The organism is Mesorhizobium sp. M0771, assembly GCF_040320155.1.
GTDB lineage: Bacteria > Pseudomonadota > Alphaproteobacteria > Rhizobiales > Rhizobiaceae > Mesorhizobium.
The window spans coordinates 1-84,824 of the sequence record NZ_JAMYPC010000024.1; the positions used below are offsets into that span (position 1 = coordinate 1).

Sequence of the window (84,824 nt, forward strand, 5' to 3'; positions counted from 1 at the left end):
GTAGGCAGTAGGCAGTAGGCAGTAGGCAGTAGGCAGTAGGCAGTAGGCAGTAGGCAGTAGGCAGTAGGCAGTAGGCAGTAGGCAGTAGGGCCCAGGAGCGTCCATCGCCTGTTCCTTGTTTTTCTGCCCCTATTGCCTATTCCCCACTGCCTATTCCCTTTTGACCCCCAGGCAGATTATGACTGACCCCTGCGGGTCGGCTTCACCACGAGGACATCATGACAATACGCGCTGTCGTTTGGGGCGAGAACATCCATGAGCGGACCAATGAGGTGGTCGCAGCCCTCTATCCCGAGGGCATGCACACGACCATCGCCAAGGCGCTGAATGCCGACGAGGCGATCTCCGCCTCGACCGCCACGCTCGAACAGCCCGAGCATGGCCTGCCCGAGGCGCGCTTGGCCGAGACCGACGTGCTGGTCTGGTGGGGCCACAAGGACCATGGCGCCGTCGCCGACGAGATCGTCGAGCGCGTCGCCCGCCGGGTCTTTGAAGGCATGGGGCTGATCGTTCTCCATTCCGGCCATTTCTCGAAAATCTTCAAGCGGCTGATGTGCACGCCCTGCACGCTGAAATGGCGCGAGGCGGGTGAGCGCGAGCGGCTCTGGGCGACCAGTCCCAGCCATCCGATCGCCGAAGGCGTCGGCGAATATTTCGAGCTCGAGAATGAAGAAATGTATGGCGAGCAGTTCGCCGTGCCCGAACCGCTGGAGACCGTCTTCATCTCCTGGTTCCAGGGCGGCGAGGTGTTCCGTTCTGGGCTGACCTATCGCCGCGGCGCCGGCAATGTCTTCTACTTCCGCCCGGGCCACGAGACCTATCCGACCTATCACGACGCCAATGTGCACAAGGTGCTGCGCAATGCGGTTAAGTGGGCGCACAATCCGCAGGGCACCAAGTCGGCGATCCTTGAGGCGCCGAACGTGCCGGTCGAAAAGGCGCTGGAGCCGATCGTCGAGCGCGGCGGCAAGCTGCACGTTTCGGGCGAGGCCGGCTACCGCTAAAGCAAAGTCCAGGAAAAAAGGCGTAGCGGCTTTCCGCATGGGTTTCCTAGACCGTATCTGCGCCATATGATTGAATCGAACCAATTCGCTCGGAGTGCAGAGAATGCGGCTTTTGATACTGGGTACAGGCTGGATGGCGCAGGAGCATGCCCGCCGTTTCGGCGGCATCGACGGCGTCGAGATCGTCGGTGCTGTCGACGTCGATGAAAAGCGCGTGGGCGAATTCGCCGACGGGTTCAAGATACCGAAGCGATTCACATCGCTGGAAGACGCGCTGGCGTGGGGCGAATTCGATGCGGTCGCCAACGTCACGCCGGACCGCATTCACCACCCGACCACCATGGCGTTGATCGCGGCCGGCAAGCCGGTGCTGTGCGAAAAGCCGCTGGCCGAAGACTTCGGCAAGGCAAGCGAGATGGCCAACGCGGCTGAGGCAGCCGGCATCGTCAACATGGTCAACCTCACCTATCGCAATGTCGCTGCCTTGCAGAAGGCGCGACAGATGGTGCTGGCCGGCGAGATCGGCACCGTCCGCCACGTCGAATCCTCCTATCTGCAGAGCTGGCTGGTGTCGAAATTCTGGGGCGACTGGCGCACCGACCCGAAATGGCTGTGGCGGCTGTCGCGCGACCACGGCTCCAACGGCGTGCTCGGCGATGTCGGCATCCACATCCTCGATTTCGCCAGCTATGGCGCCGCACTCGACGTCGACCACGTGTTTTGCCGGCTGCGCACCTTCGACAAGGCGCCAGGCAACCGTATCGGCGAATACGAGCTCGACGCCAATGACAGCTTCGCCATGACGCTGGATTTCTCCAACGGCGCCTTTGGCGTCGTTCACGCCAGCCGCTGGGCGACCGGCCACATCAACGAATTGCGCCTGCGCATCTATGGCGACAAGGGCGGCATCGAAGTCGTGCACAATCTCGAGGGTTCGGAACTGAAGGCGTGTGTCGGCGAGGATATCGAGAACGCCAAATGGCACGTGCTCGACGCCGGCACGGTGCCGACCAATTACCAGCGCTTCGTCGATGCGGTTCGCAGCGGCGTGCAGGCCGAGCCTTCATTCCACCATGCCGCCGAACTGCAGAAGGTGCTGGATCTGGCCATGGTTTCGGAACAGAAGAGACGGAACTGAGGGCCAGCGCCGATACGCAGTGATGTGAAGGGGAGGAAGAAACAATGGTCACGCGCCGCGCGCAATGTCTCTGCGGCCAGCTTTCAGCCGTCTGTTCGGGCGAGCCGGTGCGCATCTCGGTCTGCCATTGCCTCGACTGCAAGCGCCGCACCGGCAGCGCCTTCAGCTACAATGTCCGGTTTGCGCAAGCTGATGTATCGATCGAGGGGCGGGCGAAGCAGTTCACGCGCACCGGCGACGAGGGCGGCCGCGTCATCTACAATTTCTGCCCGGAGTGCGGCGCCGCCGTCCACTATCGCATCGACACGCAGCCCGGTGTGATCGCCATTCCCGTCGGCGCCTTCGCCGACCCGTCGTTCCCGCCGCCCTTCCAGTCTTTTTACCACGAAAGCCGTCGCTGTGAGTGGGTCGAGATCAACGCCGAGCCGCTGGCGACGTTCGACTGAAGGCCGCTTTTTGGATACCCGGAACCGTCCGCACGCTCCGCGCCTTTGAGAGGGCATCGCCCCCTGATTGCCATTGCCGAGCCGTTAGCCACCGCGCTCGGCTGCCCCATGAATAGGCATAAGTCAAGACGAATCCGGCTTGCGGCCCGATTGCTGACATGCTTACCTGACGGCATGTGTTCAATGGGGGTATATGGATGGCTAAGGAATCTTCGAATTCCGCTTCTTCAGAAAAGAAGGCGGACGTAAATCTGATAGGTAACACAGAAGGAAACGGGCTGAACTTCATGGGAGTTCAGGCCCGCGAAAACGGAACCGCCGGCGACGCCGTCGGTGTCGACAAGATCCGTGACCTGCTGTTCGGCAACCAGATGCAGGACTATGACCGCCGTTTTTCCAAGCTTGAAGAACGGGTGTTGCAGCGCTTCAAGGATGTCGAGTCCGAGGCCAAGCGCAATCTCGAAATGTACGAGTCGAATGCAAAGAAGCAGATCGATTCGCTTGCAGGGCAATTGCGGAGCGAAAAAGATTCACGAGCCGATGCCGACAAGGAGATCGACCGGAATCTTCGCGAGCAAAACCAGGCTCTTGAAAAGCAGGTGCGCACGTTGTCGGATCAGTTGAGCGCGCTCGAGCGCGACGTTTCGGACCGGATAAATCGAAACGATCATTTGCTGCGTGAGGAAATCAAGCAGAAGAATGAAGGCGTTCAGATGCTGATCGAGAAGATGTTTGCCGACCTCAGCAACGTCAAGACCGACCGAAATCTTTTGGCTGGCCTGTTTGTCGAGGTTGCAAAGTGTCTCAATCAGGATCCCGTCGGGAGCAAAAGCAACTCGGACCGCAGCTGGAAAGTGAGTTGATGGGACCTTGACGTCCACCGTCGACCCATTCAACCTTCCGCAAAGAACAGCCTCGAACGATACAGAGATTGATCGCGAGGCTCTGGCTCGTCTTTTGATCGAAATTGCCCGGAACGTTGATCCGGACTACCGTGCGCAGTTCGAGGCGGTTCCAACCGCCGATCCGCGCATGGAAACGCTGCGGCAGTTGCTGGTCAGCCGCGAAATCTCCGAGCTTTCACGCGTCACGCATCTGCTCGACGAACCCGAGCAGCTTGCGGCGGCCGTGGGCGACGTTCTTCCCAGTGCTGCCGGACGAGCGCCTTACGCGCAACTCGGCGAGGCGCTTGCGCCAGCTGTCGAACGGGCTGTGCAAAGGTCGATCCAGAAGAGCCCGCGCACGCTGACGGACATATTGTACCCGGTGTTTCTGCCGGCAATTCGCAAGTCGATCGGCGAAAAGATCGACCAGACCTTTCAGTCGCTGAATGAAACTCTAAGGCACATATTCACCTGGCACGGGCTCAAGTGGAGACTTGAAGCCTGGAGAACAGGGGCAAGCTTCTCGGCAGTTGTTCTGAAGCATTCCCTTGTCTACCGTGTGGAACATGCCTTTCTCATTCATCGGAATTCCGGCCTTTTGATAGCGCATGTAACTGCCGACAATGCGACGAGCGAAGATCCTCAGCTCATTTCTTCGATGCTCAGTGCGATTCAGGATTTTGTAAAAGACTCATTTAACGAGAAAGAGCAGAGCGGCCTGGACACAATCCGTTTCGGCGAGCTTCGTCTCTGGTCGGAAGTTGGACCGTTTGCGACACTGGTTTCGGTGATCCGGGGAAATCCGCCGGAGGAATTGCATGAAATCGTTCGCGATGTGTTGCTTCGCATCCATGAGCAATCCTCAGAGGCTTTAGAGCAGTTCGACGGCGACGGTTCGCAGCTGGCCTCCGTAGAGGCGCAGTTGCAGACCTGCGTCGAGCTGAAGCAGGAGGAATCAAACGACGGATTTCCGTGGCTGGTGGCGGCCGTTGCCCTGCTGCTTTTGAGTCTGGCAGGCGGTTGGTACTTTCTTTCCTGGCAGTCAGCGCAGCGCTGGCAGGCTTACGTGTCGCGCTGGCAGGCTTACGTGTCGCGAGTGGAGGCCCAGCCGGGCATCATCGTTGCCGAACAGCAGGTACGCGATGGCCAGTTCTATATTGCCGGCCTGAGGGACCCGCTTGCCGTCGACCCGCAGTCGCTGTTGTCAGGCACGGGAGTCGATCCGGCCGGGGTTCATTCGCAATGGCAATTTTATCAGAGCCTTGAGCCGGAGTTCGTGCTGAAGCGGCTGACGGCGTCGCTGGCTCCGCCGGATTCAGTGCGACTTTCGATTGTCGATGGCCGCATCGTCGCCGAGGGTGAGGCTCCCGACACCTGGATCAGCCGGGCGCGCGCGGCGGCCCAGCAGCTTTCGGCAGGCGGGCCGGTCTTCGATATCTCGGGGGTTCGTGACGTAAGTCCCCAAGTGCGCGAGGCGGAGCGCTGGCACGCCTATGTGTCGCGACTGGAGACCCAGCCGGGCATCATCGTTGCAGACCAAAAGATAAGCGACGGCCAATTCTATATTGCCGGCCTGCGAGACCCGCTTGGCGCCGATCCGCAGTCGCTGTTGTCGGGAACAGAGGTCGATCCCGCCCGGGTTCATGCGCAGTGGCAGTTCTATCAGAGCCTTGAGCCGGAGTTCGTGCTGAAGCGGCTGACGGCGTCACTGTATCCGCCGGATACAGTACGACTTTCGATCGTCGATGATCGCATCGTTGCCGAGGGTGAGGCTCCCGACACCTGGATCGATCGCGCGCGCGCGGCGGCCCGGCAGCTTTCGGCAGGCGGACCCGAATTCGACATCTCCAAGGTTCGTGACGTGAGCCCCGAAGCACGCGCGGCGGAGCACTGGCAGTATTATGTGTCGCGACTGGAGGCCCAACCGGGAATCATCGTCGCCCAACAAAGCGCGAGGGGCGGACATTTCTATATTTCCGGCTTGAGAGACCCGCTTGCCGCCGACCCGCAAGCCCTGCTGTCCGGAACGGACGTTGATCCTGCCCGCGTTCATGCACAGTGGCAATTCTATCAGAGCCTTGATCCGAAGTTTGTGGTGAAGCGGCTGACGGCGGCGCTGTCCCCGCCGAAAACCGTTCAGCTCTCGATCATCCAGGGTCGCATCGTGGCCGTGGGTGAAGCTCCTGCCGGCTGGATCAACCGCGCGCGGGCCGCCGCTGAACAACTTTCGGCGGACGGAGTGGTTCTGGATGTCTCGCAGCTGCGTGAGCTGAACCTCGCAGAACTTAATCATTTGAGGCAGGCGATCCAGACGACCGATATTTTCTTCTCTTCCGGCAAGGTTGTGCCGGGACCGGAGCAGACGCCGGTTCTCGACAGGTTGGCGGATCAAATAAAGGAATTCGCCCAGAGTGCCCGCAATTCCGGCGTAACGGCGCGGTTCATGTTGACCGGGCATTCGGACACCACGGGCCGTGAGACGGCCAACGCGTCGATCAGCGCCGCCCGCGCCGAGACAGTTCGTGCGCTTCTCAACAAGCGCGGCGTTGCTCCCGAATTGCTGCTGGTTCGGGGCGCGGGCACTTTTGAGCCGGCTGTACCTGAAAACAGTCTAACCGGTAGCTCCACCAATCGCCGGGTTTCGATTACGGTAAACCTGGACTAGCGGAGCCCAACATGTTGCAAAAAAAGATCTGCATGCTGGGCGGCTTCGCCGTCGGAAAGACGAGTCTGGTCCGCAGGTTTGTGCAGAGCATCTTCTCAGAAACCTACTTGACCACCGTCGGAGTGAAAATCGACAAGAAAAGCGTCGCGCTCCCGGACAAAACCGTGGATCTGATTTTGTGGGATTTGGCCGGCGAGGACGATATCGGCTCATTCCGCGTCAGCTATGTTCGAGGTGCAACCGGGCTCGTGCTAGTCGTCGATGGAACCCGCGCCGCTACTCTTGCCGTGGCACTCACGCTGCGCGAACGGGTCGAGGCCGAATTCGGCGCCATGCCGTTCGTATTGCTGTTCAACAAGTCCGATCTGGCCGATCGGTGGGCGATATCGGATGGTGAGATCAACGAGTTGAGGCAACGTGGATGGCAAATCTATCTAACAAGTGCGCTTTCGGGCGAGCAGGTCGATGACGCCTTTCGTCAACTTGCCTTGATGGTCACCAAATAGACCATGCATGAATTGCCAAAAGAAGTCAGAAATTGGTTTTTCAATTTCTTCTTCGACGGGCACGCTGTCGCTTATCTGAAAATCGACCCTGAGCTTTGCATAGCTGCCAAGGGCGGTAATGTTGAACATTACGGGCTGTCATCACTTCGCATCGGCAAGCCTGTTGCCGAGCAGCTTGAATTCATGGAGGGTTTGCTGCCTTGCCCGGAGCTTCCGTTTCGCATGGACATGGTTGAACTGCCCGGCGGGCGTGTCGCCGACCTCCATTTTTTTGCTGACAATGCGTTCGTGTGGCTGCTTTTTCTGGACGCCACTGCCGAACGAGACAACAGGCAGCGGCTTCAACAGAAGGCCTATGAAATGACGCTCCTGCAAGAGAGGGAGCGTCAACTCAACGAAAAATTGCAATCGACGAACGAGGCGTTGAGGAAGAGCCAGGAGGGATTGGCGCGTGAATATCAGCGCGCCGAAAACCTGCTCCTCAACATTCTCCCGGCCTCGATCGCGGAGCGATTGAAAGCGCAAAAGAAAATTGCCGACAACCACGCAGAGGTGAGTGTGCTTTTTGCCGACATCGTCGGTTTTACGGAACGAGCGCGCAGCGTCGGAGCGGTGACGACGCTCGCTATTTTAAACTACTTCTTCAAGGCGGCGGATCGGCTCTCTGAGCGATACGGCTGCGAAAAGATCAAAACAATTGGCGATTGTGTGATGGTGGTCGCCGGCCTGCCCACGGCGCGATCCGATCATGCAAAGGCCCTCACGCGCTATGCGATTGAGCTGCGCAAAGCGGTCAAGCGGGAACGCTTCGCAGGAGAGCCGATAAGGCTGAGAATTGGAATTCACTCAGGACCGATCGTCGCCGGCGTCATAGGCAAGAGGCGGTTCGCCTATGACCTGTGGGGTGAGACCGTTAATCTCGCCTCACGTATTCAAACGTCCGCGGAGCCCGATGAAATCCGTATTTCCGATGCAACTTGCCAACTGCTTGGACCGAAATTTGCTTGCGACCCACTCGAGGAAACGGAATTGCGCGGTGCGGGTCGCGTGCGAATGTGGCGGCTCCCGAGCTGATCCGTCGCCTGCGGTGCGACCGTGGAGCGCCGATAGCGGCGCCCGAAAGCCATTGGCGTGACCTGATCTTGCGATCGCAAAGCACCCTTTGCGCTTGCCCGGAAGGCCTCTATTCTGGAGCACAGTGGCCGCTGGTGGGATAGAATGTCGGTACTGCCTTTCCTGAGAATCTACGCACCGCTAAACGCGGTGCTGGCTGCGCCTGGGCTTCTGGCGGTGGCTGCGCTCACGATGCCGAACATGTCCGGACGAAGCAGACTGGCTCTGGCTGCCGTGCTCGCTGTCATTTGGGCCGCCTATCTTCTGCAGATGGCCGAGACCCTGCTCAAGCGCTGGGCGGGAGACCTTCGGGACAGGACGCCGGCAATCGCAATCGATGTGCTCGCGGTTTTGGTTCCACTCGCCGCATTCCTGCTCGACGGCACGCCCGACCGCAGCCTCTACTGTGCTGTCTGGCTGCTGAAGCCGCTGCGCGACTCGACGTTCTTCCCGCTGCTTGGCAGGGTTCTGGCCAACGAAGCGCGCAACCTGGTCGGCGTCACCACGGTCTTCGGCCTGGTTCTGTTCGGTGTCGCACTTGCGGCCTATGTCATCGAGCGCGACGTCCAACCGGAAAAGTTCGGCAGCATCCCCGAGACAATGTGGTGGGCGGTGGTCACGCTGTCCACTACCGGCTATGGCGACGACATTCCGCAAAGCTTCGCCGGCCGCGTCCTTGCCGGGGCTGTCATGATGTGTGGCATCGGCATCTTCGGGCTCTGGGCCGGCATTCTTGCCTCCGGCTTTTATCAAGAAGTCCGTCGCGAGGATTTTGTCCGCAATTGGCAATTGATTGCCGGCGTTCCGTTGTTTCAGAAGCTTGGCCCGGCCACGCTGGTCGAGATCGTGCGCGCGTTAAGACCCCGCACGGTGCCGGCGGGCGCCGTGATCTGCCGCAGCGGCGAGACCGGCGATCGGATGTTCTTCGTCGTGGAGGGCCGCGTCAGCGTCGCGACGCCGAACCCGGTGGAGCTTGGCCCTGGCGCCTTCTTCGGCGAGATGGCGCTGATCAGCGGCGAACCGCGTATGGCGACCGTCACTGCCGCAACTTCTGTCTCACTCCTCTCGCTGCACGCGGCGGATTTCCAGATGCTGTGCAGCAGCAGCCCGGAAATCGCGGAAATCATCCGCAGGACAGCGCTCGAGCGGCGCGGCGCGGCGCCGGTGGCTTGACCGTACAGCCGATGGTGGCCCGGCTGGAACTGGATGGTACGGCTCTATCGACCACGCGCGAAGGTTCTGGACGGCACGTGGAAGGTCCCAGAGGCGTAGCCGGAGACCTAAACGTAGCCGATCCACTCTACCGGCGGCTCGTTGTTTGGCGCTGTGCGTCGACAGTTCCTGCCCCGCGGCCTTTCGGACGACCGGCTTTGGCTAAACTCTAATGCCTTAGAATCTTGCTTAGAAAAGCCCGGCTGCGGTCGGTCTTCGGGTCGGAGAAAAACGCTTCCGGCGTGCCGCTTTCGACGATGGCGCCGGCGTCCATGAACACCACGCGCTGCGCCACCTTGCGGGCAAAGCCCATTTCGTGCGTTACCACCATCATGGTCATGCCTTCCTCGGCCACCGCGACCATGACGTCGAGCACTTCGGAAATCATCTCGGGATCGAGCGCCGAGGTCGGTTCGTCAAACAGCATGATCTTGGGGCGCATGCCGAGGCAGCGCGCGATGGCCACACGCTGCTGCTGGCCGCCGGACAGCTGTGACGGGTAGGCATTGACCTTGTCGGCGAGGCCGACCTTGGCCAGCAAGTCGCGCCCGGCCTGCTGGGCCTCGGCGCGGGGGATCTTGCGCACATGGATCGGCGCCAGCGTGACGTTTTCCAGCGCCGTCTTGTGCGGGTAGAGGTTGAACGACTGGAAGACGAAGCCGATCTCGGTGCGCAACTGCGTCATGTTGGTGGCGGGGTCGCCGAGGCGCTGGCCGTCGACGACGAGGTCGCCATCCTTGATCGCTTCCAGGCCGTTGATGCAGCGGATCAGCGTCGACTTGCCCGAACCACTTGGGCCGCAGACGACGACCACTTCGCGCGGCTCGACGCTGAGCGTGATGTCCTTCAGCACATTGAGCGAGCCGAACCATTTGTTGACGCCGCGAAAGTCGATCATGCCCGTTTTGGTCAGGTTTGGTTTGGTCGGGCTCGGATTGGTCATGGCGGTCAGCCCTTTGGGGTTCGATGTCACAGCTGCACCTCGCCATGCGCCGCGCCCATGCGTCGCTCCAACCGGCGGGCGAGCATGATCAGCGGATAGCAGACGACGAAATAGCCGACGCCGACCAGGAAGAAGACCAGCAGGCCGTTGGGCACACGCTGCACCACAAGCCAGCCGACGCGGGTGAGGTCGGTCAGCCCGATCGCCGAGACGACGGAGGAATCCTTGATCAACAGTACATATTGCCCGACCAGCGGCGGCAGCACGATGCGCATCGCCTGCGGCAGCACCACCTGGCGCATGCGCTGCCAGCGCGACAGGCCGGACGCCAGCGCTGCCTCGACCTGGCCGGTCGGCACCGAGCGGATGCCGGCGGCGACGATCTCGCAGATGAAGCACGCGGCGAGGTTGGTGAGCGCGATGATGCCGGCCGTGAAGGCATCGAGCTCGATGCCGAATTCCGGCAGGATGAAGAAGATCAGGAAGATCTGCACCAGGAACGGCGTGCCGCGGATCAGGTCGACCCAGGCGCCGATCACGCTCGAGATCAGCCGGTTACCGCCGGTGCGCAATATGCCGAGGCCGAAGCCAAGCAGCGTGCCCAGCACCAGGCTGATCGCCGACAGCATCACGGTCATGCCAAGGCCGCGCAAGGCGAGGGGGTAGCTGCCGGCCAGGCTTTGCAGCTGTTGCCAGATCATGTGCTGCTCCTTGCCGGCTGCAGACCGAGCCACCGACTGGACAGCCCCGCCAGTCCTTTGAGGCAGTAATAGAGCAGCAGATAGAAAGCGGCGATGGTGAGAAAGCCTTCCGCCGGCATGAAGCGGTCGGACGCCAGCAACTGGCCGGCGCGCGTCAGTTCGGAAACCGAGATCAGCGACAAAAGCGCGGAATCCTTGACCAGCACGATCGCCTGGCCGAGCAGCGGCGGGATCGTCACCTTGAAGGCTTGCGGCAGGATGACCAGGCGCATGCGCTGGACATAGGTCATTCCCGAGGCAACCCCGGCCTCGACCTGGCCGCGCGGGATCGACAGGATGCCGGCGCGGATGATTTCCGCGACATAGGCGCCGCTGTTCAGCGACAAAGCGATGATGCCGACGACGAGCTCGGGCAGGACGAAGCCGAGACGCGGCAGGCCGAAATAGAGGAAGTAGAGCTGCGCCAGCAACGGCGTGGCGCGCACGGCATCGATATAGCCCTTGGCCAGCACGCGAAACAGCTGGCCGCGCTGCAGGTTCATGGCGGCGAGCACGATGCCGACGGCCAGCGCGCCCGCAAAAGACAGCGCCGACAGCCACACGGTCGTGACCAGACCCTGCCCGAACAGCGGCAGATATTCGACGATGGTGCGGAAGCTGAAATTTTCGAGCATGGCGGTGAATTGTGAATGGTGAATGGGCAGTAGTGAGTAGTGAGTGGTGAGCAGTGAAGGGCGTCCGGAATGGCCATTCACCATTCACCATTCACTACTTCCTACTCACTACTCCCTGCTTACCTCTGCTTAGTGATCCTTCTTCCAGGCGTCGGAATTGACCCAGTAGTCGAGGTTCTTCTGCAAGCGGCCGTCGATGCTGACCTGGTTGAGGAACAGGTTCATCCAGATCAACAGGTCCGGCTCGTCGTAGCGGGTGGCGAAGGCAAGCGGCTCCTTCGACAACAGGTCCGGCATGATGGTGAAGGTGCCGGCGGGATAGGCTGTCGACTGACCCTTGACCGCCGAGACGTCGTTGACGCCGCAATCGGCTTGGCCGTTGTTGACCGCGTCGAGCAGCAGCGGGCCGCCGCCCTTGTAGCTCTTGATGTCGGCATCCGGGAAGGCGTTCTTGGCTTCCTTTTCGCCGGTGGCGCCCAACAGCACGGCGATCTTGGTGCCCTTGGCCTTGCAGTCCTCGGTTGTCTTGAACTTGCTGTCGGCCTTGGTGAAGACGGTGCTGCCCGTATACATGTAAGGTGTGGTGAAGGCGACCTTCATGCCGCGCGCCAGCGTCGGCGTCATGTCGGCGACGAGCAGGTCGGCCTTGCCCGAAAGCAGCGCCGGGATCAGCCCGTCCCAGTCATAGTCGAGGAAGGTGATCTTGACGCCCATTTCCTTGGCCATCAACTCGGCGAGTTCGACCGAACTGCCGGTGCGCTCGCCGGCCGCGCCGACCAGCGAGAAGGGAGGTCCTTGCGTCTGTACCGCGACGCGCAGTTCGCCGCGCTTGGTGATCTCGTCGAGCGTTCCGGCACTGGCCGCCGTGGCGAGCCCCGCAAGCGCAAGTCCGGCGATAAAAAGTCTGGCAATCTTCATTTTGGCATTCCTCCTGTTATCGTTGTTGTTCCACTTTGTTATTCCACCCTTTTGGGTGTTTTTTGAGCGGCGGCACCGTTTGCCGGCGGCAGCCACCGTTCGAAAATCGTCAGTCCCAGGCCACCGTTTCGGTCACCTTGATGCCACGCCTCGCCAGCTCGTCAAAGAAGGGTTCGTCCGGCACATGCAGCAGCGGGTTGAGCAGGCCAGGTGTGGCGATCTCTCGCCGCGCCAGCATCTGCGCCACGATGCTGGCGGGATAGCCGACGCCGAGGCTCATGCCGAACAGGCCGGATGCCAGGTCGCGTTCGATGATCAGGTCCGATGTCACCGTTTTGGCGCGACCGCCCTCGAGACCGGAAAAGACATTGCGCATCACGCAAAGGTCCTTCTCGTCAGCGCCATACTGCAATTGCGGGCCGAGCAGCCGGCCGAGAAATTCGCGGGGGCTGGCGCCGGTGCCGGGCACCTTGTCTTCGGAGAGGAAGCCGAGTTCCTTCAGCGGCGCCCAGAACGCCGACCATCCCGGCCAGCGCAGTGTATAGCGGCCCGAGCGTTGCAATCCCTTGGCGGCCGCCAGCATCTCGATATAGTGCAGCGCGTCGCCATTGGGGAAAGCTTCCAGCCGGCCGAGGCCCGCGACCTCGATCTCGTGGATGAAGGCATTGTCGTGCTGCCGCCCGGCCGGCACTTCGACGCGCTTGCCATGCTCGATCATCACGCTGTCGCGGTTCTGGCTGACCAGAACCATGTCGAAATTCCAGCTCACCTTGTAGCAGAGCGGCTTCGCCATCGCCTTCGGTTCGGGGATGCCGCCGCAATAGGAATCGATCGAGGAGATCCTAGAGAACTGCTTTGCGGCGCGCGCGTAGAGCACGAGGTCGATGCCGGGATCGAGCCCGCATTCGGTCATGATCGAAACGCCGGCCTGTTCAGCCTCCGCCGCCAGATCGGCAATCGCGTTGCCGTAATTGGTGGTGACCAGCGGCGTGCGCGTTGCGATCGCGGCCTGCACCGCCTCGCGCATCAATGGCTGTGGCAACAGATCGATGGCGGCGTCGACATCCGCCAGCACGGTGGCAAGTGCCGGGCCGATGGGGCCCTCGGGCACGACGAAACGCACGCGGGAAAGGTCGGTCAGCCCGGCAAGCCGGGCAGGGCCGTCGGCCGACGTATCGACGCAGACGACTTCCTCGACACCGGCGCTGGCGACGAGATCGGCGATGGCCGCCCGTCCCTGCAGGCCGAGGCCGCCGAGAACAGCTATTCTCATGCCGGCTCCTTGCGCGACGGTGTTTCTTCCGACCAGCAGCCTTCGGGAAGGCTGACCCATTTGTTGCATGAAGCCATGACGACGAAGGTTTCGCTGCGCACGACTTCGCCGGGAATGCCGGCGCCGGGGATCAGCTCGCTGGTGATGCGGTAGAGGTCGGCGACATCGCCGGCGACGGTCACGTCGACGATGATGTCGAAGCGCCCGGTAACCACCGAGGCCGAGTTGACGAAAGGCAGTTCGGCAATGCGCTGCGCCAATTCCCGGGCGCGGCCACGTCCCTGCGCATTGATGCCGACAATGGCAGAGATCAGCTCGGGGCGTTCGGTCAGATTGAGCAGCCCGACGATCTTCAAGAGGTTGCGGTCGAGCAGATTGCGCAACCTTGAGCGCACCGTCGGCACCGAGATCGCCATCGTCTCGGCGAGCCGGTTGATGCCGGGCTGGGCATCCTGCGACAACAGCTTTACCAGCCGTCGATCGGTTTGATCGAGATGCTCACGCAAAGGCAAGGCTTTCATAAAGGGAAAGAAACGATCGGATTTTCTTTCGGATATGAAAAATACCTTATGGGGAATTTTTAACAGCAGCAAGAGCTATGTCATCCCTCTGTGTCAGTTCCCGTGTGCGTTCAGGCAAGACAGGATGCATGTCGTCCCAAAACCGCTGCACATTTTGGGGCAGTCGAGGATGTGCGCGACAGCACTAGGTGACGGAGTTCGAAGACGATCTTGCCGCGGCCGTGGTCGCTTGAACGCGACGGTAGGTCGTAGTGAGCAACGCACCCGAATGGCAGGCCGACCGAGCTGCGGCGTAGCCGCAACTCACGCCTTCACCTGATAAGCGGAGAGGCTCATTCGCGACATGGCCAAAAGCGGCCTTTCGATAAAACTATAACTCGCCAGGGACACGGCGATGCAGGCGGTGACAATAACTATGGTTGCAAGCCATGGTGACACATTGGCGGTTGCAACGACAGGAGCGATCGCGAGCAGCACGATAGGATGGGTCAGATAGAGAGAGTAGGAAGCATCTTCCAGCCTTGCCAGCACGCGAGGAGCAAAAAGTCGGAAGTAGCTCTCCAGGCTGATGCAACCCGCGACAAGGATCAGCGCCGGGATACCTTGAGCAAGGGTTCGCGGCAAGTTGAAGCCAAGTACCATCACCAGTGTGGACACAATAGCGAACCCGACAGCCGAGGCACCCAGGAAAGCGGGCAAACGCAGCAGTCTGCCGACCAGATGGCCGACAGCCATGCCGGCAAGGAACTCAAACAGGATTGGCGTGGTATAGAAAAACAGCACAGTGTCGGCGGCGGGTTTGAAGATAATGCGTGCGGCTACGGCGATTGCAAAGACAACGCCAATCGTGGCCATTTGCGTCAGCGCACCAAAACCCATAGTCGCCGCGAACAGAATGTAAAACAGGATTTCCAGATTGAGCGTCCAACCCACGCCAAGCACTGGCTGGACATAGCCTGTGGCCGTATCGAGATAGGGCACGAAAAACAGGCTATTGGTAATCTGCTCAAAGGACACTCCACGACCGGCAAACAGCCAAAGTGCGGCGACCATGAGGAAGGTCATGACCCAATAGAACGGAACGACGCGCGTGAACCGCTGCATCAAAAAAGCACGGTGGTCGCGATGTCTGTTCTCCGTCGAGAGAACCATGACGAAACCGCTGATGACGAAAAACAGGTCGACGCCGCTGTTTAGAATGGGAATAGGCAAATCGAGCACGCCTAGTGCGGCCGGAAGATGATAGATAACAACCATTAGGGCTGCTAGCCCCCGCAGGGTCTGTATCGATGTATATTGTTGAATCCGACGCGGCGCAGCGTAATCATTATCCGGAATGACGTTCATTAAAAAATGTCCCCGATGCCGGAGAATATTAACACGGATGAGATCGTTGATGCGACGATTAACTGCCGGTTTAATTAATACATAAAATTTGAATAGCTTTCACCGACTTTCGCGGCCCGGGCCTTGCGATCGCCATCGTCTCGGCGATGCCTTGGCGCGCTGCTTGTATGCGCTATCGCCCGGCCTGGAAGATCGCCACCGCTGCCGCCGTCAGCGCGGCATTGCCGGCCGCAACCGTGCCATCCGGCAGATGCTTCCCATCCTCCAGCCCGACGCGCGTCGACCAGTCGCGATCCGCGGCACGGCGCACGAACGGCCACACCGTCGCGTTCTCGCCATGCAGCAGGATGGCACGGCGAATGCCGGCGCGCTCCAGGACCTGTTCGATGCCGTCGGCGACCGCAAAAGCCTCGTCTAGCGTCTGCTCGGAAATCTCGATCAGCACGCGCAGCACGCGCCCGCCATGGTCGAGGCCGACCAGCCGCTCGGCGTCGGCGACCGACGCCAGACCCGCCTCGATGCCGATGCCGCGCTGGCGCAGGCTCTCCATGACGATCGGTGCCGCCGGCTCGCTGAAATTGACTGAGGCATAGTCCGGCAATTCGCGCCAGCCGGCGATGGAGACAAGCGTGCGCAGGCCGTCGTTCTCGATCCAGGCGCCGGTGGAGACGCCGATCAGCGTTCCCGGGCATGCCTTGCGCAGCCCCAGCACCGTTCGATCCATCGCCGCCGGCGTGAGGCTTTCCCGCCCGTCGAGCGCGCGCGCATGGACATGCAACTCGGCCGCCCCGGCGGCCACTGAGGCCGCGCCGTCGCGTGCCATCGCCTCTGCATCAAGCGGCAGTGCAGGGTGGAAGTCGGCGCTACGCGCGCCATTGATGCAGGTTTGGACGATCATGCTAGAGGCAGCCCGGTTGCATTTGCTCCCAGTCTAGCGCGGGCGAGTGAAAACCGGAATCGGCATCTGTCATTACGCCGAAGCCGCAGATATCTTATCGGCCGAAATTTCGAATCCGGCAGACTGCAACCTTTGGACGAGCTTGTTCACAATTTCCTTAACATGGGTGTTGAACTCGATTCGCAGGATTCCATCGGTGTCCGATGGTCGCTCTAATGTACCTTTTTGCAAAATAGCCATATTGGGGCGCCCCAACGCCGCCATCACCATTCCCATTTCCAGTATTACGTTTTGTCTGGCTCTCGGCTTACGGTCGGCATCGGTCTCTTTTCCCGAATACGCATAGTCGTCTGGCGTCAGCAATACGATCCCAAAAGCCGCATCTTTGTAAATACTCTGTTCAAGCGCCTCAACTATGGTCTTTCCGCCACTGTCTGAATTTTGCAGAATAAAAGGCTTCAGCCCAAGGCGGAGTAAGACCAATTCTAATTGATCTCGTGCTTCGGAATCGTGACCATGAACTACGAAGATCTTTTTCGCCTCCGTCGCTACTACGACTGGAACAGGATTGCCGAGAGCAGCTTGGACTTCCGGTAAGAATTTATCTGGGTCTAGTCCTTGGCAGGTGAGAGTCCCGTTGGATGACCACCAATTTAGAACGTGCCCAAGCTTTGTTCTAAATATCACATGGCCATTTTTCCCCTCTGACCATTCTCCTTGCTTGCCCGTCGCTATCACCGCGTTTTGGAGTTCATCAAAACTCCCGTGAAATTTCGCCATCAGTAACCTCCCTCATAGCAATGTGTACGTTGGTTGACTGTGAAGAAAGTTTCAATCGCATCGGCGATTTTTGCCAATGTTTATCTGCCGCCAGTTGTCGACCGCACTTTAACGCCGAACGCCAGCCATCCGATCAGTGCGTCAGCGGTATAGGCTTAAATATCAATCGATTTCGTCGGCCCAGATCAGCCGCAATAGCCGCTGCAGCGTTGCCCGATCTTTTTTCGTCAGCCGTTGCAGGAACCGGTCCTCGTGGTTGCGCACTTTGAGCCGCCATGCAGGCATTGCGGCTTTGGCTGCCTTGGTCAGAGCGAGCACCTGCATGCGCCTGTCCTGCGCATGGTCATCGCGCTCGACCAGCCCGCGCTCCTCGAGTTCGGCCAGCAGCGGCGCCATGTTGGCGCTTTTCATGCCCAGCCGGCGGCAAAGCTCGGCGGCGCTGATGCCGGGCCGTTCGTCGATCAGCGCCAGCATGCCGTAGGTGACCGGGCGCAGTGAGGCATCGGCCATCTCGGCGGTGAAATCATTGAGCGCCAGGGTCGAAGCTCGCCGCAGATTGTAGCCGATCTGTGCGTCGAGCCTGTCTTCAGGCGCCACCCCAGCCACCTTGCCGCTGCGGTCCGATGTCTCGTCCATGCTGCAACCGATCGCTGCGACCAAGGTTCTTGTCAAGCAAAAAAGACTATGCAACATAGCAATTCTAAAAGCTATGTCACATAGCGATTGATGCAGGGGAAGAGCACAACTCTTCTCCCCGCCACACAGGAACGCAAGCGGGAGGAGAGTTGCCATGACCGAAGAGACCGTTGCCTTCGACATCGAGGACGGCATCGCCTGGGTGCGCTTCAACCGGCCTGAAAAACGAAATTGCATGAACCCGGCGCTCAACCGGCGCATGATGGAGGTGCTCGACCAGCTGGAATACCGCGATGATGTCGGCGTGCTGGTGCTGTCGGGCGAGGGCAGTGCGTGGTCGGCGGGCATGGACCTCAAGGAGTATTTTCGCGAGACCGAGGCCAAGGGGCTGGGCGCCGTCCGCAAGGCGCAAGGCGAGGCCTATGGCTGGTGGCGGCGACTGCGCTGGTATCGCAAGCCGACCATTGCCATGGTCAATGGCTGGTGCTTTGGCGGCGGCTACGGCCCGCTGTTTGCCTGCGACCTCGCTTTCGCCGCCGACGAGGCGCAGTTCGCTCTGTCGGAGATCAACTGGGGTATCCTGCCCGGCGGCGGCGCCACCAAGGTGGTGGTCGATCTCCTGTCGATGCGCGACGCCATGTACCACGCGCTGACCGGTGAGTTGATCCACGGCAGGAAGGCGGCGGCCTGGAAGCTGGTCAATGAAAGCCTGCCGCTGGCGGAGTTGAAGCCACGAGTTACCGAGGTGGCGAACATCCTGCTGAAGAAAAACCCGGTGGCGCTGAAGGCGACAAAGGACGCCATCCGCCGCGTCGGCGAGATGACCTATGACAATGCCGAGGACTATCTGGTGCGCGCGCAGGAAGCGGCCAATTCCTACGACAATGACGGCCGCAAGGAAGGCATCCGCCAGTTCATCGACGAAAAGAGCTACAAGCCCGGGCTCGGCGCCTATGACAAGGCGAGGTGATCAGCCAATATCCAATCGGGGAGGAGAAGCGAGATGCCGGCCTGGACGACGCCCGATCCCGTGGCCTTGCATGCCGCGACGCAGCCCGAGCGCCTCGCTTGCGTCGACCTGGCTTCCGGGCGGCGTTGGACGTATCGCGGGCTCGACGAGGCTATCCAGCGCGCCGTCGGCGTGCTCGGGAGCGGCTACGGCATCGAACCTGGGCAGCGCATCGCCACCGTCGCCCGCAACAGCGCCGACCTGCTGATCCTGCAGCAGGCGGCCATGCGGCTCGGCGCCATCTTCGTGCCGGTCAACTGGCGCCTTTCCGCCGTCGAGCAGCAGGCGGTCCTGGCCGATTGCGAGCCGGTGCTGCTGCTGCACGACGCGGCGCTGATTACGGCGCTGCCAAAAGGCTGTGTACCTGTGGAGGTCAGGGCCTTTGCCACGGCGGCCGAAGCGCAAGCGCCCGCGCTACGACGCGCTTTGCCGGCGGGCGATGTACCGTCGATCATCCTCTACACCTCCGGCACATCGGGCCGGCCCAAGGGTGTCATCCTGACCGAGGCCAATGCGTTCGCCACCGCGGTCAATTTCGGCGTGCTCGGCCGCGTCGGCAATTCCAGCATCTTCCTCTGCGACGCGCCGATGTTCCATGTCATCGGCCTCATCACCAGCCTGCGTCCGCCCTTGCTGCAGGGCGGCACGGTGCTGATCTCGTCCGGCTTCGAGGCCGGCCTCACCAACCGCCGTCTGGCAGACCCGGACCTCGGCGTCACCCACTATTTCTGCGTCCCGCAAATGGCACGGATGCTGCGCGACGGCACCGCGTTCGCGCCGGCGAACTGGACCACGCTGACGGCCATCTTTACCGGTGGCGCGCCCAATCCCGCCGCCGACATCCTTTGGTGGCTGGAGCAGGGCGTGCGCATGGTCGACGGCTTCGGCATGACCTAAGCCGGCACCGTGCTCGGCATGCCGGTCGAGGCACACCAGATCGCCCGCAAGGCCGGCTCCGCCGGCCTGCCGGCGCCGTCTTTGTCGCTGCGCATCGTCGACGAAGATGGCCACGACGCCGCAGCCGGCGAGCCGGGTGAGATATGGCTGTCAGGCCCCAATGTCACGCCGGGCTACTGGAACCGGCCCGATGAGACGGCGCAGGCCTTTACATCGGATGGCTGGTTCCGCACCGGCGACATTGCGCGCCGCGACGAAGATGGTTTCGTCACCCTCGTCGACCGCCGCAAGGACATGTTCATTTCGGGCGGCGAGAACGTCTATCCAGCCGAGGTCGAGATGGCGCTGCTCGATCATCCCGACATTTCGGACGTCGCCGTCATCGGCATCGCCGACCAGCGCTGGGGCGAGGTCGGCCGCGCCTTCGTCGTGCTGAAGGCTGGCTGCGTCCTCGATCCGGCGGCGCTCGCGGCGCACTGTGCGGCTCGCATCGCCCGCTACAAGGTGCCGAAGGAATTCCTGCTCACCGACGCGTTGCCGCGCACCGCCTCCGGCAAGATTCAGAAACACATCTTGCGCGGGCGGTGAGATCGGGCTTCACCGCCGTCCTCACTGCGCCCGCGCTTTGGCCACGTCGGCCGGTGTGATGGCGGATTGCTTGCCGCCGAAATGCGCCAGCACATAGTTGCCGAGCGCCGCGATCTCGACATTCGAATAGGCATTGGCGAAAGCCGGCATCGCCTGCTTGCCGAGCGGCGTCGTCATATGCGCGCCCTTCAGGATGACCTGGATGAGGTTTGTGCCATCGGGGTCATTGACCGTGCGGCTGCCGCGCAGCGCCGCATAAGGTGTCTGCAGCCCTTCGCCGTTCCATCCGTGACAGCTGGCACAGGCGCCCTGGAACAGCTTCAGGCCGAGCCCGCCTTGCGCTACTGAATCGGCAGACGGAGCGTAGGCGATGGACGTCGTCAGTGTTGCCGGCGGCTCCGCTTCGACGATCGCCTTGTCGCTGCTGAATTGCGGCGGCACGGTTTTTACGTAAGTGACGATCGCCTTGATGTCTTCCGGCGTCAAATGGCGCAGGCTGTAGTCGACGGCTTCGCCCATGCTGCCGGTGGCCGCACCACGCCCTTCCGCATGACCCTTGGACAGATAGTTGGACAACTGCTCATCGCTCCAGCTGCCGATGCCGGTCGTCTTGTCCGAACTGATGTTGTAGGCCTCCCAGCCCTGCAATTCGGCGCCGGCGAATTTCTTGCTGTTATCGAGCCCATAGAGCAGGTTGCGTGGCGTGTGGCATTCGCCGCAATGCGCCATTGCTTCGGTGAGATAGGCGCCGCGGTTCCATTCCGCGCTCTGCTTTTCGTCTTGCGGCAACGGACCGTCGGGAACGAACAACAGGTTCCAGAACCGCAGGACATAACGCTGGTTGAACGGAAAACTCAGATCGTTCTTCGGCGCCTCGGCGTGCACCGGCGGCAGGCTGAACAGATAGGCCTTGATCGCCAGCGCATCTTCCGTGGTCATCCTGGCGTAGGCCGCATAGGAAAAGGCCGGATAGAGATTGCGGCCTTGCTTGTCGATGCCCTGATGCAAGGCACGCGCGAACTCCGCGTCGCTCCAGTCGCCGATGCCGGTTTCCTTGTCGGCGGTGATGTTTGGGGAATAGACGGTGCCGAACGGCAGTTTGAAGGCAAGGCCCCCGGCATAGGGCGTGCCGCCGCCGTTTGTATGGCAGGCGACGCAATCGGCGGCGCGCGTCAGATATTCGCCGCGATCGATCAGCGCCTGACCGGTCGGCAGTTTCGCCGCCGCCACGGAGGCGTCCGGCAGCGACGCCGGTTTGAACAGGAAGATCGCAACGCCGGCGGCGATGACGACCACGACAGCGAGGAGGATGCGGACCAAGCTTCTCATGGTCTGGCCCTCACAGCGCTTCGGCTTCGGTTTCGATGCCGGTCTCCGGGCGCTCCCTGCTGTTCGCCAGCACCGCCAGCAAGGGTGCTGAGGGCGGCGGCACCATCGACACGCTGGTCTTGTCGGCGCCGTCGCTCTTCAGCTGGTTGCGGTCGATGGGCAGGCTGCGCAGGCGTTTTCCCGTCGCGGCAAAGATCGCGTTGGCAAGGGCGGGGCCGGCCGAAACCGTTGCCGTCTCGCCGATGCCGCCGGGCGATTCCAGGCTCTTGACGTGATAGACCTCGATCTTCGGCGCTTCATTGTTGCGCAGGATGCGGTAGTCGTGAAAATTGCTCTGGTCGACGCGGCCATTGCTGAAAGTGATGCCGCTGTAGAGCGCCGTCGACAGGCCGAAGATCAACCCGCCTTCGATCTGGGCTTCGACCGTGTTTGGGTTGATGGCGATGCCGCAATCGACGGCCACCACCGCGCGCTGCAGCGTAATCTCGCCGGCCGCTGACACCGAGATTTCCAGCACCGCGGCCATGAAGCTGCCGAAGGCATCGTGCTGGGAAATGCCGCGGCCGCTGCCGGCCGGAAGCGGCGAGCCCCAGCCCGACTTTTCGGCCGCAAGCTCGAGCACGCCTGCGGCCCGCGGCTGGTTCTTCGTCAGCGCCCGGCGATACTCTACCGGATCCCTGCCCACCGCATTGGCGAGTTCGTCCATGAAACTTTCGACCACGAAGACATTGTGCGTCGGTCCGACGCCGCGCCACCAGGTGATCGGCACCGGTGGGTCCTCGCGCACCCAGTCGACCTGGATGACCGGCAGATCATAGGGCGGTTTGGCGGCGCCCTCGACGGCATCGTCGTCAAGCTTGTCCTGCGGCCAGCCGCCGGCGATGTAATTACCCAACACCGAATCGCCGGCGACATGGTCGATCCACACCGTTGGCAAGCCGTCGGCGCCGAGACGGGCTGATATCCGGTCGTAGTAGGTCGGCCGGTAGAGATCGTGCTGGATGTCTTCTTCACGCGTCCAGATGACCTTGACCGGGTACCTCACCTGTTTGGCGATCGCCACCGCCTGGCCGACATATTCGGCGACAAGCCGGCGGCCGGAAACCGCCGCCGATCAGGTGATTGTGCACGATGATCTTGTCGAGCGGGAAGCCCGTGACCTGTGCCGCCCAGCCTTGCGCCTGGGTGGGCACCTGGGTGCCGAGCCAGATCTCGCATTCATCAGTGCGCACATGCACGACGCAGTTGATCGGCTCCATCGGCGCATGGGCCAGGAACGGCAGCTCATAGCTTGCCTCGACCGTGTTGACGGCAGCCTTCAGCGCGCCGGCGACGTCGCCTTCCTGGCGCGCCATGATCGGTGTCTTGTTTTTGGACGCAGCCTTCAGCGTGTTCATCATATCGGCGCTTGAAAGCCTGGCGTTGGCGCCTTCGTCCCAGGTGATGGTGAGGGCCTCGAGGCCTTTCTTGGCCGCCCAGAAATGATCGCCGATCACGGCGACCGCATTGTCCAGCCTGACGATATCGCGCACGCCTGGGACGGCGCGTGCCGCCGTCTCGTCCACATCGCCGAGCTTGCCGCCGATCACCGGACAGGCGGCGACCGTCGCCACCTTCATGCCGGGCACGCGCACATCGATGCCGTAGACCACTGCGCCATTGACCTTGCCCGCCGTGTCGACCCGGCGCAGCGACTTGCCGATCAGCTGGAAATCCTTGGGGGCCTTGAGCTTGACGTCGCTCGGCACCGGTTGCTTGCCGGCCGCGTCGGCGAGCGCGCCATAGGCCAGCTGCCGGCCTGTCGGCAGATGCGTGACCACGCCAAGCTTGGCGCTGCATTCCGAAATCGGAACCGCCCATTGCGCGGCTGCTGCCGCAACCAGCATCGTGCGGGCAACGGCGCCTGCCTTGCGCAGCGATTCCCAGGTAGCCCGCATCGAGGTTGAGCCGCCCGTTGCCTGGCCGCCAAGCGCAGCGGTGGCGTACAGCTTGTCGTTGGGCGGTGCGTCGACGACCTTCACCTGGTCGAGGCCGACTTCCAGTTCCTCGGCAATCAGCGTCGCTTCGCCGGTGTGGGTGCCTTGTCCCATCTCGATGTTGGGCAGGATGAAAGTGATCTTGCCGTCGCTGTCGATGCGGATAAAGGCATCGGGTGAAAAGGCGGCGGTGACGTCGCCCTCGACGGGCTCGGCGGCGGCAAAACCGGGCCTGGTGCCGGCGCCCAGCATGGTGAAGCCGAGCAGAAGGCCGCTGCCCTGCAGGAAGGCACGGCGCGAGGTGAATTTTTGGGTGGGGGAGGAGGACGGCTTGCTCATGGCTGGCTATCTCCCTCAGGCCTTCGCGGCCTGTTTTATGGCCGCTCTTATTCGCGTGTAGGTGCCGCACCTGCAGATATTGCCGGACATGGCGGCGTCGATATCGCTGTCGCTCGGGTCGGGGTTGCGCTCCAGCAGCGCCGAGGCCGACATGATCTGGCCGGACTGGCAATAGCCGCACTGGATCACTTCAAGGTCGAGCCATGCCTGTTGCACTTTTTTGCCCGCCGGCGTCGCACCGATCGCCTCGACGGTGGTGACATGGCGCGACCCAACCGACGCGACCGGCATCACGCAGGATCGCACCGGTTGCCCGTCAAGCTGCACCGTGCAGGCGCCGCACTGGGCGATGCCGCAACCGAACTTCGTGCCGGTCAGGCCGATGACATCGCGCAGCACCCACAGCAATGGCATATCGTCCGGCACGTCGACACTGCGATCCTCGCCGTTTACATTGAGCGCAATCATGGGCCTCTCCTCGGTTATCCGCATCCCCATGGACAATGCAGTAGGCACCTGTTTGCCGGTCGTGTCTAATCACATGCATGTTGTTCGGCACCGCAACGCGTGTGCAAATCGCACTCGTGTGCGCGCCACAGTGCCCCTGATCTTTGCCGGGCTGCCGGCTGAAAGGTTTTTGCGATGGCTGAGTTGAAGGTCAGGACCCGCGTCACCGGCGCGACGGCGACGCTGCAGCCCGGCGGCTTGCCTTCCATCACCACTCCGACCGGCGGTGCAGTCGATGTCGTCACCGCCGTCAGCGCGCCGGGCTTCAATCCGCTCGACCTGCTCTACGCCTCGCTCGCCGCCTGCATGGTGCTGAGCGCGCGCATCGCCGCCTCACGCCTCGGCGTCGCCGCCGAGCTTGGCGAGGTGCGCGCCGAGGTCAGCGGCGAGACGGCCAAGGACGAGCCGTCGCGCGTCGAAAGGCTCAACATCAGGCTCGACATCTCAGGCGATCTCGACGCTGCGACCAAGCAGCGGATCGTCGAGGACGCCGAAGCGATCTGCACGGTGTCCAACACGCTGCGCGCCGCGCCGCAATTGCATACGACGCTTGGGTGAGGGTGTCGCAGAATGCCTCGCTACCACCAACCAAGGACCGTCCCATGGCCATGATCCCGCCGATCGACTACGCCTCGGCATCGCAAGACATCCGCGCCGAGCACGACAGGGAGCTTGGCCTGCGCGGACGCATGACCAACATGAAGCGCATCCTGCTGCATTCACCGGCGGCCCACCGCATCTATGCCGAATGGTTCACCCTGCGCGATCTGCTCAAGCCCGCACTCGACGACCGCGCTGTCTGGCTGTTGTCGCTGGCGATCTCCGAGAGATGCCGCGCCGAGATACCGCTTACCTTCTTCCGCCGCGCGCTGATCGACAGCGGTCTTGATCCCGAGGCGATCGAGCCCAGCGCTGAAGAAGCTTTGCTGATCGAATTCGGCAAGGCAGTCGCTGCCGATACCAACGCCGTTCCCGACGATGTCTGGGCGGCACTCAAGGCTAGCTACGCCGACACACTGCTGGTCAACCTCGTCGCCTTCGCCGGCATCATGGTGGCGACCTGCCTGTTCACAAACGCGGTGAGGGTCGATCTGGACCCTGAGTTGGAGGCGTATCGCCGCAAGGGTGCCGATCCGGTCTGATGCGATCGATACGCAGTCGATCTGCAGTGGATATCGCCCGGAAGGATCAGCCGTAGTAGCCGGCTCCAAACAGCAAAAGTGTTTCCACCTGGGAGTCCGCTTCTTTTCCTATGGCTGTCCAGATGCTGATGCCGAGAGCATTCGAAATCGCGCTATCGATCTCGACCTTCACATTGGGGTCGGTTTGTCTCAAGAACCTCAGCGCAACCTCCATGGAAATCGGAAACAGCGACGCGCCACCCAGTTCCAAGATCGCAGGCGAGGTGAATTCTAGCGCTTCGAGTGCGCCATCGGCCTTGTAATAGGCGAATACTCCAAGGTCCGGCCAATAGTCGGCCGGAACGCTGGTTGGGCTCCGCCGAAAGACCTTGAGCTCTCCTGAAAAGAAGGATCTGACAGTCGCCTTAGACGATCCGAGAGGAAGCCCTTTGACGCCATTTAGCGGTTCGATCGAAAGATGCATGTACACAGTTAATCGCTGCCGGCAGCAGATGACAATGTTCATCGCAGGAATCGGGTGGCCCAGGCGCCTCGTTCGCCCCACTTTGACCGCAAGCAAAGGAGGCATCCATGACCATCCATTCGATAAGCACCAAACGCGCAGCCCATTCGGCCGAAGCGCGCGTCGCAGCGCAGGACTGGAGTGCTCTGATCGGCGAACTGAACAGCCACGGCAGCGCCGTCATGCCGGCGTTGCTTGCACCCGAGGAGTGCGCCGAGATCGCCGGTCTCTATCCGCATGAGGACCATTTCCGCAGCCATGTGGTGATGGCCCGCCATGGCTTCGGCAAGGGCGAGTACCGCTATTTCCGCTATCCGCTGCCGGATCTGGTCGGTGGCCTGCGCACCGCGCTCTATCCCAGGCTGGCCGGCGTCGCGAACGACTGGAACGATCGCATGGGCGCGGCACGGCGCTATCCCGATGACCACGCCGCCTTCCTCCAGCTTTGCCACGAAGGCGGCCAAACGCGGCCGACGCCGCTTCTCCTCCAATATGGCCCCGGCGACTTCAACTGCCTCCACCAGGATCTCTATGGCGACCTCGCTTTTCCCCTGCAGGTCGCGATCCTGTTGTCGCAGCCGGGCGAGGATTTCACCGGCGGCGAATTCGTGCTGACCGAGCAGCGCCCGCGCATGCAAAGCCGTGCCGAAGTGGTGCCGCTGACCCGGGGCGATGCAGTGATCTTTGCTGTCCACAATCGCCCGGTGCAAGGTACGAAAGGGCACTACCGCGTCAATCTCCGGCACGGCGTCAGCCGCCTGCGCTCGGGACGGCGGCATACGGTGGGAATCATCTTCCACGACGCGAAGTAACGTCGTCCGCTTCGGCGCGGCTCCTTCGTTCCACTCCGAGATCGGCTAAGATTCACACTTGGTCGACGTCGAACAGGAGCATCGTCAAGTCATCGTCTCCTGGGGCGAGTATACGCCGGTCAGCGGCGCAGGCAATGCCGATTTCGGTGGCAAATGCGCTCTGCATATCGGCGAGGCTGTCGAAATAGAGTGTCCCGACCAGATACGGAATCTCGCCCGCCGAGCGCTTGATGATGGGCCGCCTGCTGATTTCGTAGCGCCGCAGTCCGGGAAGCTTCTTGGCCAGCGGCACATGAACCTCGAAATAGTGCCGGTCGAACGCCTCCGGATCAGCCGGGGTTTTGTAGATCACGAGCATCTTGGCCATCGTCATATTCCTGCCTGTTGGTGTCGCTGTTTGGGGGCCATGCAGGCCGCCGTGCCAATGTCGTTCCGCGAGGGCGGTTTTCGACAATCGCTGGATTTTTGTTTCGGGCGCGATGACGGGTCCTCGCCACCATCTGTGGCGCTTCTGCCTCTTTCCTCCTTGCGCTCATTCGCGTATGGCCCCGGGCAAATCCCTCAACTTTGCACCAACTCCCCCGGACCGCCTCATGATCCGTCTTGAAAGCATCAGCAAGCAGAACGGCCGCCAGCTTGTCTTCATCGAGGCCTCGGCCTCGCTACAGAAGGGCGAGAAGGTCGGCCTTGTCGGGCCGAACGGCGCCGGCAAGACGACGCTGTTTCGCATGATCACCGGCCAGGAGCAGCCCGACGAGGGCCAGGTGCAGGTCGATCGCGGCGTCACCATCGGCTATTTCAGCCAGGATGTCGGCGACATGGCGGGCCATAGTGCTGTGGCCGAAGTGATGAACGGCGCCGGGCCGGTCAGCGACGTGGCGGCCGAAATGGCCGAACTCGAGGCGGCCATGGCCGACCCCGAACAGGCCGACCGGATGGAGGAGGTCATCGAGAAGTACGGTGAGGCGCAGCATCGTTTCGAAGAGCTCGACGGCTATGCGCTCGATGGCCGCGCCCGCGAAGTGCTGGACGGCCTGGGCTTCAGCCAGGAAATGATGGATGGCGATGTCGGCAAGCTGTCCGGCGGCTGGAAGATGCGCGTGGCGCTGGCCCGCATCCTGTTGATGCGGCCCGACGTCATGCTGCTCGACGAACCGTCCAACCATCTCGATCTCGAAAGCCTGATCTGGCTGGAGCAGTTCCTGAAAGGTTATGAGGGCGCGCTGCTGATGACCTCGCACGACCGCGAGTTCATGAACCGCATCGTCAACAAGGTGGTCGAGATCGACGCCGGTTCGCTCACCGCCTATTCCGGCAATTACGAATTCTACCAGCAGCAGCGGGCGATCGCCGACAAGCAGCAGCAGGCGCAGTTCGAGCGCCAGCAGGCCATGCTGGCCAAGGAGATCGCTTTCATCGAGCGCTTCAAGGCGCGGGCGTCACACGCCGCCCAGGTGCAGAGCCGGGTGAAGAAGCTCGACAAGATCGATCGTGTCGAGCCGCCCAAGCGCCGTCAGATCGTGAATTTCGATTTTCAGCCGGCGCCGCGCTGCGGCGAGGATGTCGTGACGCTGAAGAACGTCCACAAGGGCTATGGCAGCCGCTCGATCTATGAGGGGCTGGACTTCCAGGTCCGCCGCCGCGAGCGCTGGTGCATCATGGGCGTCAACGGCGCCGGCAAGTCGACACTGCTGAAGCTGGTGGCCGGCGCGTCTGACCCGGATGCCGGCACAGTTGCTCGGGGGCCGAGTGTGAAAATGGGCTATTTCGCCCAGCACGCCATGGAGGTGTTGGAGGGCGAACGCACCGTGTTCCAGACGCTGGAGGACGCGTTTCCGCAAGCCGGCCAGGCGCCGCTCAGGGCACTCGCCGGCTGCTTCGGCTTTTCCGGCGACGAGATCGAGAAGAAATGCCGGGTTCTGTCAGGCGGCGAAAAGGCGCGCCTGGTGATGGCGCTGATGCTGTTCGATCCGCCCAATCTTCTGGTGCTCGACGAGCCGACCAACCACCTCGACATCGCGACCAAGGAGATGCTGATCACGGCGCTGTCGCAATACGAAGGCACCATGCTGTTCGTCTCGCACGACCGCCATTTCCTGGCCGCACTCTCCAACCGCGTGCTGGAACTGACGCCAGAAGGCATCCACACCTATGGCGGCGGCTATACCGAATATGTGGAGAGGACCGGGCACGAGGCGCCGGGGCTGCGGACCTGACGCAGGTCCTGCGTCCGCATTTGCGTCCAGCAAAGCCAGGATTTGTCAGCTCGCCGCCAGCCATTTGCGCGACTGCGCGAAGGCCTTGAAGGCTTTGGCATCCATCGGGTAGCCGAACAGGAAGCCTTGCAGGATGTCGCAGCCAAGCTCTTTCAGGATGCGCGCGTGCTCCATCGTCTCGACGCCCTCGGCGATCACTTCGATCCCGAGCGACTTGCCGATGTCGATGATGGACGACACAAGCTGCCGCTGTGCGGTTGAGCTGGTGATGGGGGTGACCAGCTGGCGGTCGATCTTGAGGCGACGGGGCCGCAACTTCAACAGCGAGACGATCGAGGCATGCCCGGTGCCGAAATCGTCGATCTCGACGTCGATGCCGAGCCCCTTGATGTGTTCGATGTTCCAGCTGACCAGCTCGTCGTTTTCGTCGAGGAAAATCGACTCCACCAGTTCGAACGACACGGTCCCTTCCTTGATCGGAAGCTTGCGCAAACCCTTGATCAGGTCCCTGTCTTCCAGGCGCCGTGCGGAAACGTTGACCGAGACGCGCGGGATGTTGAGGTGGCTGCGCGACCAACGCTCAAAACTATCGAGCGCCTGCTCCAGGACGGTGCGGTCGATAAGCGCCACGACATTGAGTTCCTCAGCCACCTTGATGTAGGCGTCGGGGGTCAGCATGCCGCGTTGCGGATGATCCCAACGCGACAGCGCCTCGACGCCGACGATCTCCAGCGTCTTGGCGTCGAACTGCGGCTGATAGTAGACGATGAATTCGTTCCGCTCGAGCCCGCCCAGAATCTCGTCGGCGGTCTGCTTGGTCCGCACGATCTCGCTCTGCAGCTCTTCGTTGAAAAACTCGTAGCGGTTGCGGCCGCGGCCTTTCGCCCGGTACAGCGCCAGATCGGCATTGACAAGCAACTGCCTTGCATCGACGCCGCTATTGGCCGCAATGCCGATGCTGACGCCGAACCGGCACTGGTGACCCAGATAGTCGACCGGCTGGCGCATCGCATCGATAATGTGGTCGGCCAGCGCGGCGAGTTCCTTGTCGTCGCGTCCATGGCTCAGCACGACAAACTCGTCGCCGCCGATGCGCGCAACGAAATCGGCACTGCCGACGCTGGCCTTGATGACTTTCGAAGCATGCACCAGCAATGCATCGCCCGCTGCATGGCCGAGCGTGTCGTTGATCTGCTTGAACCGGTCAAGGTCGAGATGCAGCAACGCCGCACGGCCGTCGGCTTCGCGGTTTTCGGCAAGCATCTCGTCCAGATACCGACGGTTGGGCAGACCGGTCAGCGAATCATGCATCGCGACATGCTCGATGCGGGCTTTGGCCAGGTTCAGTTCGGCATTTTTCGATTCTGAAAGGCGACGTTCACGCACGAGATTCTCGTTGAGCAGCACGTCGCCTGTCACATCCCATTCGGCGCCGATCATTTTTGGCGTGCCGTCGATGTCCCGGAAGAAACTGGCGCGGGTGCGCACATGGCGAATGGTGCCGTCCGGCCGCAGGAGCCGATACTGCGAAGAGTAGGGGCCTTGTGTTGCAACAGCCGAATCGAAATCTGCTTTAGCCCGTTCGAAGTCTTGGGGATGGATCGCCAGCGCCCAGTCGTCATAGCTACGGGTCTTGCCGCCGCCGGGTTTGCCATAGATTTCGTTGATGCGGTCGTCCCATACGAGTTCGTTGCTGACGGTATCGTGCTCCCACACGCCTATAGCAGAGGCTTCCAACGCCAGCTCCAGCCGCCGGGACAGGCGCCTCAACTCGGCGTCACTTTTCTGCCGCTCACCGAAAAGACGTCCTGCCACGAGGATCGGCAGCACCACCAGCGCGCCGGCAAGCGCCATGAGCAGACGCAACAGCCACTCATTTTTCGGAGCGGTCGGCCAGCCGCCCTTCGGTATGGCTGAAATTTGCCAGGAGCCTGAAGGCAATTGCACCTCTGCCATCACCGGATTGCCGGACACGACATTATCGCCGCCGAAGAACAGTTCCCCGCCGCCGCCGAGCGCATCCTTGCCGATAAGCGCCACATCGATATCCAGATCAGGGTCGGTCAGTCCGCTGGCAGCGTAGAGCCGATCGACATCGATCACGGCCGAGACGATACCCCAGAAACGGTCGCCGCCACCCGCCGTCGGCACGAAGACCGGGATACGGCCGATGAAGCCACGTCCGCCTTGCGCCAGTTTGACCGGCCCGGCGAGCACCAGCGCGCGCTGGTCACGGGCGCGAAGCGCGGCCATGCGTTGCGTATCGCTCTTGCGGTAGTCCAGCCCGATGGCTTTTTCATTGCCTTCCAGCGGATACATCAGCGCGATGACGAGGTCGGGGGCGCCGGCAATATCGCGCAACTGCGATTTTTGCTCGAACAGATTACGGGCGAGTGCCGCAAATCTTTGCTGGCCCATATAGGGCTCGGTAACGATTGTCGAAACGAGACCCTGAACCAGCTGGAGATTGCCGCCTATGTTGCCTTCGAGCTTGGCGCGTATGATGTTGACCTTGGCCAGGACGTCGGCGCGCGCCAGCTGATCGGAGACCTCTCTGTTCCTCTGGTCGGCAACCAGGGCGCAGACGAGAAGCACGACAAAGGCAATCGCCGCCGGCAAGTTGGCGGAAGAAAAAACGGCCCGTTTCAACCGGCCGGAATTGAGCATTGCACCTGCCAACTCGATCCGAAGACCTTTCCAGGACAGTAGTCCTTCGGTCGACCATAGTAGCTAAAGCTTAAGTTTGAGCTTCGAGACGAATCCGAGAACAAACGGTAAGCTTTTGGCTGCCAGGGTCCAGCCGAAATCTGAATGAGTGTCCGAAAGTAGGACGCCAGGTTGCAGCGTTCTGCAACCCAGCGGCGAAGTCATATTCGCCTCAGATTGCAACAAGCCGCCTGATCTTGCCGCGCGGGCCCTTGCGGGAGGCTTACTTCCCAGCCATTTGATCGGCCAGCGCCTGCGCCTGGGCGAGCAGCGCCGGGAAAGCCGGGTCAGCCGGCAGGCGCTGCGCCATGCAGGCCCGGTAGTCGCTGTCGCCCTTGTCCCAGGCGGCGTTGGAGGACTCGAACGCTTTTTCGTCCTTCAGGTCCGATGCCTGGTAGGCCTCCTGGAATTTCTGCGCGGCGGCGTCCGCAGCAGCCCACACGGCGTCGCAGGCGGCGATCTTCGGAACGGCAGGGGCTGCCGGCGCTGCGATAATTCTCACGCTGTTGCCTTTGACGAGCGTAACGACGACTTCCTGCTCATAGATCGGCCCGACGTCCTGCGTCCAGCCGCCGAGCCGTGCGAAGGCGATGTCGGCGCCTTCGGGTTTCTTCAATGGAAAGTCGAGCGTTCCCTCGAAGGCGGCGTCGCTGTTGATCGCCTGGGTATAGAAGGCATCGAGCTTAAGCGCCTCATCGATGCCGGCGGGCAGTTTGAAACTTTCGTCGGTCTCGGCGGTTCTGGACTGGAGCCAGCGCTCCAGCAGCCCTCGCGTCGTTGCCACCAGGCTGGGGCCGTCGTCGCCCTTGGTGTATCGCAGCCCATCGAGCATGCCATAGCCGATATCGGAGTCGCTGAGGCTTTCGATATTGATTGTGCCGGTTGGCGGAAAGTCCTTGACCGCCAGCGGCCCGATAATGCCGGCAAGACGCTGCTGGAGGTCGGCCAGCGCCTTCTCGTTCTCAGCGTCGATGGTCTCGATTGCCGCGTTCGCACTGTTCAGCGCCGCGATATCAGCAATCGCCTTGTCACGCGCGGCGACATAGTCGTCCTCCGGCGAGGCCGCGAAAGCCACGCTGCTCACCAGCGCAAACAGAAACGTCCAGACCCACCGCATGATATAAACCCTGCTCTACGTTCGATTCCAAGGATACATGACAACATTGGGCTGAAAAAAGACGGCGTTGGAGCTGCCCCCTTGAGGAAGGAGATGGCCGGCAGGCCAGAGGCGTCGTTGCGCTTGAAGCGCTGACTCCTTTTGCAGCGCGAGACGACGTTAGCGCTTCACGCGCAACGACCCCCTCTGTCGCCTTCGGCGACATCTCCCCCTCGAGGGGGGAGATTGGCGCCTAATCACGCCTTGCGCTTCTCCACCTCCGCCTTCCTCAGCAGGAAGCGCTGGATCTTGCCGCTTGGGGTCTTCGGCAGTTCCGTGATGAACTCGACCTCGCGCGGGTAGGCGTGCGCCGACAGCCGTTTCTTGACGTGCTGGGCCAGCTCTTCGGCGAGCTCCGAATTGCCCTTGTAAGCCGGCGCCAGGACGACGAAGGCCTTGACGATCTCGGTGCGCTGCGGATCGGGCACGCCGACGACAGCCGCCTCGTTGACCGCCGGATGCTCGATCAGCGCGCTTTCGACGTCGAACGGGCCGATGCGATAGCCGGCCGAAGTGATGACATCGTCGGCGCGGCCGATGAAGGAGACCGAACCGTCCGGCTCGTACTCCACCGTGTCGCCGGTGCGGTAGTAGCCGCCCGTGATCGCTGGCGTCTCGGCTTGGTGATAGCCGTCGAACCAGCGCAGCGGCGACTTCGCGATGTCGACGGCGAGGATGCCGGGCTGGTTGGGGCCGAGCTCGTTGCCGGCCTCGTCCAATACCACCATGCGATATCCGGGCATTGCGAAGCCGGCCGAGCCCACGCGCACGACGTGCGAGAGCCCATGATGGTTGTTGACCATCATGCCGTTCTCGGTCTGGCCGTAATGGTCGTGAATGGGCGCGGCGAGATTTGCGTCGAACCAGCGGATGACTTCCGGGTTGAGCGGCTCGCCGGCGCTGCTCACCACGCGCAGTCTGCCTTTGACACGGGCCGCAGCTTCCGCGCCTTCCGCCATCAGCAGGCGATAGGCGGTCGGCGAGCCGGCAAGGCTGGTGACGCCGAGCCGCTCGATGATGTCGTAAGTGCTCTTGGCGTTGAAGGCGCCTTCATAGAAGGTCGTGGCGATGCCGAGCTGCAACGGGCCGGTGATGGCGTAATAGAGGCCGTAGGCCCAGCCGGGGTCGGCGATGTTCCAGAAGATGTCGTCGGGCAGCAAGCCGATCGCGTCGCGCATATAGGCGCCGAAGGCGAGCAGGGCGCGAAGCGGCACCGGCACGCCCTTGGGCAGGCCGGTCGTTCCCGACGTCGACATCATCATGAACAAGTCGTCGCCCTTGCGCATCACCGGCTGGCACTCGGGCGAGGCGGCGGCAAGCGCGGCGCGGAAATCGATGTCGCCTGCAGGTAGCTCACCGCCATTGCCAAGGATGGTGGCGATTTGCGCTGATGTCTCGACCTCGTCGAGCTTGCCGCGATTGGCCGGGTTGGTCACCACGATCCTGGCGCCGCTATAGCCGAGGCGGTGCTCGATGGCTTTCGGACCGAAGGCGGTGAACAGCGGCTGGTAGACCGCGCCGATGCGCCACGTCCCGAGGATCAGCGCCACCAGTTCGGGGACGCGCGGCAGCATGCCGGCGACGACATCGCCGGCACCGACGCCGGCGGCCTTGAGCACATTGGCGGCGCGCCCGGACATGTCGGCGAGATCGTCGAAGCTGAATTCGCGAAGCTCGCCGCCGGCCGAGATCGCGCGCAGCGCCAGCCGGTTTTGTCCGGTGTAGCGGCCGCAGCATTCGACATAGGCATTGATGCCGGTTCTAGGGTTGCCATACAGCCGGGCGATCTCATCTTCGATGCGAAAGCGCTGAACGGCATCCTCATAACGCGGCATTTTGCTCATGGCGATCCTCCCTAGGCGGCGCCCATCTCCCCTTGGAGCGCCTTATCGGTGAGATTGCCTGAAATTGCTGCGCTGGTCGATTACGGCGATAGTCGGGGGATGCGAAGGATCGCAGCGCAGCGACAATCCGCGCCGAGCCACTGCTGTTGACCGAACCGTCCATCCGGCCGATAGCACCGCCAGAATTGCCCCGAGGCCCCAATGATCCCAGACTCAACTTTCGATGACGCGGCCACAGCCGACGAAGGACGCGATGCCGACACCGCCTGGCAAAACGACATCCGCGCGGGCGTGCGCCACGTCCGCGATCTCGCCTCGCTGCCGCTGTCACCCGCCGAGCACGCGGCGGCGCAGGAGGCGGCTACGCGCCACAAGGTGCGTGCCCCCAAAACCTATCTCGACCTGATCGACTGGAACGATCCCGCCGATCCGATCCGCGCCCAGGTCATTCCATCGCCGGATGAGCTGACGGAAACGGAAGGCGAGCTCGACGATCCGATCGCCGACCATGCCTTCAGTCCGGTGCCGCGACTGACGCACCGCCACGCCGACCGCGTGCTGTTGTTTGCGACCTACCAATGCGCGGTCTATTGCCGCTTCTGCTTCCGCAAGGAATCCCTGACCTCGATCGGCCGCGGCTATACGCGAGAAGCGCTCGAAGACGCCTTTGCCTATATCGAAGGCCATACCGGAATCCGCGAGGTGATCCTCACTGGTGGCGATCCGCTTTCGCTTCCGGACAAGGCGCTGGCTGAAATCCGCGCCCGTATCGAGACGATCGCGCATGTGAGGCTGCTGCGTATCCACACACGCGTGCCTGTCGTGCTGCCCGCGCGCATCACGCCGGGGCTGGTTCACGCCTTGCAGGGCCGGCTGATGGTCACAATCGTCACCCATTTCAACCATGCGCGGGAGATCACGCCGGCCACCGAATTGGCCTGCCGCGCCATGCGCCAGGCAGGCTTCGTGCTGCTCAACCAGAGCGTCCTGCTCAAGGGCGTCAACGACACGGTCGAGGTGCTGGAGGAACTCTGCCGCGAACTGATGTACCGGCTCGGCGTCAAACCCTATTACCTGCACCATGGCGACCTCGCGCGCGGCATGGCGCACAGGCGCACCACGATTGCGCAGGGACAGGCGCTGGCCGGCGCGCTGCGCGCCCGCCTGTCGGGCATCTGCAATCCGATCTATGTGCTGGACCTGCCGGAAGGCGGCGGCAAGGTGCCGCTCGGGCCATGCCATGTCGAGGGACGGGACGGGCAGGATTGGCGCATCCGCAGCCAGGATGGCGAGGTGAGGCTGTATCGGGACGTGGTGGTGTAGGCACGGCGCAGCGGCGCCAATGATCGCCGCCGTCACATTGTCGATCGGGATGACCGATCGCACCGAACTATCGCCACGACGCGTTCGCTTGCATTCCGTATGTTGACATAAAGATATGCTTATGTGATGGTTGTCGCCTCAAGGATAAAAAATGTCGCAGAATTCTGCATCGCTGGACGCTTTGTTCGGCCCCGTCGCGGCCAGACCCGATGGGTCCGAAGTGCTTGCGGCGCTGACGGCAGCGGCACGCGAGCGCATCCTCATCCTCGACGGCGCCATGGGCACGCAAATCCAGGGTCTCGGCTTCGACGAAGAGCATTTCCGCGGCGAGGCTTTCGCGGGCTGCGCCTGCCACCAGCAGGGCAACAACGACCTCTTGATCCTGACGCAGCCGAAGGCGATCGAGGAGATCCATTATCAATACGCCATCGCTGGCGCCGATATCCTCGAGACCAACACCTTCTCCTCGACCTCGATCGCCCAGGCCGATTACGGCATGGAGGATGCCGTCTACGCGCTGAACCGGGACGGCGCGCGACTGGTGCGTCGGGCAGCGGCGAGGGCACAGCAGGAAGACGGCAAGCGGCGCTTCGTCGCCGGCGCGCTCGGGCCGACCAACCGCACCGCCTCGATGTCCCCCGACGTCAACAATCCCGGCTACCGCGCGGTGACCTTCGACGATCTGCGCCTGGCCTATGGCGAGCAGCTGCGCGGCCTGGTCGACGGTGGCGCCGACATCATTCTCATCGAGACCATCTTCGACACGCTGAACGCCAAGGCGGCGATCTTTGCCTGCAACGAGATTTTCCTCGAAAAGGGCGTGCGCCTGCCGGTGATGATTTCGGGCACCATCACCGATCTCTCCGGCCGCACGCTGTCGGGCCAGACGCCGACCGCCTTCTGGCATTCGGTGCGCCATGCGAGCCCCTTCACCATCGGCCTCAACTGCGCGCTCGGCGCCAATGCGATGCGCGCGCATCTGGCCGAAATTTCAGGCGCCGCCGACACCTTCGTCTGCGCCTATCCGAATGCCGGCCTGCCCAATGAATTCGGCCGCTATGACGAGAGCCCGGACTTCATGGCCGCGCAGATCGAGGATTTTGCGCGGGAAGGGCTCGTCAACGTCGTCGGCGGCTGCTGTGGCTCGACGCCGGACCACATCCGCGCCATCGCCGAGGCTGTCAAGAAGTATCCGCCGCGCGCCATCCCCGAGATCGAGCGCAAGATGCGCCTGTCCGGGCTGGAGCCGTTCACGCTGACCGATGAGATTCCCTTCGTCAATGTCGGCGAGCGCACCAACGTCACCGGCTCGGCCAAGTTCCGAAAGCTGATCACGGCGGGCGACTATGTTCCGGCGCTCGACGTGGCGCGCGACCAGGTCGCCAATGGCGCACAGATCATCGACATCAACATGGATGAAGGCCTGATCGATTCGAAGAAGGCGATGGTCGAGTATCTAAACCTGATCGCCGCCGAGCCTGACATCGCGCGGGTCCCGGTGATGGTGGACTCCTCGAAATGGGAGATCATCGAGGCCGGGCTGAAATGCGTGCAGGGCAAGCCGCTGGTCAACTCCATCTCGATGAAGGAAGGCGAGGAAGCCTTTCTGCATCACGCGAAGCTGGTGCGCGCCTATGGCGCGGCCGTGGTCGTCATGGCCTTCGACGAGGCCGGTCAGGCCGACACCAGGGCGCGCAAGGTCGAGATCTGCACCCGCGCCTACAAGCTGCTCACCGAACAGGCCGGTTTCCCGCCCGAGGACATCGTCTTCGACCCCAATGTCTTCGCGGTCGCCACCGGCATCGAGGAGCACGACAATTACGGCGTCGACTTCATCGAGGCCACCGGCGAGATCACCGCCACGCTGCCGCATGTCCATATCTCGGGCGGCGTCTCGAACCTGTCCTTCTCGTTCCGCGGCAACGAGCCGGTGCGCGAGGCCATGCACGCGGTGTTCCTCTACCATGCCATCCAGCGCGGCATGGATATGGGCATCGTCAATGCCGGCCAGCTCGCCGTCTACGACACGATCGAGCCGGGGCTGCGCGAGGCGTGCGAGGATGTCGTGCTCAACCGCATGCCCAAGGCCGGCGGCACCGCCACCGAGCGCATGCTGGAGATCGCCGAACGCTTCAAGGGCACGGCCGGCAAGGAAGCCAGGGAGCGCGATCTCGCCTGGCGCGACTGGACGGTCGAGCAGCGCATTTCGCATGCGCTGGTCAACGGCATCACCGAATTCATCGACGCCGACACCGAAGAGGCGCGGCATGCGGCCGAGCGGCCTCTGCATGTCATCGAAGGCCCGCTGATGGCCGGCATGAATGTCGTCGGCGATCTGTTCGGCGCTGGAAAGATGTTCCTGCCGCAAGTGGTGAAGTCGGCGCGCGTGATGAAGCAGGCGGTGGCCGGATTGTTGCCGCACATGGAGGCCGAAAAGCTGGCCAACGCCGCCAACGGCATCGACAATGGCGAGCGCCAGACAGCGGGAAAAATCCTGATGGCGACGGTGAAGGGCGATGTCCACGACATCGGCAAGAACATCGTCGGCGTCGTTCTGGCCTGCAACAATTACGAGATCATCGATCTCGGCGTCATGGTGCCGGCGGCAAAGATCCTGCAGACGGCGCGTGAGCAAAATGTCGACATCATCGGCCTGTCCGGCCTGATCACCCCGTCGCTGGACGAGATGGTGCACATGGCCGCCGAGATGGAGCGTGAAGGGTTTGACATTCCGCTGCTGATCGGCGGCGCCACGACCAGCCGCGTGCACACGGCGGTGAAGATCCACCCGCGCTATTCCAAGGGACAGACGGTCTATGTCAATGACGCCAGTCGCGCCGTCGGCGTCGTGTCATCCTTGCTGTCGAACGAGACCAAGGGCGGCTACGTCGACACAGTGCGGGCCGAGTACAAAAAGGTCGCCGACGCGCATGCCCGCTCCGAGGCCGACAAGCAGCGGCTGCCGCTGGCAAAGGCCAGGGCCAATGCGCACAGGGTGGACTGGTCCGCCTATGAACCGCCGAAGCCGTCCTTCACCGGCGTGAAAGTGTTCGAGAACTGGGACCTGACTGAGCTCTCGCGCTACATCGACTGGACGCCGTTCTTCCAGACCTGGGAGCTGAAGGGGCGTTACCCCAAGATCCTCGACGACGAGAGGCAGGGACCGGCGGCGCGCCAGCTGTTCGAGGATGCGCAGGCGATGCTGAAAAAGATCATCGCGGAAAAATGGTTCGCGCCGCGCGCCGTCATCGGCTTCTGGCCGGCGAACGCCGTCGGCGACGACATCAGGCTGTTCACGGATGAGGCACGCTCGCAGGAACTGGCAACCTTCTTCACGCTGCGCCAGCAACTGACCAGGCGCGACGGCAAGGCCAATGTCGCGCTGTCGGATTTCGTCGCGCCGGCCGACAGCGGCAAGTCGGACTATATCGGCGGCTTCATCGTCACCGCGGGGATCGAGGAGGTGGCGATCGCCGAGCGCTTCGAGCGCGCCAATGACGATTATTCCTCGATCATGGTCAAGGCGCTGGCCGACCGTTTCGCCGAAGCTTTCGCCGAGCGCATGCACGAGAAGGTGCGCAAGGAATTCTGGGGTTACGCCGCCGACGAGACGCTGGCGCCGGATGAACTGATCGGCGAGCCCTATCGCGGCATCCGCCCCGCGCCCGGCTATCCCGCGCAGCCCGACCATACCGAGAAGGCGACCTTGTTCCAACTGCTGGATGGTGAGCGCAGTGCCGGCGTGAGCCTCACCGAAAGCTATGCGATGTGGCCGGGTTCATCGGTCTCCGGCATCTATCTCGCCCATCCCGAAAGCTATTATTTCGGTGTCGCCAAGGTCGAACGCGACCAGGTCGAGGACTATGCGCGGCGTAAAGCCATGCCGCTGGCAGATGCCGAGCGCTGGCTTGGGCCGATCCTCAACTATGTGCCCGTGGATTATGCCGAGGCGGCGGAATAGCCGGGACGTGATCTTGCCCAATGGCTGCTCGACCGCTCCCTTGATTTTTCACCGTCGAAAAAAATCGCGCCGCACCCGGTTCTCGGCGAGCTGCCGGTTGTGGGTCGGTCAGACTTAGGTCCCTCGCGCCTGCTTTTCTGGAACAAGCCGTGATGTCCCGCATTTTATTGGCAGGGACACAAGGAGTGTCGAGTGAAAGCGATTTTGGGACTGGTCGGCGGCTTCGTGCTGACCCTTGCGGTGTTCGGCAGCGGGCTGGTTTTCGCAGCCTGGCTGCTTGCCGCCAAGCCTGTGCGGGAAGCAAGGCCCACCGTCAGCGTGGCGGAACTGTGGACCCGGAAAGCGCGGCCGGTGGACAACACGGCGCAGGACTTCGAACGTGTGCCGCCCGAGCAGTCCGCGCCTGCCGACATCGCCGCCAGGGAGCCAGCCCAGGACCCGGCCAGGCAGCAGCCCGATCCCACAGTCACCGGCGCCATCGCGCCGGCCGAACTGCCGCCGCCGCATCTCGCCTGGTGCGCCAGCCGATACCGCTCCTACGATCCCGACGACAACAGCTACATGTCCTATAGCGGACAGCAGCGCACCTGCGTATCGCCCTATCTCGCCGCCGACCGCGTCGCGCCGCGAGAGGCAAGCTATGTCGAGGGCGCGGGCGCCTACGCGGCTGCCGGCGGCGAACCGGACCATGTCGCCTCCTGCTTCAGCCGCTATCGCTCCTACCGTCCGGAAGACAACAGCTATCAGCCATATTCCGGCGGGCCGAGACGGCAATGCGAGTAGCCAGCGCGAAGGGCGCCGCGAACGATTGCGACCGCGCGATTTCTGGGATCGTTCGGATCGTCCTCAAAGCCCAGGGGAGGAACCACTATGAACGACGACAGGCATCATAAGATACAGCAGCGCGCCTACCAGATCTGGGAGCGCGAAGGCACTGGCGACCCCGAGCACCACTGGCACCGGGCCGAGGCCGAAATCGACCGCGAAGCAGCCCTGCCGCTGACGGCCGACGACGCCCTGCCGCGCGAGATCGCCAGCACCGACGTCCTGACCGTCGAGGAACTCGCCGTGCGCACCGGCATATCGGGCGACGAGGCGCAGGAGCTGATCGACAGGCTGGGCACGGACCGGGCGGTGGTTGAGCAGGCTGCGCGGGGGATTGAGGGGAAGAGGCGGGCGACGTCCTGATCAGAGGCCCAGGACGATCTTTCAGAGTGGTCTTGTTGACACTTATCACTTTGGCAGTCGCGACAGAGGCCGTCATTCTCTGACAGCTTTGCGCCTAAATTGATCCGTGCTGGCCATAGCAACATCCGTAAGCGGACGGTGCCGATGCCGGCGAAGCAGCCCAGATGCTGCGATACGAAGTGCCAACCACTTCGCGGCACCAGCGTGCCTGTAGACACTCTCGCCACTTTCTCTATACGACGTCGAGACGGGGTGGCGAGCAACGATGATCACAGTGTTGGTGCACGAGTTGAATCAGACGCCGATGCGGCGGCTGATTTCGTCGGCAGGGCACTTGTTGCCGCTTTTGCGCATGGAAACCTATCAGTCAGTCTTCCGCCGACTGAACTTTCCCGCGGGTACCTTGGTTTTTACTGATTTTGAGTATCTGAATGGCATGGAAATGATGGCGGCGGCGGATATTGCCGAAGCCGCAAAGCGCGCCGACCCTGATGCTCGAATTCTAAACCATCCCGCGACTGTCCTGGAGCGGTTCGCCCTGCTCCGCCGGCTTCGTATTAGAGGAATCAACCCGGTCGAAGTATCGCGTCTGGAGCAGGATGAGCGACCAACCCGTTACCCTGTTTTTATCCGGATGGAAGATGGCTTCTGGGGGCCGGAAACCAAGCTTCTGGAAAACCCACGCCAACTTGAAGAGGCGATCGCCGTTCTCCAGGGCAACGCCAAGCCGATGAAGCGGCGCATCGCCGTCTCCTTTGAAGCCGATCGCGATTCGAACGGCTACTATCGAAAGTATGGCGCATTCCGCATTGGGGACGCGATTGTGTCCCAGCACATACTTAGGTCCGTCGACTGGAACGTTAAGTCATCGGCAAGCAGCACCGACCCGGATTTCGTGCGCGAGGAACTCGCCTTCGTAAAGGACAATCCGCACGCTGAGGACCTGCTTCGCGCCTGCAATACGGGCCATATCCAGTTCGGCCGCGTGGACTACACGTTGCGAGACGGCGCATTGGTGATATTCGAGGTCAACCCCAATCCGACTTTTCCGAAGTTCAAAGGTGGCGCAGCCGCCCGTGAGGAACGACGTGGCCACATTATCGCGGCGTTGAAAGTTGCATTCGAGGCAATCGACAGTTCCGGCACCGGGAGAATCGACTTCCTGCCTTCAGCCGGATCTTACCAATTCATTCAGTCGGGCCGCTGGATATGGCCGGTGAGATGGCTTTGGAGAACAAGAATGGCCCGGCGAAGGAAGATGCAATCGCAATGAACGGCCCGCGAGAAAGCCCACCGGCAGGACAACGGCTCTCGATTTACACCGACGAACCACTCACGCAACTTGCCCGTTTTTCGTTTGATTGGGCTGAGGTGCTGTGTGACCCGAGCCATGGGTGTATGCCCTACCATCGCACGTGGAGCATGATCCGCCTGCTGGAATCGAAAGGTGCCAAGCCGGCCGGCGGGGGGTTCTTTGGACGTGAATTGGCTGCCGTGGCCCAGGAGGGCCGCTGTCGCATTCTCCTGTCGGGCGCGGCCGACACCGGCCTGGCGGCAATGGTTCTGGGCCAAACGAGGCCGGTCGGCATCGAGCCCGAATTTGTGCTGATCGATCGCTGTGAAACGACGGTCGAACAGAACAGGCTGTTTGCCCGCTCCGCCGGTTTTGCGCTCGAGACCCACCGCGCCGACATTCGCGGTTGCGACTGTGCGCCGGTGCAGGCAGTTGTCGCGCATAGCGTTCTTAATTTCTTCGACCGCAGCGCACGCCAGCAGGTGGTCGACAGTTGGGCGCGTAGTCTCAAGCCTGGCGGACGCCTGCTTCTCTCCCAGAGGTTGCTATCGGAAAAAGACCAGCCGAGGGGGCCTCGCGGCATCGCTGAAATCGGCCGAAGGCTTTCGACCATCGAGAAGGCCGCCGTCGCGGCGCATTTTCCTGCCGCTGCCGTGGCGGAGCTGAAGACGGCCGTCGAAGCGCTCTGGGGTGAACCGCTGCATGAAGATCGCACTACATATTCAGACCTTGCGGATATGCTGAAGCAATCCAACCTGACGATTGTCGGCTCGGAGCAGCATCATACCGGGAAAAGCGTTTCCCCGCTTGCCGCTGCCGACAGCGTCCAGACAATTCCAAGATACGAAATCGTCGCCGTCAGGATGTAGCCCGACCACTAGAACAAGTGCGACATCGCAGAAGCGGGAAGGTCGATAGCCGCTATCCGATCTAGATAAAACCAGGTCGCCACTGCGACCGCAACCGAGGTGCAAGATGCCAGTGCCGCCGACTTCAAGGTCAGCTTCTGACCGGCTGCAATCCATATCAGGGTAAACAGGGATAGCGCCGCCGGGAGGCCCGCCAGCCAGACAGCGGCCGGCAACAGGAGCATCATCATCAACGGCACACGATGGCTTTCCGGGATCGTATGGGTCCGTCCGCCTCCCTGTTTCTCGTGGCCAACAAGCGAGATCGTTTGCACAAGGGCGACCGCGAGCATCGCAAACAGACAGCACCAGGCCACGGCCTGCGCGAAGATCGAATAGCCTGGCTGCCCTTGGAGCGATATCGCTGCCATCACAGCGCATCCACCGGTCAACAGCCATGCGACTGCGGCATCGGCACGCTTTGGCTTGACACGTCGCGGCGGCAAAACACCACCGCGCACGATCCATGCGAGGGAAAGCGCGATTATGACCATGATCGTCAACGACGCCGGCCGTTGTAGAGGGTTCAGCCTGCCGACACGGGCCAACTCCACACTGAGCGCCAGGTTTCGCTCGATGAAGCCGCCCAGGACGAATGATATGACAAAAGGAATTTGCGGCCAGGCGAGGCGCTTCAGCATGTAGCCGGCCAGCCCGAAAGCGACGGCTACGTACAGATCGATCAGCAGCCCGTTTAGCTGCACGATCGTCACGAAGCTGACGACAATGATCGGGAGCGCGATGCGGTCGATCCTGAGAGCAGTCAGGCGCGCAAAATATGGTGTCAACGCCAATCCCACTGCGGACGTCAGCAGGTTCGACAGCAGCAGCGCGGTAATCAACGTGAACGTCAGGGGCAAGCCGGTCGTCAGCATCGGTATGCCCGGAACGATGCCGTGTACCGTCAGGACTGTCAGCAGGATCAAGCCGCCCTCGCTGCCGGGAAGGCCGAAGGCAACGGTCGGCAGAAGCGAGCCTCCGTCCTTCGAATCGACGGCCGCTTCCGGCGCAATGATGCCCCTGATGTCACCAGATCCGAACCTTGAGCGCTGGTCCCTGGGGGTTGTCTGGATCGCCTGCCCGTAGGCAACGAAGCTGGCGACCGTTCCTCCAACACCTGGAATGATGCCGACCAACACGCCGATGGCCGACGATCGCATTGTTAGTCCCCAATGACGAAAGACAGCAAGCATACCGGTCCAGATCGAGTCGTTCGGGTTTTCCAGGCCAGCCGCTTTTTCAAGCTGCAATCTTTTTCGCCACGAGATGATTTCAGAAACGGTGAAAAAGCCAAGCAGCAGCGCGACCATGTCGACGCCGTCGAAGAGAGCGATGCTCCCAAACGTCCAGCGTGGTTGGCCATAGGTCGGATCAGTTCCGACAAGACCGACCAAAAGCCCCAGCAGCGCCATCGCCAGCGCTTTCAGACGGGACGCGCTTGGAACCGCAATGATCGTCGACAGGCCCCACACGCCGAGCAGCACGTATTCAAACGGTCCGAATTGCAGGATGAACGGCCGAATGATCGGCATGAGCGCTATGAGGACGAGGACGCCAAAAACCGATCCGACGGCCGAGGCCGTTGCCGCGGCGGCTATCGCGGTGCGAGGCAGGCCGGCCCTGGACATCGGATGGCCGTCGAGCAGGGTTGCCGCGCTTGGCGCGTTGCCCGGTATGTTGAAGAGGATAGCCGTTATAGATCCCATGAAGGTCGCGCCGCCGGTCAGGGCGCCAAACAGCAACAACACCGATACCGGATCCCAATGCACGGTTGCGACCAGCAGAAGGGTTGCAAGGCTGGCGCCGCCAATCCCTGGAAGAAAGGACGTAGCCATGGCAACCAAGGTGCCAAGCACCGGGATCAGTATGTTCGGCCAGGAGAATACATTGCCCAGTCCAGTGCCGAGGGCAGCCCAATATCCGGTCATCAGCGCGTTGCTCGCGCATCCCGCTCGAGTTCCGGGTGTTTTTTCAGATACGCTTCCGCCTCATGGAAGGCACTGAGCATATCGTTGATCACGATGACGGTCTGGTCAGCGTCGCGCGGCTCGATTGGACGTTTCTGAGCTTCAAGCGCCACCTTGAACCCATCGCTCTTGACCGCGGCGGAGACGGCGTCACGAAGACAACCTAGCGATTTCTGCTCCATGTCGGCAGGGGCAAAAAATCCCCGCGCTGTCGCCGAAGCTTTCGCGACGGCGATGGCCAACCGCAATCGTTCTTCCTGCTTCTCCTTGGAAAGGCCTTGGCTGCGCTGCCACACCAACCCTCCTTCACCCGCCAGGAAAGCCACGCCTGGCGCGTTCGGGTCAGGTCCCTCCGTGAGAACCAGACCGACTTTGGCTTCGCCTGCGGCGGTCGAGCGCAAGCCTGTCGTCAATGAATTGGATGTCATATCGCCTTCGCCACGCAGGAGCGCGGACATGAGTGCGCCGCTGCCTTCATAGCCCGAGACCACGTCGACCTTGATATCGAGGAGGTGCGCGGTGAGCACTATCGGCAGGATGCCGGCTTCAAGCGATGAAACCGACGCGACCAGATGTTTGGCGCTTTGCAAATCGACATCGTTCCGAACAATCCACGCTTCGGGATCGATGTGAATCAGTCCTATCGGATTTAGCCGATTCATCCAGTTGTCGACGCCAGCCGGAATGTCACCTTGCGAAATTATGTCTGAGACGCTTTCAATCATAAGGACCAGTTCGTCGGACGGGGCATTGGTTACACGCTTTAGCGCCGCAAATCCGCCTGCCGCAGGCATATTGACGACCCTGACATTGAGCTCGGTCGTGCTGGCAAGGGCCGGCGCAAATGCACGGGCATAGGTATCATAGCCGCCGCCGGCAGCGTTGGGGACAACGAGGGTGATTCGCCGGCCGGCGTAGGTGGTTGCGCAAGCGATCTCGCCGCCGCTTGCCGCGGACGGCAGGTAGATTGCCGCGGCGGTGATTGCCGCCAACGCCACACGAAAGAACTTCATCTCGCCAAGCCCCAGATTTCACCCAGTGGTGATACTTTAGAAAGCCCTTGCAACGCCAGCGTTGTTCCTTAGCAATCGCGCTTAGGTTCGTGAATGTCGCGGTCTGTGTGGCCAATTGGCGTCCGCAACCGGCGTCTACCCCGATCTTCAAATTTCTTGCGATCTGCCATGCGGTTATTCAGTCCATTAACCTTTCATTAACCATACCACCGCTAGCGTTTACCTCTCAGTAAGGAATCGCCCGCCGTGACCTTTGCCGCTCCCCTCGAGGCCAAATCCATTCGCTTTCGCGCCCGCTCCTTCGTGGCTTTCACGCTGACGCCCGAGGCGCCTTTGGACGTTTGGCTGGAGAGCCTCGATCGCTGGGTCGGCAATTCGCCGGGATATTTTGCGGGGCGCCCGGTGGTGCTCGACCTGAACGTGCTCAAGCCCGATGTCGTGGCCATCGAAGCGCTGGTCGATCTGCTCGGCCAGCGCGGAATCCGCATCTATGCCATGGAACTCGATGGTGGCGCCGAGCTTGGCACGCATCTGCCGCCGGTGCTGGTCGGCGCCAAGGAGGCGACCACCGACGGGCTGCTGCAGCCGAGCCGCAAGGCGGGCAGGGCGGAGGAGGACACTGCGGTAAGCGACATGAAGGCGGCCGGTGACATCAAGGCAGAGGCCGGCGATTTGAAGGCGGGCGATTTGAAACCGGCGAGCGATGCCAAGGCACAGCCGAAAGACGCCAAAATTGCCGCACCCGACGCTGGCACGCTGATGATCCGCTCGCCGATCCGTTCAGGGCAGCTGATCTTCCATCCGCATGGCGATGTCATCGTGCTGGGCTCCGTCGCGTCCGGCTCCGAGATCGTCGCCACTGGTTCCATCCACGTCTATGGCACGCTGCGCGGCCGCGCTTCGGCAGGCGCTCAAGGGAACACGGCGGCGCGTGTCTTCTGCCGCAGGAACGAAGCCGAACTTCTCTCGGTCGATGGCTGGTATTGCACGGCCGAGGAGATGGACCCGTCAGTCCGGGGCAAGCCTGTGCAGGCATTTCTCGAAAACGGCATGCTGCGCATCGCCCCTTTCAGCTAATGCGTCTCGCCCGACAACGACATAACAATCAACAACGGAGGCTTTATTGATGGGCAAGGTAGTGGTGGTCACCTCGGGCAAGGGGGGCGTCGGCAAGACGACCTCTACCGCGGCTCTGGGGGCGGCGGTCGCCAAGACCGGCAAGAAGGTGGCGCTGGTGGATTTCGATGTCGGCCTGCGCAACCTCGATTTGATCATGGGCGCCGAACGCCGCGTGGTGTTCGACCTCGTCAACGTCATCCAGGGCTCGGCAAAGCTGTCGCAGGCGCTGATCCGCGACAAGCGGGTCGAGACGCTGTTCCTGCTGCCGGCCTCGCAGACGCGCGACAAGGATGCGCTGACCGAGGAGGGCGTCGCCGAGGTCATCGGCAAGCTGCGCTCGGTGTTCGACTACGTCTTCTGCGACAGCCCGGCCGGCATCGAGCGCGGCGCGCAGCTCGCCATGCGCTTTGCCGACGAGGCGGTCATCGTCACCAATCCGGAAGTGTCGTCGGTGCGCGATTCCGACCGCATCATCGGCCTGCTCGATTCCCGCACCTTGCGGGCCGAGGAGGGCGAGCAGATCGCCAAGCATGTGCTGGTCACGCGCTATGATGCGGGACGCGCCGCGCGGGGCGAAATGCTGTCGATCGACGATGTGCTGGAGATCCTGTCGGTGCCGCTGCTCGGCATTATCCCCGAGAGCCAGGATGTGCTGCGCGCCTCCAACCTCGGTTCGCCGGTGACGCTGTCGGAGCCGCTGAACGCCGCTGCCAAGGCTTACATCGACGCGGCCAAGCGCCTCGAGGGCGAACAGCTGCCGGTCATCGTGCCCTTCGAACGCAAGGGCTTCCTCGATCGTCTTTTGGGAAGGAGGGCGGCATGAACCTGCTCGACATCTTCAAGCGGCGCACCAGCGCGCCGGTGGCGCGCGAACGGCTGCAAGTGCTTCTCGCCTATGAGCGCCGCAACCGCAGCCAGCCCGATCTCGTCTCCATCCTGCGCGAGGAGATCATGGCGGTGATCGCCAAGCATGTGCAGATCGACCAGGATTATCTGCAAGTTTCGATGGACCGCGGCGAGACCATGTCGACGCTGGAGATCGACATCCAGATCCCCAACAAGAGCGCGGTGCCGCTGGCGATGGCGGGGTGAGGGCACTTTACCCTCCCCCTTGTGGGGAGGGTCGATCCGCAAAGCGGATCGGGGTGGGGGTCTGCGCGGACCTCCGCCATCTTGGGTTCCTCTCCCAGACTTTCGTGAGGGAAGAGGAAATCCACATCCCCCACGGTCAGCGCTAGTACCCCCGCCCGGACCTACGGTCCGACCTCCCCACAAGGGGGAGGTAGGGGGCCAGCGCCTCTCCCCAAAAAACATTCAACCAACTAGTTGACTATCTAAAATCTCGCCTCTATATTCAACTACATGGTTGAATTAGAGACGCCCCAGATGGACCAGATTTTTCACGCCCTTGGCGACGCCACGCGCCGGCACATGCTCAATGACCTCGCCGGCGGCGAGCGTACGGTGAGCGAGTTGGCGCAGCCCTTTGCCATGTCGCTGGCCGCCGCCTCCAAGCACATCAAGGCGCTGGAGCATGCCGGCCTGATCCGGCGCGAAGTGCGCGGCCGCACCCATGTCTGCCGCCTCGAGGCCCGCCCGCTGGCGAACGCCTATCAGTGGCTCGGCCAATACGCGCGTTTCTGGAACAGCCGCCTCGATGTGCTCGAACAGCTTTTGCGCGAGGAGGCGGGGCGCAAAACGCCGGCAGCGCAGACAACGCCGGCACCGGCAAATCCAGAACCATCGAAGCCGGAATCACCCAGGCCAACATCATCCGAGGGAGACGACCGATGAACCAGATGAACAGCTTCGACGGCTACGCCCAGCTGATCCAGCCGGCCACTTTGAGGATCGAACGGCTTTTGCCCGGAACCAGGGAGCGCGTCTGGGAATATCTGACGCAGAGCGACCTGCGCCGCCAATGGCTGGCGGCCGGCGACATGGAGATGGAGGAAGGCTCTTCCTTCGAGCTGGTCTGGCGCAACGACGAACTGACCGACCCGCCCGGCGACAGGCCGGCCAGTTTCAGTGGCGGCGAACAGCGGATGCACAACCAGATCGTCGAGTGCGATCCGCCGCGCAAGCTCACCATCACCTGGAACGGCAGCGGCAATGTCACCTTCGAATTGGCGCAGCGCGGCGACGACGTCCTGCTCACCCTGGTCCACCGCCGCCTGCCGGACCGCTCGAGCCTGATGATGCATGCCGCCGGCTGGCACGTGCATCTCGACCTCCTGGTTGCCCGCGTGGCGGCCGAGAAGCCCGAACCGTTCTGGGACAGCTTTAGCCGTATCGTGGCGGAATACGACCGGCGCCTGCCGGCCTGACCTGACCTAACGCATCGCCCGGTCCAACCGGGGGGCACCATCGATCCCTTGCGCCGGATGCCGTCGCAAGGGCCGGCGAAACACGCGCCATCGCCAGACACCGCGGCGCGTCATCGGAAGTGAAACCAGGCAACGTGCTTGCATCCCGCAAGCCCGAAGGAGGAAGTCATGCGTAAATTGATCACCGGAATGAAGATCTCCATCGACGGCAAGATGGAAGGCCCCGAAGGCTTCGCCGACTGGGTCGACAACTGGTCGGAGGAATACGGCCTGATGCCTGAGATCGACGCCTGCCTGCTCGGCGGCGTCATGTATGCCGGTTATGAGCGCTACTGGAGCGCGATCCAACAGAACGAGCCGGACCAGCCATTGCCGATGACCGGCAGACTGGTCGACCCGGCCGAACTCGAATGGGCGCGCTTTGCCGCGAAAACCCCGCACTATGTGCTGTCGAACACCATGACGACGTCAGCCTGGGCCTCGACGCGCTTCCTGCGCCGCCTCGACGACGTCGCGGCGCTGAAGCGCGAGCCCGGCAAGAACATCTACCTCATGGGCGGCGCCCGCATCACCGCCAGCCTGATCGAAGCCGGCCTGGTCGATGAAATGCGGCTGATCGTCTATCCGCTGCTCGCCGGCGACGGCAAGGCGCTGTTCGGCACGGTGCACGCCCGGCACGGACTGGAACTGCGCCAGGTCGGCCAGCTGTCGGATGGGCGGGTGAGCCTGGTGTATGGGCTGGCGAGCTAGCCTCTTTTCCTCTCCCTCCGGAGGGGGAGAGGTGGCGCCGCGAAGCGGCGACGGAGTGGGGGAAGGCGCTCATGAAACCCACGGTCGCCGCAAAACAGGAGCGACGGAAGCGAGCGCGAAACGCCTGCAAGCAGGCAATCAGGCGGATGTGATGGACGGTCGACCCCCACTCCGTCTAGATTCGCTCGACACCTCTCCCCCGATCGACGGGGGAGAGGAAATGCGTCGGCGTTCGCCTCCCACCCTTGCCCTATCAACAGCCCGCTCGTGCCACACGACAGCCAGGCCCTTTATCCCTATCTCCGGCCTGCGCTACGGCCGGCTGGTCGCGCGGGGAGGGACTGGAATTGACGTCGACGCCGATTGCCGCAGCTGAAGCGAAGGGCTTGCCGATCGGCGCGTTGCTTGGCGCCATGGTGTCGATCCAGATCGGCGCCACCTTCGCCAAGGGCCTGTTTCCGCTGATCGGCGCCAATGGCACCACGGCGCTGCGGCTGGCCGTGGGCGCGCTGATGCTGGCGGCGGTGCTGAGGCCGTGGCGGGTGCGGCCGTCGCGCGCCGTGCTGCCCTGGCTCATCGCCTATGGCGTCAACCTCGCGGCGCTGAACCTGCTGTTTTATGCAGCGCTCGCCAGAATTCCGCTCGGCGTCGCGGTGGCGCTCGAATTCTCCGGCCCGCTGCTCGTGGCGACGCTGTCGTCGCGGCGCGCCACCGACTTCGTCTGGGTGGTGCTGGCCGTTGCCGGCATATTGCTGTTGTCGCCCTTCATCCACTCCGGCAGTGCACTCGACCCGATCGGCGTGATGCTGGCGCTGGCCGCCGGCTGCTGCTGGGCGCTCTACATCGTCTTTGCACAAAAGGCGGGCGCCGAGCTTGGCAGCCAGACCACGGCTTACGGCCTGGTCATTGCCGCTGCCGTCGGCCTGCCGTTCGGCCTCGCCGAGGCGGGTACCGGCCTGATCGCACCGGCGATCCTGGTCAGCGCGCTGCTGGTCGGGCTGTTCTCCAGCGCCTTGCCGTTCTGGCTGGAGATGGTGGCGCTGACCCGGATGCCGGCCAGGCTCTACGGCACGCTGACCTGCCTGGAGCCGGCGCTGGGCGCGCTGGCCGGCTTCCTGTTCCTGCACGAGATCCTGAGCCCGTTGCAATGCGCGGGCATCGCCGCCGTGGTCGTCGCCGCCTTCGGAGCCGCGCTGACCACCAAGCCGCCGGTGCCATCGCCGGAATAGGTGCCTGAAATGGGTATGTGACGCCGATGCCGTGGTCCGCCGGTCCCGTGTCCGGTTGCTCAAGCGCCTGCAGCATCGATATATGGATCGATGTATGTGCAGGAGATCCAGATGAGCAGGGCCGACAGCATTGCTTGAGCCGTCCGTGATCAAGGCAATACTCCTTGTCGGGTTCGCGGCTGTCGTTGCGGCTCTCGCCTGGCGGCTGGCGCGGTCTCGTCGCAAGGCCCGGCTTCGTGAAGATCCGGCCAACGACTACGCCGTGCGCCGGGACTGGTCGGGCAACCACGGCAAGCTCAATCATTCGACCTTTGTCTATTTCGATTCCGATCGCGACGGCCGCTACGGGCTCGGCGACCGCCCGATGGCCGGCATCATGGTCAGACTGCATGATGGCGACGGCCGCTTCGTCGCCGCGGCGCGGAGCAATCGCGGCGGCTTTGCCAATTTCCTGGCGTCGGCGAAACGTCGGGCCGCGCCCATCCATGTGCCGGGCAGCTACCGCTTCACCGTGTCGGTTCCGCCCGGCTGGCGCTCGAGCAGCGCCAACGAGGTCCAGTCGCAGCACCTCCGGCCGCTGCCGGGCTCGCCCACCGGGCTGGTCTCGGAAGCAATGCTGCAGCCGGTCGGCCTGTTTGCGATACGCCGGCTCAGCGGCCGCGTAGCGGACGGTGTCTCGGCGAGCATCTCGGTGATGGCGAAAGGGCAAGAGGTGGCGGTGCATCCGCTAAGTGCTGGCGCTGGCTTCCGTCTCGATCTGCCCGATGACGCCGACGCGATCGAAGTCACCGGCGATGGCAGGGAACGACGACTGGTCTTGTCGGCCTACCCGACCGAGCTCGGCCTGCTGTCGCCCGAGAACGCGGCTGTCGACAGCGCCGCGTCCTTGCAGGCCATCGGTTTCGACGATGTCACGACGCGCGGCCTGCGCAAGGTGCCGTCCGGTTATGCCGGGTTGACCTGGTTCAACCTGAACGCACTGGCGCGCGATCATACCGAAGGCAGCGAAGGCTACGTCAACGGCAATATCTCGGGAGACCATGTCTGCTATACGAGCAGCGGACACCCGGCCGAATTCTCGAGCGACAAACCGTTCGGGTTCCATTCCGTGATGCTGACGGCGGCATGGTTGAAGTCCGAAGGCGAAACCGCACTGGTCGAGAGCTGGCTTGGCGACCGGCTGATCGCCAGCGACACGATCGTCCTGTCGGCACTGGCGCCCGTCCACTATGCGCCGATGTTGGCGGCGGTGACGCGCGTGCGCCTCTCCACGAGCCACTATTGGCAGCTCGTGCTCGACGATCTGGTGGTTGCGCGCTGAACGGTCCCGCCGCCTGCGGGAGATCATGCTCTGGAAACGATCAAGCCGCCCGACTCTGTCAGGAGGATCTCGATCTACCGGGGGAACGAGTTTAGCCCGGAATAGGAGCAGAAGCGCCGTTCGCGGTGATCTGCGAGAGCTTGCCCTTCTTGACCAGCACCGGCTTCGAATAGGTCTTCCTCATTTTCCACTCTCCACGTCGGGCACCCAAAGCCCTGTTCCCGGCCAGACGGCACGAGGCGTCGGATAATCGGCTGCTAGACTGCGACCGGCCCGGAGCCGTTACCATTGTCGGCTGTAACCTGCGAGAGCTTGCCCTTCTTGACCAGCACCGGCTTCGAATAGGTCTTCTTCATGCCGCATCTCCAGTGTCAGGCGAGGCCGCCAGATCAGGCGACAGTCCGACTCAACGACTTCACTCGATCGGGCCGGAACCCGCTCCATTGGCGAGCGCCGTAACCTGCGAAAGCTTGCCTTTTTTGACCAGAACAGGCTTCGAATAGGTTTTCTTCATAGTGAATCCTCCAAGCTTACGCGATAATGCCAGACGGATCGGCACTGTCAACCTTCGCGGCGCCGTCGTCCCGCCCCGGGTTTTCTCGGTCCCGATGCACTAGATCATGATGAGATTTGGTTGCAATCTCATCATGATCTAACCCTTTGTTGGAGCATGATCTTTTCCAAAAACCGGACCCGCTTTTGGAATCATGCTCTAACCCGCAAATCCACCTTCATCGAGAAAGCGTTGTTCTTGGGCGTGCATGGCGCGACCGAGGATCGGGTTGCGGTGCGGAAAACGTCCGAAACGGCGGATGATGTCGCGGTGATGTTCGGCCCGCTTCAGGTCGGACGGGCCGATGTCGCGCGACAGCGCCACCGAGCGGTCCTGGTCGGCAATCGCTTCGGAATGCGCGAAGGGCAGCCCGAAGAACAGCCGCAGCGAGGGATCGACCATCCGCTGGAACCCGGCATCGATCGCCTCAGTAGCGATCGCGCGGGCCTTCGCGTCGCTGGCATACATGCGCGGCGTGTCGCGAAAGGCGTTGCGCGGGAACTGGTCGAGCAGCAGGATCAGCGCCAGAGCCCCGTAGGGCGTCGCCATCCAGCCATCGCAGTCGCCGCGCGCTGCGGCCTCATGCAGCCGCAGGAAGCGATCGCGAAACTCGCGGTCGAAGGCCGCATCCTTGGCGAACCACGCGGCAGGTCCTGCCTGCCACCAGAAGCCGACCACGGCGGCAGCGGCATCCGGCACATTCTTCCGGGCGGCGAGGCCGCCCGGTTCGACGGTTGCGATGGGGTCCATTGTCAGGCCGCCTTCGCATCGCCGGCCAGTGCCGCCCAGTCCAGCGCTCTTGCCCAATCGGCGAATGAGGTCGGCTTCACCGGCAGCAGACGGGTCGTCTGGCCGAGATCGACGGCAAGCACGGTCTGCTTCTGGCTGTGGATCCAGGCATAGCTGGCGGCATTCTGTTCGGCGGCGTCCTTGCCGAGCATGGTTTCGAGCGCGGCGGCGAAGTCCGCCAGCGGCACCGGATAATAGCTGACTTCGCGGCCGACAATGCCTGACAGGATGACGGCCATCTCCGGTCCGGTCAGCGCCTGCGGCCCGCCAATGTCGAAGCTGGCACCGGCAAGCTCCGGATGCCGCAGCGCTTCGACCACATAGGCCGCCATATCCTGCCAGGAGATCCAGGAGGTCTGGAAGTTGGTCGGCAGCGGATAGGCGAGGACGCCCTGATGCATGATCGCCGGCGCGCTCCAGGGCGCTGCGATATTGCTCATGGCCAGCGTCGGCTTTAGGACGATGGATGGCGGGCCGAACGTCTTGATGTAGTCGATGAGTTCGGCCTTGGCATCCATCACCGCCGCGCCGGAATGGCCCGACACATGGCCGCTGGTGTCGAACACCAGTAGCTTGACGCCGCCTTGCTGCGCCGCATCCGCAATGTTGCGGCCGTAGCGCAGGATCTCTTCAGGGCTTGCACCGACCGGCAAGGTCAGCGCCACCGCATCGACGCCGAGGCAGGCGAGGGCCAGTCGGCCGGGGTCGGCGAGATCACCGCGCACGATGTTGACCCCATCGCCGAACGGATCGGGCGAGCCCTTGCGTAACAGGACACGCACCGTGGCGCCGGCGGCGCGGCAAGCGCTGACAATGGCCGACCCTTGGGCGCCGGAGGCGCCGGTGACCAGAACCGAATTGGGAAAGTTTGGCATGGATTTGCTCCTCTCTGAATGAGTGCCGACGAAACCGGCACCACCGTCTTCGCGTCGAAGAAGGCATTCGCAACTTTACTCTGCTGAATCCAGTGATATGATTTCAGGAATATGCTGAACAAAATTGACCTGGCGCGCGCCGATCTCAATTTGCTGGTCTTGTTCCAAGCCATCATGGAGGAGCGGCATGTCGGTCGCTCGGCGGAGCGGCTAAACCTGTCGGCCTCGGCGGTCAGCCATGGCCTTGGCCGGCTGCGCAAGCTGCTTGGGGATCCGTTGTTCCTGAAGACGCCGCGCGGCGTCGTGCCCACCGACCGGGCAACGGAGCTTGCCGAACCGGTGGCCGAGATCCTGGCGCGGGTGCGCCGGGTGATCGCCAGCGCCGAGCCGTTCGATCCGGCCCGCTCGACGCGCCGCTTCACCATCGGTGCGCCGGATGCGGTGTCGTCCGTGCTCCTGCCGCCGCTGCTCGACCAGATCCGCTTTTTGGCCCCCGGCATCGACATCGGCATCCGGCAACTGCTGCCGCGCCAAGGTGAACCGTCGCCCACTACTGCCTGGAGCGACTGTGTCGCCGAACTCGAAGCGCGCGCCATGGATGTCGCGGTGATTCCGTTCGACGGCCTGCCGGCACGCTTCACCGTCGACAAGCTCTATGAGGAGGATTTCGTCGTCGCCATGCGCGCCGGCCACCGCTTCGCCGGCGATCCGTGCCTCGACGCCTATTGCAGCGTGCAGCATATGGTCGTCTCGAACAATGGCGATCCGAACGGGTTTGTCGACAGGGTGCTGGCTGAACGCGGCCTGTCGCGTCGCGTCGCGCTGACTGTCCCCAACTTTATGTTCGGACTGGCCGTGCTTGCTCAGACTGATCTGATATCGGCCTATCCGCGCCGGTTCCTCGCCATGTATGGCGGCCGTTTCGGTGTCGTCGGCGTCGATGCGCCCATCCGGCTCGGCCACTTCAACATCAACAGCATCGTGCCGAAGGTTGCGCTGATGGATGCGGGTCTGGCCTGGTTGGTCGGCCTGCTCAAACAGAGCGGCAATGCAGCGCGGACTGGCCCAGCCTAAACATTGGCCTTGCCGTCGCGCCGCACTCACAGTTCCTTTTCCGCCAGTTCGCGGAAGGCATCGGGAACCGAGCGCCGGGCTTCCAGCGCCACGGCGCCATAGCCGACAGCCTCTCTGCCAAAGCGCTGGCGGATCTTGTCGATGGCGCGGTCGGCGCCAAAGCGCGCCAGGCCTTGCCTGCTGCCGGGTCGCTGCTTTTCATCGGCAAGCCCGAGCGGCAGCTCCAACTGCAGCTCGGCACTTTCTTCCAGCTGCGACACCGAGATCGCCAGCAGCGAGATGGTCTTCTCCCGAGGGTTGGCGGCCAGCACGCCGCGCACCAGCTCCCCGGCGATTTCGGCCAGCATCGCGGTTGCCGAAATCGGTTGCTCGAGCGTCAGCGAGCGTGTGACCGCGTGCAGATCGGCGAAACGCACGCGCACCGTCACCGTGCGCCCGGGCCGTGATTTCGCCCTGAGCCGGCTGGCGACCCGGTCTGCAAGATGCAGCAGGACGGGTCCGAAGATACGCGCCTCGGCCGGCCGTCTGCCAAGCGCCGACTGCGCGCCGGCGGAATGCGACCGCCTGTGGGTTTCGAGCTTTCGCGGGTCGCGGTTCCATGCCAGCGACGCCAGCTTTTCGCCGGTGGCGGGCCCGAGCAACCTTCGCAGCGCCCCGCTATGCGTCTTTGCCAACTGGCCGATGGTCTCGATGCCGATCTCGGCCAGCCGCGCCTTGGTCGCCGGGCCGACGCCCCACATCAGGCCGACCGGCAGATCATGCAGGAAGGCAAGTTCGGTGTTCGGATCGACCACCACCAGGCCGTCGGGCTTGGCCACCTGCGAGGCGATCTTGGCCAGATGCTTGGTGCGCGCCACGCCGATCGAGATCGGCAGGCCGAGCTCTGCCCGGACGCGCCGACGCACCGTGGCGGCGATCTCGGCCGGCGGCCCGAACAGATGCGTGCAGCCGGCGACGTCGGCAAAGGCTTCATCGATGGAAATCCGCTCGACCAGCGGCGTGAAATCGTCGAGCACCTTGATGGCGGCGTCGCCCAGCCGCTGATAGTCGGCGAAATGGCCGCCGACGAAGATCAGTCCGGGGCAAAGCTCGCGCGCGCGTCGTCCGGGCATGCCGCCGCGCACGCCGAAAACCCTGGCTTCGTAGGAAGCGGCAAGCACGACGCCGCCGCCGACGGCGATCGGCTTGCCCCTGAGCGCCGGGTCGAGCAGCTGCTCGACCGAGGCGTAGAAGGCGTCGAGATCCGCATGCAGGATGGTGGGCTCCATCCCGACCGTTCCCTTTGCGGCGTTGCAGCATTAGCCGCGTCTGTTGTGAGAGGCGTTTTTGCCGAACAAATAGAGAACAAACAGGGCCTATTGTCAAGCGAAGCGGTTGTCGCCGGCCGGCCCGTTCCAGGTCGGGCTGTCGAGTGCTCCGCCTGGGCATCGGACCTGCGGAACATTGTCTCTCGCCTCGGCGTTCATATCCGCGACGGGACGCTGTTTTTGTGGAGGCCGGTATGGGCCAGTTCGAGATGATCGACCTCGTCAGCGTCATTGACGCCTGCACGAGCGATCGCGTTGCCGGGCACTGCGTGTCAATGGCCAGGGCGGTGGAGGAGTTGCGAGTGCTGACCGGTGATTTCGTATCGCCGGACGAGACGGTGGCCAACGCGCTGTCGGCAGTGGCGCTGGGGCGCGGCTGCGCGGTGGTGTTCGACGAGCGAGCGGGCGCCGACATCTTGCTGACGCCGTAGCGCGGCGGCGCCGGGTTGTGGCAGCCAGAAAAGTCGAACAGCGTGCAAAAAGCTGTGCAGGCATGGCCCCATAACCGGGGCGTGGAAAAGTTCTGCGCGTGGGTGTATTCTCCAGGTCGCAAGCGGTCGCAGACCGCATAGGGGGAGAAATGACATGCCGAGGGTTTCAGAACTCTTTTTCAAAACTGCCATCTTGTTCCTGATGTTGGGGATTGCGGCCGGCCTGCAGATGGCGATCTCGGGCGACCACGCCGCTTTTCCGGCGCACGCGCATATCAATCTGCTCGGTTGGGTGACGAGCGCCATCTTCGGCGGCTACTACGCGCTCAATCCGCAAAAGGCGGCGCGTCGCATCGCCATGATCCACTACGGGCTCTACACACTCGGCCTGGTGATCATGCTGCCGGCGCTGTATGTGATGCTGCAGGGAAACCCGGCGCTTGAACCGATCGTCGCCGGCGGCTCGCTCATCGTCGCCGCTGCCGTTCTGGTTTTTGCTTTCGTGGTGTTTTCGCCCGAAACGGCGCGCTCGGTGTCCGGCGTGGTGCCGGCTTCTCGCTGACTGTTCGCGCAGCGATCAAGTCCGACCCGCGTTCGCGACCCGCCACGCGGGTTGGCCAGGCCGATGGCCGCAGCCGCTGGCTGCGGTGTCTATCGCCGCGTCGGCGCTTAACATACCCGAGTCCCACCACGTATTATTTCGTGACTATTTGGCGCCGGAACCTTCCCAGATATCGCGCGTTGCGGCGACTGTATTCGCGCTGCCTTATATATAGGCAGACTTGAGTACGTCCACAGCATGGGTTGGGGGAGGAGCAGGCCACCATGTCGAACAGAGAAATCGGAACGTCGGCCTCACTGGGCCGACGCATCGCCGATCTGAAAGCCAGGATGCGAGACGCCAGCGTTACTGAACACGAGATGCAGACCTTCCAGAAGGTCGCGGCCATCATGGGGGGTGTCGAAGGCTCCCTACGCCTCGACGCCGACGACCTGATCGCGGCGTCCTTCGTCACCGAGGCGCTCGGCGATCCCGGGTCGAACTGAAGGCCAGAGCCCGTCGGCACTCAAGTGCCGGCGGTCGATGGCCCGATTCGCAGCGCTGCATGCGAGCGTGCCCGCACCGCCCGCGCCGGGGATCTCTTGCGCACTTTGAAGCTTTCAGGCGAGCGGCCTCCACGGCGCTTGAAATATCGGACTTCGCGTTCGTGCTTCTCGGCTGCCTCGCGGCTGTCGAACGTGCTGAGATTGCGTCGCCGTCCAGCCCTTGACCACAAGGGCTAAGCCAAAATCGCCAAGGCGCCTTAAACGAAGGATCCGGCCAGCCGGATCCTTCGAAATATCAATCGCGATGCTCCGGCATCGCCTTCAGCTCATCCTTGGTCCAACTGGTGACGGCGTGGACGTCCCGGGAAACTTCTCGAAAGTCCGCGGTCGCTGCCTTACACGTCGTCGAACGGGCCGCCGCGCCTCGCCAGGTCGTGACCAATGGCGGCTTCCTCGGCGTCGTCGGGCAAGGCATCGTCACTGTCCTGGTAGGGGTTGTCGTCATCCTCCTCGGGCAGTTCGCCTTCCTTCTCGACACCGGTGGTGTCCGGCAGGCTTTCCTCATCTGCTCCGTCGGGCAGGACCGTTGCGCCACGCAGCGCATCCCAATCCTGCCGACCCGGCGTCGGCGCTTCCACGTCATCATTGGCGATCCTGTCGCGGGCATCGTTTTTGCTCGGTGGCGCCTCGACCTCGTCATTGGGTTTTCTGTTTCGTTCCATGATTGCCTCCTCTGGGCGGCTTAGCGTCGAGAAGGTGGAACTCACTTCCGGCTGCCAGGTTCCGGCAACCACTCCATCTCCGTGGAACCAATTGCCGCCAGTCTGCTTTGCCAAGGACTAGTCTGCTTTGCCAAGGAGATGAATCCAGAGGAGCTGGACCATGAAGACTTTCCCCCTCATCCCATGCGTGCTGCTCTTGGCGCTGGTCGACCCGGCGGCCGCGCAGGACAATAGCGACCAGAACGGCCCTGCCGCGCCTTGCCAAGCGCAGCCTCAGGACGATGGTCAGAAGCCGCCGGTCGCCAATGGCGGTGGCGAATCGACCAGCACGCTCGGTCCCTGCGGCGGCGTGCTGCAGCCGCCGCCCAGTGGTGACCAGGGTATGACGCAGCCGCCGCCGGACCAGGGCAAGACGCCGGTGATCAAGCCTGGCGAGGTGCCTGCGCAGCCGCCGAAGCAATGACCTTTGCTTGAAACTTCACGGCGTGGCACGAAGGCGGTCGGTTCCGGTCTTGGCCGGGCGCGACGCGGTCACCGGATCAATGCCGGCGCCGGCCGCGATCGCCACCGGAATTGGAGCCGTGCATCGTCCATGTCGAAGGTCTCCTGAGGGATTGTGCTTCAATGCGAATCTTGCGGGTGTGGGTTCTGCTGGCATGACCGGAAGCCGATCAATTTAGTCTCCGCTTGCGGAACAAGACCGTACCGGCTGCGTTTGCCTCCAGGAGCCCGCCACCTCGATCTGCGCTGTTTTCGCCTCATGCGGGAACACGGCGGAGCTCGCCAACAACGACAGGAGACGAAGATGAAAACCATCCTTATTCCCGCCGTCGCCGGGCTCGCCATGATCGCTGGTATCGGCATTGCCGCCGCCGACGAGGTCATCGTCACGCAGCCGGCACAGCAGCAGGTGATCATCACCCCGGAACAGCGCACGGTCGTGCACCAATACGTAAAGAAACATCCGCTTGCCTCGGTCAATCTGCTCGGCGTCGAATTGAATGTCGGCACTGCCTTGCCTGACACTGTCGAGCTGCAGGAGGTTCCCGACGTTCAGTACAGATACGCCGTCGTCGACAACCATACCGTGTTGGTCGACCCCAGCACGCGCAGGATTGTCGAGGTGGTCGAGTAACGCTCGACAACCTAACCATTCATCGGTGATACGGCCCTGTCGTTCTTCCCAAAAGGGCGGCAGGGCCGAATGACGAACATGATGAAAGGAGAATTGCCATGTTGCCGCATGTCGAGACCCCGAACTCCGCCAATGTTGCGGCGTGTTGCGACAAGTTGCTGGCCGAGCGCAACACGGCGCTGTTATCGATGAAGGAAGCGATCGCGCTCCTGCGGGAGCGCACCGGCACCGATCGTTCGGATGCCGACCTCGCCGGGCTGATCGTCAAGAAAGCGGCGCTGCTCGGCGTTGCGGTGATTTCCGACCCGCGCTGAGATGTCTCGTCACTCAAGACGCCGGCCGAATTTTCGGCTAATGTTTTCGTGGAATCTGGACCAACCGACCGGACCCAACCACGGAGGCTTAAGTGACGGACGACAAACAGGACCGCATTCGCCAGCGCGCGCACGAGATCTGGGAAAAGGCCGGCCGGCCTGAAGGCGCGCATCAGGAACACTGGGAGCAGGCCACGGCTGAAGTCGATGGCGCGGTCGCCAAGCCAAAAAAGGCGGCGAAGAAAGCTGACGCCAAGCCCGCCAAGGCAGCCGCCAAGCCAAAGGCAGCGAAGCCTGCCGCCGCAAAGTCCGGCAAAGCCAAATCGAAATAAGGCCAAGTCGAAATAAGACCAGTCGAAATAAAGCAAGGCCGGAATTCGCTGGCCGGGCCATCCTTGGCGCCCGCCGTTCAGGCGCGCCCGAGCCTCTCAACCTGACGAATTGCGCCTGCGACGGGCAGCGCAATTCCTTGTGTTTGGCGACAGGCGCCCTCATGCCTCCCAGGCATAACTCGACAGCGCAAAGCGAATGCCGGCAGCTGTCATGGCCAGTTCGCATTCGGTGATCTGGCGCAGGTGGCGCAGATAGCGCGTCACGGTCTGTGGCAGCCAGCCGGCGCAGGCCTCTACATAGGCGCGGCTGTGAACAAGGGTGCCGGTCGACAGCCTCTCGTCCTTCTCGGCAACGACTTTCAGATATTGGCGGATGAAGCGGATGTCGTCGGCGATGTCCTGGCTGGCCATTCGCCAGGCCCCGGCGAGGCGTTGGCACTGATCGAATGACAAGGGCAACAAAGGGGGCGGCAATAAAGGCGGCGGCAACAAAGGCGGCGGCAACGACGGGGGTGACAGCAAAGGCCGAGAGAGATCGGCGAAGGCAACATGGTTCGCTGTGCTCAAGGACATTCCTCTCTGCGAAAAGAGATATCGTACTTTATGTACGAATAAGCGTCAAGCCAATTTCGTACGGTTGGGACGATGGAAATGAATATAGCAGCTCTGCGAAAAGAGATATCGTACTTTATGTACGAATAAGCGTCAAGCCAATTTCGTACGGTTGGGACGATGGAAATGAATATAGCAGCGGTCGCTTCAGCTAATCCCGCATCGTGAATCCTTCAGGAGTCGCACCAATTTCGCGGAGGGATTTCCCCAGGATGGTGTGACTGTTTTCCCTCGTGGCGGCGTCGAACAGGTTCAAGCCGCCCCGGATCGTCTCGCGCCAGTTTTCGCCCTTGTCCCACGCTTCCATGAAGGCGAAGGCAAGGTCGTCCTGGCGACGCGTGGCTTCGAGCGCTTGGGTCAGCAGGCGCGCTTGATGGAGATCCTTCTCCCGCTTGGCGCCAGCGCTCGGCCCGCGTCGCGAGGCGACGATCAGCTTGTGGATGGCGTAGCGCTGGGGCGAGGGGACCAGCACAGGCAAGCCCGAGCGATGCAGGAGCACAGTCCGGATGGGGTCGCGGATAAGGAAATCCAGAAACCGTAAGGGCTGCGCGGAGTCTCTGCCGTTTTCTTATAATTACGTTTATCAGCTTGAATTTCAACGCAGTTATAAGAAGTTCGTGGAAACGTTATAACGCAACGAACTGACGAGTCGTCTGTTAACGCCCGGGCGCCCGGCACGTCTGGCCCAAAACACTTTCCCGCAGTGCCTCAACAAACGGCTTCCCCAATGCCGCGAACGGTGCTTTAACCCGCCCATCCACAGGGGTGCTCCGTATCGTCGGGGCTGAGATGAGGGCGGCAAGCCTTCGGACCCTAAAGCTGATCTGGATAATACCAGCGGAGCGAGGCGGGCGATGTTTTCAGGCGCACAGATTTCCCTTTATCCCATGACCGACGATTTCGTCGGCGTCATCCTCGGCGCGCTCGGCGCGCTCGATCCCTGGCGCGACCGGCTGCGGATCGAAACCGATGACATCTCGACCCTTATGGTCGGGCCGCCCGAGGTGCTGTTTCCCGCCATGCGCGACCTGTTCGTCGCGGCGGCCAAAAGCGGCAAGCACTGCGTGCTTTCGGCGGCGGTCTCGCGCGGCTGTCCGGGCGAGCCCGACGATCCGATCTGCCGCTCCGACGAGACCGGCGGCCCCGCCATTCCGCTGGACGAGCGCAAGATCGCCGCGATCCGCGCTGTCCAGGCCACGCCGTCGACCGGCCAGCCGGTGGCGGCGCAGTTCTCGCTCTACGTTATGGGCACGGGCGACCATATGGACGAGATCTACGGCTGCATCGATTTCCTGAAACAGTCCGGCGTCTTTGAGCGCTCAAAGAACTTCTGCACCAAATTGCGTGGCGATGCCGGTGCGGTGTTTGCCACGCTCAACGAGGCCTTCTGCCGCTTCGGCCCCGGCGCCGGCCACGTCACCCTCGACATCACGATCTCGGCGAACAGCCCGAGCGCCGTCTGAGCCGCGGCTCAAGCGTCGTTCCTTGAGGATATTGCCGTGGCTGGTTTATCTGACCCATTGCGTGGAGGAGATGCCTCTGACCCCTCAGCACAGAGAGGAGGGGAGCCATTGGCGATTGGCGAAGACCGCGATGCCCACGAATCTCCCCCCTCGAGCAGGAGATGGCCGGCAGGCCAGAGGGGGTCCCAGCGCGTGGAGCGCCGACGTCCTTTTCGCATCGGCAAGGCGTGGGCGCTCTATGCGAGACGACCCCCTCTGTCGCCTTCGGCGACATCTCCCCCTCGAGGGGGGAGATTAGCCGCAGCCATCGCCAAGACCATCCCCGCCGCCTGCGCCTCCGCCCTGCTCCTCGCGGCGTGGGAGCTCTACGCCCGCTATGGTGGCGCTGCGCCCACCATGCTGCCGGCGCCGTCGCGCGTGCTGCAGCAGGCCTGGGAGCATCGCGCTGCCCTTGCCGACAACACGCTGCCCACCATCCGCGCCACATCAGCCGGCTTCGCCTGCTCGTTGGTCGCTGCCTTCGTGCTTTCGGCGCTGGTCGATTTCTTGGCCCCGCTGCGCCGCGCGCTGTTTCCGCTGCTGATTGTCAGCCAGACCTTGCCGCTGGTCGCGATTGCGCCGCTCATCGTACTGTGGTTCGGCTTCGGGCTGATGCCAAAAATCTTGCTTGTGGCGCTCGTTACCTTCTTCCCGATGATGGTGGCGCTGGTCGAGGGTTTTGCCGCGACCAGCAAGGCGATTTCGCAGATGCTCGCCACCATGGGGGCAGGGCGCTGGCGCATCTTCTGGCTGGCGCGCCTGCCTTCGGCGCTGCCCTATTTCTTCGCCGGGCTGCGCATCTCCATCACCTACGCCGTCGTCGGCGCGATCTTCGCCGAATATGCGGGGGCGGCGAAGGGGCTGGGCATCTACATGCTCAATGCCAAGAACAACTTTCGGCCCGATCTGGTGCTCGCCGCGGTCGCCGTCAGCGCCGCGCTCACGCTTGTCTTGTTCGCCATTGCGGTGCTCGTCCAGCGCTTCGCCATGCCTTGGGAGAATGCAGGGAGCGAAAGCCGCGACGTCAGATCTTCGGGAGACAGCAGCCAATGACACGGCTTGAACTCCGCGACATCAGCAAAAGCTTCGGCGCGCTTGAGGTGCTCGACGGCATTTCGCTGCACGTCGCGGCCGGCGAGTTCGTCTCCATCCTCGGCCCTTCCGGCGCGGGCAAGTCGACGCTGTTCCAGTTGCTGACCGGCGCTCTGAAGGGCGAGGGCGACATGCGCTTCGACGGCGCGCCATTGCAGGGCAGCCCCTTCGCCTTCATGCCGCAGCGCGACGCGCTGATGCCGTGGCGACGCGTCATCGACAATGTGACGCTGGGGCTGGAAGTTCAGGGTCTTGGCCGCAAGGCGGCACGCGAGCAGGTCGCGCCGCTGTTTGCCGAGTTCGGCCTTGCCGGCTTTGAGCGCGCCTGGCCGGCGAAACTTTCCGGCGGCATGCGCCAGCGCGCGGCGCTTTTGCGCACCGTGGTGCAGCAGCGCGACATGCTGCTGCTCGACGAGCCCTTTGGCGCGCTGGATGCACTGACCCGCGCGGGTATGCAGCGCTGGCTGGAAGGCATGTGGCAGCGCCACCGCTGGACCGCGCTGCTGATCACCCATGACGTGCGCGAAGCCGTCTACCTCTCCGATCGAATCTATCTGATGTCGGCGCGGCCGGCCCGCATCATCGGCGAGATTGCCGTGCCGCTGCCGCGCCCGCGCACCACCGGCAGCGATGCCGCGCGCCAGGCCGCCGCGCTCGAAGCCGACATCCTCGACACGCTGCTCAATCCCGGGACTGACCGGCCCTCGTTCCCGCAGACCGCTCAAAGGAGTTTTTCATGACCGAATTCACACGCCGGCAGGCTTTGCTGCTGACGCTGGCTGCCGGACTGCCGCTTGCCTCGCGCGCTCATGCGGCTGCGCAAAAAATCACCGTCGCGCTCGACTGGACGGTCAACACCAACCATGTCGGCCTGTTCGTTGCCCGCGACAAAGGGTTCTACCACGAGGCTGGGCTCGATGTTGAGATCCTGCCCTATGGCGATACCGGCGCCGGCACGCTGGTCGCCAACCACATCGCCGATTTCGGCATTGCCGGCGTCGGCCTGTTCACCCAGCGGGCCGCCGGCGCCGACCTCAAAGCGGTCTACGCCGTGGTCCAGCAGGAGACCGGACGGCTGGTCTTCAACGCGGACCGTAGTGAGATCAAAGGCCCGAAAAACCTTGACGGCCTGACCTATGGCGGTTTCGGCAGCGCCTGGGAAAACACGCTGATCTCGACCATCATCCGCCACGATGGTGGCAAGGGCGTTTTCGAGACCGTGACGCTCGGCACCTCGGCCTATGAGGCGCTGGCCAACGGCTCGGTCGACTTCACGCTGGAAGTCTCGACCTGGGAAGGCGTCGCTGCCGAGCTGAAAGGCGTCAGGCAGCGCAGCTTCCGCTACGCCGATTACGGCGTGCCCGACGAGCACACCACCTTGATCGCCTCCAGCAATGCATATCTCCAGGCAAACCCGAAGGCCGCATCGGCCTTCGTCGAGGCAACGCGGCGCGGCTACCAATTTGCCTGCGATCACCCGCAGGAAGCCGGCGATCTGCTGATCGCGTCCAACAAGGACGCGCTGACCGACCCGGCGCTGGTCCACGCTTCGCTGAAGATGCTCGTCGACGGGCATTTCTTGCGCAGCCAGGACGGCGTCATCGGCACCATCGACAGGGCCAAGATCGAGGCGATGGGAACCTATCTCTTCAACGCCGGCATATTGCTCGATGGCGATGGCAAGGTTCTGAAGGAGAAGCCGGATTTCGGGGGGTATTTCACGAACGAGTTTTTGGGCGCGTAATCTCCCCCCTCGAGGGGGAGATGTCGCCGAAGGCGACAGAGGGGGTCGGTACGTCCTGACGCGACTTCCTATCGCGGACAGAGGACGTCAGCGCCTTACGCGCGGCGACCCCCTCTGGCCTGCCGGCCATCTCCCCCTCTAGGCGGGAGATTGCGCCTCACCGCCTTCTCCCTCACATGTCGATCATCGAGCGCTTCACCCGGCCGATGATGGTGATGGCGCCTTCCAGCGCCGGCGGCGGGATGTCCATGTAGGAGGCCGGCTGGAAGGGCGGGTTCTCGTTGGGGCGGTAGCGCTTGTAGGTGGCCTGGCCGCTTTCGTCCGAAATGACGTAGCAGCCATTGGTCACCAGCCGCTTGTCCCTGAGGTTGACGAAGATGATCGAATCCGGTGGCGAGATCTTGTTCATCGACGGGCCGTCGACGCGCAGCGCAATCCATTGGCCCTGCTCCAGATCGGTGGTGGGGATGGTCGGATAGTCGCTGAGATTGACCACCGTATCCTGGCTGCCGAGTTCGCCGGCGCTGATCCACGAGACGATGGGCACATCGACGGTGGCCAGCGACGGCATCGGGATCTGCCGGCCCGACTCGTCAAAGCCGAAATGGCCCCCCGCAAGGCTGCCGCCGTCACCGTTGAACAAGAGCCAGCCGGGATCGACGCCGAACAGGCGGCCGTATTTCTCCGCCGCCTTGCGCGACAGCGGCCGGTTACCGTTCTCGTGACTAATCAGCGTGTTCTTGTTGATGTCGCGCAATGCCCGCGCAGCGTCGCTCGGCGAGGCATAGCCCGCCTCCGCCCGCGCCTGCTGCAATCTGTGCCTCGGTTCCTGCATCGTACAAATTGCCTGAAATTTATCGTCCAATATGTACGATTTCGCTTGCGTACGTTTCGTACATATCGTACGCTTAGCGCATGATCGAACAAACCGCAAGCGTTTCCGCAGACATCGTCAGCTTTCTCCCATCGTCCGGGCTGTCCTCCTCCCCGGTCCGGACGCAAACCGGGGCTCTTGCCCCGGATCCGGTCGAACCGTCGTCCCCCCGATCGACCGGAACGGCCGGAGCCGCTCCTCTCCCGGCTCCGGCCACCTCTTCAGCCCATGGCGCCGCCGGTGCGCCAAGGGCTGTCTCCGGCGGGCAGGGTATTTCCTGCATCCGCACGGAAGATGGCACCGTCATCCTGTTCGACCGGCTGACGGGCAGGGCGGTTTCCGCCCTCACCAAAGCGGCCGCCGAAGCCGCCTTGCGGCATCTCGCCGGCTCGCTGCCGGCCGCCAGTATCGGCTGACCGCACCGACCATCCGCTCTGATTTTTTCCCGTGGGCCCTCGGGGCCGGCGCTCGGCCTTTGCGCGCGCAATCAATGGATACCGACATGACTGCCTATACCGACACCGAATTGCAGGAGATCGCCGTCTGGCTGAGGGATGGCCTGTCGGCCACAGGGATCGCCGTCCGCTTCACGGCGCTGCGCGGCAGTCCGGTCTCGCGCAATGCCATCATCGGCATCGTCCACCGCAACAGCGCGTTGAAGACCATCGGCTTCGCCAACCCCAGAGGCGGCAGGTCCGGCGGCCGACCGAGGAAGAATGCGACGGGGAAGACTGCGGCAAACGAGAATACCGCCAAGAGGAATCCGCCGGCGCAGCCAAGCAAGCTCGTAAGGGAAGTAGGAGTTTCGAAGCAGGCCGCGCCGGTCAAACCGGCCGCCAAACCGAGCCGTCAGCCATCGGCCAGGCCTCTGTTGCCAGCCCGTCCGGCGCCCTCGATCCCGGGCGAAGGACGGCTGGTGGTGGACGGCGAAATCTACCGCTTCAATGTGCCGGCGCCGCGCCCTGCCTCGCTCGGGCGTCAGCCGCATGTCGCCGCCATGCGCTTCATCGACTGCCTGTTCGACCGCTGCCGCGCGCCGCTCGACCTGACGCTGGAGGAAGACCCCGACAACGATGCTCCCGGCAGTCGGCCGGGGCTCGAGATGCTGTGCTGCGGCCTGCGCACAAGGGCGCTGAAAAGCTACTGCGAATATCATCAGACGCGTTTCCACCGGCCTGTGGTCGAGGTGGTGTGAGCGGCTGGGCTCCGTTCCTCGCCTCCGGACGACCCCACCAATGATCGAAAGCCGGCGGGACAGCGCCCCCCTCTGTCCTGCCGGACGTTCGTCGCTCGGGAAGCCAAGCAATTGGCTTTCCGTCCGCTTCGCGGACCACTCCTCAACCCCCACGCGGGGGGAGATTGGCAGCTCGCCCGCACTGCCTTCCAACGGCGGTGGTGATTGGCGAAAGCCGACGCGACATCCGATCTCCCCCCAAGTGGGGGAGATGCCCGGCAGGGCAGAGGGGGGCGCGAAGGAACGCCAACCTTCCGGCTCAACAACCCAATCCCACAAGGATCCCCCGATGAGCAAAAAAACCGCGCAGAAAGCCAAACCGCCGAAATTACCTGCGGGCGAAGCCGAGCAGGTGCGCATCCGCCGCGAGATCGGCCATGATTTCGCGCTGAAGGACGATCGCTTCGGCCGCAAGCGGTTGAGCGTCGGCACCGAAGAGGCGCGGCGCGTCTACGAGGTCTCCAATGACGGCTACACCGCGACCGGCGGCATCGTGCGGGTGCGCAATGTCGATCCGCTGGTCGGCATCACCTCGCTGACCCGCCAGCAGCGTGAGGCCGCCCAGCGGTTTCGCGACGATTTCGAGCGCGCCTCGCGTGACGGGCTGCGGCCGATGCCGTGGGAAGAGCGCATTGACGGCGGCCGCATCAATGGCGGCATCCCCGACCGCGTGCTCAACGCCGGCCGCGCCCACACCCATGCCATCGCCGCCATGGCCCACTGGGAAGTGGCGGAGGTGGTTCGCAAAATCTGCCTCGAAGGCCAGTCGGTGAAGGCGCTCGCCGAACGCACCGGCGAGGGACGAGATGTGGTGGTGAAGCTGTTGAAGGTCGGGCTCGACCTTTTGGCCGTGGGTTACGGGATGATGCTGATGCGGAAGCCGCGATAAGGCCGGCAGCCGCGCAGGAAGCGGCCGGCCGGCAGATGCCGGCCGACCGGTTTCACCCCATCGGATCACCGTTCGCAAACGCGAATTTCCTCGACGATCCTGTGATGATGGCGCCAATGCTTGACCAACTCTATGCGGCAATGGCGATGGTGCCTGTGATACCTGTGGTACCTGAAGCCGTTATCGTAGGCATTATACTGGTAGTAAGGGCGAGGAGCGTAGCGATCGTAATAGTCGCCATAGCTGTCATTGTAGTCATCGTCATAGTAGCCGTTGCCGATGCCGATCACGACGCGCCCGCCGGCATTCGCCGGAGCGATCATCGCCGCCGCCGCAGTGATAGCGATAGCCGAAGCAAGCAGGAGCTTTCTCATAGCTGCCTCCTATTCAAGGTTGCGCTAATATAACTCGCTGGACACGACCTCGTTCCATAATTTTGCAAGATGCGAACGACCCCTGCGCCGTGCATTGCGAGGAAAGTCAGCGTCACCTCCTGTCAGCATCGTCCCCCGATTTTTGAACCCTTCGCCGCCCCAGCCATTAATCCGGCATGAATCAGCAAGGGAAGGACGAGACCATGCATGTCATTCTTGGAGGTACCGGCCATGTCGGCTCGGCGGCGGCAATGGCGCTGTTGCGGCAGGGCGAGGATGTCACGGTGGTGACGCGCGACGAGTCGAAGGCCGCATGGTTGGTTGAACAGGGCGCGGAGGCCGCGGTTGCCGATGTGCTCGATGTCGAGGCGCTGCGTGAAGTCTTGCGGCGCGGCAAGCGGGCGTTTCTGCTCAACCCGCCGGCCGATCCATCGACCGACACCGACGCCGAGGAGCGCAAGACGGTTGGCGCCATTGCGACGGCACTGGAGGGGTCCGGCCTCGAAAAAGTGGTAGCGGAATCGACCTATGGCGCGCAGGCCGGCGAGGGTGTCGGCGATCTCACCGTCCTTTACGGCCTCGAGCAGAAGCTGAAGGCCCAGGCCATTCCGGCAAGCATCAACCGCGCCGCCTATTACATGAGCAACTGGGATCAGGCCCTGGAGACGGCGCGGCGCGACGGCGTCATCACCTCCTTCTTCCCGGCGGATTTCGAGCTGCCGATGGTGGCGCCGCAGGATCTCGGCGAGGCTGCGGCGAGACGTCTGCTGGAGCCGGCGGACAAGACCGGCACGCACTATATCGAGGGTCCTCGGCGCTACTCCGCCGCCGATGTCGCCGCAGCCTTCAGTGCGGCGTTGCGCAAAAACGTGCGCGTGGTCACGGTGCCGCGGGAGCGCTGGACAGAAACCTACGAAAAACTAGGCTTCTCCAAAGCGGCGGCCGAGTCCTATGCCCGCATGACCGGGGCCACGCTGGACAAGCCGATGCAGCCGGAAAACCCGGAGCGCGGCACGACCAGCCTGGAAAGCTATATTGCTGCGCTCATCGAGGGCCGGCCGGAAGACCTGTTGAAGGGCGCAGCGTAAAGTGAAGGGTTGCTGTTGAGAAACAGGCGCTTCGACGACCTACGTGGCCCGCTATTCCTATTGCCTGACCGTTCGGCAGTTGCCCGCCGGCGGCGTGGTCTTGCAGATATCGATGGAGGTGCGCGTGTCGCCGTGACCGGTTTCGGTTATCAGATTCAGGTCCAAAAGTTCGTATGTCACGAGGTATCGTATGCTGTCGTCGGGTATTTTTTGCATGGCCGATACGATCCACGAACCTGCTTTCATCTCGGTGAAATAGCTGTCGACCTTGCGTTCATACCATTTGGGTATCGGAACGAGGACGATGGTCTTCTTGCCGTGGATTTTCTTGGCGGCCGGCAGCATGATCCGGTGAATGCCGACAAAGGCGCGGCTGTCTGCCAGGCGCCGTACGCCGCCCGCAAGAACCATCGTACAAGCTGACGAACAGACTGCGCCGACGGGGTTGGCGACGCCGAAGCGGAGGTCGCCCGGCCCGCAGGCTTTTGTGTCTGGCGCGCATTCGGAGAACTCCGTCTTGCCAACCATCGTGTCGAGCCCGCTGGCGCGGATCATATGGCCAAGCGCCATCGCCGCATCGGTCTCGCCGCCCGGGGAATTCAACGCCAAAGGCAATTTGCGGGGGCCGAGTTTTTTCAGCAAAGCCTTCAGCAAAGCTGGCGTGCCGGCCACGATGTGACCTTCCGCCGAAATCCATTCCGGGCATGTCGGCTCGCATCCTGGCGTGCTGTTGCGTACAACGACGAAGTGCATCGGCGGTGTATATGCCAGTATGGCAGGCTCAGGCGTCGTTTGGGCGATCGCGCCGCCAATCGCCAGCAGCACGAAAACCAACGTCCATGCGAATGTCTTCATGCCGAGCCTCGCCTGGCAGAGCATCACTTGAGAAATGGGTCTTTGCAAGCATTATCAAAACAAGCCGAGCACGTGTTTCTATGGGCCGCGCACTATCTCTGCATGATGGACAGGCAGCTACTGGCGGCCCCTGTCTGAACCGTCGTCGCTTTCCGCCGCCCCCTCCCACCCGAACACACTGCGCCCTCCAAGCAGATGCGACTGGTCGAACTCGCCGGCGACGATCTCCTTAAGGCTTGGCCCGGTGACGTAGCGCTCCAGCCGCCGCGCTTCGCCATCCAGCCGCTGCAGCGCGCCGAGCTCTTCCTCGCGGCCGAGCTTGGCCTTGCCGACGGCCGATTTCAGCACCGCGATCGTCTCGTCATAGACTTTCAGCGGCACCGGGAAGGGGTGGCGGTCCTTGCCGCCATGGGCGAGCGAGAAGCGCGCCGGATCGGAGAAGCGGCAGGGCGCGCCATGCACCACTTCCGCCACCATGGCCAGCGCCCGCACCGTGCGCGCGCCGACGCCGGGCACCAGCAGCAGCTCGGGAAAGTCGGCCGGCCCGCTTTCGATGGCGGCGGAAATGTTGCCGTGCAGCCGGTGCATGACGATGTCGCTCTCGCGCACGTCGTGATGCGCCGGCATCACCAGATTGGGCAGCATCGGCTGCGCCGCCGGTTTCGCAGGCGCTGCTTTCGGCGGCGGCTCCAGCACGGCAAGCTCGTCGAGGATCCGTTCCGGGCTCATGGTCTTCAACAGGTCGATCTGGCCGCTACGTGACGGCGCGGCGCGATGGTCGGTCAGGTTGACGATCTCGCCCTGCCGCTCGCCCTCGATCGCCGCATGCGGCTGGTCGACGAAGCTTGTCAGCCCTTCCGACAGCCAGTGATAGCGCCGCGCCTGGCGGCTGTCGCCGTTCATGCCTTGCTGCACCACCACCCAGCGGCTGTCGTCGGTGACGATGAAGCCGTGCAGATAGAGGTCGAAGCCGTCCTGCACGGCCGCACTGTCCACTTTGGCGACCAGGCGGCTGGCGGTGGCGAGTGCCGCGCCATCGATGCCGACGCGTTCGCCGATCGCGGTCAGCTCCTGCGGCGTCTTGCGCGAATGCGCGCCGCGCCCGCCGCAGACATGGATGCCGAGCTCGCGCGACATCGGGTTCAGCCCGCGCTTCAGCGCGCCGACGACCGAGGTGGTGATGCCCGAGGAGTGCCAGTCCATGCCCATGACGGCGCCGAAAGACTGGAACCAGAACGGATGCGCCAGCCGCCGCAACAGCTCGTCGCGGCCATAGTGATGGATGATCGCCTCGCACAGCACAGCGCCCAGCCGCGTCATGCGATCGCCCAGCCATTTCGGAACCCGCCCGCCATGCAGCGGCAAATCCGCACTGCCGCTTCGCTGCGTCAAGTGAAAGCTCCGTGGCTAAGGCGCACCGGCGGTGCGCCTGTGATCTAGATGGCATTTGGGGGGCGATTTGCAAGTGGGGTGGGGGCGGCGACTATCGTCGCCCTACGCTCTTCTTGGCGTCTCGCCGAAAGATGCAGTTACGCCGCCTGTCGCACCTGGCAATAAGGTCGGCTCCATGCTTGTAGGCGAGACAGGTCTCGAATAGAGCTTACCCAGCCGACGGCAACTATTAAAATCAAAAACGATGTCGCAATTCTGGTGGGTAAATCACAGTCAGACCGCCTGCCAAGAGATCGACGGGCAATATCTCTGGTCGCCCAAAACTCAGAAGAATGGGGCACGCAGCGAGTTCTACAAAAATATGCGTCGGGCGGCACCTGGTGACCTCGTGTTGTCTTTTTTCGGTCAAGCCGTGCGCTATATTGGTCGGGTAGCGGAGTTTGCATTCACAGCACCGAAACCACCGGAGTTCAAGAACACTGGAGCCAATTGGAACGAGGAAGGTTGGCTTCTCCCGGTGTATTGGGCGCCGCTCCTGCCGACGGTGCGCCCGTCGGACATAATTGGCGAATTGGGTCCGCTTCTGCCTCCCCGATACTCGCCCATCGACCCAAACTCCGGATCAGGCCGTCAAAACGCCTATCTCGCGAGCGTATCGCAAGAGGTGTTTCACACCATTGTCGCGGGTACAGCTTTCGACCGCGAAGCTCTGAGGCGTGGTGGCGCAAACAGTCTCACTTTCGAAGTCGTCAATGAAATTTTAGAGGACGTCGTTGAGCGCCGTATCCGAGACGACCTCCAACTCGAGGACACTGTAAAGACGAGCGTCATTCAAGCTCGTCGCGGCCAAGGTAAATTTCGTTCCAATGTCGAAGCCATGGAGCGCTCGTGCCGACTCACAGGGGTCACCAATCCCTCGTTGCTGATTGCAAGCCACATCAAGCCTTGGCGCCTATGCGCTTCCGCGCAGGAGCGCTTGGACGGCATGAACGGGCTGCTCCTCACGCCTGATGCCGACCACCTCTTTGACCGTGGCTTCATCAGTTTTGAAGATAGCGGGCAGGTCCTCATATCCCAGCGCGTCGACAAGACTGATTTGCGGCGGCTCGGTTTCGAGCAATTGGTGATGCAGAGTTTCGGCTTTGCCGAAGCCCCCGCCGTCTGGCGCACTAGCACCTTCACCCCGCCGCAGCAGGCTTACCTCGCTCACCATCGAGAGGATGTGTTTGTGGCATAGCTCGCATCAACTGAGCGGTCAGCCGTCAGGTCCCCCTACCTCGCCGCCCCCTAAAACACCGCCTTCTCCAAGACCGGCTCCAGTGATTCAGCAAATGGCGTCGCCAGGTGGTGTCGGTCGCGGAAGGCGAGTTGGCCGTTGATGAACACGTGGCAGGTTTGGGCGTCGCAGAACTGGCTGGTCAGGTCGACATAGGTGGCGCCGGGCACGCTGCGCACGACGTCGCGCTCGGCCGCGGCGATGTCGTCGTTCGCCGCCGCGTCCCTCGGCGTGTCGCAGACTTCAGGCACCTGCCCGCGCCACAGCGCCCGCGCCACGCATTTGTCGGCATAGCTTCCATTGTAGGGAACGTCCCGGATTACCGCGACCTTGATCCCGGCCCGGCTGAATGCCGCCAGCGTCCAGCGCAGGCCGGCCTTCCACTCCTCGTTCCAATCGGCGTGCTTCAGTTCCTCGGGCGATTCCTTCATCACATTGCCGATCGAGAATTCCGAGATCACCACCATGTGCGGGTGCAACGCGATAATGTCCTTGACCGATTGCTCCCGCCACTGGTCGCATTCGGTGTAGTCGCGCTTCAGCCGCCAGTTCCAGGTCGTCACCCGCGAGGCACGGCAGGACGATTTGAGATAGGTGACGAGGCGATAATTGTTCTTGGCCGCCGCGTCGATCAGCGGCGTCGACCAGTGGTCGGCATGCGAATCGCCGAACAGCGCAATCGAGCGCCCGGCGTCCTTGTTGCCGAACACGCAGGCCTTCGGCGTCACCGTCTCAAAGGAGAGAATACAGCCGGCCGCGCGCGCCGTGGACGGCTGCGCGGCGCTGGCGGCAATGCTGCGCTGCTCAGGGTCCAGATCGTGGACGGCAAGCCTGGCATTGGCGTAGGCGGCTGCGACGCCGGTGCCGGTCAGGAGGACGGCCGGCACCAGCGCCCGCGCCGCACTGGCCATCAGCCAGCCATTGCGGCGGATCGGGTTTTCGATGACATGATAGGTGAACCCCGACAGCGCCAGCGTCAGCGCCAAGCAGCCGAGCCGCTGCAGCGGCGAAAGTTCCGGCGTCAGCATCGTGGCATACACGATCACCGGCCAGTGCCAGAGATAGAGCGAGTAGGAGAGTTTGCCGACCCATTGCAGCGGCGCCAGCGCCAGTGCCTCGATCGGGCTTTTCTTAGCGCTCTCCTGCTGCGCGTGCGCCGCTCCTGCCAGCAGCAACAGCACGGTGCCGGCCACCGGCACCAGGGCGAGGAAACCCGGGAAGGGCGTTTCGTCGCTGAAGGAAAGATAGGCGCCGGCAATCAGCGCTAGGCCGAGCCACGCCAGCGGCGCGGCGAGCCGCGGGCGGTTTTGCCAGACTTGTTGCGGCACCATGCTGGCCAGCCCGCCGGCGGCGAACTCCCAGACGCGCAGCGGCGAGAAGTAGAAGGCCCAGGGCTGCGAGACCGTGGTGAGCCAGGCGCAGACGGCGAACGAGACGAGACCGGCAATGCCGATCACCAGGATCGCGCCGCGCTTGCCGGGGCGCAGCCATGCCGCCAGTGCAAGCAGCGCCGGCCAGGCGAGATAGAACTGCTCCTCCACCGACAGCGACCAGAAATGGACAAACGGGTTGCTGGCCGCATCTGCGGCGAAATAGTCGAACAACCAGCGGATCAGCCACAGATTGATCATGTAGGCCGAGGCGAACATGGCGCCCCTGGAATAGAGCGATTGTTCCTCCGGCGACAGGATGAAGGCGCCGGCCACCAGCGTGGCGAGAATGACGAACAGCGACGCCGGCAACAGCCGCCGCGCGCGCCTCGCGTAGAAGCGCCACAGGTTGAGCCGCCTGGTCTCGGTGATTTCGGCAAGCAGGTGTTTTGTGATCAGATAGCCCGAGATGACGAAGAAGATGTCGACGCCGGTAAAGCCGCCGGGCAGGCCGGTGAAGCCGAAATGAAAGGCGATCACGCCTGCCACCGCCAAGGCACGCAGTCCTTCGATATCGGGCCGGAACGATGCTGACACGATTTGCCACCTCGTGCTGGTGCATGACCCCGCCTCGGCGAGTAACGATCGCGCCGGGATCATACGTGCGGCAGCTTTGCGCCCAACGGGACACGGCGCTGCAACCGTTCACAGTCGGACCAAGACTCCGCCCTAGGGGTCGATATCGCAATGCAACAAATCTAACGCAGTGCAACATTGGAGGAGGCGACGCCGCTGATCTCCCCCCTTGAGGGGGAGATGGCCGGCAGGCCAGAGGGGGTCGGTTCGACCGGACTCGGCCCAATCCTGCAAGTGAAGGCAGGCGCTCCACGCGCGGCGACCCCCTCTGTCGCCTTCGGCGACATCTCCCCCTCGATGGGGGAGATTAGGTCCCCGCCTCCTTCGCCAAATCTCCGACATCCGGGGTCGGCCCTTGCGTTGCCCCCGTCACACGCATCGGCTATCCAACCGGCAGCCATGCAATTCAAACGGAGCCTCCCATGACCAACACCACCATTTTCAAATTCGGCGCTGTCGAGCATGCCGAGGGCGGCGACTTACCGGGCTGGATCGTTGTCGCGGGCCGGCCGACCATGCAGACCGCCGTGCAGCACACCACCGCCGACGGCAAGGTGCTGTCGGGCACCTGGCGGGCCTCGCCCGGCACTTATCACGCCACCTACACCGACTATGAGTTCGTGCACATGATCGCCGGCCGCATCATCATCACGCCCGATGGCGGCACGCCTGTCGAGGTCGGTCCGGGCGATGCGTTCGTGGTCGAAGCCGATTTCAAGGGCACCTGGCAGATCCTCGAGCCGGTAACCAAGCACTTCGTCGTCAAGCTTGCTTGATCGACGTAGTCAAGCTTGCTTGATCGACGTCGCCAGGGTCGCCTGATCGGCTCGTCGTCAGGCTTGCTTGATCGCGTCGTCAGGAGTGCCTGATCGGTGCCGATACACGTCGGCCGGCGCGGTTCATCGCCAGCGTCCCCCTCGCCCAGCAGGGGGAGGGGGACGTAGCGAAGCGAATATCGGTTAAGAGGGCGTCACCTCGTTCGCTTCGAACCGATGCGGATCGAAAAGCTGAGACGATGGCGTTCTGCGGAGCCTGGTCGAGATAACGCAGGCCAGGACTGCTGCCGGGTCGCCGGCGCGTCAGCCAAGAGCGAGCGGCGCACTTCGAGAGTGCATGCCGCCCGTCCGGCGCCGGGCCGTCAATGCTGTTGTTACGAAACCCCCCAGCCCCGTCTCAACCGCCACGGCCATGGCGTGACCCATGGCTTGCTATACGCATGCAGCACCGCGGTCTGTCAACGCCGCCCGCGATGGCCGCGGGGGGTCGCCTTTGCACCTCCCGGCCAGCTTCCAACCGGCCGCGCGGACGCCATTCGCCGCTACAAAATGCGCTTGAAATGGCGGTTTTCCGGGTGTTCCGGCCGCTCCGGAGCGGCCCTTTGGCGCGACAGAGGTCGCGATCTAGGCGATTGGATGAATTTGTCTTTCGCGGCTGAAACGTTTCAGGAGCCGATTTGTAAACCTGACTTTTTTTGGGTGTATTTCCCTCACGTCAGTTTTGCACTCCAGCCGGCCCGATCGACCCGCCGGAGGGCAAGCCTCAGGGGCCGGCGTCGGCGCTCTGAGTCTCTCGGACCGACGGGCGCCGGACCATGCCGCTGACGACATAGGCCGCCGCGCCCAGCGCCGTGATCCAGAAGCTCGTCGGCCAGTCGGTCAGGAAGGCGAGCGTCAGGCTGATCCAGGCGATGATCACGGCAAGCGCGATGGACGTCAGCACGCCGGCTCCGACGCCGCTAGTAAGCCTGAGCGCGGTGGCTGCAGGCGCCACCATCAGCGCGAAGACGAGCAGCACGCCGACGATCTGCACCGCCTCGGACGTGGCGACGGCGACCAGCACCATGAACAGGGTCGAGACAAGAGTGAGCGGCACGCCGCGCGCTTCGGCGAGTTCCGGCTGCAGGCTGGCGAACAGCAGCGGCCGCGCGATCAGCAAAAGCGCGACAAGGATCGCCACCGCCAGCACCGCAAGCACGATAACGGTGCGCAGGCTGATGCCCAGCACATTGCCGAACAGCACGTTGGTCGCCTGCGAGGCGAAGGCGGTGTAGAAATGCAGAAACAGCAAGCCCAAGCCGAGCGACAGCGTCAAAACGATGCCGATGGCGACGTCGCGATGCGCGCGTTCGCCGAGCAGGCCGATGCCGATGCCGGCGGCGACGGTAAACACGGTGAGGCCGAGAAACGGCGACAGCCCGATCAGGCCGGCGCCGGTGGCGCCGGGAAAGCCGACATGGGAGAGCGCATGACCGGCGAAGGTCTGGCCCCGGAGCACGAGGAAATAGCCGACCGCGCCCGAAACGATGCCGACGATGGTGCAGGCATAGAAGGCGTTGCGCATGAATTCATAGTCAAAGATCGTGGACATGCGCCCCGCTCTCCAGTTCGACATCGTCGGCCATGACGAAGATGCGGCCGGCAACCCGCACCACATTGATATGCGTGCCATAGAGTTTCGACAGCACCGGACCGCTGATGACCTCGTCGACGGAACCGATCGCCGCCTTGCGGTTGCCGAGATAGAGCACGCGGTCGACGGCGCGCAGCAGCGGGTTGATCTCGTGCGAGCAGAACAGCACGGCAATGCCGAGCCGCTCGCCGATCTGATGCACCAGGTCGATGATCGCGCGCTGATGGCCTGCATCGAGGCTGATCAGCGGCTCGTCGAGCAGCAGCAGTTGCGGATTGCCGATCAAGGATTGCGCGATCAGGATGCGCTGGCGCTCGCCTCCGGAAAGCTCGCCCAGCGGCCGCCGCGCAAGGTCGCCGGCGCCCACCTCTTCAAGAGCCTTCCACGCCGCCTCCTTCTCGGCAGCCGATGCGACGGGCCAGCCCCAGCGATGCCCGCCGGCGGCACTCAGCACGAAGTCGAGGCCGCTGACGCCGACATCGCCAAGCGCGCGCCGCGCCTGCGGCATATAGCCGATGTCGGCGTTGCCGCGCGTCGGCGATTTGCCAAGCACCGAAATGGCGCCGCCGGCCGGTTTGATCAGGCCGAGAATGGCGCGCAGCATCGTCGTCTTGCCGGCGCCATTGGCGCCGAGCAGGCCGACAAAGGCGCCTTGCGGTAGAGAAAAGGAGACGTCGGATAAAACCCGGCGTCCCCCATAGGTCAGCGTGACCTTGTCGAATTCGATTGCGTTCATTTAGTCACATTCATTCGCAGTCACATTCATTGTGTGCGGGCGGCGAGCGCCTTCTGGACCGCGTCGATCTGGCCGCCGAACCAGGTCTGGATCGTCTGGCCCGCCGGTTCCGTCTCGGTGACGCCGATGACCGTGACCTTGTTCTGCTTGGCGATGTCGAGCAGCCTTGTCGTTGCCTCGTCGGTCACCTGCGAATTGTAGAACAGGATCTTGGCCGAGCCGTCCTTCAGGCTGTTTTCGAACGCCGCCACCTGCGTGGCGCTCGGCTCCGCATCGTTCATCAAGGCCACCTGGAAATCGTAGTTCAGCATCTTGAGACCGAGCGCTTCCGCCATGTAGCCGAAGACCGGCTCGGTAGCCGTCACCTCGGTGCCGGCATAGGTGTTCTTGACGTCGGTGATTTCCTTGTCAATGGCCTCGAGCGAGGTCTGGAATGCCTTCAGGTTCGTCTCATAATACACGGCATTGGCCGGATCGCGCTTGGCAAGGTCGGCGCTCAGCGCCTTGGCGATGGCCGGCAGCGTCGCCGGGTCGTACCACAGATGCGGGTTGTCGCCCGACTTCTTGCCGATCAGGTCGGCGGCGACGATGGTCGTGCGATCCTTGGCTGTCGAGGCCGACAGCAGCTTGTCCATCCACGGATCGTAGTCGGCGCCGTTATAGATGACGATCTTGGCGTCGGCGATGGTGCGCGCCGTCGACGGGCTGGTCTCGAACAGATGCGGATCGTCATCGGGATTGGCCAGGATGCTGGTGACGGTGACGTTGCTGCCGCCGATCTGGCGGGCAAGGTCGCCATAGAAATTCTCGGCCGCCACGATGGTCAGCTTGTCTTCGGCGCGGGCAGCCGTGCCGGTCAAAAGCGGCACCGCGACGAGCAGCGCGGCGAGAAAGGGAATGCGACGCATCCGTGGTCTCCTTGCAGTCTGAAATGTATGTCGCCGGAGAGGCGGGCTGTGTAACTGTATAACAGTAACAATATAACGTTTGCGTCGAAAATACGGCTGATGTCAATGGGCTTTTCGAGCCGCGCAGTTTTTCACGCGCACAAACCGTGAGCGGCCTGCGCCGATCAGGCGGAGCCACTCATGCGTGTCGGCTATATGCGAAAGGGCAGGCGATCGCCGGCACCGCGAGGCCGCCGCGAGCACACCGTCGTGGCGGTATCCTGATGAATTCGCGGCGGGTAAGTTCCTTGCTTGTTGCCGTCAGTTTTGCGGACGTCTTCCCTCCCACGCGTCCTGCAACAGGGCGCGGATAGCGGCGCGGTCGAAAGGCCGCGGATTCCAGTATGGGTTCCTGGTCGCGATCTCGGCGGCGCGGTCGAGATCGGCCTGCTTGAGGCCGAGTTCTTTCAACGTCAGGGGCGCGCCGATCGCCTTGGCGAAATCGTGGAGACCGCCGCCGGCGCTGCCGCCAAGAATGTCGGCGACCGGCTTCAGCAAATCGGGCACGGCGACGGCGTTGAAGCCGATCGTGTGCGGCAGCATCACCGCATGGGTCTCGGCATGCGGCATGTCGAAGGAACCGCCCAGCGTGTGGCAGATCTTGTGGTGCAGCGCCATGCCGACAGTGCCGAGCACCGAGCCGCACAGCCAGGCACCGTGGAGCGCATCGCCGCGTGCATCGAGATTTTTCGGCTCCTTGATCAACACCGGCAGCGCCGTCTTCAGGGCACGTAGCCCTTCGGTCGCCATCAAGGTGGAAATCGGATTGCGGTCCTGTGCGTAAAGCCCTTCCGCCGCATGCGCCATGGCGTTGAGGCCTGAGGTGACGCTCATCGCCACCGGCAGGCCGACGGTCAGCTCCGGATCGTATAACACCACTTCGGGCAGGATATTTGCGTCACGCACCGTGGTCTTTTCGCCGTTCTCGGTCTGGCCGAGGATGGGCGTCACTTCGGAGCCGGCATAGGTGGTCGGGATGACGATCTGCGGCAGGCCGGTGCGCCAGGCGATCGCCTTGCCGAGACCGGTGGTCGAGCCGCCGCCAAGCGCGACGACGCAGTCGGCGTTGACCTCGGTTGCCTTGGCCATTGCCGCTTCGGTTACTTCGACCGGCGTGTGCATGGCCGCGCCTGAAAACGTGCCGGCCGCCATCGCGCCGATGGACTTGGCAAGCGCCTCGCCATCGGCTGCCCGATGCGGCGTCGACAATACCAGGGCCCGCTTGCAGCCGAGCTTTCCGATCCAGGTGCCGACTTCGGCCGAGGCGCCATTGCCGAAGACAATATGCGCCGGGCTGCCGGAATAGGTGAACGCTCTTGTCATGCCGCTCCGCTCCCTTTTGCACGGCACTATGACGAAGCCGAAAGCGAGCGACCAGCTCTCGCTGTCGGCGACACGTTTGAAATCGCCGAGCAACTCCGGCTTGACGCCAAACAGCGCGTCTTCGTGGAGGCGCGGATCGCCGCGCTCGCACACTTGCGTCGTCAGCGTCTCGCAGGCGGCCTGGGGGGCCTGATTTCTCCCGCGTACTCGCAAACGCGTCGCCTCGGTCGTAAAAATGTCAAAAAAGTATCAGTGTGATGGACACACCGTGGTGGCGGCGTCGCCGATTGCCGCCTAAGCTTTGATCACTGCAGAGAGCGGCAAACGCGGCCTGCGGGAGAGGGCACTGCAACTGGTCGCATGACCGGACCGGCGCCGGGAGGAACTGACATGAATCCGGACTTGGAAGTCGTCCAGATCAGACGTGGCGAGTCGTTCAAGGCCTGGGCCCATGGCTATCCCTTCCACACCGTGCGTTGGCACTTCCATCCCGAATATGAAATCCACCATGTCGTGGCGACCACAGGCCACTATTTCGTCGGCGACTTCATCGGCGAATTCGAGCCCGGCAATCTCGTGCTCACCGGCCCCAACCTGCCGCACAACTGGGTCAGCGACGTGCCGGCCGGCACCAGCGTGCCGCTGCGCGGCCGCGTCGTGCAATTCTCGCAAGAGTTCATCGCCGATGCCACCACGGCGCTGCCAGAACTCGCCGGTTGTGAAAACATTCTCGAACTCAGCCGCCGCGGCGCGTTGTTTTCTGCTGCCACTGCGAAGCTTGCCGCACCTGTGCTGGCCGAACTGGTCGAGGCACAAGGCGTGCGCCGCATCGCGCTGTTCATGGAGCTGATCGACATTCTGAGCCGCGCCGCCGATGTGCGGACGCTGACCAGCGCCAGCTATCTGCCTGACCCCTCGGGCTTCATGTCGGCCGGCGTCAACAAGGCGCTTGCCTATATCAACGCCAATCTGACCGAGCCGTTCAGCGAGAGCGACCTGGCAGCGATTGCCGGCCGCAGCCCGAGCGCGTTTTCGCGCAGCTTCCGCCGCCACACCGGCATGGCGCTGGTGCAGTACGTCAACCGGCTGCGCATCAACCTGGCCTGCCAGCTGCTGATGAGCGAGGCCGACATGCCGATCACCGAGATCTGCTACGCCGCCGGCTACAACAACATCTCGAATTTCAACCGCCAGTTCCTGACGCAGAAAGGCATGTCGCCGTCGCGCTTCAGGGCCTTGCTGGCGGAAAACATCAATGCGGAGATTGCCGCCTAACAGGGAGGACCGGGAGGAGCTTTAGACATTTTGGGAGACAAGGACGCGGGGTGCGTTGGAAGTGCCCTGTGCTGGAGATTGCTTGTCCTGAAATCCAGCAATATCAAGAGGATGCGTCGCGTAGATCAAGTGCGGCGTCATTCCTCGCAACAGTCCGACTTGCAGTCAAGGCCCGGCGCGCCATGTGGTGACAGGGCTTCGTGAAACAATTCAAACGGAGATATCAAAAATGACCAGATTTGCTTGGAAATCAGCCGGCGCCGCAGCACTGGCGCTTTCGCTTCTCAGTGGCACCGCCGCTCTTGCTGCGCCCGTCACCGACGCCACGGTCGCCTTCCTGATGCCCGACCAGGCCTCGACGCGCTACGAGCAGCACGACTATCCGGGCTTTGCCGCCGAGATGAAAAAACTCTGCCCCGGCTGCAAGGTGATCTACCAGAATGCCGATGCCGACGCCTCGCGCCAGCAGCAGCAGTTCAACTCGGTGATCTCGCAGGGCGCCAAGGCGATCGTGCTCGACCCCGTCGACTCGACCGCCGCCGCCTCGCTGGTCAAGCTGGCGCAGAGCCAGGGCGTCAAGGTCATCGCCTATGACCGCCCGATCCCGACGGCACCCGCCGACTTCTATGTCTCGTTCAACAATGAAGGCATCGGCAAGGCCATCGCCGACTCGCTCGTCGAACATCTCAAGGCGCTGAAGGTCGATCCGGCCAGCGGTGGCCTGCTGCAGATCAACGGTTCGCCGACCGATGCGGCGGCCGGCCTGATCAAGAAGGGCATTCATTCCAGCCTCGACAACAGCGGCTACAAGATCCTGGCCGAGTACGACACGCCGGAATGGGCGCCGCCGAAGGCGCAGCAATGGGCAAGCGGCCAGGTCACCCGCTTCTCCACGCAGATCGTCGGCGTCGTCGCGGCCAATGACGGCACCGGCGGTGGCGCCATCGCCGCCTTCAAGGCAGCCGGCGTCGATCCGGTGCCGCCGGTCACCGGCAATGACGCAACGATCGCCGCCTTGCAGCTGATCATCGCCGGCGACCAGTACAATACCATCTCCAAGCCGAGCGAGATCGTTGCCGCGGCTGCCGCCAACGTCGCCATCCAGCTTCTGTCGGGCGAGACGCCGAAGGCCGAAATGACCCTTTACGATACCCCCTCGCAGCTGTTCACGCCGGCGGTGGTGACGCAGGAAAACCTCAAGGCAGAGATCATCGACAAGAAGATCAATACCGCCGAAGAGCTCTGCGTCGATCGTTACGCCGAAGGCTGCAAGAAGCTCGGCATCACCAACTGACGATGCATGTCGCCCAAAAGTGCGCAGCGGTTTTGGGACAACGACATGCATAAAAGGACGACTTACTATCCTGATCCTGGCTTGGGGGGCGGGGGGGGGGGGGGGCGGGGGGGCGCGGGGGGGTGGGGGGGGGGGGGGGGGGGGGCCCGGGGGGGGGGGGGGGGGGGGGGGGGGGGGGGGGGGGGGGGGGGGGGGGGGGGGGGGGGGGGGGGGGGGGGGGGGGGGGGGGGGGGGGGGGGGG

85 protein-coding genes, 2 pseudogenes and 1 riboswitch are annotated in these 84,824 nt (G+C 63.1%); of the genes and pseudogenes, 48 read left to right on the forward strand and 39 right to left on the reverse strand.

Annotation, left to right across the window (positions count from 1 at the left end; translation table 11 throughout):
- Positions 1-218 precede the first annotated feature (218 nt).
- The 8 genes from NKI05_RS27485 to NKI05_RS27520 all read left to right on the forward strand — a co-directional run bounded on the left by NKI05_RS27485 (position 219) and on the right by NKI05_RS27520 (position 8,929).
- A complete protein-coding gene (locus tag NKI05_RS27485) occupies positions 219-1,004 on the forward strand; it encodes a ThuA domain-containing protein (protein WP_352793664.1) in 786 nt (261 codons plus the stop codon).
- Positions 1,005-1,107: 103 nt separating this feature from the next.
- Positions 1,108-2,142, forward strand: a complete 1,035-nt coding sequence (locus tag NKI05_RS27490; RefSeq protein WP_352793666.1) for a Gfo/Idh/MocA family protein — start codon at positions 1,108-1,110, stop codon at positions 2,140-2,142.
- A gap of 44 nt (positions 2,143-2,186) precedes the next feature.
- Entirely contained in the window at positions 2,187-2,588 is a 402-nt protein-coding gene (locus tag NKI05_RS27495; RefSeq protein ID WP_023670313.1) for a GFA family protein, read from the forward strand.
- A gap of 197 nt (positions 2,589-2,785) precedes the next feature.
- Positions 2,786-3,451 (forward strand): hypothetical protein, encoded by a 666-nt coding sequence (locus tag NKI05_RS27500; RefSeq protein WP_023670314.1) that lies wholly within the window; start codon positions 2,786-2,788, stop codon positions 3,449-3,451.
- A 7-nt stretch (positions 3,452-3,458) separates the two neighbouring features.
- On the forward strand, positions 3,459-6,137 hold the full coding sequence (locus NKI05_RS27505) for an OmpA family protein (protein ID WP_031208667.1): 2,679 nt from the start codon (positions 3,459-3,461) through the stop codon (positions 6,135-6,137).
- Positions 6,138-6,148: 11 nt separating this feature from the next.
- The gene (locus tag NKI05_RS27510; protein ID WP_023670316.1) at positions 6,149-6,643 is read left to right on the forward strand and encodes a Rab family GTPase; all 495 of its coding nucleotides are present in this window, start codon (positions 6,149-6,151) and stop codon (positions 6,641-6,643) included.
- Between the two features lie 3 nt (positions 6,644-6,646).
- Positions 6,647-7,717, forward strand: coding sequence for an adenylate/guanylate cyclase domain-containing protein (locus tag NKI05_RS27515; protein WP_023693905.1), 1,071 nt, complete (start codon positions 6,647-6,649; stop codon positions 7,715-7,717).
- 144 nt (positions 7,718-7,861) lie between these two features.
- Positions 7,862-8,929, forward strand: coding sequence for a cyclic nucleotide-gated potassium channel (locus tag NKI05_RS27520; RefSeq protein WP_023693904.1), 1,068 nt, complete (start codon positions 7,862-7,864; stop codon positions 8,927-8,929).
- Between the two features lie 208 nt (positions 8,930-9,137).
- Here the strand turns inward: NKI05_RS27520 and NKI05_RS27525 are convergent, their stop codons facing one another.
- The 10 genes from NKI05_RS27525 to NKI05_RS27570 form a co-directional block, all read right to left on the reverse strand.
- Positions 9,138-9,866: an amino acid ABC transporter ATP-binding protein gene (locus NKI05_RS27525; protein WP_023693903.1), complete on the reverse strand. Its 729-nt coding sequence runs from the start codon at positions 9,864-9,866 to the stop codon at positions 9,138-9,140.
- 71 nt (positions 9,867-9,937) lie between these two features.
- The gene (locus tag NKI05_RS27530) at positions 9,938-10,612 is read right to left on the reverse strand and encodes an amino acid ABC transporter permease (RefSeq protein ID WP_023684787.1); all 675 of its coding nucleotides are present in this window, start codon (positions 10,610-10,612) and stop codon (positions 9,938-9,940) included.
- Positions 10,609-11,286 (reverse strand): amino acid ABC transporter permease, encoded by a 678-nt coding sequence (locus tag NKI05_RS27535; protein ID WP_352793669.1) that lies wholly within the window; start codon positions 11,284-11,286, stop codon positions 10,609-10,611. Before NKI05_RS27535 ends, NKI05_RS27530 begins: the two co-directional genes overlap by 4 nt.
- 129 nt (positions 11,287-11,415) lie before the next feature.
- The gene (locus NKI05_RS27540) at positions 11,416-12,204 is read right to left on the reverse strand and encodes an ABC transporter substrate-binding protein (protein ID WP_023670322.1); all 789 of its coding nucleotides are present in this window, start codon (positions 12,202-12,204) and stop codon (positions 11,416-11,418) included.
- A 109-nt stretch (positions 12,205-12,313) separates the two neighbouring features.
- Positions 12,314-13,477, reverse strand: a complete 1,164-nt coding sequence (locus tag NKI05_RS27545; RefSeq protein ID WP_352793671.1) for a saccharopine dehydrogenase family protein — start codon at positions 13,475-13,477, stop codon at positions 12,314-12,316.
- Positions 13,474-13,983 carry an Lrp/AsnC family transcriptional regulator gene (locus NKI05_RS27550; RefSeq protein ID WP_023670324.1) on the reverse strand — a complete coding sequence of 170 codons (510 nt, stop codon included), beginning with the start codon at positions 13,981-13,983 and terminating at the stop codon, positions 13,474-13,476. Before NKI05_RS27550 ends, NKI05_RS27545 begins: the two co-directional genes overlap by 4 nt.
- 318 nt (positions 13,984-14,301) lie before the next feature.
- Positions 14,302-15,345, reverse strand: a complete 1,044-nt coding sequence (locus NKI05_RS27555; protein WP_352793673.1) for an acyltransferase family protein — start codon at positions 15,343-15,345, stop codon at positions 14,302-14,304.
- A 172-nt stretch (positions 15,346-15,517) separates the two neighbouring features.
- Positions 15,518-16,243 (reverse strand): 3-keto-5-aminohexanoate cleavage protein, encoded by a 726-nt coding sequence (locus tag NKI05_RS27560; RefSeq protein WP_023821286.1) that lies wholly within the window; start codon positions 16,241-16,243, stop codon positions 15,518-15,520.
- A gap of 72 nt (positions 16,244-16,315) precedes the next feature.
- Complete coding sequence (locus NKI05_RS27565; protein ID WP_352793675.1) at positions 16,316-17,023, reverse strand: TIR domain-containing protein; 708 nt, start codon at positions 17,021-17,023, stop codon at positions 16,316-16,318.
- A 162-nt stretch (positions 17,024-17,185) separates the two neighbouring features.
- Positions 17,186-17,659, reverse strand: a complete 474-nt coding sequence (locus NKI05_RS27570; protein WP_023814890.1) for a MarR family winged helix-turn-helix transcriptional regulator — start codon at positions 17,657-17,659, stop codon at positions 17,186-17,188.
- Positions 17,660-17,813: 154 nt separating this feature from the next.
- Between NKI05_RS27570 and NKI05_RS27575 the strand changes: the two genes are divergently transcribed.
- Positions 17,814-18,629 carry a p-hydroxycinnamoyl CoA hydratase/lyase gene (locus tag NKI05_RS27575; RefSeq protein ID WP_023814889.1) on the forward strand — a complete coding sequence of 272 codons (816 nt, stop codon included), beginning with the start codon at positions 17,814-17,816 and terminating at the stop codon, positions 18,627-18,629.
- A 33-nt stretch (positions 18,630-18,662) separates the two neighbouring features.
- Positions 18,663-20,153: pseudogene (locus tag NKI05_RS27580) on the forward strand (AMP-binding protein).
- Positions 20,154-20,174: 21 nt separating this feature from the next.
- On the opposite strand, the gene NKI05_RS27590 reads toward NKI05_RS27580, so the two are convergent.
- From NKI05_RS27590 to NKI05_RS27605, 4 genes are read right to left on the reverse strand one after another with little or no spacing between them, the layout of a single operon-like run.
- Positions 20,175-21,482 carry a c-type cytochrome gene (locus NKI05_RS27590; RefSeq protein WP_023814887.1) on the reverse strand — a complete coding sequence of 436 codons (1,308 nt, stop codon included), beginning with the start codon at positions 21,480-21,482 and terminating at the stop codon, positions 20,175-20,177.
- 10 nt (positions 21,483-21,492) lie between these two features.
- Entirely contained in the window at positions 21,493-22,545 is a 1,053-nt protein-coding gene (locus NKI05_RS27595) for a xanthine dehydrogenase family protein molybdopterin-binding subunit (protein WP_352793678.1), read from the reverse strand.
- Entirely contained in the window at positions 22,493-23,797 is a 1,305-nt protein-coding gene (locus NKI05_RS27600) for a molybdopterin cofactor-binding domain-containing protein (protein ID WP_348626195.1), read from the reverse strand. Before NKI05_RS27600 ends, NKI05_RS27595 begins: the two co-directional genes overlap by 53 nt.
- Positions 23,798-23,812: 15 nt before the next feature.
- A complete protein-coding gene (locus NKI05_RS27605; RefSeq protein ID WP_352764342.1) occupies positions 23,813-24,265 on the reverse strand; it encodes a (2Fe-2S)-binding protein in 453 nt (150 codons plus the stop codon).
- Between the two features lie 174 nt (positions 24,266-24,439).
- Between NKI05_RS27605 and NKI05_RS27610 the strand changes: the two genes are divergently transcribed.
- Together NKI05_RS27610 and NKI05_RS27615 are read left to right on the forward strand one after the other, a co-directional pair.
- Positions 24,440-24,862 (forward strand): OsmC family protein, encoded by a 423-nt coding sequence (locus tag NKI05_RS27610; RefSeq protein ID WP_023814886.1) that lies wholly within the window; start codon positions 24,440-24,442, stop codon positions 24,860-24,862.
- 44 nt (positions 24,863-24,906) lie between these two features.
- Positions 24,907-25,446, forward strand: coding sequence for a carboxymuconolactone decarboxylase family protein (locus NKI05_RS27615; RefSeq protein ID WP_023814885.1), 540 nt, complete (start codon positions 24,907-24,909; stop codon positions 25,444-25,446).
- A gap of 46 nt (positions 25,447-25,492) precedes the next feature.
- Here the strand turns inward: NKI05_RS27615 and NKI05_RS27620 are convergent, their stop codons facing one another.
- Positions 25,493-25,951, reverse strand: coding sequence for a hypothetical protein (locus NKI05_RS27620; RefSeq protein ID WP_050586866.1), 459 nt, complete (start codon positions 25,949-25,951; stop codon positions 25,493-25,495).
- A gap of 65 nt (positions 25,952-26,016) precedes the next feature.
- Here NKI05_RS27620 and NKI05_RS27625 point away from each other — a divergent pair, with 65 nt between their 5' ends.
- Positions 26,017-26,760 carry a 2OG-Fe(II) oxygenase gene (locus NKI05_RS27625; protein ID WP_023705198.1) on the forward strand — a complete coding sequence of 248 codons (744 nt, stop codon included), beginning with the start codon at positions 26,017-26,019 and terminating at the stop codon, positions 26,758-26,760.
- Positions 26,761-26,812: 52 nt separating this feature from the next.
- Here the strand turns inward: NKI05_RS27625 and NKI05_RS27630 are convergent, their stop codons facing one another.
- Positions 26,813-27,127 (reverse strand): EthD family reductase, encoded by a 315-nt coding sequence (locus NKI05_RS27630; protein ID WP_023814884.1) that lies wholly within the window; start codon positions 27,125-27,127, stop codon positions 26,813-26,815.
- Positions 27,128-27,353: 226 nt separating this feature from the next.
- On the opposite strand from NKI05_RS27630, the gene NKI05_RS27635 reads away from it, so the two are divergent.
- Positions 27,354-28,976: an ABC-F family ATP-binding cassette domain-containing protein gene (locus NKI05_RS27635; RefSeq protein WP_023705196.1), complete on the forward strand. Its 1,623-nt coding sequence runs from the start codon at positions 27,354-27,356 to the stop codon at positions 28,974-28,976.
- Between the two features lie 45 nt (positions 28,977-29,021).
- Here NKI05_RS27635 and NKI05_RS27640 read toward each other — a convergent pair whose 3' ends face one another.
- The 3 genes from NKI05_RS27640 to NKI05_RS27650 all read right to left on the reverse strand — a co-directional run bounded on the left by NKI05_RS27640 (position 29,022) and on the right by NKI05_RS27650 (position 34,682).
- The gene (locus NKI05_RS27640; protein ID WP_031205202.1) at positions 29,022-31,643 is read right to left on the reverse strand and encodes a bifunctional diguanylate cyclase/phosphodiesterase; all 2,622 of its coding nucleotides are present in this window, start codon (positions 31,641-31,643) and stop codon (positions 29,022-29,024) included.
- A gap of 262 nt (positions 31,644-31,905) precedes the next feature.
- On the reverse strand, positions 31,906-32,799 hold the full coding sequence (locus NKI05_RS27645; RefSeq protein WP_023814882.1) for a hypothetical protein: 894 nt from the start codon (positions 32,797-32,799) through the stop codon (positions 31,906-31,908).
- A 236-nt stretch (positions 32,800-33,035) separates the two neighbouring features.
- Positions 33,036-34,682 carry an acyl-CoA synthetase gene (locus NKI05_RS27650; protein ID WP_023828910.1) on the reverse strand — a complete coding sequence of 549 codons (1,647 nt, stop codon included), beginning with the start codon at positions 34,680-34,682 and terminating at the stop codon, positions 33,036-33,038.
- Between the two features lie 201 nt (positions 34,683-34,883).
- Here NKI05_RS27650 and NKI05_RS27655 point away from each other — a divergent pair, with 201 nt between their 5' ends.
- The 6 genes from NKI05_RS27655 (at position 34,884) to NKI05_RS27680 (ending at position 43,317) form a co-directional block, all read left to right on the forward strand.
- Positions 34,884-36,005 (forward strand): KamA family radical SAM protein, encoded by a 1,122-nt coding sequence (locus NKI05_RS27655; RefSeq protein ID WP_023814880.1) that lies wholly within the window; start codon positions 34,884-34,886, stop codon positions 36,003-36,005.
- Between the two features lie 151 nt (positions 36,006-36,156).
- Entirely contained in the window at positions 36,157-39,966 is a 3,810-nt protein-coding gene (metH, locus tag NKI05_RS27660) for a methionine synthase (protein ID WP_023814879.1), read from the forward strand.
- A 192-nt stretch (positions 39,967-40,158) separates the two neighbouring features.
- Positions 40,159-40,749, forward strand: a complete 591-nt coding sequence (locus tag NKI05_RS27665; protein WP_023695523.1) for a BA14K family protein — start codon at positions 40,159-40,161, stop codon at positions 40,747-40,749.
- Positions 40,750-40,836: 87 nt separating this feature from the next.
- Positions 40,837-41,154, forward strand: a complete 318-nt coding sequence (locus NKI05_RS27670; protein WP_023695522.1) for a DUF2934 domain-containing protein — start codon at positions 40,837-40,839, stop codon at positions 41,152-41,154.
- A 265-nt stretch (positions 41,155-41,419) separates the two neighbouring features.
- Positions 41,420-42,427: a hypothetical protein gene (locus NKI05_RS27675; RefSeq protein WP_023695521.1), complete on the forward strand. Its 1,008-nt coding sequence runs from the start codon at positions 41,420-41,422 to the stop codon at positions 42,425-42,427.
- A complete protein-coding gene (locus NKI05_RS27680) occupies positions 42,376-43,317 on the forward strand; it encodes a class I SAM-dependent methyltransferase (protein WP_196814857.1) in 942 nt (313 codons plus the stop codon). Before NKI05_RS27675 ends, NKI05_RS27680 begins: the two co-directional genes overlap by 52 nt.
- A gap of 8 nt (positions 43,318-43,325) precedes the next feature.
- Here the strand turns inward: NKI05_RS27680 and NKI05_RS27685 are convergent, their stop codons facing one another.
- The gene (locus tag NKI05_RS27685; protein ID WP_023695519.1) at positions 43,326-45,284 is read right to left on the reverse strand and encodes a tripartite tricarboxylate transporter permease; all 1,959 of its coding nucleotides are present in this window, start codon (positions 45,282-45,284) and stop codon (positions 43,326-43,328) included.
- Complete coding sequence (locus NKI05_RS27690) at positions 45,284-46,336, reverse strand: Bug family tripartite tricarboxylate transporter substrate binding protein (RefSeq protein ID WP_023695518.1); 1,053 nt, start codon at positions 46,334-46,336, stop codon at positions 45,284-45,286. The genes NKI05_RS27685 and NKI05_RS27690 overlap by 1 nt, the downstream gene beginning before the upstream one ends.
- Before the next feature lie 246 nt (positions 46,337-46,582).
- On the opposite strand from NKI05_RS27690, the gene minC reads away from it, so the two are divergent.
- The 8 genes from minC (at position 46,583) to NKI05_RS27730 (ending at position 53,082) form a co-directional block, all read left to right on the forward strand.
- Positions 46,583-47,413: a septum site-determining protein MinC gene (minC, locus tag NKI05_RS27695; RefSeq protein ID WP_023695517.1), complete on the forward strand. Its 831-nt coding sequence runs from the start codon at positions 46,583-46,585 to the stop codon at positions 47,411-47,413.
- Positions 47,414-47,462: 49 nt separating this feature from the next.
- Entirely contained in the window at positions 47,463-48,278 is an 816-nt protein-coding gene (gene minD, locus NKI05_RS27700) for a septum site-determining protein MinD (protein ID WP_023670342.1), read from the forward strand.
- Positions 48,275-48,547, forward strand: coding sequence for a cell division topological specificity factor MinE (minE, locus tag NKI05_RS27705; RefSeq protein ID WP_023684809.1), 273 nt, complete (start codon positions 48,275-48,277; stop codon positions 48,545-48,547). The genes minD and minE overlap by 4 nt, the downstream gene beginning before the upstream one ends.
- Positions 48,548-48,817: 270 nt before the next feature.
- On the forward strand, positions 48,818-49,249 hold the full coding sequence (locus tag NKI05_RS27710; RefSeq protein ID WP_023689022.1) for an ArsR/SmtB family transcription factor: 432 nt from the start codon (positions 48,818-48,820) through the stop codon (positions 49,247-49,249).
- Positions 49,246-49,782, forward strand: coding sequence for an SRPBCC family protein (locus NKI05_RS27715; protein ID WP_023684811.1), 537 nt, complete (start codon positions 49,246-49,248; stop codon positions 49,780-49,782). The genes NKI05_RS27710 and NKI05_RS27715 overlap by 4 nt, the downstream gene beginning before the upstream one ends.
- Before the next feature lie 168 nt (positions 49,783-49,950).
- Entirely contained in the window at positions 49,951-50,532 is a 582-nt protein-coding gene (locus tag NKI05_RS27720) for a dihydrofolate reductase family protein (RefSeq protein WP_031202852.1), read from the forward strand.
- 347 nt (positions 50,533-50,879) lie between these two features.
- On the forward strand, positions 50,880-51,761 hold the full coding sequence (locus NKI05_RS27725; protein WP_023689020.1) for an EamA family transporter: 882 nt from the start codon (positions 50,880-50,882) through the stop codon (positions 51,759-51,761).
- Positions 51,762-51,906: 145 nt separating this feature from the next.
- Positions 51,907-53,082 (forward strand): hypothetical protein, encoded by a 1,176-nt coding sequence (locus NKI05_RS27730; RefSeq protein ID WP_023689019.1) that lies wholly within the window; start codon positions 51,907-51,909, stop codon positions 53,080-53,082.
- Positions 53,083-53,173: 91 nt separating this feature from the next.
- On the opposite strand, the gene NKI05_RS27735 is transcribed toward NKI05_RS27730, so the two are convergent.
- From NKI05_RS27735 to NKI05_RS27755, 5 genes are all read right to left on the reverse strand, one after another.
- Positions 53,174-53,266: a hypothetical protein gene (locus NKI05_RS27735; protein ID WP_023689018.1), complete on the reverse strand. Its 93-nt coding sequence runs from the start codon at positions 53,264-53,266 to the stop codon at positions 53,174-53,176.
- Positions 53,267-53,339: 73 nt separating this feature from the next.
- Positions 53,340-53,438: a hypothetical protein gene (locus tag NKI05_RS27740; RefSeq protein WP_023684816.1), complete on the reverse strand. Its 99-nt coding sequence runs from the start codon at positions 53,436-53,438 to the stop codon at positions 53,340-53,342.
- A gap of 59 nt (positions 53,439-53,497) precedes the next feature.
- The gene (locus NKI05_RS27745; RefSeq protein ID WP_023670351.1) at positions 53,498-53,596 is read right to left on the reverse strand and encodes a hypothetical protein; all 99 of its coding nucleotides are present in this window, start codon (positions 53,594-53,596) and stop codon (positions 53,498-53,500) included.
- Between the two features lie 198 nt (positions 53,597-53,794).
- Complete coding sequence (locus NKI05_RS27750) at positions 53,795-54,385, reverse strand: DUF924 family protein (RefSeq protein ID WP_023728143.1); 591 nt, start codon at positions 54,383-54,385, stop codon at positions 53,795-53,797.
- 2 nt (positions 54,386-54,387) lie between these two features.
- Complete coding sequence (locus NKI05_RS27755) at positions 54,388-55,299, reverse strand: SDR family oxidoreductase (RefSeq protein WP_023814878.1); 912 nt, start codon at positions 55,297-55,299, stop codon at positions 54,388-54,390.
- Positions 55,300-55,410: 111 nt separating this feature from the next.
- On the opposite strand from NKI05_RS27755, the gene NKI05_RS27760 reads away from it, so the two are divergent.
- Positions 55,411-56,373: a LysR family transcriptional regulator gene (locus tag NKI05_RS27760; protein ID WP_023728141.1), complete on the forward strand. Its 963-nt coding sequence runs from the start codon at positions 55,411-55,413 to the stop codon at positions 56,371-56,373.
- Between the two features lie 26 nt (positions 56,374-56,399).
- Here the strand turns inward: NKI05_RS27760 and dinB are convergent, their stop codons facing one another.
- Positions 56,400-57,641: a DNA polymerase IV gene (dinB, locus tag NKI05_RS27765; RefSeq protein ID WP_023728140.1), complete on the reverse strand. Its 1,242-nt coding sequence runs from the start codon at positions 57,639-57,641 to the stop codon at positions 56,400-56,402.
- Between the two features lie 233 nt (positions 57,642-57,874).
- Here dinB and NKI05_RS27770 point away from each other — a divergent pair, with 233 nt between their 5' ends.
- The 3 genes from NKI05_RS27770 (at position 57,875) to NKI05_RS27780 (ending at position 59,158) form a co-directional block, all read left to right on the forward strand.
- Entirely contained in the window at positions 57,875-58,111 is a 237-nt protein-coding gene (locus NKI05_RS27770; protein WP_023670353.1) for a hypothetical protein, read from the forward strand.
- A gap of 154 nt (positions 58,112-58,265) precedes the next feature.
- Positions 58,266-58,673 carry a heme-copper oxidase family protein gene (locus NKI05_RS27775; protein ID WP_023684822.1) on the forward strand — a complete coding sequence of 136 codons (408 nt, stop codon included), beginning with the start codon at positions 58,266-58,268 and terminating at the stop codon, positions 58,671-58,673.
- 263 nt (positions 58,674-58,936) lie between these two features.
- Entirely contained in the window at positions 58,937-59,158 is a 222-nt protein-coding gene (locus NKI05_RS27780; RefSeq protein WP_023670355.1) for a hypothetical protein, read from the forward strand.
- Between the two features lie 395 nt (positions 59,159-59,553).
- On the opposite strand, the gene NKI05_RS27790 is transcribed toward NKI05_RS27780, so the two are convergent.
- A complete protein-coding gene (locus tag NKI05_RS27790; RefSeq protein ID WP_023670357.1) occupies positions 59,554-59,880 on the reverse strand; it encodes a hypothetical protein in 327 nt (108 codons plus the stop codon).
- 160 nt (positions 59,881-60,040) lie between these two features.
- On the opposite strand from NKI05_RS27790, the gene NKI05_RS27795 reads away from it, so the two are divergent.
- The 4 genes from NKI05_RS27795 (at position 60,041) to NKI05_RS27810 (ending at position 61,661) form a co-directional block, all read left to right on the forward strand.
- A complete protein-coding gene (locus NKI05_RS27795) occupies positions 60,041-60,343 on the forward strand; it encodes a hypothetical protein (RefSeq protein ID WP_023814876.1) in 303 nt (100 codons plus the stop codon).
- Between the two features lie 342 nt (positions 60,344-60,685).
- On the forward strand, positions 60,686-61,015 hold the full coding sequence (locus NKI05_RS27800) for a DUF1236 domain-containing protein (RefSeq protein ID WP_023670359.1): 330 nt from the start codon (positions 60,686-60,688) through the stop codon (positions 61,013-61,015).
- Between the two features lie 98 nt (positions 61,016-61,113).
- On the forward strand, positions 61,114-61,329 hold the full coding sequence (locus NKI05_RS27805) for a hypothetical protein (protein WP_023670360.1): 216 nt from the start codon (positions 61,114-61,116) through the stop codon (positions 61,327-61,329).
- Between the two features lie 92 nt (positions 61,330-61,421).
- Positions 61,422-61,661 carry a DUF2934 domain-containing protein gene (locus tag NKI05_RS27810; protein WP_023684825.1) on the forward strand — a complete coding sequence of 80 codons (240 nt, stop codon included), beginning with the start codon at positions 61,422-61,424 and terminating at the stop codon, positions 61,659-61,661.
- 159 nt (positions 61,662-61,820) lie between these two features.
- Here the strand turns inward: NKI05_RS27810 and NKI05_RS27815 are convergent, their stop codons facing one another.
- Positions 61,821-62,072 carry a hypothetical protein gene (locus NKI05_RS27815; protein WP_023684826.1) on the reverse strand — a complete coding sequence of 84 codons (252 nt, stop codon included), beginning with the start codon at positions 62,070-62,072 and terminating at the stop codon, positions 61,821-61,823.
- A 352-nt stretch (positions 62,073-62,424) separates the two neighbouring features.
- Positions 62,425-62,814, reverse strand: a pseudogene (locus NKI05_RS27820) (GSU2403 family nucleotidyltransferase fold protein); the annotation flags it as partial.
- Between the two features lie 210 nt (positions 62,815-63,024).
- A riboswitch (TPP riboswitch) is annotated at positions 63,025-63,137 on the forward strand.
- Between NKI05_RS27820 and NKI05_RS27825 the strand changes: the two are divergent.
- The 4 genes from NKI05_RS27825 to NKI05_RS27840 all read left to right on the forward strand — a co-directional run bounded on the left by NKI05_RS27825 (position 63,128) and on the right by NKI05_RS27840 (position 66,611).
- A complete protein-coding gene (locus NKI05_RS27825; RefSeq protein WP_023670364.1) occupies positions 63,128-63,736 on the forward strand; it encodes a YkoF family thiamine/hydroxymethylpyrimidine-binding protein in 609 nt (202 codons plus the stop codon). It overlaps the preceding riboswitch by 10 nt.
- 255 nt (positions 63,737-63,991) lie before the next feature.
- Positions 63,992-64,828: an ABC transporter permease gene (locus tag NKI05_RS27830; RefSeq protein ID WP_023814875.1), complete on the forward strand. Its 837-nt coding sequence runs from the start codon at positions 63,992-63,994 to the stop codon at positions 64,826-64,828.
- On the forward strand, positions 64,825-65,607 hold the full coding sequence (locus NKI05_RS27835; protein WP_023814874.1) for an ABC transporter ATP-binding protein: 783 nt from the start codon (positions 64,825-64,827) through the stop codon (positions 65,605-65,607). The genes NKI05_RS27830 and NKI05_RS27835 overlap by 4 nt, the downstream gene beginning before the upstream one ends.
- A complete protein-coding gene (locus tag NKI05_RS27840; protein ID WP_023814873.1) occupies positions 65,604-66,611 on the forward strand; it encodes an ABC transporter substrate-binding protein in 1,008 nt (335 codons plus the stop codon). Before NKI05_RS27835 ends, NKI05_RS27840 begins: the two co-directional genes overlap by 4 nt.
- A 172-nt stretch (positions 66,612-66,783) precedes the next feature.
- Here NKI05_RS27840 and NKI05_RS27845 read toward each other — a convergent pair whose 3' ends face one another.
- Positions 66,784-67,446 carry a LexA family transcriptional regulator gene (locus NKI05_RS27845; RefSeq protein WP_023727016.1) on the reverse strand — a complete coding sequence of 221 codons (663 nt, stop codon included), beginning with the start codon at positions 67,444-67,446 and terminating at the stop codon, positions 66,784-66,786.
- Between the two features lie 80 nt (positions 67,447-67,526).
- Here NKI05_RS27845 and NKI05_RS27850 point away from each other — a divergent pair, with 80 nt between their 5' ends.
- From NKI05_RS27850 to NKI05_RS27860, 3 genes are all read left to right on the forward strand, one after another.
- The gene (locus NKI05_RS27850; RefSeq protein ID WP_023693857.1) at positions 67,527-67,901 is read left to right on the forward strand and encodes a hypothetical protein; all 375 of its coding nucleotides are present in this window, start codon (positions 67,527-67,529) and stop codon (positions 67,899-67,901) included.
- An 86-nt stretch (positions 67,902-67,987) separates the two neighbouring features.
- Positions 67,988-68,680 (forward strand): GcrA cell cycle regulator, encoded by a 693-nt coding sequence (locus tag NKI05_RS27855; RefSeq protein ID WP_023814871.1) that lies wholly within the window; start codon positions 67,988-67,990, stop codon positions 68,678-68,680.
- 328 nt (positions 68,681-69,008) lie between these two features.
- On the forward strand, positions 69,009-69,608 hold the full coding sequence (locus tag NKI05_RS27860; protein WP_023727018.1) for a DUF6456 domain-containing protein: 600 nt from the start codon (positions 69,009-69,011) through the stop codon (positions 69,606-69,608).
- A gap of 65 nt (positions 69,609-69,673) precedes the next feature.
- Here the strand turns inward: NKI05_RS27860 and NKI05_RS27865 are convergent, their stop codons facing one another.
- Positions 69,674-69,982 carry a hypothetical protein gene (locus tag NKI05_RS27865; protein ID WP_023672486.1) on the reverse strand — a complete coding sequence of 103 codons (309 nt, stop codon included), beginning with the start codon at positions 69,980-69,982 and terminating at the stop codon, positions 69,674-69,676.
- A 203-nt stretch (positions 69,983-70,185) separates the two neighbouring features.
- Between NKI05_RS27865 and NKI05_RS27870 the strand changes: the two genes are divergently transcribed.
- Positions 70,186-71,070 (forward strand): NmrA family NAD(P)-binding protein, encoded by an 885-nt coding sequence (locus NKI05_RS27870; protein WP_023814870.1) that lies wholly within the window; start codon positions 70,186-70,188, stop codon positions 71,068-71,070.
- A gap of 57 nt (positions 71,071-71,127) precedes the next feature.
- Here the strand turns inward: NKI05_RS27870 and NKI05_RS27875 are convergent, their stop codons facing one another.
- Both NKI05_RS27875 and NKI05_RS27880 read right to left on the reverse strand, forming a co-directional pair.
- The gene (locus NKI05_RS27875; protein WP_155923295.1) at positions 71,128-71,895 is read right to left on the reverse strand and encodes a COG3904 family protein; all 768 of its coding nucleotides are present in this window, start codon (positions 71,893-71,895) and stop codon (positions 71,128-71,130) included.
- Between the two features lie 147 nt (positions 71,896-72,042).
- Positions 72,043-73,317: a DUF763 domain-containing protein gene (locus NKI05_RS27880; protein WP_023689001.1), complete on the reverse strand. Its 1,275-nt coding sequence runs from the start codon at positions 73,315-73,317 to the stop codon at positions 72,043-72,045.
- Between the two features lie 244 nt (positions 73,318-73,561).
- On the opposite strand from NKI05_RS27880, the gene NKI05_RS27885 reads away from it, so the two are divergent.
- Positions 73,562-74,554 carry an HNH endonuclease gene (locus tag NKI05_RS27885; RefSeq protein WP_352793693.1) on the forward strand — a complete coding sequence of 331 codons (993 nt, stop codon included), beginning with the start codon at positions 73,562-73,564 and terminating at the stop codon, positions 74,552-74,554.
- 50 nt (positions 74,555-74,604) lie between these two features.
- On the opposite strand, the gene NKI05_RS27890 is transcribed toward NKI05_RS27885, so the two are convergent.
- The gene (locus tag NKI05_RS27890) at positions 74,605-76,560 is read right to left on the reverse strand and encodes an acyltransferase family protein (RefSeq protein ID WP_352793695.1); all 1,956 of its coding nucleotides are present in this window, start codon (positions 76,558-76,560) and stop codon (positions 74,605-74,607) included.
- A 461-nt stretch (positions 76,561-77,021) separates the two neighbouring features.
- Here NKI05_RS27890 and NKI05_RS27895 point away from each other — a divergent pair, with 461 nt between their 5' ends.
- Entirely contained in the window at positions 77,022-77,375 is a 354-nt protein-coding gene (locus NKI05_RS27895; RefSeq protein ID WP_023688994.1) for a cupin domain-containing protein, read from the forward strand.
- Between the two features lie 763 nt (positions 77,376-78,138).
- Here NKI05_RS27895 and NKI05_RS27900 read toward each other — a convergent pair.
- The 4 genes from NKI05_RS27900 to NKI05_RS27915 form a co-directional block, all read right to left on the reverse strand.
- Positions 78,139-78,966: a metal ABC transporter permease gene (locus NKI05_RS27900; protein ID WP_023685454.1), complete on the reverse strand. Its 828-nt coding sequence runs from the start codon at positions 78,964-78,966 to the stop codon at positions 78,139-78,141.
- A complete protein-coding gene (locus tag NKI05_RS27905) occupies positions 78,950-79,744 on the reverse strand; it encodes a metal ABC transporter ATP-binding protein (RefSeq protein ID WP_023685455.1) in 795 nt (264 codons plus the stop codon). Before NKI05_RS27905 ends, NKI05_RS27900 begins: the two co-directional genes overlap by 17 nt.
- 26 nt (positions 79,745-79,770) lie before the next feature.
- Positions 79,771-80,652 carry a metal ABC transporter solute-binding protein, Zn/Mn family gene (locus tag NKI05_RS27910; protein ID WP_023712495.1) on the reverse strand — a complete coding sequence of 294 codons (882 nt, stop codon included), beginning with the start codon at positions 80,650-80,652 and terminating at the stop codon, positions 79,771-79,773.
- 300 nt (positions 80,653-80,952) lie between these two features.
- A complete protein-coding gene (locus NKI05_RS27915) occupies positions 80,953-82,014 on the reverse strand; it encodes a maleylacetate reductase (RefSeq protein ID WP_023814867.1) in 1,062 nt (353 codons plus the stop codon).
- A 390-nt stretch (positions 82,015-82,404) separates the two neighbouring features.
- On the opposite strand from NKI05_RS27915, the gene NKI05_RS27920 reads away from it, so the two are divergent.
- Both NKI05_RS27920 and NKI05_RS27925 read left to right on the forward strand, forming a co-directional pair.
- Positions 82,405-83,289, forward strand: a complete 885-nt coding sequence (locus NKI05_RS27920; protein WP_023814866.1) for an AraC family transcriptional regulator — start codon at positions 82,405-82,407, stop codon at positions 83,287-83,289.
- 229 nt (positions 83,290-83,518) lie between these two features.
- Positions 83,519-84,583 (forward strand): ABC transporter substrate-binding protein, encoded by a 1,065-nt coding sequence (locus NKI05_RS27925; RefSeq protein WP_023814865.1) that lies wholly within the window; start codon positions 83,519-83,521, stop codon positions 84,581-84,583.
- Positions 84,584-84,824 lie beyond the last annotated feature (241 nt).

What these genes read in the sequence shown, in the direction of transcription:
- NKI05_RS27485 (WP_352793664.1), top strand. Translation starts at nt 219, where the DNA reads ATGACAATACGCGCTGTCGTTTGGGGCGAGAACATCCATGAGCGGACC.
- NKI05_RS27490 (WP_352793666.1), top strand. Translation starts at nt 1,108, where the DNA reads ATGCGGCTTTTGATACTGGGTACAGGCTGGATGGCGCAGGAGCATGCC.
- NKI05_RS27495 (WP_023670313.1), top strand. Translation starts at nt 2,187, where the DNA reads ATGGTCACGCGCCGCGCGCAATGTCTCTGCGGCCAGCTTTCAGCCGTC.
- NKI05_RS27500 (WP_023670314.1), top strand. Translation starts at nt 2,786, where the DNA reads ATGGCTAAGGAATCTTCGAATTCCGCTTCTTCAGAAAAGAAGGCGGAC.
- NKI05_RS27510 (WP_023670316.1), top strand. Translation starts at nt 6,149, where the DNA reads ATGTTGCAAAAAAAGATCTGCATGCTGGGCGGCTTCGCCGTCGGAAAG.
- NKI05_RS27515 (WP_023693905.1), top strand. Translation starts at nt 6,647, where the DNA reads ATGCATGAATTGCCAAAAGAAGTCAGAAATTGGTTTTTCAATTTCTTC.
- NKI05_RS27520 (WP_023693904.1), top strand. Translation starts at nt 7,862, where the DNA reads ATGTCGGTACTGCCTTTCCTGAGAATCTACGCACCGCTAAACGCGGTG.
- NKI05_RS27525 (WP_023693903.1), bottom strand. Translation starts at nt 9,866, where the DNA reads ATGATCGACTTTCGCGGCGTCAACAAATGGTTCGGCTCGCTCAATGTG.
- NKI05_RS27530 (WP_023684787.1), bottom strand. Translation starts at nt 10,612, where the DNA reads ATGATCTGGCAACAGCTGCAAAGCCTGGCCGGCAGCTACCCCCTCGCC.
- NKI05_RS27535 (WP_352793669.1), bottom strand. Translation starts at nt 11,286, where the DNA reads ATGCTCGAAAATTTCAGCTTCCGCACCATCGTCGAATATCTGCCGCTG.
- NKI05_RS27540 (WP_023670322.1), bottom strand. Translation starts at nt 12,204, where the DNA reads ATGAAGATTGCCAGACTTTTTATCGCCGGACTTGCGCTTGCGGGGCTC.
- NKI05_RS27545 (WP_352793671.1), bottom strand. Translation starts at nt 13,477, where the DNA reads ATGAGAATAGCTGTTCTCGGCGGCCTCGGCCTGCAGGGACGGGCGGCC.
- NKI05_RS27555 (WP_352793673.1), bottom strand. Translation starts at nt 15,345, where the DNA reads ATGAACGTCATTCCGGATAATGATTACGCTGCGCCGCGTCGGATTCAA.
- NKI05_RS27560 (WP_023821286.1), bottom strand. Translation starts at nt 16,243, where the DNA reads ATGATCGTCCAAACCTGCATCAATGGCGCGCGTAGCGCCGACTTCCAC.
- NKI05_RS27565 (WP_352793675.1), bottom strand. Translation starts at nt 17,023, where the DNA reads ATGGCGAAATTTCACGGGAGTTTTGATGAACTCCAAAACGCGGTGATA.
- NKI05_RS27570 (WP_023814890.1), bottom strand. Translation starts at nt 17,659, where the DNA reads ATGGACGAGACATCGGACCGCAGCGGCAAGGTGGCTGGGGTGGCGCCT.
- NKI05_RS27575 (WP_023814889.1), top strand. Translation starts at nt 17,814, where the DNA reads ATGACCGAAGAGACCGTTGCCTTCGACATCGAGGACGGCATCGCCTGG.
- NKI05_RS27590 (WP_023814887.1), bottom strand. Translation starts at nt 21,482, where the DNA reads ATGAGAAGCTTGGTCCGCATCCTCCTCGCTGTCGTGGTCGTCATCGCC.
- NKI05_RS27600 (WP_348626195.1), bottom strand. Translation starts at nt 23,797, where the DNA reads ATGAGCAAGCCGTCCTCCTCCCCCACCCAAAAATTCACCTCGCGCCGT.
- NKI05_RS27605 (WP_352764342.1), bottom strand. Translation starts at nt 24,265, where the DNA reads ATGATTGCGCTCAATGTAAACGGCGAGGATCGCAGTGTCGACGTGCCG.
- NKI05_RS27610 (WP_023814886.1), top strand. Translation starts at nt 24,440, where the DNA reads ATGGCTGAGTTGAAGGTCAGGACCCGCGTCACCGGCGCGACGGCGACG.
- NKI05_RS27615 (WP_023814885.1), top strand. Translation starts at nt 24,907, where the DNA reads ATGGCCATGATCCCGCCGATCGACTACGCCTCGGCATCGCAAGACATC.
- NKI05_RS27620 (WP_050586866.1), bottom strand. Translation starts at nt 25,951, where the DNA reads ATGAACATTGTCATCTGCTGCCGGCAGCGATTAACTGTGTACATGCAT.
- NKI05_RS27625 (WP_023705198.1), top strand. Translation starts at nt 26,017, where the DNA reads ATGACCATCCATTCGATAAGCACCAAACGCGCAGCCCATTCGGCCGAA.
- NKI05_RS27630 (WP_023814884.1), bottom strand. Translation starts at nt 27,127, where the DNA reads ATGGCCAAGATGCTCGTGATCTACAAAACCCCGGCTGATCCGGAGGCG.
- NKI05_RS27635 (WP_023705196.1), top strand. Translation starts at nt 27,354, where the DNA reads ATGATCCGTCTTGAAAGCATCAGCAAGCAGAACGGCCGCCAGCTTGTC.
- NKI05_RS27640 (WP_031205202.1), bottom strand. Translation starts at nt 31,643, where the DNA reads ATGCTCAATTCCGGCCGGTTGAAACGGGCCGTTTTTTCTTCCGCCAAC.
- NKI05_RS27645 (WP_023814882.1), bottom strand. Translation starts at nt 32,799, where the DNA reads ATGCGGTGGGTCTGGACGTTTCTGTTTGCGCTGGTGAGCAGCGTGGCT.
- NKI05_RS27650 (WP_023828910.1), bottom strand. Translation starts at nt 34,682, where the DNA reads ATGAGCAAAATGCCGCGTTATGAGGATGCCGTTCAGCGCTTTCGCATC.
- NKI05_RS27655 (WP_023814880.1), top strand. Translation starts at nt 34,884, where the DNA reads ATGATCCCAGACTCAACTTTCGATGACGCGGCCACAGCCGACGAAGGA.
- metH (WP_023814879.1), top strand. Translation starts at nt 36,157, where the DNA reads ATGTCGCAGAATTCTGCATCGCTGGACGCTTTGTTCGGCCCCGTCGCG.
- NKI05_RS27670 (WP_023695522.1), top strand. Translation starts at nt 40,837, where the DNA reads ATGAACGACGACAGGCATCATAAGATACAGCAGCGCGCCTACCAGATC.
- NKI05_RS27675 (WP_023695521.1), top strand. Translation starts at nt 41,420, where the DNA reads ATGATCACAGTGTTGGTGCACGAGTTGAATCAGACGCCGATGCGGCGG.
- NKI05_RS27680 (WP_196814857.1), top strand. Translation starts at nt 42,376, where the DNA reads ATGGCTTTGGAGAACAAGAATGGCCCGGCGAAGGAAGATGCAATCGCA.
- NKI05_RS27685 (WP_023695519.1), bottom strand. Translation starts at nt 45,284, where the DNA reads ATGACCGGATATTGGGCTGCCCTCGGCACTGGACTGGGCAATGTATTC.
- NKI05_RS27690 (WP_023695518.1), bottom strand. Translation starts at nt 46,336, where the DNA reads ATGAAGTTCTTTCGTGTGGCGTTGGCGGCAATCACCGCCGCGGCAATC.
- minD (WP_023670342.1), top strand. Translation starts at nt 47,463, where the DNA reads ATGGGCAAGGTAGTGGTGGTCACCTCGGGCAAGGGGGGCGTCGGCAAG.
- minE (WP_023684809.1), top strand. Translation starts at nt 48,275, where the DNA reads ATGAACCTGCTCGACATCTTCAAGCGGCGCACCAGCGCGCCGGTGGCG.
- NKI05_RS27710 (WP_023689022.1), top strand. Translation starts at nt 48,818, where the DNA reads ATGGTTGAATTAGAGACGCCCCAGATGGACCAGATTTTTCACGCCCTT.
- NKI05_RS27715 (WP_023684811.1), top strand. Translation starts at nt 49,246, where the DNA reads ATGAACCAGATGAACAGCTTCGACGGCTACGCCCAGCTGATCCAGCCG.
- NKI05_RS27720 (WP_031202852.1), top strand. Translation starts at nt 49,951, where the DNA reads ATGCGTAAATTGATCACCGGAATGAAGATCTCCATCGACGGCAAGATG.
- NKI05_RS27735 (WP_023689018.1), bottom strand. Translation starts at nt 53,266, where the DNA reads ATGAGGAAGACCTATTCGAAGCCGGTGCTGGTCAAGAAGGGCAAGCTC.
- NKI05_RS27740 (WP_023684816.1), bottom strand. Translation starts at nt 53,438, where the DNA reads ATGAAGAAGACCTATTCGAAGCCGGTGCTGGTCAAGAAGGGCAAGCTC.
- NKI05_RS27745 (WP_023670351.1), bottom strand. Translation starts at nt 53,596, where the DNA reads ATGAAGAAAACCTATTCGAAGCCTGTTCTGGTCAAAAAAGGCAAGCTT.
- NKI05_RS27750 (WP_023728143.1), bottom strand. Translation starts at nt 54,385, where the DNA reads ATGGACCCCATCGCAACCGTCGAACCGGGCGGCCTCGCCGCCCGGAAG.
- NKI05_RS27755 (WP_023814878.1), bottom strand. Translation starts at nt 55,299, where the DNA reads ATGCCAAACTTTCCCAATTCGGTTCTGGTCACCGGCGCCTCCGGCGCC.
- NKI05_RS27760 (WP_023728141.1), top strand. Translation starts at nt 55,411, where the DNA reads ATGCTGAACAAAATTGACCTGGCGCGCGCCGATCTCAATTTGCTGGTC.
- dinB (WP_023728140.1), bottom strand. Translation starts at nt 57,641, where the DNA reads ATGGAGCCCACCATCCTGCATGCGGATCTCGACGCCTTCTACGCCTCG.
- NKI05_RS27770 (WP_023670353.1), top strand. Translation starts at nt 57,875, where the DNA reads ATGGGCCAGTTCGAGATGATCGACCTCGTCAGCGTCATTGACGCCTGC.
- NKI05_RS27775 (WP_023684822.1), top strand. Translation starts at nt 58,266, where the DNA reads ATGCCGAGGGTTTCAGAACTCTTTTTCAAAACTGCCATCTTGTTCCTG.
- NKI05_RS27780 (WP_023670355.1), top strand. Translation starts at nt 58,937, where the DNA reads ATGTCGAACAGAGAAATCGGAACGTCGGCCTCACTGGGCCGACGCATC.
- NKI05_RS27790 (WP_023670357.1), bottom strand. Translation starts at nt 59,880, where the DNA reads ATGGAACGAAACAGAAAACCCAATGACGAGGTCGAGGCGCCACCGAGC.
- NKI05_RS27795 (WP_023814876.1), top strand. Translation starts at nt 60,041, where the DNA reads ATGAAGACTTTCCCCCTCATCCCATGCGTGCTGCTCTTGGCGCTGGTC.
- NKI05_RS27800 (WP_023670359.1), top strand. Translation starts at nt 60,686, where the DNA reads ATGAAAACCATCCTTATTCCCGCCGTCGCCGGGCTCGCCATGATCGCT.
- NKI05_RS27805 (WP_023670360.1), top strand. Translation starts at nt 61,114, where the DNA reads ATGTTGCCGCATGTCGAGACCCCGAACTCCGCCAATGTTGCGGCGTGT.
- NKI05_RS27815 (WP_023684826.1), bottom strand. Translation starts at nt 62,072, where the DNA reads ATGGCCAGCCAGGACATCGCCGACGACATCCGCTTCATCCGCCAATAT.
- NKI05_RS27825 (WP_023670364.1), top strand. Translation starts at nt 63,128, where the DNA reads ATGTTTTCAGGCGCACAGATTTCCCTTTATCCCATGACCGACGATTTC.
- NKI05_RS27835 (WP_023814874.1), top strand. Translation starts at nt 64,825, where the DNA reads ATGACACGGCTTGAACTCCGCGACATCAGCAAAAGCTTCGGCGCGCTT.
- NKI05_RS27840 (WP_023814873.1), top strand. Translation starts at nt 65,604, where the DNA reads ATGACCGAATTCACACGCCGGCAGGCTTTGCTGCTGACGCTGGCTGCC.
- NKI05_RS27845 (WP_023727016.1), bottom strand. Translation starts at nt 67,446, where the DNA reads ATGCAGGAACCGAGGCACAGATTGCAGCAGGCGCGGGCGGAGGCGGGC.
- NKI05_RS27850 (WP_023693857.1), top strand. Translation starts at nt 67,527, where the DNA reads ATGATCGAACAAACCGCAAGCGTTTCCGCAGACATCGTCAGCTTTCTC.
- NKI05_RS27855 (WP_023814871.1), top strand. Translation starts at nt 67,988, where the DNA reads ATGACTGCCTATACCGACACCGAATTGCAGGAGATCGCCGTCTGGCTG.
- NKI05_RS27860 (WP_023727018.1), top strand. Translation starts at nt 69,009, where the DNA reads ATGAGCAAAAAAACCGCGCAGAAAGCCAAACCGCCGAAATTACCTGCG.
- NKI05_RS27865 (WP_023672486.1), bottom strand. Translation starts at nt 69,982, where the DNA reads ATGAGAAAGCTCCTGCTTGCTTCGGCTATCGCTATCACTGCGGCGGCG.
- NKI05_RS27870 (WP_023814870.1), top strand. Translation starts at nt 70,186, where the DNA reads ATGCATGTCATTCTTGGAGGTACCGGCCATGTCGGCTCGGCGGCGGCA.
- NKI05_RS27885 (WP_352793693.1), top strand. Translation starts at nt 73,562, where the DNA reads ATGTCGCAATTCTGGTGGGTAAATCACAGTCAGACCGCCTGCCAAGAG.
- NKI05_RS27895 (WP_023688994.1), top strand. Translation starts at nt 77,022, where the DNA reads ATGACCAACACCACCATTTTCAAATTCGGCGCTGTCGAGCATGCCGAG.
- NKI05_RS27900 (WP_023685454.1), bottom strand. Translation starts at nt 78,966, where the DNA reads ATGTCCACGATCTTTGACTATGAATTCATGCGCAACGCCTTCTATGCC.
- NKI05_RS27905 (WP_023685455.1), bottom strand. Translation starts at nt 79,744, where the DNA reads ATGAACGCAATCGAATTCGACAAGGTCACGCTGACCTATGGGGGACGC.
- NKI05_RS27910 (WP_023712495.1), bottom strand. Translation starts at nt 80,652, where the DNA reads ATGCGTCGCATTCCCTTTCTCGCCGCGCTGCTCGTCGCGGTGCCGCTT.
- NKI05_RS27915 (WP_023814867.1), bottom strand. Translation starts at nt 82,014, where the DNA reads ATGACAAGAGCGTTCACCTATTCCGGCAGCCCGGCGCATATTGTCTTC.
- NKI05_RS27920 (WP_023814866.1), top strand. Translation starts at nt 82,405, where the DNA reads ATGAATCCGGACTTGGAAGTCGTCCAGATCAGACGTGGCGAGTCGTTC.
- NKI05_RS27925 (WP_023814865.1), top strand. Translation starts at nt 83,519, where the DNA reads ATGACCAGATTTGCTTGGAAATCAGCCGGCGCCGCAGCACTGGCGCTT.